Annotated in this window: 88 protein-coding genes; 27 read left to right on the top strand and 61 right to left on the bottom strand. The window is 36.2% G+C overall.

The window, feature by feature from the left end:
- Positions 1–629: 629 nt before the first annotated feature.
- Complete coding sequence (locus ABIB40_RS17030) at positions 630–1,514, top strand: hypothetical protein (RefSeq protein WP_354360597.1); 885 nt, start codon at positions 630–632, stop codon at positions 1,512–1,514.
- 405 nt (positions 1,515–1,919) lie between these two features.
- On the opposite strand, the gene ABIB40_RS17025 is transcribed toward ABIB40_RS17030, so the two are convergent.
- A complete protein-coding gene (locus tag ABIB40_RS17025) occupies positions 1,920–3,104 on the bottom strand; it encodes an MvaI/BcnI family restriction endonuclease (protein ID WP_354360596.1) in 1,185 nt (394 codons plus the stop codon).
- A gap of 3 nt (positions 3,105–3,107) precedes the next feature.
- Entirely contained in the window at positions 3,108–5,333 is a 2,226-nt protein-coding gene (locus ABIB40_RS17020; protein WP_354360595.1) for a DNA cytosine methyltransferase, read from the bottom strand.
- A gap of 359 nt (positions 5,334–5,692) precedes the next feature.
- On the opposite strand from ABIB40_RS17020, the gene ABIB40_RS17015 reads away from it, so the two are divergent.
- From ABIB40_RS17015 to ABIB40_RS17005, 3 genes are all read left to right on the top strand, one after another.
- Complete coding sequence (locus ABIB40_RS17015) at positions 5,693–6,214, top strand: hypothetical protein (RefSeq protein WP_354360594.1); 522 nt, start codon at positions 5,693–5,695, stop codon at positions 6,212–6,214.
- A 58-nt stretch (positions 6,215–6,272) separates the two neighbouring features.
- On the top strand, positions 6,273–6,794 hold the full coding sequence (locus tag ABIB40_RS17010) for a hypothetical protein (RefSeq protein ID WP_354360593.1): 522 nt from the start codon (positions 6,273–6,275) through the stop codon (positions 6,792–6,794).
- 647 nt (positions 6,795–7,441) lie between these two features.
- Positions 7,442–7,726: an addiction module antidote protein gene (locus ABIB40_RS17005; protein ID WP_354360592.1), complete on the top strand. Its 285-nt coding sequence runs from the start codon at positions 7,442–7,444 to the stop codon at positions 7,724–7,726.
- Positions 7,727–7,958: 232 nt separating this feature from the next.
- Here ABIB40_RS17005 and ABIB40_RS17000 read toward each other — a convergent pair whose 3' ends face one another.
- The 4 genes from ABIB40_RS17000 to ABIB40_RS16985 all read right to left on the bottom strand — a co-directional run bounded on the left by ABIB40_RS17000 (position 7,959) and on the right by ABIB40_RS16985 (position 13,039).
- Positions 7,959–8,984: an alpha/beta hydrolase family protein gene (locus tag ABIB40_RS17000; RefSeq protein ID WP_354360591.1), complete on the bottom strand. Its 1,026-nt coding sequence runs from the start codon at positions 8,982–8,984 to the stop codon at positions 7,959–7,961.
- Between the two features lie 183 nt (positions 8,985–9,167).
- Positions 9,168–10,598: a chromosomal replication initiator protein DnaA gene (gene dnaA / locus ABIB40_RS16995; RefSeq protein WP_354360590.1), complete on the bottom strand. Its 1,431-nt coding sequence runs from the start codon at positions 10,596–10,598 to the stop codon at positions 9,168–9,170.
- A 194-nt stretch (positions 10,599–10,792) separates the two neighbouring features.
- A complete protein-coding gene (locus ABIB40_RS16990; protein WP_354360589.1) occupies positions 10,793–12,340 on the bottom strand; it encodes an acyl-CoA mutase large subunit family protein in 1,548 nt (515 codons plus the stop codon).
- Positions 12,341–12,508: 168 nt separating this feature from the next.
- On the bottom strand, positions 12,509–13,039 hold the full coding sequence (locus tag ABIB40_RS16985; RefSeq protein WP_354360588.1) for a DUF7935 family protein: 531 nt from the start codon (positions 13,037–13,039) through the stop codon (positions 12,509–12,511).
- A gap of 91 nt (positions 13,040–13,130) precedes the next feature.
- On the opposite strand from ABIB40_RS16985, the gene ABIB40_RS16980 reads away from it, so the two are divergent.
- Both ABIB40_RS16980 and ABIB40_RS16975 read left to right on the top strand, forming a co-directional pair.
- Positions 13,131–13,484 carry a HesB/IscA family protein gene (locus tag ABIB40_RS16980; RefSeq protein WP_354360587.1) on the top strand — a complete coding sequence of 118 codons (354 nt, stop codon included), beginning with the start codon at positions 13,131–13,133 and terminating at the stop codon, positions 13,482–13,484.
- A 198-nt stretch (positions 13,485–13,682) separates the two neighbouring features.
- Entirely contained in the window at positions 13,683–14,912 is a 1,230-nt protein-coding gene (locus ABIB40_RS16975; protein WP_354360586.1) for an ABC transporter permease, read from the top strand.
- 353 nt (positions 14,913–15,265) lie between these two features.
- Here ABIB40_RS16975 and ABIB40_RS16970 read toward each other — a convergent pair whose 3' ends face one another.
- The 5 genes from ABIB40_RS16970 to ABIB40_RS16950 form a co-directional block, all read right to left on the bottom strand.
- Positions 15,266–15,826: a hypothetical protein gene (locus tag ABIB40_RS16970; protein ID WP_354360585.1), complete on the bottom strand. Its 561-nt coding sequence runs from the start codon at positions 15,824–15,826 to the stop codon at positions 15,266–15,268.
- A 109-nt stretch (positions 15,827–15,935) separates the two neighbouring features.
- On the bottom strand, positions 15,936–16,919 hold the full coding sequence (locus ABIB40_RS16965; RefSeq protein WP_354360584.1) for a PDDEXK nuclease domain-containing protein: 984 nt from the start codon (positions 16,917–16,919) through the stop codon (positions 15,936–15,938).
- 255 nt (positions 16,920–17,174) lie between these two features.
- The gene (gene galE / locus ABIB40_RS16960) at positions 17,175–18,197 is read right to left on the bottom strand and encodes a UDP-glucose 4-epimerase GalE (RefSeq protein ID WP_354360583.1); all 1,023 of its coding nucleotides are present in this window, start codon (positions 18,195–18,197) and stop codon (positions 17,175–17,177) included.
- Between the two features lies 1 nt (position 18,198).
- On the bottom strand, positions 18,199–19,230 hold the full coding sequence (locus tag ABIB40_RS16955; RefSeq protein WP_354360582.1) for a UDP-glucuronic acid decarboxylase family protein: 1,032 nt from the start codon (positions 19,228–19,230) through the stop codon (positions 18,199–18,201).
- A gap of 624 nt (positions 19,231–19,854) precedes the next feature.
- Positions 19,855–21,168: a UDP-glucose dehydrogenase family protein gene (locus tag ABIB40_RS16950; RefSeq protein ID WP_354360581.1), complete on the bottom strand. Its 1,314-nt coding sequence runs from the start codon at positions 21,166–21,168 to the stop codon at positions 19,855–19,857.
- A gap of 59 nt (positions 21,169–21,227) precedes the next feature.
- Between ABIB40_RS16950 and ABIB40_RS16945 the strand changes: the two genes are divergently transcribed.
- Positions 21,228–22,463 (top strand): 3-deoxy-D-manno-octulosonic acid transferase, encoded by a 1,236-nt coding sequence (locus ABIB40_RS16945; RefSeq protein WP_354360580.1) that lies wholly within the window; start codon positions 21,228–21,230, stop codon positions 22,461–22,463.
- Positions 22,464–22,562: 99 nt separating this feature from the next.
- Here ABIB40_RS16945 and ABIB40_RS16940 read toward each other — a convergent pair whose 3' ends face one another.
- The 9 genes from ABIB40_RS16940 to ABIB40_RS16900 all read right to left on the bottom strand — a co-directional run bounded on the left by ABIB40_RS16940 (position 22,563) and on the right by ABIB40_RS16900 (position 31,090).
- Positions 22,563–23,075 carry a gluconokinase gene (locus tag ABIB40_RS16940; protein ID WP_354360579.1) on the bottom strand — a complete coding sequence of 171 codons (513 nt, stop codon included), beginning with the start codon at positions 23,073–23,075 and terminating at the stop codon, positions 22,563–22,565.
- Positions 23,075–24,085, bottom strand: coding sequence for a ferrochelatase (gene hemH / locus ABIB40_RS16935; RefSeq protein ID WP_354360578.1), 1,011 nt, complete (start codon positions 24,083–24,085; stop codon positions 23,075–23,077). Before hemH ends, ABIB40_RS16940 begins: the two co-directional genes overlap by 1 nt.
- A gap of 2 nt (positions 24,086–24,087) precedes the next feature.
- Complete coding sequence (locus ABIB40_RS16930; protein ID WP_354360577.1) at positions 24,088–26,460, bottom strand: TonB-dependent receptor; 2,373 nt, start codon at positions 26,458–26,460, stop codon at positions 24,088–24,090.
- Positions 26,461–26,571: 111 nt separating this feature from the next.
- On the bottom strand, positions 26,572–27,255 hold the full coding sequence (locus ABIB40_RS16925) for a fatty acid desaturase (protein ID WP_354360576.1): 684 nt from the start codon (positions 27,253–27,255) through the stop codon (positions 26,572–26,574).
- Between the two features lie 19 nt (positions 27,256–27,274).
- Positions 27,275–28,123 carry a 4-hydroxy-3-methylbut-2-enyl diphosphate reductase gene (locus ABIB40_RS16920; protein WP_354360575.1) on the bottom strand — a complete coding sequence of 283 codons (849 nt, stop codon included), beginning with the start codon at positions 28,121–28,123 and terminating at the stop codon, positions 27,275–27,277.
- Between the two features lie 29 nt (positions 28,124–28,152).
- Positions 28,153–28,809: a carotenoid biosynthesis protein gene (locus ABIB40_RS16915; RefSeq protein ID WP_354360574.1), complete on the bottom strand. Its 657-nt coding sequence runs from the start codon at positions 28,807–28,809 to the stop codon at positions 28,153–28,155.
- Positions 28,776–29,876 carry a glycosyltransferase family 2 protein gene (locus ABIB40_RS16910; RefSeq protein ID WP_354360573.1) on the bottom strand — a complete coding sequence of 367 codons (1,101 nt, stop codon included), beginning with the start codon at positions 29,874–29,876 and terminating at the stop codon, positions 28,776–28,778. The genes ABIB40_RS16915 and ABIB40_RS16910 overlap by 34 nt, the downstream gene beginning before the upstream one ends.
- A complete protein-coding gene (locus ABIB40_RS16905; protein WP_354360572.1) occupies positions 29,873–30,496 on the bottom strand; it encodes a 1-acyl-sn-glycerol-3-phosphate acyltransferase in 624 nt (207 codons plus the stop codon). The genes ABIB40_RS16910 and ABIB40_RS16905 overlap by 4 nt, the downstream gene beginning before the upstream one ends.
- An 84-nt stretch (positions 30,497–30,580) precedes the next feature.
- On the bottom strand, positions 30,581–31,090 hold the full coding sequence (locus ABIB40_RS16900) for a phosphoribosyltransferase family protein (RefSeq protein WP_354360571.1): 510 nt from the start codon (positions 31,088–31,090) through the stop codon (positions 30,581–30,583).
- A gap of 125 nt (positions 31,091–31,215) precedes the next feature.
- Between ABIB40_RS16900 and ABIB40_RS16895 the strand changes: the two genes are divergently transcribed.
- The 3 genes from ABIB40_RS16895 (at position 31,216) to ABIB40_RS16885 (ending at position 32,612) form a co-directional block, all read left to right on the top strand.
- Positions 31,216–31,923, top strand: a complete 708-nt coding sequence (locus ABIB40_RS16895; protein ID WP_354360570.1) for a head GIN domain-containing protein — start codon at positions 31,216–31,218, stop codon at positions 31,921–31,923.
- Between the two features lie 276 nt (positions 31,924–32,199).
- The gene (locus tag ABIB40_RS16890; protein WP_354360569.1) at positions 32,200–32,322 is read left to right on the top strand and encodes a hypothetical protein; all 123 of its coding nucleotides are present in this window, start codon (positions 32,200–32,202) and stop codon (positions 32,320–32,322) included.
- Between the two features lie 89 nt (positions 32,323–32,411).
- The gene (locus ABIB40_RS16885) at positions 32,412–32,612 is read left to right on the top strand and encodes a type II toxin-antitoxin system RelE family toxin (RefSeq protein ID WP_354360598.1); all 201 of its coding nucleotides are present in this window, start codon (positions 32,412–32,414) and stop codon (positions 32,610–32,612) included.
- A gap of 230 nt (positions 32,613–32,842) precedes the next feature.
- Here the strand turns inward: ABIB40_RS16885 and ABIB40_RS16880 are convergent, their stop codons facing one another.
- The gene (locus tag ABIB40_RS16880; RefSeq protein ID WP_354360568.1) at positions 32,843–33,247 is read right to left on the bottom strand and encodes a hypothetical protein; all 405 of its coding nucleotides are present in this window, start codon (positions 33,245–33,247) and stop codon (positions 32,843–32,845) included.
- 80 nt (positions 33,248–33,327) lie between these two features.
- Positions 33,328–34,764: a 23S rRNA (uracil(1939)-C(5))-methyltransferase RlmD gene (rlmD, locus tag ABIB40_RS16875; RefSeq protein ID WP_354360567.1), complete on the bottom strand. Its 1,437-nt coding sequence runs from the start codon at positions 34,762–34,764 to the stop codon at positions 33,328–33,330.
- Positions 34,765–34,995: 231 nt separating this feature from the next.
- Here rlmD and ABIB40_RS16870 point away from each other — a divergent pair, with 231 nt between their 5' ends.
- The 3 genes from ABIB40_RS16870 to ABIB40_RS16860 are packed head-to-tail and all read left to right on the top strand — an operon-like array spanning position 34,996 to position 46,351.
- On the top strand, positions 34,996–41,589 hold the full coding sequence (locus ABIB40_RS16870) for an amino acid adenylation domain-containing protein (protein WP_354360566.1): 6,594 nt from the start codon (positions 34,996–34,998) through the stop codon (positions 41,587–41,589).
- Positions 41,590–41,592: 3 nt separating this feature from the next.
- Positions 41,593–45,654 (top strand): non-ribosomal peptide synthetase, encoded by a 4,062-nt coding sequence (locus ABIB40_RS16865; RefSeq protein ID WP_354360565.1) that lies wholly within the window; start codon positions 41,593–41,595, stop codon positions 45,652–45,654.
- Positions 45,644–46,351, top strand: coding sequence for a 4'-phosphopantetheinyl transferase family protein (locus tag ABIB40_RS16860; RefSeq protein ID WP_354360564.1), 708 nt, complete (start codon positions 45,644–45,646; stop codon positions 46,349–46,351). Before ABIB40_RS16865 ends, ABIB40_RS16860 begins: the two co-directional genes overlap by 11 nt.
- 21 nt (positions 46,352–46,372) lie before the next feature.
- Here ABIB40_RS16860 and rhuM read toward each other — a convergent pair whose 3' ends face one another.
- Genes rhuM through ABIB40_RS16845 form a run of 3 tightly spaced genes read right to left on the bottom strand, consistent with a single transcriptional unit; the run spans position 46,373 to position 47,817 of the window.
- Positions 46,373–46,693: a RhuM family protein gene (rhuM, locus tag ABIB40_RS16855; protein ID WP_354360563.1), complete on the bottom strand. Its 321-nt coding sequence runs from the start codon at positions 46,691–46,693 to the stop codon at positions 46,373–46,375.
- A complete protein-coding gene (locus ABIB40_RS16850; protein WP_354360562.1) occupies positions 46,630–46,863 on the bottom strand; it encodes a virulence RhuM family protein in 234 nt (77 codons plus the stop codon). The genes rhuM and ABIB40_RS16850 overlap by 64 nt, the downstream gene beginning before the upstream one ends.
- A 51-nt stretch (positions 46,864–46,914) precedes the next feature.
- Positions 46,915–47,817 (bottom strand): helix-turn-helix transcriptional regulator, encoded by a 903-nt coding sequence (locus ABIB40_RS16845; RefSeq protein ID WP_354360561.1) that lies wholly within the window; start codon positions 47,815–47,817, stop codon positions 46,915–46,917.
- Between the two features lie 89 nt (positions 47,818–47,906).
- Between ABIB40_RS16845 and ABIB40_RS16840 the strand changes: the two genes are divergently transcribed.
- Positions 47,907–48,266 (top strand): hypothetical protein, encoded by a 360-nt coding sequence (locus ABIB40_RS16840; RefSeq protein WP_354360560.1) that lies wholly within the window; start codon positions 47,907–47,909, stop codon positions 48,264–48,266.
- Between the two features lie 132 nt (positions 48,267–48,398).
- Here the strand turns inward: ABIB40_RS16840 and ABIB40_RS16835 are convergent, their stop codons facing one another.
- The 7 genes from ABIB40_RS16835 to ABIB40_RS16805 form a co-directional block, all read right to left on the bottom strand.
- The gene (locus ABIB40_RS16835) at positions 48,399–50,645 is read right to left on the bottom strand and encodes a DUF262 domain-containing protein (protein ID WP_354360559.1); all 2,247 of its coding nucleotides are present in this window, start codon (positions 50,643–50,645) and stop codon (positions 48,399–48,401) included.
- On the bottom strand, positions 50,635–52,332 hold the full coding sequence (locus tag ABIB40_RS16830; RefSeq protein ID WP_354360558.1) for a DUF262 domain-containing protein: 1,698 nt from the start codon (positions 52,330–52,332) through the stop codon (positions 50,635–50,637). The genes ABIB40_RS16835 and ABIB40_RS16830 overlap by 11 nt, the downstream gene beginning before the upstream one ends.
- Entirely contained in the window at positions 52,322–52,798 is a 477-nt protein-coding gene (locus ABIB40_RS16825) for a 3'-5' exonuclease (RefSeq protein WP_354360557.1), read from the bottom strand. The genes ABIB40_RS16830 and ABIB40_RS16825 overlap by 11 nt, the downstream gene beginning before the upstream one ends.
- Before the next feature lie 5 nt (positions 52,799–52,803).
- On the bottom strand, positions 52,804–53,112 hold the full coding sequence (locus ABIB40_RS16820) for a hypothetical protein (protein WP_354360556.1): 309 nt from the start codon (positions 53,110–53,112) through the stop codon (positions 52,804–52,806).
- A gap of 124 nt (positions 53,113–53,236) precedes the next feature.
- Positions 53,237–53,632, bottom strand: coding sequence for a hypothetical protein (locus ABIB40_RS16815; protein WP_354360555.1), 396 nt, complete (start codon positions 53,630–53,632; stop codon positions 53,237–53,239).
- A gap of 129 nt (positions 53,633–53,761) precedes the next feature.
- The gene (locus ABIB40_RS16810) at positions 53,762–54,322 is read right to left on the bottom strand and encodes a hypothetical protein (RefSeq protein WP_354360554.1); all 561 of its coding nucleotides are present in this window, start codon (positions 54,320–54,322) and stop codon (positions 53,762–53,764) included.
- 19 nt (positions 54,323–54,341) lie between these two features.
- Entirely contained in the window at positions 54,342–54,548 is a 207-nt protein-coding gene (locus ABIB40_RS16805; protein ID WP_354360553.1) for a hypothetical protein, read from the bottom strand.
- A gap of 97 nt (positions 54,549–54,645) precedes the next feature.
- Between ABIB40_RS16805 and crtD the strand changes: the two genes are divergently transcribed.
- The 4 genes from crtD to ABIB40_RS16785 all read left to right on the top strand — a co-directional run bounded on the left by crtD (position 54,646) and on the right by ABIB40_RS16785 (position 57,497).
- Complete coding sequence (gene crtD, locus ABIB40_RS16800) at positions 54,646–56,115, top strand: 1-hydroxycarotenoid 3,4-desaturase CrtD (protein ID WP_354360552.1); 1,470 nt, start codon at positions 54,646–54,648, stop codon at positions 56,113–56,115.
- Positions 56,116–56,220: 105 nt separating this feature from the next.
- Entirely contained in the window at positions 56,221–56,598 is a 378-nt protein-coding gene (locus tag ABIB40_RS16795) for an acyl-CoA thioesterase (RefSeq protein WP_354360551.1), read from the top strand.
- A gap of 297 nt (positions 56,599–56,895) precedes the next feature.
- Positions 56,896–57,111 (top strand): hypothetical protein, encoded by a 216-nt coding sequence (locus tag ABIB40_RS16790; RefSeq protein ID WP_354360550.1) that lies wholly within the window; start codon positions 56,896–56,898, stop codon positions 57,109–57,111.
- Positions 57,108–57,497: a type II toxin-antitoxin system VapC family toxin gene (locus tag ABIB40_RS16785; protein WP_354360549.1), complete on the top strand. Its 390-nt coding sequence runs from the start codon at positions 57,108–57,110 to the stop codon at positions 57,495–57,497. The genes ABIB40_RS16790 and ABIB40_RS16785 overlap by 4 nt, the downstream gene beginning before the upstream one ends.
- 180 nt (positions 57,498–57,677) lie before the next feature.
- Here the strand turns inward: ABIB40_RS16785 and ABIB40_RS16780 are convergent, their stop codons facing one another.
- Genes ABIB40_RS16780 through ABIB40_RS16765 form a run of 4 tightly spaced genes read right to left on the bottom strand, consistent with a single transcriptional unit; the run spans position 57,678 to position 61,048 of the window.
- Positions 57,678–58,226, bottom strand: a complete 549-nt coding sequence (locus ABIB40_RS16780; RefSeq protein WP_354360548.1) for a shikimate kinase — start codon at positions 58,224–58,226, stop codon at positions 57,678–57,680.
- Positions 58,227–58,276: 50 nt separating this feature from the next.
- Positions 58,277–59,332 (bottom strand): ABC transporter permease, encoded by a 1,056-nt coding sequence (locus ABIB40_RS16775; protein WP_354360547.1) that lies wholly within the window; start codon positions 59,330–59,332, stop codon positions 58,277–58,279.
- Position 59,333: 1 nt separating this feature from the next.
- Positions 59,334–60,485, bottom strand: coding sequence for a BT_3928 family protein (locus tag ABIB40_RS16770; RefSeq protein ID WP_354360546.1), 1,152 nt, complete (start codon positions 60,483–60,485; stop codon positions 59,334–59,336).
- Between the two features lie 17 nt (positions 60,486–60,502).
- Entirely contained in the window at positions 60,503–61,048 is a 546-nt protein-coding gene (locus ABIB40_RS16765; protein WP_354360545.1) for a DUF1599 domain-containing protein, read from the bottom strand.
- Between the two features lie 93 nt (positions 61,049–61,141).
- Here ABIB40_RS16765 and folP point away from each other — a divergent pair, with 93 nt between their 5' ends.
- Together folP and cdaA are read left to right on the top strand one after the other, a co-directional pair.
- Entirely contained in the window at positions 61,142–62,002 is an 861-nt protein-coding gene (folP, locus tag ABIB40_RS16760) for a dihydropteroate synthase (protein WP_354360544.1), read from the top strand.
- A gap of 71 nt (positions 62,003–62,073) precedes the next feature.
- Positions 62,074–62,865, top strand: coding sequence for a diadenylate cyclase CdaA (gene cdaA, locus ABIB40_RS16755; RefSeq protein WP_354360543.1), 792 nt, complete (start codon positions 62,074–62,076; stop codon positions 62,863–62,865).
- A 96-nt stretch (positions 62,866–62,961) separates the two neighbouring features.
- On the opposite strand, the gene ABIB40_RS16750 is transcribed toward cdaA, so the two are convergent.
- From ABIB40_RS16750 to recJ, 8 genes are all read right to left on the bottom strand, one after another.
- Positions 62,962–63,372, bottom strand: a complete 411-nt coding sequence (locus tag ABIB40_RS16750; RefSeq protein ID WP_354360542.1) for a BrxA/BrxB family bacilliredoxin — start codon at positions 63,370–63,372, stop codon at positions 62,962–62,964.
- Between the two features lie 106 nt (positions 63,373–63,478).
- Positions 63,479–63,961 (bottom strand): CCC motif membrane protein, encoded by a 483-nt coding sequence (locus ABIB40_RS16745; protein ID WP_354360541.1) that lies wholly within the window; start codon positions 63,959–63,961, stop codon positions 63,479–63,481.
- A 162-nt stretch (positions 63,962–64,123) separates the two neighbouring features.
- Positions 64,124–64,558, bottom strand: a complete 435-nt coding sequence (locus ABIB40_RS16740) for an endonuclease domain-containing protein (RefSeq protein WP_354360540.1) — start codon at positions 64,556–64,558, stop codon at positions 64,124–64,126.
- A 189-nt stretch (positions 64,559–64,747) separates the two neighbouring features.
- Positions 64,748–65,071 carry a DUF2752 domain-containing protein gene (locus tag ABIB40_RS16735; RefSeq protein ID WP_354360539.1) on the bottom strand — a complete coding sequence of 108 codons (324 nt, stop codon included), beginning with the start codon at positions 65,069–65,071 and terminating at the stop codon, positions 64,748–64,750.
- The gene (locus tag ABIB40_RS20730) at positions 65,052–65,483 is read right to left on the bottom strand and encodes a YkvA family protein (RefSeq protein WP_502931067.1); all 432 of its coding nucleotides are present in this window, start codon (positions 65,481–65,483) and stop codon (positions 65,052–65,054) included. The genes ABIB40_RS16735 and ABIB40_RS20730 overlap by 20 nt, the downstream gene beginning before the upstream one ends.
- A gap of 55 nt (positions 65,484–65,538) precedes the next feature.
- Positions 65,539–67,056 (bottom strand): GH3 auxin-responsive promoter family protein, encoded by a 1,518-nt coding sequence (locus tag ABIB40_RS16725; protein WP_354360538.1) that lies wholly within the window; start codon positions 67,054–67,056, stop codon positions 65,539–65,541.
- A gap of 5 nt (positions 67,057–67,061) precedes the next feature.
- The gene (gene lptB, locus ABIB40_RS16720; protein WP_354360537.1) at positions 67,062–67,802 is read right to left on the bottom strand and encodes an LPS export ABC transporter ATP-binding protein; all 741 of its coding nucleotides are present in this window, start codon (positions 67,800–67,802) and stop codon (positions 67,062–67,064) included.
- Positions 67,803–67,893: 91 nt separating this feature from the next.
- The gene (gene recJ, locus ABIB40_RS16715) at positions 67,894–69,594 is read right to left on the bottom strand and encodes a single-stranded-DNA-specific exonuclease RecJ (protein WP_354360536.1); all 1,701 of its coding nucleotides are present in this window, start codon (positions 69,592–69,594) and stop codon (positions 67,894–67,896) included.
- 79 nt (positions 69,595–69,673) lie between these two features.
- On the opposite strand from recJ, the gene ABIB40_RS16710 reads away from it, so the two are divergent.
- Together ABIB40_RS16710 and ABIB40_RS16705 are read left to right on the top strand one after the other, a co-directional pair.
- On the top strand, positions 69,674–71,002 hold the full coding sequence (locus ABIB40_RS16710; RefSeq protein ID WP_354360535.1) for a Fic family protein: 1,329 nt from the start codon (positions 69,674–69,676) through the stop codon (positions 71,000–71,002).
- Positions 71,003–71,026: 24 nt separating this feature from the next.
- Positions 71,027–71,794, top strand: coding sequence for an MBL fold metallo-hydrolase (locus tag ABIB40_RS16705; protein WP_354360534.1), 768 nt, complete (start codon positions 71,027–71,029; stop codon positions 71,792–71,794).
- A 17-nt stretch (positions 71,795–71,811) separates the two neighbouring features.
- On the opposite strand, the gene ABIB40_RS16700 is transcribed toward ABIB40_RS16705, so the two are convergent.
- The 11 genes from ABIB40_RS16700 to ABIB40_RS16650 all read right to left on the bottom strand — a co-directional run bounded on the left by ABIB40_RS16700 (position 71,812) and on the right by ABIB40_RS16650 (position 83,478).
- Positions 71,812–72,267, bottom strand: coding sequence for a hypothetical protein (locus ABIB40_RS16700; RefSeq protein WP_354360533.1), 456 nt, complete (start codon positions 72,265–72,267; stop codon positions 71,812–71,814).
- 278 nt (positions 72,268–72,545) lie between these two features.
- The gene (locus ABIB40_RS16695; RefSeq protein WP_354360532.1) at positions 72,546–73,133 is read right to left on the bottom strand and encodes a YceI family protein; all 588 of its coding nucleotides are present in this window, start codon (positions 73,131–73,133) and stop codon (positions 72,546–72,548) included.
- 74 nt (positions 73,134–73,207) lie between these two features.
- Positions 73,208–76,084 (bottom strand): aminomethyl-transferring glycine dehydrogenase, encoded by a 2,877-nt coding sequence (gene gcvP, locus ABIB40_RS16690; RefSeq protein WP_354360531.1) that lies wholly within the window; start codon positions 76,082–76,084, stop codon positions 73,208–73,210.
- A 347-nt stretch (positions 76,085–76,431) separates the two neighbouring features.
- Positions 76,432–76,995 carry a hypothetical protein gene (locus ABIB40_RS16685; RefSeq protein WP_354360530.1) on the bottom strand — a complete coding sequence of 188 codons (564 nt, stop codon included), beginning with the start codon at positions 76,993–76,995 and terminating at the stop codon, positions 76,432–76,434.
- Between the two features lie 57 nt (positions 76,996–77,052).
- On the bottom strand, positions 77,053–77,961 hold the full coding sequence (locus ABIB40_RS16680) for an EamA family transporter (protein ID WP_354360529.1): 909 nt from the start codon (positions 77,959–77,961) through the stop codon (positions 77,053–77,055).
- A 220-nt stretch (positions 77,962–78,181) separates the two neighbouring features.
- Positions 78,182–78,895 carry a pyridoxine 5'-phosphate synthase gene (locus tag ABIB40_RS16675; protein WP_354360528.1) on the bottom strand — a complete coding sequence of 238 codons (714 nt, stop codon included), beginning with the start codon at positions 78,893–78,895 and terminating at the stop codon, positions 78,182–78,184.
- A gap of 72 nt (positions 78,896–78,967) precedes the next feature.
- Positions 78,968–79,996, bottom strand: coding sequence for a lipid A deacylase (locus tag ABIB40_RS16670; RefSeq protein WP_354360527.1), 1,029 nt, complete (start codon positions 79,994–79,996; stop codon positions 78,968–78,970).
- A 2-nt stretch (positions 79,997–79,998) separates the two neighbouring features.
- Positions 79,999–81,729: an ArnT family glycosyltransferase gene (locus ABIB40_RS16665; protein WP_354360526.1), complete on the bottom strand. Its 1,731-nt coding sequence runs from the start codon at positions 81,727–81,729 to the stop codon at positions 79,999–80,001.
- 31 nt (positions 81,730–81,760) lie between these two features.
- A complete protein-coding gene (locus tag ABIB40_RS16660; protein WP_354360525.1) occupies positions 81,761–81,925 on the bottom strand; it encodes a hypothetical protein in 165 nt (54 codons plus the stop codon).
- Between the two features lie 282 nt (positions 81,926–82,207).
- Entirely contained in the window at positions 82,208–82,750 is a 543-nt protein-coding gene (locus tag ABIB40_RS16655) for a hypothetical protein (RefSeq protein WP_354360524.1), read from the bottom strand.
- A gap of 5 nt (positions 82,751–82,755) precedes the next feature.
- On the bottom strand, positions 82,756–83,478 hold the full coding sequence (locus ABIB40_RS16650; protein ID WP_354360523.1) for a M15 family metallopeptidase: 723 nt from the start codon (positions 83,476–83,478) through the stop codon (positions 82,756–82,758).
- A gap of 360 nt (positions 83,479–83,838) precedes the next feature.
- On the opposite strand from ABIB40_RS16650, the gene ABIB40_RS16645 reads away from it, so the two are divergent.
- From ABIB40_RS16645 to ABIB40_RS16630, 4 genes are all read left to right on the top strand, one after another.
- The gene (locus ABIB40_RS16645; RefSeq protein ID WP_354360522.1) at positions 83,839–85,485 is read left to right on the top strand and encodes an ArnT family glycosyltransferase; all 1,647 of its coding nucleotides are present in this window, start codon (positions 83,839–83,841) and stop codon (positions 85,483–85,485) included.
- A 3-nt stretch (positions 85,486–85,488) separates the two neighbouring features.
- Entirely contained in the window at positions 85,489–85,869 is a 381-nt protein-coding gene (locus tag ABIB40_RS16640; protein ID WP_354360521.1) for a GtrA family protein, read from the top strand.
- Positions 85,870–86,071: 202 nt separating this feature from the next.
- Positions 86,072–86,788 (top strand): CPBP family intramembrane glutamic endopeptidase, encoded by a 717-nt coding sequence (locus ABIB40_RS16635; protein WP_354360520.1) that lies wholly within the window; start codon positions 86,072–86,074, stop codon positions 86,786–86,788.
- A gap of 154 nt (positions 86,789–86,942) precedes the next feature.
- Complete coding sequence (locus ABIB40_RS16630; protein ID WP_354360519.1) at positions 86,943–87,590, top strand: alpha/beta hydrolase; 648 nt, start codon at positions 86,943–86,945, stop codon at positions 87,588–87,590.
- A gap of 68 nt (positions 87,591–87,658) precedes the next feature.
- Here ABIB40_RS16630 and ABIB40_RS16625 read toward each other — a convergent pair whose 3' ends face one another.
- The 6 genes from ABIB40_RS16625 to ABIB40_RS16600 all read right to left on the bottom strand — a co-directional run bounded on the left by ABIB40_RS16625 (position 87,659) and on the right by ABIB40_RS16600 (position 92,037).
- Positions 87,659–87,850 (bottom strand): hypothetical protein, encoded by a 192-nt coding sequence (locus ABIB40_RS16625; RefSeq protein ID WP_354360518.1) that lies wholly within the window; start codon positions 87,848–87,850, stop codon positions 87,659–87,661.
- A 374-nt stretch (positions 87,851–88,224) separates the two neighbouring features.
- The gene (locus tag ABIB40_RS16620) at positions 88,225–88,611 is read right to left on the bottom strand and encodes an MmpS family transport accessory protein (protein WP_354360517.1); all 387 of its coding nucleotides are present in this window, start codon (positions 88,609–88,611) and stop codon (positions 88,225–88,227) included.
- A 79-nt stretch (positions 88,612–88,690) separates the two neighbouring features.
- Positions 88,691–89,215, bottom strand: coding sequence for a peptide-methionine (S)-S-oxide reductase (locus tag ABIB40_RS16615; protein WP_354360516.1), 525 nt, complete (start codon positions 89,213–89,215; stop codon positions 88,691–88,693).
- A 436-nt stretch (positions 89,216–89,651) separates the two neighbouring features.
- Positions 89,652–90,968, bottom strand: a complete 1,317-nt coding sequence (ahcY, locus tag ABIB40_RS16610; protein WP_354360515.1) for an adenosylhomocysteinase — start codon at positions 90,966–90,968, stop codon at positions 89,652–89,654.
- A gap of 198 nt (positions 90,969–91,166) precedes the next feature.
- Complete coding sequence (locus ABIB40_RS16605; protein ID WP_354360514.1) at positions 91,167–91,436, bottom strand: helix-turn-helix domain-containing protein; 270 nt, start codon at positions 91,434–91,436, stop codon at positions 91,167–91,169.
- A gap of 352 nt (positions 91,437–91,788) precedes the next feature.
- Positions 91,789–92,037 (bottom strand): hypothetical protein, encoded by a 249-nt coding sequence (locus tag ABIB40_RS16600; protein WP_354360513.1) that lies wholly within the window; start codon positions 92,035–92,037, stop codon positions 91,789–91,791.
- 509 nt (positions 92,038–92,546) lie between these two features.
- Between ABIB40_RS16600 and ABIB40_RS16595 the strand changes: the two genes are divergently transcribed.
- On the top strand, positions 92,547–92,933 hold the full coding sequence (locus ABIB40_RS16595) for a hypothetical protein (RefSeq protein WP_354360512.1): 387 nt from the start codon (positions 92,547–92,549) through the stop codon (positions 92,931–92,933).
- The last annotated feature ends 503 nt before the right edge of the window (positions 92,934–93,436 follow it).

The following is a 93,436-nucleotide window of genomic DNA, read 5'->3' as shown; positions in this document are numbered from 1 at the left end:
AATAAGGATGCCAAAGTTTCGAGGATTACTAATTTTATAAATTTAGGTTTCCAGATTATTGATGATAATAAAAACAGCTTATAACAGCAAATTTGCACAAAAACGGCTGACGGTGGTTTACGTTAATTCATCTTTATTTATTTAATTTAGTGCGGTGCGACAATGGTTCTGCAAGCAATGCCATTTCTGCGCAAATTTTCAAAACGTTAGGTGTAAGCGTTCCCCGAACAAAATTCATCAGTTAAGGAAATTTCTAGCTCTGCAAACTGACAAATTTGAACCGACGGAAAAAGCATTTAAGAAATTGAACAAAGACCAAATTAAAACGAACGTAAAACCGAACAGAACGGAAATCGAAATAGAATTTAAAGCTTTAAAAAACAAGTTTCAGACCTAACGAAATGCTCGACCAAATTGTTAAGTTGAACGACAATTTTATTTGAGTTTTAAACCGACCAGAACGCTTTACCGACCGATTTTTTTTGCTTTTAGAAACAAATTGGAAAGACCAAAACGAAATACATTTTTTAATACCGACCGAACTGAACCACAAAATGATTGAATTTCGCAACGAGAGAAAAGATAAAACAACACTTAGCAATAGCTACAATTAGTAACAAAAGAAAAATATGACAGAGCTAACCGAAAAAGAATTAGATGAAATTCTTAAAGAATCAGTTTCAGAGCAGTTAAAATTAGATAAACCGATAAGAACGGACAATATTGAGGATTTTCTAAATACACATATCAAAAAGAAAGCAGTTTTAGGATTTGACATTTATCGATATAGTCAGTTTGATTCTCTAAGACAAACACTAATCCCACACTTATTTAAGAAGTTATATCATATCTCAATAAAAAATTGTCTTAAAAATGAGCAATTCTTTTTAGAATATAAAAATTTAGCGGATTTTGAAAATAGATTTATAGATACAGGCGACGGTGGGTTTCAGATTTTTGATACACCAATTGAAGCAGTAATTTTTGCAATATACTTTCAGGCGAATATTGTTCGCTATAATAGTGGAAATCAAATTCATTCTGACTTACATAATCTTGTTGGCGAAATCAGTTTAAGGTACTCTTTAACGTATGACAATGTGTATTGCTATAAAAAAAATCATTATGGTCCAGCAATTATTAATTGTGCTAGAATAATGTCAAAAGATAAATTGAATAGGTTTCTAATTGATGACAATACCATTATTTGGTTTAACTCCGAGTTAAACAGCATTGAAACTTGCCAACTGTTTGAAGCTGAAAAAGACTTCCCTACTATACCCATTTTTAAGGATAAGTTCAATAAGGAGTCTTATAAATCTATTCTTTTTGGAAAAACAAGTAATAACATTAAGCGATTAGATATTCTTAAAATAGGCGAAATCAAATCTAAAACCGATATTTTATCTATTTACAGTGCTCATTTTCAAGTATCGTTTGGTTCAAGAGGAAAAGACTTTGTAAAATTCCTTGTAACGTTAGGTAACTTAAATTCCAGTGGTCTTTCAGAATAATCGAAAATTTAAACTGTTTTAAGCCCCTAAACTTTGTAAAGGAACGAACTTTCTTTCGATTTTTAGAGGTAAACTAAAAGACAGAAATTGGACATAGTTTTTAAAGATTTAACGAATTGAAATAGAAAACGATTAAATAAACCAACGAAAGAAAAAATACGCCAACACCTAACAACAAATTTGTGCAAAAATGGCTGACGGTGGTTTATGTTCATTCATCAGTTACTTATTTAATTTAGTGCGATACGACAATGGTTCTGCAAGTAATGCCATTTCTGCACAAATTTTCAAAACGTTATAGGCAACCCCTGAAACCAACCGCACATTTAAGCACATTTGGTTTTTCCACTGCACAAATCCGACACAAAAAAACCAAAAGAGCTTCAATCTTCCCAACGCTCGACCTTACTTGGGTAACAAATTGTAGGACTGACTTGGTGGAAATAATAAATTTAATGCATTTGGCTTAATCTTAAACAATGGCCCTTTCTCGACTACCTTTCCTACTACTGTTCTTTTTATTAAGTGGTCAAGTGTAATAATTCCTTGCTCCAAAAGAATATCGAACGGTGACACAATCGGTTTTTTCGTATGCTCAACTGACTTGTAAATAAAATGTTCTTTATTGTCAATCATCAAAGTATCTGTTGCTACCCAAAATGTTTCATTGTGCTTTTCAAGTAAACGTTTGTGTAAGGTTTCTAATCCCCAAGCTACAAAATCGCCAACGGAATATTTATCAGAATTTTCAATTAATTGTCTGACATTGGTGTCTAATTTCAATTTCAAACCTTGAGAATTACGAACTATTGCAGAAACCGTACAATACAGTTTAAAATCCTCGCCACGATTATATCCAAACTCATTCAAAATTTCCGAAGAACTTTTAAATTTACTTGCTGACCAATCTGGAACTTGTGCAAATAAATTCTTTCGGTTGCCTCTTTTATCCCGAAACGCTTTCAACTCAATACCTTTATAATCTGGCTGTTTTGACGAATTGATGTTAATTCCTAAAAGTGTTTCTAGAGTTCTACCAATTGCAGTGTCTGCTTGTAACATTGCGGGGATTGCCCCTCGTAAACTTATTTCTCTAAACAAAATCAATAATTCGTCAGCGACTTTTCTCGACAACGAATTGATTTCATTAACCAATTCTTTCAAAGGATTATTTTCCAAAACATTAATCAGACTTTCAAAATCGAGTTGCGTAACATTAACAACATACAAATCATTTTCATAAGAAATAATTCCTAAAATATCATTTGCTTTTGAGTAAGCACCCAAACCTTTAAACCAAATTCTTGGGTCGCCTTTTTTAGTATTCGGTCGGTACAACGAAGCCGAGGAATTTATCAAACCATCGGAAGTAATCAAATATGAGTTTATTAGAACCTTACTTTCTTGACCTTGATTTTGAAGTTCGTAGTCGTGAATATTTTTATCTTTCAAAAAAGAACGAACAGAACCAGTTGCATCCATAATAGATTTTCCAAGACCTGTAACAGTCGGTTCAATCAAGGTCACTTCAACCGATTTCTCCGTTAAAAGTTTTATTCGTTCTATTTCTACTTTAGTTAATTGCCTCATCTTTTAATCAATATTTTTTAAAATTTCTAAAGCCACTGCTCTCGCCATCAAAGGAGGTACAGCATTACCAACCAAAGTAAATTGTGGGACTTCAAATTTTCTTTTATTCCCGCCAGTAGAACGCTTTCCTTGAAAAACGAAACTATCATCAAATGACTGCAAACGAGCCATTTCACGAACGGTTAAAGCTCTTGGACTTGCGTAATGAACATAATCATCAGGAATAGTCATAATAGTAGATGACGGCCCCTCTGCTTTTAAAACATTATAATTTCTTTTTTCAGAAGTAAGCCCTATTCTCTTTAATTCTTCTTTTGCTTCATTATAGTTTCCTGCATTAAGAATTACATCCAATCGTTTTACCACATCATTGTTTTGCTTACTCGTTTTATGGTTTTGTAGTGGTGCAACAACGTGTGTTAAAACATTCTCCAACTCCTCCGAATTGCGCACATAAAACGGATTTTTTGCATTAGAAAAACGTCCGTTTAATCTTCCTTTCTTTGACCATTCAGCATATGTCAAACCACTTTTGGCGTTAGGTTTCCCATCAATTGAACGTTTTTTTAACAAGGCTTTCATTTGCTCTGTCGTTCCGTTGTATTTTGCTTTCAAATCAATGCTTTCATAATTATATTTTTCATCATCATTTCCAATGAAATCTAAATCATACAGCGCTTCAAAAACTGTAACTTTTTCATTTGGCGAAACGGTTGCCGGAACCGTTTTAATCAATTTTTGGTCTTTACGACAACCAATAAACAAAACTCTTTCTCGATTTTGGGGAACGCCATAATTCGAAGCTAATGCCACAAAAGGTTGGTCGATATTGTACAGGCGAATTTGGGCAAGAATTTCGTTTAATTCATCGACAGATTTTTGATTATTTGCAATTTCTGTTAAATCTTGAACGCATTCATCAAACGAATAATTGTAAATTTCTAAAGCCAAAATAATATCAGCAATTTCATTTCTAAATAAATCTGAAGGGTTAAGTTTCTGAAAGGAATTATGTATTTCTTCAATAATATTGTTTGGCTCAATTGAAACTAAAAAATCATCAAACTTTGGCGCAAAAAAATCGTTATCTAAATCATTGTGATTTTTCTCTTGAATTACTTTTTTTCTTATGTACGCCAATTCCTTAGCTCTTTTCAACATATTAAATCCGTGACGAATAGTGGCGAAATTAATATCAGTTTTACTGGTTTTGTAATCAGCTATTTTTGGAGCTAGAACTCGAAATTTATTTTCAATATTCTGAATGTAAGTCTCCCGAATAGTATCTAATTCTTTGTCAATTGCTTTTTCAAAATTCAATCGTTGTAAATAACAATCAAGAATAAATTGATTTTCAGAGCGTGATTTTTTAAGATTAGCTACAAAATAAATTAACTGATGAAACTCTTTTAAATCAATAATTGAACGTATTTCTTGTAAAATCATTTCTTTAATTTTACCAGCTTCTTTTGTCAAAATACCTTTAACGTTTTCCATCACGAAATATTTAGGACGGAGCATTTTAATAACGTTCAAGTAGTGGGCAAACAAATCATCTTTTTTATCAAACTTTTTACGTTTTCCAGCCAAACTAAAACTTTGACAAGGCGGACCACCACAAACAACATCAATGGTTTGACTTTTAACTTTTTTCAAAAGGTTATCTATAAAATCAGGTTCGGTAATATCCTGACGCAAAAATTCTGCATCCATTCCCAATTGGTAATTATAACGAGCCAAATGCGTCAATTCGCAATTCTCATTTATATCGCTTCCCAAACGAAAATCATAGAACTTGTTTCCATATTCTGCTTGCAAAAAACCCTCACTGAAACCACCTGCACCAGCGAATAAATCCAAAAATTTAATTTTCTGCATTTTTTGGTATTCTGGTGCATCCTCGCAAACCATAGAAACATCAGTATTATGTCTGCGACTATTAACCAACGACAAAATCTTTTCTTTAACTTTTACATCGGTAAACTGACTATGCGGTGCAGACGCAAAATGTTTTTCAACCTCTTGCTTTAAAAAAGTTAAAAATTTATTAATACTCTTATGAGTATATTCAGTTTCCTTGACATTCTGACTTTTAGCATCCCAATCTTTTTTCAAAACCTTCTCTCCAGTTGAAACCTTGACTTGGACATCTTTTTGCCTTAAAACTAAATGAATTGGAAAGTGCTTAGACTTATCAGCCTTATCTAAATAAAATTTGACGTTTACCATATTGCGGACATTTTTACGGACACGGACAAACTTACGGACAAATTTCAAATTGACAAGAAAAACTTGAACTTTTTAATGCCGACACTAAAGCAAGCACATTTGCAATTCGCACAAGTCAACAACACAATCCCAAAATTGCAAAAACGCTTACTTTTCCAACGCTCAAAAAATCGAACGACAAAAGAAGGGGTATGCCTATAACACGGGTTTTGTCTTATTTAGGCTGAAGTGCAATTAACTTCCGTAGTGCTTGTATGTTAATTCATTTCTTTCTAATTTGTTCTCTGGTTAACGCCCAAACAATACAAAGCCCGAAACCGTTACCAGCAAGCCTAACAGACGACAAAACAACAACCTAAGTGAAAAAGAAAAAATATATTGGACAATTAATATCTGTGAAATTCAAAGACAGAAAAACGCCCATTTATGGTTATGTCGTTGACTATAATGACGATTGGACTTTGATGAAATCTAATCCTGTTGACTATGTTATAGACGGTTACATTATTTTCCGAAATAAAAACATTGAAGGTTTTCGCAGAGACACCGACGAAAAATGGAGAGAAAAAGTGATTAGCCTCAAAGGACTCCAATGTACTGAAAAAGACATTATTCCGCTAATCGACCTTGAAACCATTTTGAAATATCTAACTGACAATTTTAGTGTTTTTCAGGTTTACTTAAAATCAGAAACCGCTTGTTATTTGGGAAGACATAAATCAATAAACAAGAAAGAACTTATAATGGACGACCTAAGCCCAAAAGGAATATGGAAAGGAAAAATGAAATTTAGAACTGACAGCATTAGCGAAATTGAATTTGACACAGACTACATCAACTCACTGAAACTTGTTTCTAAAGCGAAAAGCAAAAATAAATAATGACCATATTTCTCGATATATAAAAAAGGCCAGCCGGTAACAGTAAATTTGCTCAAAAATGGCCGACAGTGGTTTACGTCAATTCATCAGTTATTTACTTACTTTAGTGCGGTACGATAATGGTTCTGCAAGCAATGCCATTTCTGCACAAATTTCCAAAACGTTACCAGCAAGCTTAATGAAAATATCTACTATAATCACACTCATCCTGCTCCCGACAATGACTTTGGCACAGAAAGATATTGTAGGAAAATTTGTGGATAAATCATACGGAACTAAATACCTAGACTTCAGAGCCGATTTTACTTTTACTTTTGAAATAGGTATTCACCTGCAACACGACATTGCTTGCGGAACTTATAAAAGACTAAATGACACAATATATTTAGCATACAAATACAATATGACCGACACTTGTTGCAACGTCAATCAAATAAATGTAAAGGCACAGACTGGTGGTAAATATGAACTGCTAATCGAACCAGAAACGGGTTGGAGACCAGATACTTTATTTTACAATGACAATAAGCTTTACGAAATAAAGAATAATAAACTAATTACAAAAACTGCTAAATTTTAAGTAAAGGCAAGTGGTAATAAACCGGAAGGAACGAGACGTAAATATCTTATTTTTGGACCTTTTGTCTATAAAGAACGATCTACTTTTTATATGGAAAAGGTAAATCAATAATCAAAGCCGAACTGGTAACAGCAAATTTGCGCAAAAATGGCTGACAGTGGTTTATGTTAAATCATCTGTTAATTGTTTAGTCTAGTGCGTTACGACAATGGTTCTGCAAGCAATGCCATTTCTGCACGAAATTTCGAACCGCTACAAGGCATTTTGCCAACGAAATTCTCCAGACGAAATTTGTGATGTCAAAATATTTTCCATAATATTGTATCCGAACGAATACATATAAACGAATGTACTTTATTGAAAAGTCAACAGAATTTGATAAGTGGTTTAAGAAACTGAATGAATAAGAGCGAAAGCGAAAATTTTGTTTAGACTTCAAAAATTATAAAATGAAGAACATTCTGGCGATTGTAAACCAGTTGGGAATGGAATTAGTGAACTGAAATAAATTATGCAAAAGGTTGCAGAATTTATTTCAAAGAGACTGACGGAAAGATTATTATTCTGCTAATTGGTGGAAACAAATCTAGCCAACAACAAAACATCGAAAAAGCGAAAGAAATTTGGAATAAACTAAAAAAATAAAAATGGAAACTTCAAAATTTGATATAGCAGACTATTTAGACAGCAACGAGATGATTGCCGAATATCTAAATGCGGTTATGGAAGAAGGGAATGATACTGAAATTGTAACTGCGATTGGATATATTGCTAAGGCAATTGGTATGACCAAAATAGCGCAAGAAACCGGAATGAGTAGACCAAGTCTATATAAAGCATTATCTGATGGAGCCAAACCACAATTTTCAACCGTTAGGAAAGTATTAAAAGCTATTGGCGGACAACTAAAAGTAAATCCAATAACCGCATAAAACACCTTATAGAGGCAACTGTGAGACACGATACAACCGATAATTATAACCAAAAAAGCATCGATTTAAAACCGATGCTTTTTTCTATATTTTTAAAAATCTAGTTTCAGTTGTCAACACAACATCCCACCCTCAACCCCCACTTAACTCATCTTCAACTTCTTCTGGATATCGTTTGCGTAAGTTTTAAACTTTTTATCGGTATATATCTTTTTGAAACATCTCCAACTCATTATTTTTCCTCTATCCAAGTTGTTAAGTTATCTATTACTTCTTGCCAGTGCATTTTCTCAACGATGGGATTCCTGTTTTTATCTAACTCCATAAAATTGTGCTCTAATCCGACATAAGGCTTCATTGTTAAATTTTCTTTCCCAGCGCTAATAAAATAAATTGGCAATAAATCACACATTACCGAACGGAAATCTTCTGTGCCATAAGCAACGTATATGGGAATCTTTATTTTTAAAAAATCCGCCAACAAAGGTTTGTCAAAACTTGTCCAAGTGATGCTGGGATCTCCATATTTCACCTCCAGATCTTTTGGATGCGCTATGACGTCCTCCCACACTTTATAATAATTGTCTATCATTGCTTGGCTTTCCTGTGGTGTTTTTTTGCCAGTAATGGAAAAGTATCTTTCTAGTCTAATATATTGGTCAAGTCTTCCAAAGGGATTTCCACATAAAAAGCCTATTTTATAAATTTTCCTATTGTTCACAGCAATTTCCAAAGCTACTTTGGCACCTTGCGAATGTCCTACAACTATTATTTTTTTCTTGTTTATCCATTTCTGCCTATAGAGATATTTAATTACCTTTTTCGCTCTTGAAACATAATTATCTAAATAATTATTCTTTAGATAATCATTGCTTAATGAATCAGATTTTGCAGTATCGGGAACATAATTGTAAAACTTATTTAACTTATCTATCTTGACTTCGAAAGGCGTTTTTGGCATTGAGATTATAACTAGATGATATTTCTTAGCAATTTCCTGATAGTTAAAGGCACTAAGAGCTGGAATAAACTTACTACCTTGGGCATACTGAATAACTAAAGGCACTGGAGTCGAGCCTTGGCAAAATATAAGAAGGGGTTTAACGGTATCAATTCTATCGTTAATCAGTATAAAATTGATTGTATCTTGTTTCCCTTTAAGTTGAAAATGCCTCGAATTCAGCCCGTCAACTTTTCCTAAATCTTGACAAAAAACTATCGTAGGAAATAAAAGAAAGAAAAGAATAAGTGATTTCATAGGATTAATAAATGGTAGATTCAAGTAATAAAAGTTAACATTATTTTTGGCATTAATTCAAAATCCTTATTGATAGTTAACAGAAAAGGCTCGGTAAATATCGAGCCCTTTCTGTGGTATAAGTTTCTGGTATAAAAGATGATTCTAAGTTGAACGCTTTTCCCACTAACATTCAGCTTTCCCTTAACTCATCTTCAACTTCTTCTGTATATCGTTTACGTAAGTTTTAAACTTTTTATCGGTATCTATTAAATCTTCTACCGTTTGGCATGCGTAAATAACCGTACTATGATCCCTTCCACCAAAAAATGCACCAATTGTTTTTAAAGAAGATTTGGTATGGCTTTTAGAAAGGTACATAGAAATCTGTCTGGCTTGTACAATTTCGCGTTTGCGGGTTGGCGATTTAACCATATCTATAGAAACCTCAAAATACTCGCACACCAATTTTTGGATGTACTCCATAGAAATTTCTTTGGTGGTGTTCTTTATAAAGTTCTTTAGCATTTGCTTTGCCAACGCCAAATCTATTTCTTTTCTATTTAAAGTTGCCTGAGCCAATAAAGAAACCATCGCTCCTTCTAACTCGCGCACATTGTTATCAATATTGTGTGCCACATATTCTACTACTTCTTCTGGCAATTCTATTCCATCTGCATACATTTTCTTACGCAGTATGGCTACGCGAGTTTCTAAATCTGGCACTTGAAGATCTGCCGAAAGACCCCATTTAAACCTGCTTAACAAACGCTCTTCTAACCCAACCAAGTCTTTTGGTGGTTTATCAGAAGTTAGAATTACCTGCTTGCCAGATTGGTGCAAGTGGTTAAAGATATGGAAGAAAATATCTTGAGTTTTTTCCTTGCCGGCAAAATTATGCACATCGTCCATAATAATGATGTCCATGGCTTGGTAAAAATTCACAAAATCGTTTATGGTGTTATTTTTAAGGGAATCTACAAACTGCTGGCAAAACTTTTCGCAACTCACATAAATGATCAACTTATCGGGCATGTTGCGTTTTACCTCGTTGCCAATGGCCTGCACCAAATGTGTTTTACCTAAACCTACGCCGCCGTAAATCATTAAAGGATTAAAAGAAGTACCACCGGGTTTTGCGGCTACTGCATAGCCCGCAGACCTAGCTAAACGATTGCAATCTCCCTCAATATAATTATCAAAAGTATAATTGGCGTTTAATTGTGGGTCTACATTTAATTTCTTTAAACCGGGTATGATAAAGGGGTTTCTGATGTCTTTATTGATGGAAACCGGAATGGGCATGGATTGCATTTTCGATTCTGCGCCATTTCCATTCGATGGCATATTTGTAGTGTACGGGCTACCACTGTTCGATGATTTATCAACCACGATGTTGTACTCTAACCTACCGGCATCGCCAAGTTGCTTTTTTACGGTCTTTCTTAATAAGCCAACGTAATGTTCTTCCAACCATTCATAGAAAAATAAACTAGGAACTTGTATGGTTAAAATGTTGCCTTCTAATTTAAGGGCTTTTATCGGCTCAAACCAAGTTTTAAAACTTTGGGTCGGGATATTGTCCTTAATGATTTGAAGACAGTTTTTCCATACGTCATTACTTGTTTTTTCCATGCTGAGATTCATAGTTTATTGGTTTACAGTGCCCATAACACTTAAAATAGTGTTGCCTTTCCGCTCTTCGAAGATTGGCAAAATTATCAACATTTTAAACAAAAATTTGAAATAAATTGTAACGCACTAACAGGCAGCATCGTACCCTACTTGACCTTAATTTTTTGTGTGGATAACTTATTTCGCTACTTTCTTTAATACTCGCCAAACGAATTTCGAAGTACATCGGCTATCTCTCCTAGCGTAGCGTATTGTTCTACAGCATCTATAATACCTGGCATTAAATTCTTGTCGGATTCAGCTGCCAACGCTATATTTTTTAACGCAATAGAAACTTTTATGTTGTCTCTTTGTGCTTTTAGTTTCTCTATCTTTTCTATTTGCACTTTCCTTATCTCATCCCCAACGTTAAAAACTTCGGTAAGGTCGGTTTCCATTTCTGTAAATTTATTCACCCCTACAGAAATCTTATCTCCATTTTCGATCTCGGTTTGATAAGTGTAGGCCGAAGCAGCAATCTCCTCCTGCATGTATTCATTCTCTATGGCATTTACAGCGCCACCCATAGCATCGATCTTATCTATATAAAGCCAGGCAGCTTTTTCTACCTCGTCGGTTAGGTTCTCTACAAAAAAAGCGCCCGCCAAAGGATCTACTGTTTCTGTAACTCCACTTTCAAAAGCAATAATTTGTTGGGTACGTAAAGCAATTTTCGCCGCACCTTCTGTAGGTAGCGAAAGCGCCTCATCGTAGCCATTGGTATGCAGAGACTGCGTTCCGCCCAGCACAGCTGCCATGGCCTGATTTGTTACCCTAATAACATTATTTAATGGTTGTTGCGCCGTCAGGGTAGAACCACCTGTTTGCGTGTGGAAGCGCAACATCTGTGCTTTAGGATCGGTAGCACCTAGCTCTGTTGCTATTTTTGCCCACATTCGCCTTGCAGCTCTAAACTTTGCAATTTCTTCGAAAAAATTATTATGGCAATTAAAAAAAAACGACAACCGCTTTGCAAAAACATTTATATCTAACCCTTTACCAATTGCAGCCTTTAAATACGCCTTGCCGTTTGCTAAGGTAAAAGCCAACTCTTGTACTGCGGTAGAACCAGCTTCTCTAATGTGGTAACCAGAAATTGAAATGGTATTCCATTTAGGGATTTCCTTGCTGCAGAACTCAAAAATATCGGTAATAATGCGCATAGAGGGCTTAGGCGGATAAATATAAGTTCCTCTTGCGGCGTATTCTTTTAATATATCGTTTTGGATAGTACCAGATAATTGCTTTAAATCTGCGCCTTGTTTTTTCGCCAGTGCAATGTACATGGCCAGCAAAATAGACGCAGTTGCATTAATCGTCATAGAAGTGGTAATGTCCTGCAAGGCAATCCCACCAAAAAGCGTTTCGATGTCTTCTAACGAGTCTATTGCAACACCCACCTTGCCAACTTCGCCAGCCGACATCTCATGGTCGCTGTCGTAGCCAATTTGCGTTGGAAGATCAAACGCAACAGACAACCCAGTAGTTCCTTGCGCTAATAAATAGTGGTAACGTTTGTTAGATTCTTCTGCAGTCGAAAAGCCAGCATATTGCCTCATGGTCCATAACCTACCTCGATACATGTCTTTTTGAACGCCTCTGGTAAAGGGAAACTCGCCCGGCAACTCCTCCATCGGCTTTGCCGAAGTGTAAAGCGTTTTAATTTCTATACCCGAAGACGTTTTATGCGAAGAATTGCTCATTGATGTAGAATTGGATTAAGAAATGGTGATGCAAAGTATCTATTAAATCAATTCTGTAAGATACCGCTTCTTTTTTCGCTTTTCAAGAATTACTTCTAAAACAAGTCATCCAATCCACATCATCAACATTCGGGTAAATGCCAATAAGGATGATCAAACAATTTTTTTTTAAAAAAGCTGATGGATGTCTTGTTTTATCAAACTGATGGTCAAATCGTATGGATTTTCTTCTATCCCTGCCATGTGTTCCAATATCGCCTTGGCTAATTCTAGGCCTGTAGCTTCTTTACCAAAACCTTGTGCACCGTTGTTAACCATGCCAATAGTATCGTCTTTTAGCTTTTTTACCACTTGCCAAGTACTTGCGCCCACATACAATTGCTGGGCAATGTTATGCTGATACTCAGACCTAATCTCAGTTAAAACCGCCGCTTGCAATTCTGCGATGCTAATGCCGGGTTGATGAAGACGCAACAACATGTTGGCTGGATTTATTCGGTCTATAAACAGAATTAACCGTTCGTGTGCCTGCAAACGCAGAGGTAATATGTGCGCCCTGGTTTCTTGGTGCATCTCTACATTTTTTAAAGATAGAAAACGAACAATATCCTTTCTAACCAAGCCATAAATGGCCAAAAGCGCCAAAAAAACCCCTAAAAATAAGGTAATCATTTCTATTAAAAAAGACGGGACAATCATAATGTTGATGTTTTATTACGGTAATTTAACGAATGCAATCGGCAAAAATGTGCATTATTATTTATATTTGTATGAGATAAAGAGAAATACCATGAGCACAGCCGTAGACAGTACATTCGCACCCGTAACATTTTCTGAGGGTGCTACAAAAGAGTTGAACAAGTTGAAAGACCAGCAAGAAATTTCTGAAGATTATGGCTTGCGCGTGGGCGTAGAGGGCGGAGGCTGCTCTGGAATGAACTACATATTGGGTTTCGATCAAAGAAAAGAAGGTGATCAAGAATATTTTATAGAAGGGATAAAAGTGTTTATGAACAAAGCGCACCAAATGTATTTAATGGGTATGATGATTGATTGGCAAGACGGCCTAAACGCTAGAGGCTTTACTTTTATAAACCCAAATGCTACTAGTACCTGCGGTTGCGGAACCAGTTTTTCTGCTTAATTAAAGTTTTTTGTAACATAACGTACAATCTCCTTGTCTATAACATGGAGATTTTTTTTTGAAACGACCCAAGAAAAATAAATTTCCGCCAGATGTGTTCGTTTAGCTTTAAAAAACGAGTTAAAGAATGTATTTTGCCTAAATTATAAGTAATTAACTCCATACGCACACCAGACACAACATCTATTACCCGATTAAATGAATTATAGAGAGAACATTCGGCTGGCCATACAATCTATAAAATCTAACCGATTGAGAACCATGCTCACGGCGCTGATTATTGCCATTGGCCTGACTGCTTTGGTTGGTATTCTAACCACGCTAGATGCGGTAAAAAGAAGCATGACAGAAGCCTTTAGCAGTATGGGTGCAAATTCTTTTACCATTAGAAACAGAGGTACGGGAATTAGAATAGGCAGAGGAAAACGCCCAAAACCTTTTCGATCGATCACCTACGAAGACGCGCAAAAATTTAAAGAGGAACAAAAAACACCTGCTACAATTGCGGTAAGCGTTTTTGCCAGTGGAGGCGCAACCGTAAAAAGCGGAAGTTTAAAGACGAACCCAAACATCAATGTTCAGGGGATAGACGAAAATGGCCTTGCATCTCAGGGTTTAAATTTAAGTGCCGGCAGAAATTTTAGCTTATCAGAAATCGGGCTGGGCAGTAATGTCTGTATTGTTGGAAACGAAGTAGTAGAAAGATTATTCGAACACGAAGACCCGCTAGATAAGTTGATCAGTGTGGGCAACAACCGTTTAAAAATTATTGGGGTACTCGAGACCAAGGGATCAAGCATCGGTTTTAGTGGAGACAGGGCGGTTTACGTGCCTCTATTAAAGGCAAAACAGCTTAACGACAATGCCAATCCGTCTTACACCATTACCGTTATGGTACCCGGAAACGACATTATGGAAACCGTTATCGGCGAATCCACAGCACTTTTTAGAAACATTAGAAAAGTTTCTGTTACCGGCAGCAACAATTTCGAAATTACCAAGAGCGATGCGATCGCCCAAACACTATTCGAAAACTTAAAATTCGTGGCCATTGGAGGTGTTGCAATAGGTATTATTACTTTAATCGGCGCCTCTATAGGTTTAATGAACATCATGCTAGTTTCCGTAACAGAGCGCACCAGAGAAATTGGCATTAGAAAAGCAATTGGTGCAAATCCAAAAGTTATCCGCAGGCAATTTTTAATTGAGGCCGTTGTAATTTGCTTAATGGGTGGCGCATTTGGTATATTTCTCGGCATCGTACTAGGAAACATCATCTCATTAAGCATGGGTGGCAGCTTCATCATCCCATGGCTCTTTATAATGGGAGGCTTTGCGTTATGCGTATTTGTAGGCATTGGTTCTGGCTACTATCCGGCCAAAAAAGCTTCGAGACTAGACCCGGTTGAGGCGCTTAGGTACGAGTAAGGAACGCAATAGACTAAATACGACCGAATTAAAAGCTATAAATTTTATTAATGAATTAAACAGTATTTGGGCGCTTTAACACGCTCTTCACTGTATCTTTTGTTGGCAGAAAAAGCCGATAAAAGGATGCCGTGTCGATCGTTAGCGCTTACAAATTGTATAAATCCTATGGAGTTTTTATATGCTTTGCAACCCTTGTTTCCTTAAGCTGCATTGCGTTGTTAAACCTGATTGAAGCGGCAGCCCGCGAAGTATGAGCTGCTACAGCGTAAAGCGGGACTGCTGCTGCCGATTTGCTTGTTGCTTTAATTTTCTAATTTGAAAAGAAAGCTAGAGCAGCTTGAACGAGAAATTTAACTATCCAATTCTTTCGGCAGCTGAATGTACTCCGCACCCTTTGCCAAGTGCGAATCGTGGATTTTATTTAGCAATTTGTTTACGTCTTCTGCCAGATCAAACTGCAGGTCTTCGTGCAGTTTCTGTACCTTTTTTACCACTGCATCTGTTGATTTTACAAAATAAACGGCAAACTGAAAACCAAAGTCTTTTCCACGATAATGCGGACTATTAAAAGAAAGTGGCATCGAATTCAGCAACAGTAATTTAAGTTCTGCCTCACCAAAAGCATCTTTGGTGATTTTAAAAAAATGATTTATGCTTGCGGTCAAATGCCGTAGATAATAAAGGGCATCTCGGTAACTTACCTGCTGAATATTATCGATAATTTTTTCAATTTCATGTCGTATCGCCTCTTTTCGAGCGTCTAGATCTAATTCTGTTTCTAAAAGCTTAAAATGCAAATGCTCCGTTAAAATTTTATCTTTCGCAACCAAGCGCAACAAAAGCTTATCCTTTTCTTTTGCAGGCAAGGCAGTAATTGCTTCTTTTAAATCCTTATGTTCAGATAACTTCATCAAACTTATTTATTTGCGGTGGGCAGTTAACGAAGGGGCAGATTTTGAATTATGCCTCAACCAATTCAATAATACGATTTTTATCTCAATCGTTCAGATTCATAGTGTTTTAATTATTGTCTAAATCAAAATTTAAGCGGTCTTGTTCTACTAACTGCTTCAATTCTTCTTCTTTGGGCAAGTGCAGTAGATATTTACTGGCAAAAAGACTATTCTTATCATTAAGTACTGAATACTTTACGATAGTTTCATCCTTTTCGCTGCACAGCAACATGCCAATTGTTGGATTGTCGTCTATATTTCGCTTAAGATCATCGTACATTCTCACATACATATCTAATTGTCCAACATCTTGGTGGCTTAGATTCCCCGTTTTTAAATCGATAATTACGAAGCATTTAAGTAGATAATTATAAAATACAAGGTCTAGGTAAAAGTCCGAGGTGTCTGTTATTATATGTTGCTGCCGGGCTACAAAGGCAAAACCATTCCCAAACTCTAGCAAAAAGTGCTGAAGATGATCAATAATGGCCGTTTCAATTTTCCGTTCTGTGTTTTTAACATCTTGCTGCAATCCTAAAAACTCAAAAATGTACGGGTCTTTTATCAGATTTTGAATGGTGTTTTTTTCGGAAGACTCGGTTTTATGCTCAAGTACCCTTTCAAAAGCCAAGCTATTTATTTGGCGCTGAAGTGTTCTGCTGTTCCAATTGGCAGAAATGCTTTCTTGCAGGTAATAGTTGCGCTTCGCCTCAGTATCTAACCTACATAGCAAGCGATAATGTGTCCAGCTCAATTCGGTACGCAATGCGTTCCAAATTGGGAAAGCCCTAAAAAAAGCCCTCATATTGTTAAGGTTTCGTTCGTCGAAACCTTTGCCAAACTCCATCGTAAGTTCGGTGGCTAAGTTTTTCAGCGTAGCTTTTCCATAAATTGCTTTTTCATTGCCATCTTGCTCGTCTTCTATAATTAACTTGCCGATTTGCCAATAGGTTTGCAAAAGAGCCGAATTGGCCATTCTGAAAACCTGCTTACGCGATTCTAAAATAACTTCTTTGATTGATTGAAGTAAAAGTGATTTTTCTCCATCCATACGTCCTTCATTTCGGCTATTTAAACCCTCTGTCCATCAAAAACCAACAAATTACCTTATATCCGTTTAACCGAACCGGGCAAACATTGCCAGCGAATTAAGAAAAAATAAATGTGCCCCATTTTGGTAGCTTGCGCAAAGGATACCCTTCTTATTTTTTTCAAGCTGCGTTTATCTGTCCGTCTTTAGCGCCTTGTTTATATTTCCGAATGTCGCGTAAATGCACCACTCTTTATAAATCAAAAACAATAAATCCTAGAAAGGATTTTTACCAATGTATTCTTCCCAGGCCCAAGCAGAGCGCAACATTTCATTTAAATCTAACTCTGTTTTCCAGTTAAGTTCCTCTTTAGATTTAGATACATCGCCATAAATCTCTACAATATCTCCACCTCTTCTTTTACCTACTGTATAATTTAGCTTTACGCCGGTAGAGTTTTCGAAAGCGGCAATAATTTCTAATACAGAAGAGCCTTTTCCTGTTCCGATGTTAAACACTTCGTAGCTATCGGTATCTGTATTAGTGTCTAGGCGCTTTATAGCAGCCACATGTGCCTTTGCCAAATCTACCACGTGGATATAATCTCTAATGGCTGAGCCATCTGGTGTTGGATAATCATTGCCATACACCGTAATTGGGCCTCGTTTTCCAATCGCCGACTGCGTAATAAAGGGCACCAAGTTGGCGGGGACACCAATTGGCAATTCACCAATAAGTGCAGTTTCGTGCGCTCCAACAGGGTTAAAATACCGCAAAGCGATAACTTTTAAACCATCCGTAGTCGACGCTGTTTCTAACAGAATCTCTTCTGCCACCTGCTTAGTGTTTCCATAAGGAGACTCTGCTGGCTTAACCGGTGCAGATTCGGTTACAGGCAACGTATCTGGTTGGCCGTAAACCGTGCAAGATGAAGAAAAAACAAAATTTATCTTCTTGTTAAATGAGGTCAACAGGTTTATTAAACTAAAAAAATTATTCTTATAATATTTTAAGGGTTGTTCTACTGATTCCCCAACTGCTTTAAAAGCAGCAAAATGAATGATACCGCTAATGTCTTTATTTGCCTTTGCAAAATTTTCTACCGCTGTAGCATCTTGTAAATCAATTTTCTCAAAGTCGAACCTCTTGCCAGTAATCTTTTCCAATTGATCAAGAATCTCGATTTTAGAATTCGATAAATCATCTACAATAATCACCTCGTATCCGGCATTGTGCAATTCGACAACCGTATGAGAGCCTATATAACCAGTGCCGCCTGTAACTAAAATTTTAGACATATTATTTATTAAAAGTGGTAAAATCTTTATGATCAATCTTTTCTAGAGCTTCTGTAGGTAAGCTTTTAAAATAAGCGTATGTTATTTTTAAGCCTTCTGCCCTATTTACTTTTGGCTCCCATTTTAACAAAGCTCTTGCTTTCGTTATATCTGGTCTGCGTTGCTTAGGGTCATCTTGTGGCAATTCTCTATATACAATTTTTTGCGATGTGCCCGTAAGCTTTATAATTTCTTCGCAAAACTGCTTAATGGTAATCTCGTCTGGATTGCCAATGTTTACGGGCGAAGCATAATCGCTCATTAGCAGGCGATAAATACCTTCAACTAAATCGTCGACATAACAAAACGAACGTGTTTGGCTTCCATCTCCAAAAATGGTCAAATCTTCGCCACGCAAAGCTTGGCCTATAAACGCTGGCAAAACTCTGCCGTCATTTAAACGCATACGCGGCCCGTAAGTATTAAAAATACGAACAATGCGCGTTTCAACACCATGAAAGGTATGATAAGCCATGGTAATTGCTTCTTGAAAACGCTTTGCTTCGTCGTAAACTCCTCTAGGTCCAACTGGATTTACATTGCCCCAATATTCTTCGGGCTGAGGGTTTACATTCGGATCTCCATACACCTCGGAAGTGGAAGCGATCAGCATTCTTGAGCCTTTTGCTCTCGCAAGACCTAAAAGATTGTGCGTGCCCAAAGAACCTACCTTGAGTGTTTGGATTGGTATTTTAAGATAATCAATTGGACTAGCTGGAGATGCAAAATGCAAAATGTAATCTAGCTCGCCTGGAATGTGAACAAACTTAGATACATCGTGGTTATAAAACTCGAAGTTTTCTAACTTAAATAAATGTTCAATATTAGCTAAATCACCTGTTATCAGGTTATCCATACCAATAACATGGTAACCTTCTTTAATAAAACGATCGCAGAGGTGCGAGCCTAAAAAGCCGGCAGCACCTGTAATTAAAATTCTCTTAGCCCCTACCCCTAAATCCCTTGAAGGGGACTTTGAATTTTCATCGTTCATATATAATGTCCTTTCTTAAAATTATTACTTTATTAAAACTCTAACTCGCGGTTACCCCTTTATTTCAATGCCATAAAGTTAAGCTAAATTACTGTCAGTCTGAGCTTGTCGAAGACTTCTCAATAATCAAAAACCTACAAAATAGTTGTCCTTCGACACGCTACCACTGACGTTATTACATAAGTTATTTATTATCAGCTAATTAAATCATATCTCATTTTTATTACTCCCTCCTTCAGTCTTATAAAAAATGGCCGCCAACTCTTCCTTAGGATCTCCTAGCCGGAGGGGCGTCTTACTTTTTTTTTGATAAAAAAGTAACAAAAAATCAAGGCTGGCACCTCTTTGGGTAAAAACTCGCCAAGCTGTTTTACATCGATGCTTCGAGGCCTCCCCCCAGCCTTATTCCCGCGCAAGGCTGCGAATCCTCTTCGTAGCTGAAAAGTGTCCGGTTTCTGCAAGCAGCTTTAGGCGTTTTTTCCTCCAAACTGCTGCTAGGCCAATCCCACCGGGCTGGCTATAGCGAGCTTAAACAAAAACGTCATTTTTGATTTATATGAAATATATTAAACCTCTGGAAGACACCATTTTATTGGTTTTTTCTTAAGTTAATGACATTGGGAGTTAGGAGGTTATTAATTTCCTGCCAACGCTGTTGTAGTAAAACCCTAAATCGATCATTTTTTGCAAATCATAAAGGTTTCTACCATCAAAAATAACTTTATTCTTTAGCGTTTCCTCCATTTTATCATAGTCAGGATTTCTAAATACCGACCATTCTGTAGCAATCAATAGTGCATCGCAATTTTCTAATGCTTCGTATTGCGTTTTTGCATAAGCAATTTTATCGCCCAACAAGGCCTGCACATTTTCCATTCCCTCTGGATCAAATGCTGTAATGGTTGCTCCGTTTTCTATCAGCGCATCTATGATATAAAGCGCTGGCGCCTCGCGTATGTCGTCGGTTTCTGGTTTAAAAGACAAACCCCAAAGCGCAAAATGCTTGCCCTTTACATTGCCTTTAAAATATTTTAAAACTTTATCAACCAAAATGGTCTTTTGCCTTTCGTTTACGGCCATCACAGATTTTAGCACCTGAAAATCATACTCAGAATCATCAGAAGATTTTACCAAAGCCTGCACATCTTTTGGAAAGCAAGATCCACCATAACCAATTCCGGGAAAAAGGAAACGCTTGCCGATACGTGCATCAGAGCCAATGCCACGCCTAACTGAATCTACATCCGCCCCTACCAGTTCACAAAGATTTGCAACTTCGTTCATAAACGTAATTTTGGTTGCCAGAAATGAGTTCGCCGCATATTTTGTTAGCTCAGACGAACGTTCATCCATAAACAAGATTGGATTACCTTGCCTTACATAAGGGCCATAAAGCTCGGCCATAAGTTTAATGGCACGCTCGCTGGTTGTCCCTAAAACAACGCGGTCTGGCTTCATAAAATCATCTACGGCAACCCCTTCTCTTAAAAATTCTGGGTTAGAAACCACATCTACTTCTATATTTGTATGTTCTTTAAAAACCGCAGAAACCTTATCGGCAGTGCCAACTGGAACAGTAGACTTGTTTACAATAACCTTATATTCTTTAATAATTTTGGCTACATCTTTTGCCGCACCCAAAATGTAAGAAAGGTCTGCAGCGCCATCGCCGCCCGGGGGCGTTGGTAATGCCATAAAAATAATTTGCGCTTCTTTTACGGCATCTGCAAGTACAGAGGTAAAAGTTAACCTGCCTTGCTCTATGTTTCTATGAAAAAGCTGCTCTAGGCCGGGTTCGTAGATAGGGATTTTCCCATCCTGCATCTTTTTAACTTTTGCTTGATTAATATCTACACAGATAACATTGTTACCTGTTTCTGCCAAGCATGTGCCGGTAACCAAACCAACGTAACCTGTACCAATTACAGCTATTTTCATCGGGACTAAATTTATAAGAGAAAAATAATTTACTTTGCAGCGAAGATAACAAATACAGAATGACTTTTTTATACTCGATAACGATTAATTTATATTTTTTTATCGTTTGGGTAACTTCTCTCTTTAATGCAAAGGCAAAGCTTTTTATAAAAGGGCGCGAAAATCTATTTGCCAAATTAAATAGTTCACTTTCAACAGAAAAAAAAAGAATTTGGTTTCACTTCGCATCTTTGGGAGAGTTTGAGCAGGGAAGAACCGTACTAGAACAAGTAAAATCCAACTACAAAGAACAAGAAATTATCGTTACTTTTTTTTCTCCCTCGGGCTACGAAATTAGGAAGAACTACCCAGGCGTAAAAGTCTTCTATTTACCAATGGACTCCTTATCAAATGCTAAAAAATTTATAGAAATCGTAAATCCTTCCATCGCAATTTTTACTAAATATGAATTTTGGCATTTTTACTTTTCAGAGTTGAAGCATAAAGGCGTTCCACTATTTTTAATCTCCTCTATTTTTAGAGATAACCAACCATTTTTTAGATGGTATGGAAATTTTAACCGAGAAATATTAAAATGCGTAACTCATTTTTTCGTTCAGAATAAAGAAAGTGTTTCCTTATTATCATCCATTAACCTTAATAACGTTACACTTGCCGGAGATACAAGGTTTGACAGGGTTTTTGAAAATGCCATTGCCCCAAAGCGCTTTCCTATCATCGATTTTTTTTTAGCGGGTAGTCCAACTTGCATCGCCGGAAGCACATGGCCAGAAGATGAGGGCATTTTATCGGCGTTGCCAGAAAAATATCCAACTTGGAAATTTATCATCGTACCGCACGAGGTTGACGAAAAACATCTTGCAAACATAGAGCATTTATTCCCAGCAACGAGTATCCGATTTTCTGTGCTTAGCGCTGACCCAACAAGGTTAGAAAAATCAAAGTCAGTTATTAATGTTTTAATTATCGACAACATTGGCATGCTTTCTTCGCTATACCAATACGGTAAAATTGCCTACATTGGAGGAGGATTTGGTGCAGGGATACACAATACACTAGAAGCCGCAGCTTTTGGTCTTCCTGTTATCTTCGGGCCTAAATACAAAAAGTTTCAGGAAGCCAAAGATTTAATTGCTATAGGAGCAGCAAAAAGCATTGACAACAATGCTGAGCTAACGCATGCATTTACTCATTTTGCAAAAAATAAGGAGTGCTCTGCCGCAGCGAAAGATTACGTGGCGAAAAACAAAGGCGCAACAAAAACTATAGTGGATTTTATAATGGCTGAAAGCTGAAAGCCGAAAGCTAAAACCCTATATTACAGATATTATACTGATTATTTTCGATAATTAATTAATGGATTCTGTATAAATACTACAGGCAAAATGAAAAACTTAAATCTTCAATAATTTTGCCTCTACTTCTTTCACTATTTCGGCTACTTGGGCAGCTGTCCCCACGGTTATCACATCCGTTTCATCAGGAGTAGGAACTTCCAGCGTTTCGAATTGGCTTTTTAGCATATCTAAATGCATAAAATGATGCGCCCTCGCTTCGACGCGTTTAGCAATAAGTTTATAATCGCCCGATAAAAAAACAAAGCAAATGTTAGGATTATCTTCTCGCAGCATGTCTCGATATTTTCTTTTTAATGCCGAACACGCAATGATGCAAACGTTGCCATTTTCTGAGTCTTTATGTCCAATCTTAGCAATAGATTTTAGCCATCCATACCGATCTTCATCTGTAAGGGGAATGCCAGCTGCCATTTTATCGATGTTGCTCTGCGGATGCAGATCATCACCATCTATAAAATGAGCATTTAGCTGCTTAGCAAGTGCTTCACCTTTAACGCTCTTCCCACTTCCCGAAACGCCCATTACGATAATTAGCTTGCCCTTTTCCATCAGTTTATCATTTCTTGTAACGCATCTATAAATAGTGGATTATCGTTTAAACTTTCTACCAATTGCACACCTTCTCCTCCCAAGCCTCTAAATTCCTCGTGGTACTCTACAGTTATTTCGTACAATGTCTCCAAACAATCGGCCACAAAAGCCGGACTAAAAACCAACAATTTTTTCTTTCCTTCTGATGCCAGCTTTTTTAAAGTGTCTGTTGTATAAGGTTGTACCCAAGGCTCTTTGCCAAGCCGAGATTGATAGCAAACCGTATAATCTGCTTTGTCTAACTTAAGTTCTTCTGCAATTAATTTTGCTGTATGGTGGCATTGTGCCGAATAACAATATTTGTTTTTATCATTCAGCGTATCGCAACAATTTTCGGTTTTTAAACAGTAGTTACCCGTGTGATCACATTTTTTAAGTTGCCTTTGTGGCAAGCCATGAAAACTGAAAAGTACATGGTCAAAATTTTCCAGACCATGTTTCCGCCCATTTTCTGCAAAAATCTTAATCATCTTTTCATTGTCGTGAAAAGAGTTTACGAACGAAATAGGCGGCACTGTTGGCCATTTAGACACAAGCTCCATAACCAGTTGCATTACCGAACCTGTGCTTGCAGAAGCATATTGCGGAAACATTGGTATCACTTGGATGCTTTCTACCAAGTTATCTTTAAGCCGTTGCAAAGCCGAATCTACCGAAGGCGTTTGGTATCGCATGGCCAGTTCCACTTGATATTCATCACCAAGCTTGGCTTGCAACATATTGGCTTGTTTAACGCTGTTATACAAAAGCGGGGAACCGCTTTCATCCCAGATTTCTCGATATAATTTAGCCGTTTTGGGACTTCTGAATGGCACAATAATGCCTTTAACCAAGAGCGTACGATTAATTTTTGGAATATCTATTACGCGTTCGTCCATTAAGAACTGATCTAGATATTTTCTCACATCTCGCACATTAGCACTGTCTGGCGTGCCGAGGTTTACCAATAAAATTCCTTTTTTGCTCATAATTAAAATTCAAAAATTATACCAATGGAGGGTAAAATATTTCCACTTGGATCTTGTAACAGCTTTGTTCTATATCGAGATGGGTCTCCTATTGCGTCTTGCGCATTTCCGCTTGCATCTCTATCTAAAACAAGTGGCGATTGCAACTCGTATTTGTTATTGGTTAAATTCTGTATATCTAAATAAAGGTTTAAATTAAATTTCTTAAACGGAAATTTCTTATCTACCCTAAAATCTATTTGATAGAAACTTTTTAGCGTGTTTGCATTTAACCTATTGTAATCTGGAATCCCGGCAGGAAAAATAGCATAATTTACCTTTAACGAGGAATAAGAAATATTATATGGGGTATAAGGCGTGCCACCGGTAAATCTAAATTTGGCACCAATCTCCCAGTTTTTTGGCAGAATTTTTCCAGCCGTCATGCTTAGAATAAACCGATTGTTCCAGCTAGATTGAACATAATTTTGATTTTTGTCTTTAAACTCGCTTTTGTAAAGCGTTAACGCAAAAATACCATAAAAACCCTTGTTTAAGCGCTGTTGCGCAAAAAATTCTACGCCATAACTTCTTCCCTCCGTCTCGCCAACTACCGGACTATTGCCTACAACGCCAAAATCTGCACCAAGGTTTGCGAGTGGAACACTATCTTGAAACACTTCTACCAGCGGATAATTTGTATACTTTTTATAAAAGCCTTCTACCGTAAATTTGGTGTTCTTTTGTGTGTTGTATTCTAAACCTGCAACAACATGCGTGGCCCGAATATAATTTACCGATTTATTTAACAAAGGAGCATCTGTACCGGTTCTATAACCCAACAAGGTATAAGCTGGTAATTGATAGTAAATGCCCGTATTAAAATTGAAACTAATTTTATCTGTAAAGTTATAAGAAGCAGATAGTCTAGGTGAAAAGGTTTTTAACGGGTTTTGCATTTGGCTTGCGTAATCGCTGCCATCTATTCTAAAACCTGCAGAAAGAGCTAATTTATCATTGAGGTATGGAGCGCTGACCTGTAAAAAGGCACCATATTTTAACAGATTCAAGGTAGATGCATAATCGAAAGTTTGCCCCGGATAGTAAACCAAATTGGTTGAATGGTATTTGCCCGTTTCTATACCCGCACCAAAACTTATTTTGTATTTCCCTTCTAAAGAAGAGTTTTCTATGCGGAACTTATTTTCGGTCTCTTGCGAGGAATAATCCAAAGTACGTAAGTTACTTTCGTTGTTATTCTCATATTTAATCGCACTTGTGTTTAAATAATTTCTGCTAAGTACAACGGTAGAAAAACCTTTTTTACGATAGTTTTTATAAACAGCGCCAACGGTATAATTGTCTTGCGAATTTCTGGGCAAGTTGGCAAGGTTGTACAAATTTGCTTCTGTTGGATCGGTATTAAAGTTTAGCTCGAACTTATCTAATGCGCCTAGGCCAAGAATAGTTAGTTCGTTATGGCTATTAAATTTAGTTTTAACCTTAAACTGAAAATCTTGATACTGCGGCAGAAAAGGCAAACCCAACAATTTAAACAAACCTTGCAGATAAGAAAGTCGATAAGAGGCAATGTAAGTTGTTTTTTTTCCAATCGGACCATTTATTGCGGCGGCAAAATCGCTAGAGCCAAGTGTTAAAGATGCCGCTATTTTATCTGGATTTCCGTCGGTTTCCTTAAATTCGAACACCGAACTCAAGGCATTTCCTCTCGAAGCTGGAAAAGCGCCCGAATAAAAATCTACTTCTTTAATAAAATCTACATTAATTAAACCAATAGGGCCACCAGAAGAGCCTTGGGTACTAAAGTGATTGATGTTCGGAATTTCTACCCCATCTAAGTAAAATCTATTTTCGTTGGGTGCGCCTCCGCGGATGATGATGTCGTTTCTAAAACTAACAGGTACAGAAACGCCTGGCAAGGATTGGATTACCTTTGATATGTCTCTGTTGCCACCAGGATTTCTTTTAATTTCTGTCGCCCCAATGGTACGCAAGCTCAACGGACTTTCTATTGGCTTTAAAAACCTTTGCCTCTGTACCGTTACCTCTGCAAGCTGATTATTATCAGATTCTAGTGCAAGATTTAAATTAGATGCAATGGCATTTGTTACCGTAACATCAAAAACAGGTTTTGTTTTATAGCCTAAGAAAGTAAAAACTACGTTATAAACGCCCGGCTTTAAATCTTTTAATGTGTAATTCCCTAAACTATCTGTTTTACCGGCAACTGTAGTGCTCTCAATTTTTACGGTTGCACCAACAAGTGGCTGATTGGAATACACATCCGTCACTTTGCCTTTAATTTCTCCGCTTTGCGCAAAAGCAGCTTGGATAGCAGCAAAGAAAACGATAACGAGAAGTAGCTTTTTAGCCATAAAGAAAAAGAAAATAGACCCCAAGTTAGTTATACGCGGCAAATATCAAGTTTAAATGATTAGCAATTGCTTTAGATCGAGCCATTTTTTCGTAAAAAGTAGATAGCGGCTTCAGCCTTTCGTTTTATACAGCTGCCACCACGGCAAATATGGTTGTTGATGATGTTCTAAATGGTATCCAAAAAAATAACAGGTAATAAAGGCAACAAAATGGTTCTTCCTTAAAGTTGAAGCATAATACTCGTTATCGTGTTCGCCTTTATGTGGTAAGTAGGTGCCGAAGTAAAAAAGTTGCAGGGTACTCAATAATGATGGAAGCACCCAAAAAAGCAGTAAGTTACTTTGGTCAAACCAAATCTTTAAAACGTTAAAAGCCACAGCCATAATCACCAACTGAATCACCGTTACATAATTCATCATAAAATGGAAATACCATTTAAAAAATCCGTTTTGCGAATAATCTGGATCAAGCGCTGTGTGCACATCGCTGTGGTGAAGGTGGTGCTTTTTATAAAGGTTACGATAAAAAAAACCCGCATACAGAAAAACAGCCAAGCTGCCGAAAAAATTATTTAGCTTTTTATTGGAGGAAATGGTACCGTGCATGGCATCGTGGGCTGTAATGAACAAACCCGTAAACAAATGCATTTGTACAAAGATCATGATATAAACCAATGGATTTGCCCAAGAAAACTGCCAATTTACCAGAAAAATAAGCGAGCCTAGCCAACTAGCGATAACCAAAACGGCAATCAAAACTCCAAACTTAGAATTTTTCGATTTACTAATTCCCATGCTATTTAAACATTAGAATTTAAAAGGCTTCTAACGCGTTTTTAGCATTTTCCATCAGCCACATAGGTGTAGATGTTGCGCCGCAAATGCCAACTTTATCGTTTTGATTAAACCAACCGTGATCTATTTCTTCTATACTAGAAACAAAGTAAGATTGCTCGTTATATTTTTTACAAACATCATATAGCACTTTTCCGTTTGATGATTTTTTACCTGAGACAAAAATAATCTTATCATAATTTGCCACGAAGTGCTCTAATTCGATATAACGGTTAGACACCTGTCTGCAAATGGTATCGTTAGCCTTAACCTCAAAACCTCTATTAATTAACTCGTTTTTAATATGATAAAATTTTTCGGTGCTTTTAGTGGTTTGGCTATACAGGGTAAATTTTTTGGGCAGTTCCATCTGGTCTAACTCGGCCAAGTCTTGAAAAACAATCGCTTTCCCATCTGTTTGCCCGCGCAAGCCAATCACCTCTGCATGGCCATGTTTTCCAAAAATTAAAATTTGCTCGTCTTCTTCGTGCGAAGTTTTAATGCGGTTCTGCAGTTTTAACACTACTGGGCAAGAAGCATCTATTAAAGTAAGGTTATTTTTAAGAGCAAGTTGGTACGTAGACGGAGCTTCGCCGTGTGCGCGTATCAAAATTTTCTCGTCCTGTAAACTTTCTAACTGTTGATGGTCGATAATTTTTAAACCCTTCTTTGTCAATCGCTCTACTTCCTCATCATTGTGCACAATGTCTCCAAGGCAATATAGACTACCCTCTCTCTCCAAAATATCTTCGGCCATCTCAATTGCATAGACTACGCCAAAACAAAAGCCTGACGACTTATCTATTTTTGCTGATATATTAAGACCCATTTGACAACAAAAATACCTAAAAAAATAGATTAAATAGTCATATATAAGACAACAAAAAACACCAGTTGGCTACAAAATAGCGTTATGCCGATGTATTTTTGCTGCTTTAAATGCAGTGCATAATAAAATTTCAACAAGATAACAGAAACGATAAACCAAGCAACATAATTTTGGATAGGAATAATTTTATCGTGCCATTGCCAATAATCAAATTTCATGGCCACGGGCTCCATAAAAAAATCAAACAAAACCAATAATGCGGCGCCAACCAAAGCGGCCAAACTAGAACTTCTTATTTTAAAATCTTTTACCATCTGGCCGACACTAAAAATTAGCAGCACCCAGTTTATTCCCATTAACAAAGGTACATCTGCCACTTTTAAGCCCATGGTATTGCCGTAAGCGTAATTACCAAAAATTCCCAGTGTTTTTACGCCCAGAACCTCCACCATATATCCACAAAGAAAAACACCTGCTATAAACAAATAAAGCCGCTTATAATCGGCATTATAAGAAAGTATTAATATCAAAAACATCAGCAATAAATGGTAAGGAACCAAGCTTTTAAATGATGCATTTAAACCCGAGACCAAAAAGCCAACAAGCCCGACTAGGTGAAATATAATAATAATCGCAACGGCCCATTTTGGGCTTATAATCGCGTTTGTAATTGTCGGCCTTTCCATGCACCAGATTTAAATAAATATTTTTTTATAGAGACGATCGCAATTATAAGGAAAAACGCCATTTGAATGGGATGTAAAACTAAGTTTTCGATAATCTTTTGTCCGGATAGTAGCGAAATCATTACCCGCCCCAACAAAATTATAGTAAGGGGCAAAACCAATTGAGCCAGATTAAAATTCAAAAATAAAAGTACAGGCCCCACTATTACCAAGGTTAGATAGCCCAACAAGATCCATATATTTTTACCAAAACCTGCCAACAAATTTTTACTAAACCCATCAACGGCTTCTTTCAATCCGCTGTACATCCTACAGTAAATTAAATTGTTGCCGAGCAAGGCTTCGGTTTTAAAACCTCGCTGCTTAACCAGCTTCATAATTTCTATATCTTCTACCACTTCTCTCTTAACCTCTTGATGCCAGCAATTGTCTTTGTAGTTTTTGGCTTCAAAAAACATGCATTGCCCACTTGCAGCGGCAAACATTGGGTTTTTTGAGAGCTTTACCAAGCGCAAGGGTAGTAAACTTAACAAAATATAATGCATTAGCGGAACTGTTAATTTTTCGCCTAAGGTTAACATCTGCTGGTTTGTAAAAATACTTAATAAAGAAAGGCTTCCAAGTTCCATTCGGGTAAGCATGCTATTTATAAGTCCAGGCTTTATTTCCTCGTCGGCATCTAAAAAAAACAGAAAGGCTCCGGTTGCCAAGGCCGCAAGTTGGTGGCAGGCAAAATTTTTACCTAACCAGCCAATAGGTAATTCTTTACCTCTAATAATACGAAACTTTGGGTTTTCTGCACAAAACTTTGATACTACCGCGCATGTGTTGTCCTCGCTATGATCGTCTAAGATCAATACCTCGTAATGTTCATAATCTTGGTTTTTAATCGACAGAAGCAGTTTAATAATATTTTCCTGTTCGTTGCGTGCTGGAATAAGAATGGAAACTTTAGTAGAAAAGTGTTTAAATAATTTGGGAAGCCGTGGGTTGGATAAAAAATTGAAAAGCGTTACAGAAAACCTAATCACCAAAAAAATAAGCACTGCATATAAAAAAATACTCATATTATTTTCTCCGTCTGCTTGGTTAACGATGACTGATAATGTCGGTTATAGGCGCTTTTTAACACCTGCAGGCTTTCGTAAACTGCGGGTGCATGTGCAGACAAGTAGGTGTTTACCATTGGCTTCCTGTTTTCAAAATAATCTGTAAACGTAGCAGCAAAGACAATTTCGGTGTTTTCTCGTCCGGTTTTTATAATTCTCCCTATACCTTTTTCAAAGGAAATGGCTTTTACATGGTTGGATTGCAATTTGCCCTGCGGAAAAAACAACACCAAATTACTGGGGTCATCTAACAACGTTGCCGCAAAATCTAAGGTTTCCAAAATGTCCTTCCCTCCGCCTTTCGACGCGAAAGCGCCAAGGTATTTTAAAAATTTAACGCCCTGATAGTTTTCCTCGTTTACCAATACATGAAACTTTTTCTTAAACGAAACTTTATTGATGTAGAACATTAAAAAACCGTCCCACCAGCTAAAATGATTGGCTAGCAATAAAATTGAGGCATTTGGGCGAACACCGACTTTGTTAAAATTAAAACGCGAAAAATCTTTATGGATAATGTACCTGATGTACCAGGAAAAAAATCTAAAAATAAGCTTACTTTCTCGCGGTTTGTGCATACGTATAAACTAAAAAAACTGCAAGCGGTTAATATAGGGTTTAAATTCTACAGAAATTCCAAAAAAAGACCTTTGTTTGAAGCATCAGCTTAAATACACCCTATCTTCTTGGCCTTCAACATCCATAACAACCTCTACATGCTCCTTTAAAAGTGTGGCCAACTCTAAACCTACGTAATCTGTTGCTATAGGGAAAATTTTATGACTTCGATCTACCAGTACAACAGTACGTATTTTTTTATGTGGCGTGTTTAAAAAAACCCCTAAACCATAAGCAAGCGTTTTCCCGCTGTTCAATACATCGTCTACTAAAATAATTACTTTATTTTTCCAAACTTTTTCGTCAAGATCGGTAGTAGCCACCAACTTACTACTTTCTCGATCTAAATCTATGCGTAGTAAAACAACCTTCAATTGGCTAATTTCTTGCAACACTTTCTGCAAACGCAAACCAACTTTATAGCCGCGTTCCCAAATGCCTGCAAGCACAATCTCCTTTTCGTTTAAATTGTCTTCCAAAATTTGATAGGCAATCCGATCTATTTTTTGTTGTAACTGTTTGCTATTTAATAAGAGCAGGTGCGCGCCGTCCATTTTATTTTTGTTTAAGTACAAAAAAACCTATTTTAACCTTCAAATCAAAAGAATAAGCAATTAATTTAATTTGTTGCAACGTTTTTACCTTTTTTGCGTCTAACCAGCAAACAACTTTAAGAAACATGAAAATCCTAAGCCAACTATCTTTATTTCTGACCCTTACATTAACCAGCTTACTTGCCAATGCACAGAAATCTAAAACTTTTCAGGCGAGCAACTTCAACTCCATTAGTATTAGCAACGGCATCGATTTATACCTAAGCCAAGGCGACACCGAAGGAGTGACCGTAAAGGCAGACGATGCCGAAGTAATAAACGAAATAGTTGTAGAGAAGAATGGCGCCAATTTAACCATCAAATTTAAAGATGGATTTAAACTGAGCCGCTTATTTAGAAACCGAGGCGCAAAAGCATACCTATCTTTTAAAACTTTAGATGCTTTAAATTCCTCTGGCGGATCTGATGTTTACTCAGAAAATCAAATAAAAGCCGATAAACTTGCCATACACTCCTCGGGTGGCTCTGACCTTAAATTGAATCTTATTTGCAACAATTTATCAATAGAATCTAGCGGCGGCAGTGATTTAAATTTAAAAGGGAAAGCAACCAACCTCATCTTACGGTCTAGTGGTGGCAGCGACATAAATGCTTACAGTTTGATTACAGATTATGCAAAAATAGAATCTTCTGGCGGTTCTGATGTGGAGGTTTTCGTGATCAAAGGCTTACAGGCGAGCGCCAGCGGTGGCTCTGACATTACTTTTAAAGGAAGCGGAGCCTTAAGAAAAACTTCTAACTCTAAAAGCGGCAGTGTTAAGCATGTAAATTAGCCCATCACAAATTGGAGCAACAGTTCTGCTAAATAAATAATTTGGCGCTCTAACATCCCGCACGTGCGGGACTGTACCGGGGTTACCCGCCGATTGGCGGGTGATCCGCGGTGCCGCTTTTGTCATTAGCGCAAAAAGAAGTAAGGGATTTAAAACGCTGCCAATTTTTTTCTTTTTGATTATTTTTGTACTTTAGAGTTACAAAATCTCACTAAATAAAATGGAAATTTAGATTTTGGCAGGACAAAGCAATAGGTTTCCCTAATAATTACAATTATGCGTTCAATAAACCCACAATATATTAAAGATACTGCAGGTAAAAAATTGGTTATTCTGCAACAAAATGAGTTTGACAGCTTAATGGATGAATTAGAAGATTTAGATGACGTTCGTCTTTAAGACCATGCAAAAAAAAATGACACGAGCGAACGCATACCGATGGAAGAAGCTTTTAGAATGATTGAAGAGCAGCGCAAAAATAATTATTAATACCTTATTTACTGAACTTTAGCAAGCAAGCTATTTCCAATCTCGCCGAGAATCCTCGCCCCAGCGGATATATAAAGTTAAAGAACCGAAATGGTTACAGGATTAGGATTGGTAACTACAGAGTGCTCTATGATATTTTCGACAGCGTTCTAACAATCGAGATTATCACTCTTGGACATAGAAAAAATATTTATGGGTAAGAACATCTAATCTAAAAATATAACAACTATAAACGTATAGCAAATTAAAATTTTAAACTCAAAGCTCTACAGCATAAACTTTTCTCGCCTAAAGCAATGTTATCAGGAAGATAAACCAACCAAGCAAATTTAAAACAAGGATCTTTTTAATCTGAATGAAAGATTGTAATGCTAAAACCGTAAAACAAAATATTAGCCGCTGCCTTGCAGAAACCTTAAAACAATGACCTTTATTTTTTCTTATAAGGATAAAAAATAAAGTTAGCGCCCTCTGGCACTACCACAAAAACACACATAAATTCTTGGGGATTTTTATAGGCTTTTAGAAATGGCTCTTTTCGCTCCTTAGAAATCACCCCTTTTTCTACAAACTCTTCCAATGTAGATGCATGTATAGTCCAATTGGTATTCAGGTCGTCTTTGTTTAGAATTACCTCTCCAAAATTTATCTCGTGTTGGTGGGCAACAAAAATAGGTTGTTTAGAAATGCCTTCCATCAAAATATCTAACGAAACTTCTTTCAGCGAATCTGAGTATAATTCTAAATCCTGCTCTAAACTCAACAGCGGACTTTTTGGCTTTTCCTCTTTACCACCATCCTCTGGCGTTGCTCCTAATAATTCTTCTCTTTCCATTTTAAATCTATCCTTAAAATTCTAAATCGGCTAATTAAACACAAAGATTAAATTGCCAGATTATTCCGTTCTTCTTTATTTTATTTTCTCAACCTCAACAAAACTACGTTTTCTACATGTTGGGTATGCGGGAACATATCTACTGGTTTTATGCGTTCCACATCGTATTTTTCAGCTAGCCAGGCAATGTCTCTTGCTTGTGTGGCGGCGTTGCAACTTACGTACACTATTTTTTCAGCTTCAATTTCTAACAATCTGTTTACCACATCTTGGTGCATGCCGGCTCGTGGCGGATCTGTAATAACTACGTTTGGCTTGCCATGCTCGCTCACAAAATCACTGCTCAACACATCTTTCATGTCGCCAGCAAAAAACTTGGTGTTGGTAATTTGATTTAATTCGGCGTTATACTTGGCATCTTCTATAGAGGTTGGAACATATTCTACCCCAATTACTTCTTTAACATCTCTAGCAATAAAATTTGCAATGGTGCCTGCACCGGTGTATAAATCGTAAACCCTTTCATCTCCCTCAAAGCCAGCAAAATCTCTCGTAATTTTATATAACTCTAACGCTTGTGCAGAATTTGTTTGATAAAAGGATTTAGCACCAATTTTAAAACGAACGGTATTTCCATTTTCAAGTTCCATTTGCTCAAAAATAAAGTCTCTACCAGAAAACTGAATAACCTCTTGATCAAAGATGGTATCGTTTTTCTTCTCGTTTACCACATACAGCAATGAGGTTATCTCAGGGAACTCGTCATTTAAAAAAGTCATTAGATTTTCTATTTGCCCCTTTTCTGGATAAGCAAACACAACAACTACCATAACCTCTCCTATTGAGGAAGTTCTGATGATCAAATTACGAAGTGCTCCTTCGTGGTTGCGCAAATCATAAAATGAGATTTTTTGCGCTAGAGCGAACTTTCTAACGGCATTCCTGATTTGATTTGATGGATCTGCTTGCAGATAACAATGCTCAATGTCTAAAATTTTATCGAACCTAAGTTGCACATGAAAGCCAAGCGCATTCATATCAAAATTTTCCTCTCGTTCAGAAACATCTTTATCTATTGTTTGCAACCAACGTTTGTTGCTAAAAGTAAATTCTAGTTTATTTCTATAATATCTATCGTTTTTAGAAGCCAAAATTGGCTCCATGGCAGAAACATCTACATGGCCAATGCGTTCTAAAGCCGAGGCCACACTTTTTTGTTTGTACTTTAACTGTGCAGCATAGCTCATGTGTTGCCACTTGCACCCGCCGCAGGTGCCAAAATGGGCACAGAATGGATCAACTCTTTCTTCAGACTTTTGCAAAATATTTACTACAACGGCTTCTGCAAAATTCTTCTTCTTTTTTGTCAATTTTACATCTACCACATCTCCTGGCACGGCCTTATCTACAAATATGACCAATTCATCGGCTTTGGCCACACCCTTCCCTTCTTCTGCAATGTCTACTATAGCAAGGTTGGAAATATAGACAGGCGCACTTGTTTTTTTTCTGCTCATAGAGGTGCAAAGATAAAAATAAAGGTGAGTGAGAAAAAGGGCAAATGATTTATCGACCTAAGTAAGTCGGCCGAAAAACGAAATCCGAACAATAAAGAAAACTTGTATGCGTAAAAATACGCAAATAACATTTTATGTAAAACGGAATACTTAATAACGAGTAAACTTCGAAAATCCTTTTTTTCTAGGTCTAAAATAACGAAATTAGCAGGGATTTAAGTCCCGATAACAATGCTCAAAAAAACGGAAAACCAAGACAATGCTTTAAATCCCATTTTTTTACACAAATGGATTGAGGATACTGTCAAAAAATTTCCTAATCATATTGCTGCAGTCTACAACGAAGAGCAGCACAGCTACCATAGTTTAAACAAAAAAGCAGATAAGTTAGCAGGCCAAATCATCCATAAATGGCCCTTAGAATCTATTATCGGCGTATCTTGCACAAAGTCTTTAGATTTAATAGTGTTCCTCTTAGCTATTTTAAAAGCAGGAAAAAGCTACTTGCCATTAGATGCCAATTACCCAAAAAATAGACTGATACAAACCATAGACGATTCTAAAATCATTGCTTTTCTTTCAGAACCAGAAGAATTTGATTATTTTAAAAGTTTTGGACTAACACCTGTTAAAGAGAATGACCATGTAATTGATATAGGTGCTGTGCTAATTAAGCAAGAACCAAATGCTTGCGTATTATACACATCTGGATCTACTGGTAAGCCAAAAGGTGTTTGTTTAACGCATGCTAATTTGTGCATGTTTTTAGAATGGCAACAATATAACTCGTATAGTGCGAACAATTTAAGGACTTTACAATTTTGTCATTTAGGTTTTGATGGCTCGATAATGGAAATCTTTCTATCCTTAATATGTGGAGGAACCATTTACCTAATAAATGACGATATACGATTAGACGCCTTAAAGCTTATAGAGTTCGTAGCATTAAATAAAATTAACAAAATATCCGTGCCCTATGTTTCGCTACAATATTTAACAGATGCGGCAGTAGAAAATGGAATTTTTCCAACTGAGTTGAAAGATATTAACTGCGGTGGAGAAATTATGAAGATTACCCCAAACATTAGGACTTTCTTTGACGCAATACCTACAGCTCAGCTCTTTAATGTTTATGGCCCTACAGAAACAACACATTCTGTTGCGAGATTAGTATTGCAAGCACCAACATCTGCATGGCCAGATTTACCTACAATTGGTAAACCTATAGCAAATGCGACTATCTATTTCTTAGATGAAGATTTAAGGTTATTACCCGATGGTGAGGTTGGAGAGCTTTGCATTTCTGGCCCGGGTTTAGCAGACGGATATCTTCATCAACCAGAATTAACTGAAGAGAAATTTATTAATTGGGAGCATCCAACGATAGGCAAAATTAAAATTTATCGTACCGGCGATCTTGGAAAGTTCCTTCCAGACGGAACTATAGATTTTCTCGGCAGAAAAGATGGTCAGGTAAAAATAAGAGGCAATAGAGTAGAGCTCAGCGAAATTGAAATAGCATTTGTTAAACTGGGTGGGGTTAGTCAAGTAGTGGCCAAAGTTATAGAATCAACACCTGGCAACAAATCGCTTATTGCTTATTTTACCGGATCAAGCCCTATAAGTCCAGAAGAGTTACGTAAATATATCTCTAATTTATTGCCAGATTACATGGTTCCAGACCATTATATTTGGCTAGATGCGATGCCGAAAAATGCTAGTGGCAAGCTAGATAAAAGTGCGCTGCCCGCGCCAACATATAAACGTTTTGAAACTGACGTTCTTTATAAAAAGCCAAGAACAACTTTAGAAATTGAGATTGCTTTAATTTTTAAAAACATTCTTCGGTACGATGAGATTGGCCTTGACGATAATTTTTTCGAGTTTGGAGGTAATTCCCTACTCGCACAAAAGGCTGTTGCAGCACTCAGAACCCAATTGGCTAGGCAACTACCCATTACAAAACTGTATCAATTCTCAACAGTAGCAAAAATTGCAGATTATTTTAAAAAGAATACAATTGATACAAAGCAAAAACCTCTAAATAGAACAATTGCGAACCATACAAATGAGGTTGCCGTTATTGGTATGGCCGGAAGATTTCCTGGTGCGAATACCATTGATAAGTTTTGGGAAAACTTACTCGAAGGAAAAGAAACCACCAGTTTTTTTAGCGATGAAGAATTAGACGAAAGTATCTCGCTAGAGGTTAAAAATGACCCCACTTATGTAAAAGCGCGGGGAATTATAGAAAACGCAAATCAATTCGAACCTTCCTTTTTTAACCTTAATCCAAAACTAGCAGAATTGATGGATCCGCAACAGCGGATATTTTTGGAAATTGCTTACGAGGTATTAGAAAAGACCGGCCATTTACCTCAAAATCACCATTATAAAATTGGCGTTTTTGCGGGAGCAGGCACAAACACCTATTATGAAAAAAATGTATTAGCTCATCCAGAACTTATTGAAAACCAAGGTAAAAATCAGGTGATTAGTGTAAATGATAAGGATTACATTGCTTCTAGAACTGCCTACCATCTAAACCTTAAAGGCCCTGCGGTAAACGTAAATTCGGCATGTTCTACCTCCTTACTGGCTATTGCACAAGCTGCCAATAACATAAGAACTGGTATTTGCCAAGTGGCAATTGCAGGTGCCGCAAGCATTACAAGCCCGATAAAAAGCGGGCACATCTATCAAGAAGGCAGTATGTTAAGCAGTGATGGACACTGCAAACCTTTTGATGACACGGCTACAGGAACAGTTTTTAGTGATGGTGCTGGTGTTGTGCTGCTTAAAAACTTAGAAGCCGCAGAGCGAGATGGCGATACCATTTACGCGGTGATTAAAGGAATTGGCATAAACAACGATGGAGGAAACAAAGGAAGTTTTACCGCCCCTACAACGGAAGGGCAAGCAGATGCAATTTCGGATGCGGTGAAAGATGCAGGAATTAGCGCTTCAGAAATTTCTTATGTAGAAGGGCATGGAACTGGTACACCGATTGGAGACCCCATAGAAGTGGAAGGTTTAATAGAGGCATTTGGAAACCAAGAAAGGAAACAATTTTGTGCCTTGGGTTCTATTAAAAGCAATTTTGGCCATTTAACACATGCTGCAGGCGTTGCAGGCTTTATTAAAACCTGTCTAGCGCTTCATACGCATAAAATCCCTGCAACTCTAGGTTTCAAAACTCCAAACAGAAATACCGATTTCAAAAATAGTCCATTTTATGTAAACTCAGAGCTGATAGAATGGAAACAAGAAGAAAAGCGGTATGCCGGAGTGACCTCTTTAGGTGTTGGAGGGACAAATGTTCATGTTGTTTTAGAAGAGTATGAAAACATAGAAAAACCAACTTCTAACAGCAAGTTGCCAGAAATAGTAATGTGGTCTGCAAAAAGCGAAGAAAGCGCTAATAGGTATGGCGAAAACCTGGCAAGCTGCGCAACGAGCCAGCTGGATTTAAATCTAACGAATATTTCTTGGAGTTTAAATAAATCTAGGACCGATTTTTCTTTTAGAAAATTTGTTGTAGCGCGTAATGAGGCAGATTTTTTAGCGCAGGTTGCCGATAAAAAATCCAAGACCTATCAATTAAAAACAAGCCCAACAAATTTAGTCTTTGTTTTTCCGGGGCAGGGTGCTCAGTATTTAAATATGGCCAAAGAGCTGTATGATCGAGAAGCAGTGTTTAAGGAGCATATCGATTTATGTGCTGAATTATTGCTGCAATATATCGAAGAAGACATCAGGCAAATCATTTTTCCAACGGAAAAAAATGAACAAGCGGAACAGAAACTGAAGAACACAAAATATACCCAACCTGCGCTATTTGTTACCGAATACGCTTTGGCAAAACTATGGATGAGCTGGGGACTAGTACCTACAGAATTTTGTGGCCATAGTATTGGGGAATATGTTGCAGCCCACCTTGCAGGTGTCTTTTCGTTAGAAGATGGCATAAAACTCATCGCTTTGCGCGGAAAAATGGTTAGCGAACTACCAGGCGGCAGTATGCTTTCTGTAAGGGGATTGATTAAAGAAATTGCACCAATAATCCCGAAAGACATAGACATCGCTGCGATAAACAGTCCAAGGCTCTTTGTCCTATCCGGTAAAGATGAGGTCATCTCTGATTTTGCAAAAAAGCTCACCGAAAGGGAAATAGCAAATAGTTTACTTTTTACAAGTCATGCGTTCCATTCTTCTATGATGGATCCGATTATTGCTGATTTTGAATTGATTGCGAAAGAAGTAAAACTATCTGCTCCGCACACGCCTATTATTTCTACGGTTACTGGTACATATTTAACAAATGACGAAGCTACTAACCCGAAATATTGGGCCAATCACCTACGTAAAACTGTAAGATTTGCCGATGCAGCAAGCTTTATGCTAAAAGAATTTTCTGCGCCAATATTTTTAGAAGTTGGTCCAGGCACAGTTACCACCACATTTATAAACCAAACAGCTGCCGCCGAAAACAGCCAAACAAAATCAATTGCCAGCTTGGCAGACAAGGAAAATAATTATGTTTCGCTCTTAAATTCTTTAGGACAATTATGGGCGGCGGGCCAGCCGATAAACTGGGATAATTATTTCCAAAACAATCATAAAAAATTTTTAAATTTACCCACGTATCAGTTTAACAGACAACTTTGTTGGGTAAATCCGGAACCAAAAACAAGTTTAAATAAGACTATTCAGCCATTGACCACTTCAGCAAGTGTGAATCAACAAGTGCAGCTTAAGTCTAACGCAAATATGAGAAAGAACGCGCTAACCGCACAGGTAAAACAGATTTTAGAAGATGCCTCTGGTGTGGAGATGCAAGATGTAAATGTCGATTTAAGCTTTTTGGAGATTGGCTTGGATTCGCTCCTATTAACTCAAATTGCCATTTCGTTAAAAAGAAAGTTCGAATTACCCATTACGTTTAGAAAACTTAATGAAGAATACCCATCTGTTGGGTCGTTGGTTGATTATATTGACAAAAATTCAGCCCAACAATTTGTGGATTCGTCTGCTACAGTAAATAGGCCTGTTTCTCAAACTTCAGCAAATCTCCTACCCCTTAACGGCTCTGCTGTAGATGGTTCTTTAAGTTTAATTGCGCAACAAATTGATTTACTTGCGAGGCAGGTGCAGCTGTTACAAGGTGGGGCAGCACAAAAAATTGCTTCGGCACCAGTAACTAGTTTTGTAGCAGCTCAACCAAGCATTTCTTCAAACAGTACAGAATTATCTGAAAAAGAAAAAACAGAAATAGCAAAACCCTTTGGCGCTACTCCAAAAATAGATAGAAAAGTGACTCAACTGAGTGAAAAACAAGTCGCTTTTTTAGAGAATCTTACTGAACGCTACAACAAAAAAACTGCAAAAAGTAAGGCCTATGCCAGCAACAGCAGGCCTTTCATGGCAGACCCAAGGGTTGTTTCTGGTTTTAAACCCCTTACCAAAGAGTTGGTTTATCCTATAGTGATGAATAAATCTGCTGGCAGCAAAATGTGGGATTTAGACGGAAACGAATACATAGATGCGTTAAACGGATTTGGCTCAAATATGCTTGGTTATCAACCAGACGTAATAAAGGAAGCATTGCATGCCCAAGTAGAAAACGGATTTGAAGTAGGCCCTCAACACGAACTTGCCGCAGATGTGTGCAGGCTCGTTTGCGAGTTTACAAATTTTGATCGTTCTGCATTGTGCAGTACTGGCTCTGAGGCCGTGTTAGGTTGTATTAGAATAGCAAGGACAGTAACAGCCAGGTCGTTAATTGTTGCATTTACAGGCTCTTACCATGGCATTATCGATGAAGTATTGGTTCGCGGAACAAAGAAACTTAAGTCTTTCCCAGCGGCAGCCGGAATAATGCCAGAAGCGGTTTCTAATATCTTGGTCTTAGATTATGGAACAGAGGAATCTCTTCAAATAATAAAAGATCGGGCTAACGAAATTGCTGCGGTTTTAGTGGAACCCATTCAAAGTAGAAGACCAGAGTTTGTGCCAACCGAGTTTTTACATAAATTGAGAGAAGTAACGACCAAATGCGGTGCGGCACTCGTATTCGACGAAGTGATTACTGGTTTTAGAATGCATCCTGGTGGCGCGCAAGCATTAATGGGCATAAAGGCCGATATTGCGTCTTACGGAAAAGTGGTAGGTGCTGGATTACCAATAGGCGTTATTGCGGGTAAAAAAGAGTATATGGACGCGTTAGATGGGGGCGATTGGAATTATGGCGACCATTCCATCCCAGAAATTGGCGTAACCTATTTTGCTGGCACATTTGTTCGGCATCCACTTGCTCTGGCAGCCGCAAAAGCATCTTTGTTGTACATGAAGAAAATGGGGCCAAGCTTACAAAAAAGTTTGAATGAAAAGGGCAAATTGATTGCAGATACTTTAAATGGAGAAATTAGCAAACGAGGGCTGCCTTTAACCATTACTAACTATGGTTCAATTTGGAGATCGAGGTTTGATGAAGACATTCCTTACAGCGAATTGATGTTTACATTGATGAGGGAAAAAGGAATCCATATTTTAGATGGCTTTCCATGTTTCGTAACAGAAGCTATGAACGCTGATGATATTCAAAAATTAATCAAAACGTATGTAGAAAGTTTGGACGAAATGATTAAAATAGGCTTTTTTCCGAAGGCAAATAAAGATGCTTACATTGCAGATGGTATTGTAGTTGATGGAAACAACCCACCAATAGACGGTGCAAAACTTGGAAAAGATAAAAATGGAAATCCTGCATGGTTCTTAGAAAGTAAAGAAACCTCAGGAAAATTTGTTCAACTAGATGTGATTTAATAAATGGACGCTCAACCCCTACATATTGACTTTAAAGAAATAGATTTCAACCCCTTTGAAGACGGTAGAGAGATAGACAAAATAGTTTCTGTTGATGAGAATCTGCGAGAAATTTGGTTATCCTGCATTCTAGGAGAGAAAGACGGAAACTTAGCTTATAACGAGTCGCTTTCTATGTTGTTTGCAGGAGATTTCGATTTTGAAGCTTTCAAAACATCTTTCGAGCAGGTAGTTCAAAACCACGAGGCTTTAAGGGCATCAGTTAGCGAAAATGGTGAGAAAATTATCATTTACAAAAAGGCAAAATTCGCCTTCCCGCTAGAAGACATCAGCCAAAAAACAAAAATAGAGCAAGAAAAATATCTAAAGAAATTTGTGAGTGTCGAAATGGATAAACCGTTCGATTTACAGAACAGCCCATTATTTAGGGTATTTATGCATAAATTGGATGAAAAAAGCTTCTATTTTACGTTCGTTATACACCACATCATTTGCGACGGGTGGTCTTTTGGAATTATTTTAGAAGACCTCAGCAAATTGTACAACAGTGCGGTTAAAGGTATATTTATACATTTAGAAAAGAGTCACCAGTTCAGCGATTATGCAAAACAACAGGCTGACTTTCTAAAATCTGATGACTTTAAAAAAACGGAAAATTTTTGGCTAGACCAATTTAAGGGAGATTTACCTGTACTAAACCTCCCGATAGATTTCCCAAGACCAACAACGCGCACTTATCGTGCTAAACGATTTGATCTCTCACTTCCCGTTAAGCTTATCGATCAGTTAAAAGAAACTGGCGCAAAAACCGGAAACAGCTTGTCGAACATCATGCTCGCTGCCTTTGATCTGTTTCTTTTTATACAAACCAACCAAACAGACCTGATAGTTGGTCTTCCTGCTGCCGGGCAATCTGCCACAGACAACCTAAATTTGGTAGGCCACTGTGTTAATTTATTGCCAATTAGAAGTAAAATAAATCCAGAAACACCTCTTAAAGAATTTTTAAAAGAGAGAAAAACAGCATTTTTTGATGCTTATGAACATCAGCAGTTCAGCTTTGGGCAATTGGTTAAAAAACTTAATATTAAAAGAGATCCGGCGCGGGTGCCTTTAGTATCGGTTATTTTTAACATTGATATGGGAATGGATAGCTTGGTTTCTTTTGATGATTTGACCCATAAACTTATTTCTAATGCCAGAACCTGCGAAACTTTTGAGATTTTCTTAAATGCAACAGGCTCGGCAGAAGACTTCATCTTAGAATGGACTTATAATACTCAACTCTTCAAGTCAGAAACCATTGAAAAAATGGCAAATGAATTTAGAGAGTTATTAGACAATATTGTTCTTCATCCCGAATGGCAGCTTAAAGAATTTGTCGCAAATCGATTCTCTACAAAACATGCTGAAAATGCTATAGCTAAAGGTAAATCAACCGAGGTAAACGAAAACGTTTTAGATTTGTTTAATCACAGCGTTCAACGTTATCCAGATAAGATAGCCGTAGAATTTGAGGACGTGCAAATGACTTATCAAGCGTTAAACGACCAAGTAAATCAGTTCAGCAATTTCCTTATAAAAACGGGGGTAAAAAAAGGAAGCATGGTAGGTTTGGCAATTAATAGATCTTTAGAGATGCTGGTTGCAATACTCGCTGTTTTAAAAAGTGGCGCTGCCTATTTGCCGTTAGACCCAACTTTTCCGTCCGGACGCCTTAATTATATGGTAGAAGATTCTGGTACGAGTGTGGTATTGGTATCGAAGACTCAAAAAAATATCATAACATCATCAGTAGAGGAAATCGTGATTGAAGAGGTTTGGCCATTGGTTTTAAAGCAAGAGAAAAAGGCTGAAACGACCGCCGTGGCTCTTACAGATTTTGCCAACCTATTTTATACTTCTGGATCTACTGGCAAGCCAAAAGGTGTAAAAATTACCCATAAAAACTTAGCAAATTTTTTGTTAAGTATGCAAGAGGCTCCTGGTATAAAAACCACAGATCGTTTGTTGACCATTACTTCCATAAGCTTCGACCCCGCTGGCTTAGGTCTATTTTTACCGTTAATTAGCGGTGCACAAGTAATTATAGCAAATGCCGAAACCATTAAAGATGGTCGATTATTGGTACAGCAAATTGCAGAAAAAGAAATCAGCTTTTTGCAAGCTACACCATCATCTTGGCAAATGATATTGGACTCTGGATTAAAAAAACCACCTTACTTAAAGGCTCTTTGTGGAGGAGAAGCTTTAACCATACAGCTTGCAACCCATCTTTTAGACTACTCTACAGAGCTCTGGAACATTTATGGGCCTACTGAAACTACAGTTTGGTCTTGCATTAAGCAGATATTACCAACTGATCAAGAAATTTCAATCGGCAACCCAATAAATAATATGCAGTTCTATATTTTGGGAACGAATGGAGAACTTCTGCCTCGCGGCGAAATCGGGGAAATTGGCATTGCCGGATTTGGAGTAGCTGAAGGTTATCTTAATAGACCAGAACTATCCACAGAAAAATTTGTAGAAAACATTTACGACCCAATCGATGATGGTAAAATATTTAAATCTGGTGATTTAGGCAAAATGCTCCCAAGTGGGGAAATACAATGTTTCGGCAGAATTGACCACCAGGTCAAAATTAGAGGACACAGGATAGAGCTGGGAGAAATTGAAGCTGCGGTTTCAGAGCAGTCAGAAGTGAAACAGGCTGTAGTTGTTGCCAATAGAAATGAAAAAAATGGCAGTGTGCAACTTGTTGCGTACGTAACGATAGCCCAAGATGTAATTAATGAATCTGCACTTCATGCTTGGGTAGAAAGATGGAAAGAACTGTCGGGCTCTTTAATAAAACAGTGGAAAGAAAATTTGACGAATGAATTGCCAACCTATATGATTCCCGATCATTTTATAGGCCTGCAAAATTTTCCATTAACGCCCACAAACAAGGTTGACAGGAAAGCTTTGCCAGAACTTACAATAGACCCGTCTAGCGAAACTTCGGAATTACGACTTCCCCAAACTGAAAATGAAGCACTGATCCTGAAAATATGGTCGGATGTGTTGGGATTAGAAAAAATCTCTATCACAGACGACTTTTTCGAAATTGGAGGGCACTCTTTACTTGCAGTAAAAGTAATGGTAGAAATAGAGCGGGCAACAGGAAAACGTTTACCACTCGCAACCTTGTTTACCTATGCAACAATAGAGAAATTGGCGCAGAGAATTTCTGATAACTCCGAAGCCGAGCAATGGGAAGCACTTGTTCCCATTAAAACCAACGGAACAAAAACACCTGTTTTTTTAATTCATGGGGCAGGTTTGAATATTTTGTTGTTTAAATCGATTTGCAAATATTTCGATGAACAGCAACCCATTTATGGAATACAAGCGCTCGGTCTAAATTACGAAATGAACATTCCGTCAGATCTAAAGGCAATCTCTACTAGATACCTAACCGAATTGTTAAAAGTAAACCCCAATGGGCCATATTGCTTGGCTGGTTATTCTTTAGGGGGATTTATTGCATTTGAAATGGCCAACCAATTGAGGGAAATGGGAAAAGAAATTACTTTTCTGGGGATAATGGATACCTATGTCGGAACGGAAGACCGTGAAAAAGCTCCTCTCACTTATGCTTATACCAAGATAAAAAGACAGTTTAACAAACTACCATTTGTTGCAAAAACAATTATCGAACATCCTTCAGACGCAATCGACTATCAGTTAAAATCGGCATGGCAAAAGTTTAATAAAATTTTCGAGGGAGTTACCGAGGAAGAGGTTAAGTCGTTTTCTGCGTATGAGAGGACAGTCTATGATCAATTTCAGCGCGCGCTAATGGGTTATTCATTGGTTCCTTCGAAGTTGAAAATCCATCTTTTTAGGGTAGAAAAACGTTTGTATTATTTAGATGACCCGATAAAATTAGGGTGGGATAAATATGCCTTAGATGGTGTAGAAATCCACGAAGTTCCTGGCGATCATAAGACATTCCTGTCAACTCCAAACGATAAAAGGTTTGCAGAAATCTTTCAACAAGTGTTAGATAATGTTGACTAAATATGACTGGCTAGATTTTGAAGCCCAAATAATAACTTTAAATCATACCTCTATTTTTAAAATTCATATACCCGAAGTAATTGCCGAAGTAAATAGGATTAATGTTGAACTGCTTTCAGACAAGGAAAAAGCAAAAGCAAATCGTTTTAAATTTTTAGCTGATAAAGAACGATTTTTAACGGCAAGGGTGGTGCTTAAGTTGTTACTCAAACATATTTCTGGTGTTTCGCTCAATCCCATAGACTTAGAAACATCTAAAACTGGCAAACCATTTTTTAAAAACATCGAATTTAACCTAGCTCACAGCGGAAACTACGTGCTTATTGCCATCGCTAATAATCCGGTAGGTATAGACGTCGAAATCCCAAATGATGATTTTGACTTTGACCTAATTCTTGACAACACTTTTAGTTCTGAGGAAATAAGCTACATCAACCAAAACCACAACAGAAAAGAAAGGTTTTTAACTTTGTGGACGAGAAAAGAAGCCTTGCTCAAAGCAACCGGAGAAGGGTTAACTGATGATCTAGCATATATTTCGGTTTTAGATGAAAGGATAACTAGAATGGAATCTAATTTTATTTTAAATTCCTTCAAAATAAACGATATAGATATTGCGAGTGTTGCTCAATTAAATACCTCCGGAAAAATGAGTATGTACGATATTCGATCAAATTTTTTCAATCCCTATAATTAATGGGCAAGCCTACTGCCATAATTATAGGTTCGGGTATTGCTGGGCTCGCAACCTCGATAATAACTGATTGTCTTTTTGAACATAACCAACCAATTTAATTGCTTGTTTCAATTCATCTAATTGCTTTGTTTTTTTAGATAACAATTTATCATTTAAAGCATATCCTTTTAACAAGTAATCTTTTAAAATTTGATTTGCCCAAATACGAAATTTAGTACCTTCTTTGGATTTTACGCGATAACCAACCGAGATAATTATATCTAGAGCATAATATTCTACTAAATAAATTTTACCGTCACTGGCAGTTGTCGCATTTTTTGAGACAACTGAATCTCTAAGCAATTCACCCTCTCTAAAATATTGTTTACGTGTTTAGAAATCGTTTTATAGTCTCTTTTAAACAGCAAAGCCATCTGTTGTTGGGTTAACCAAATCTTATCCTCTTCTAATTTCACATCAATCGAAGGAAGCCCATCTTCCGTTTTATATATGATAATTTCGCCTTTGTTCATTACTTTATTTTCTACACTATTTGCATTAATTTATACTAATCTGAAAAATGATTAGCCGTAATAGTTTAAAGTTGTTTGTAGTTTATTTTTCAAAGAATCTCTTAAAACCATTGTCTCGATAACCTCTACATGTTCCCCATAAGAAAGCAGTTCCATTTCAAAATCGAATGTGATGTACATTTCTAGTTGTATTAAAAGTTCAGCGCCGGTATCTTTCAAAATCACCTGACTTACATGCAAAGGCATAGATTTAACATATTTAGCTTGCTGTTCATCAAAAGATAAAATTATCGTTTGTATCGGCTGTTCTCCATCTCGACTGATTATACCAAAACTACTTTCAAAATAATTTTCTGGCTGATGATTTTCTGGGACGTTGAACTTTTTCTTACTCACATCTAAATTTATGATACGTTCTAAACCATAAGTTCTTATTTCGTTTTTCGAAATATCTTTAGCGATTAAATACCAACGGTTTTTAAATTCTTTAAGTAAATAAGGCTCAACTTTGCGTAGTGATGGCGCTTTATCCCAATAGGTTTGATAAGAAAGATTGGCTTCGTTTTGATTCTTAATTGCATTTAGCAAGGGAAGAAAATAATCCAATCCGACCGATTTCCTTCTTTCAAATTGGAGGTATCTAGATAAATCTATACTTAAATTTAAAGCATTAAAAGTATCAAAGGCTTCGAGCATTCTGTTGTTGTGTTCGTTATTTTGCTCCTCTTGGATATAATACTTCTTTTTAGAAAAATCGTATTCAATTGATATACCCTGAACAACACGAATACTTGCAATATCTCTTTCGAAAGTTTTTGCGGAAGTTCTTAAATCGTAACCAAAAATTTCAGACTCCAGTTCCAAGTAGCTTTCAATTTCTTTACGCGTTGCCGAAAATTTTTTTAGCTTTTTTATAATTGCGCTTTGGCGAAGCTGTATTTTATTGTGAGCCATAACTTAAGTTTTTATAAAAATAAAGATAGACTACGACATAATATGTCGGATAAGAAAATTATTTTTGACAAAGGAACTAAAATCAAATTATGAGGCAGTTAAAACTAAAAATCCAAATTCATCCCGAAAATTTAGAATTAGATGAACTTCTAAAAATCGCTTCTGCAAAAGAGTTAAGTTTAACAGAAGAAAATGAATTGCTAAATCAAATTAGAGCAGGAGATAGCAGTAAAGTTGAAAAGCTTATCGCTAGCGAAGAGTTTATGATTTTAAAATTGATAAAAATGCTTGGCGTTACGAAAGAACAACAGATACCCTGTATTGAAATCGCCAAAATCTCCCTTTCCAAATTATTGAAAAGGGAAATTAATAGTGAGTTAAGTCCTAAATACTTTAAGTTTAGGAATTGGGTTGTTAGGCAAGGGATTTTGGATGTTTTGAAAAAATAACACGAAAATATAATATGACATTTTATCCAAATTATTTAATAGTTTCTTTCTCCAGAAAGAGTTGAGTTTACAGTCCTCAATTTTCTAAAAAATGCCGCCATTTATTCGACTTTCCACCTTTTCTTTTGAATTTTAGCAATCTGTCATGTAATTCAAAATACCTTTCAATTTCTGTTTAATTTTTTTACTGCGAACTTCAATTTCATCAATAGTAAGTTCTCGATTTTCATTTAATTCCTTCATCAGTGGATATTTGTTAAATTCTATCCATCCTGATTTATTATTGTAATAACTTGTACCTAATAATAAGTTTCCAATTGAATAATTTTTTTCACTTGACGCATTCTTTTCTTCGATATTTATTAAATTAGGATACTCCCAAAATTGACATATATTTCCATTGAATAATAATTCTTTATCTGTATGCAAATATTCTAAAATCGACCAAAGTAAAACTTTTTCATAGTGTCCTATATTCCTAGTATCAATAATTAATCTGTCAAATTCTACTTTTTCATTATCTTTCATCAAAACAGAATTTAAACAAAAACATTTCAATTTTGCATATAAATTATCAAGAATAGTCTGTTCATTTGAGGTTTTAAAAATAGTCCAAAAAGAATTAAAATCTTTATGCATAAATTGTTTCTTTTCTGACTTGACTAGCATGCAATAACCCCAACCTGCAACTCCTCGGTGTTCAAAATTACCATTTTCTAAATAAGAGAGTAGCCTATATAAATTTCCAAGTTCAATATTCTCTGAAAATGAAAATTTAATATAATTTATTTTTTGATAAATAGCATAAAAATCTGAAAGCTCATCAATATCTTGTTTGTTTTCTACAATCTCAAATAAAGGACTTAAATCCCCCATAAAATCTTCATGATCTTCCCATTCTTCTAACAATTGTTTATGTTCAAACAACTGATTTTTGAGTTTTTCTTCCTCATTAAACCATTCGTTTAAAACTATATTTTGAATGGAACTAATGTTATAAGTGTTTGAATTGAATTTCAATATTTTTTCAATAGAATCAGACTTTTCTATAATTTGAAGTACATAACGCCAATCGACATAATTAAGCTTTCTATCTTCCCATTTTAAATCAAAATGATTTTTGCGTAAACGTCTTAAAAATAAATAACAACCTTCTTTATCATTTTCAAATTTTGACATAAAAGCCATCAATGGAAGTAATATATTTTGCTGCCTATCCTTAAACAAACTTCTTAAATCTACAATGGTTTTAATATCTTTATTTTCATTAATAAATCTAAATTGTTTTTGAAATTTATCATCTTCGAGATATACAACAAGTAGCTCTAAGGAATTGAAATGCTTTTGTATTTGATACAAATAATATTCATTTTTACTTTTATCTTTCAATACTTCTTTTGCTTTTTTGATGATGTCAACATCATCTTGCCTGTCTTCAATCTGAAAACACCAAGTAAGGAAATCGTCCACACCATTGTCAGCAATTTTTTCTTTTCCTTTTCCTTTATTTCTATTTCTCCAAAAGACATTTTCTCTTTCTTCCCATTGCGTTGCAAAATCACTACTTGAAACATTTGCCAACAAAATTGGCTTAATATTTTCAGAAACCGTCAAACTTTTGCCTGTAGTATTAATTATAACAAAACGCTCTTCGCCGTATTTTTTATTATCTACATTATAATATTGAATTTTTATATTATCGATAACAAAATTTGAAAAATCTTTTACATCTATCTTTGGTAATTTATCCTCAATGATTTTTAGACAAGAAATCATGCTTATGATGGACGGGTCTAAATTATATTCGCTGAAATACCAAGGTTGATTTTTTATTGTGAATGATATTAATGTTTCATTTTCATTTACCTGCTTTTTAGATTTAGCTTTTTCATACTCATTTTCTAATAGTTTTGTTTTTTTTAGAAAAAATTCATTAACTAAATCTCGCAAAAAAAACACAGTACTTTCTCTTACTGCATATTGCAAATAGGGTTCTTTATCATCTTGGTTTTCTTCAAAATCAGAGATTAAACATCTTTTTAAATCTTCATTTTGCTCCTTTCTGTAAAGCATTCCAACAAGAAGATACAATGTCGTCAAACGTTGTTGTCCGTCTGTTAAATAGATATGATTTTTTGGGTGTTCATATACATCAATTTTCCCAAGTAAAACTTCATTCTCTTTACTGTTGTTAAATTCTTCAAATAAAGTATCTATAAAACTGCTTACGATATTTATTTTTATATTTCCTTCTCCATGTGTATCATCTCCCCAGCAATAATCGCGTTGAAAATCGGGGATAATTATCTTTCTGTCTGCGGTTGAGAATAGCTGTGAAAGCGAATAGTATTCGTTGCTGTTTCGTATATTATTCTCCATAGTATTTATCAAATTCATTAAAAAAATAGGCTTTATTGTCATCTACATTTTGAGATAACCAGTATTTTTCATTATCAAAAAGTTTTTCAGTTTCACTTTCTTTTGTATTAGTTGTAAATGATTTTGAAAACACTTTCAAGGTATGTGGCAGTAAAAAACCATCCTTTATTTTTTCAAATAATTTTTGTTTTTTAATATCAAGTGGTCGATTACTTAAAGATGAATTCGCTGAACCATTCAATAAAACTAAATTCCCAATCGAATTGATACTATCTGATTTTTCATCAATATCATTCTTTGAATTAATAAAATCTGTATCTAATTCATTCGGTTTTTGTGGGCAAATATGTTCTAAACTTTTAGTTTTAAACACATCAAAATCAAATTTTCGTGTGTTCATATCCGAGACATTCATTCTTAAAAGTTGAAGATATGCCTGATTTTTTGCATCACTATTATATAATTCTTTATCATATAATGTAGATTTTAAAGCGTCTCTTTTCTCTATATATTTATGTTCAGTATCATCTGAAATCTCTTTAATTGTACAACCAGCCAATGACCATTTTGTAAATCTTTTCAGTTTTTCCTTTTTCTCACGATTCTGAATAAAAAATTCTAACACATCATTTTTAAAGATTGCTGTATTTAATGCTAAACCTAAAAGATTGTAAATTTCCCAGCTATAATACATATCCTCAAAAGTTTTTTGCAATTTCCTTAAACCTTCAAAATGTAATTTGGCGTTTTTAGCATTATCAATAAATTGAGACTTAAAATTATCAAATGAAAATTCTTTGATTTTTTCATCTGCTACATTATTAATATTCCAATACGTTACTAAGAGATAATATAATGGATGATTATTTCCTGTGCCAAAATAATTTTTTACCTCATCTTGGTTCCACCAATACAACCATTTATCCCAATTACGAGATAACCTCCCTCTATCTTCATTTACTTTCCATTCGATTGCAAATTGTTCTTTTTGAATTTCTATCCATTTTTTTACGTCATCTTCCGATTTAATTTCGGACGGTTGGTTTTTATCATACTGTCCTTCTTCAATTTCAATCCTTGAAGATTTTATTAATAAATCAGATTTTATCAATTCCTCATCTTTCATTATGGCTTTCAATCCATTAAGTGCAATGAAAGTATTTACTGCTTTTTCTTTTGGAATTGAATTATAGAGTAAAAAAACATTTTCTTTGACAAAACTTAAAAAAGATTTTTTATTTCTTTCTTCTCCACTTTTAATTTGTTCCTTTTTAGATTCAATTTGTTTGATTGCTTCTTTGAAGTAATAAATATCCTGAACATCTTCGTCTTCAATTTCAGAAATTTGATTACTTAACCATTTATGAGAATCTTCTCTTATATTATATACTAATTTATCTTTCAATAAATCAATTTCTCCCAATTCTTTAAAGATTAAAAAAAGAGACGTTGTTCTTTGTTGCCCATCAACAAGTATAATTTGCTTATTATCTTCTACGACGGTTACAGCTTCTATAAAATATTCAGACAAATTATTTTCAAAAGCAATAATCAAACTTGTTAGAAAAAATTCTAATGAACTTTCTTTATCGCCATCTTTTACAGACCATTTATAACCCCTTTGATATTCTGGAACAACAAAAGTTCCTTTGTTAAAATACTTTTCTATATTGATTTTATTTTCCATTGTTTAAATACCTTTTATACAATTCCGCACAAGCCATTGCATCGCTTAGCGCGTCATGATGATTTAATTTAATTTGATGTTCTTTGTATAAACTCGCTAAATCTCTACCGTAAATTTTATACGTGCACCGCTTCTCGTAAACAGGATGCTCAACACCATAATAATCTAAAGTTTGTGCCAAGCAATTAAAATCGAAAGCACCATTATGCGCAACTACCGTTTGGCCATGGATAAATGGTTTCAACTCATTCCATATTGCTGTGAACGTTGGCGCATTTCGAGTGTGATTTGAGCTTATTCCATGAATCTCTACATTACGGTAGAAATAATAATTATCAGGTGGGCGAATAAGTTTATTAATAGAATTGACTATAATTCCATTTTCAACTCTAACTAAACCCACCTGACAAATACTCCACCGCTTACCTTGCGCGGTCTCAAAATCTATTGCGGTAAATGTTGACATTGATTCTAAATATGTCTTTCACTAATTTTCTTGAAATTCACATCATAAGTTCCTAAATAACTACCTTTAACGAACGTGTTTGTTGATCCTACGGCATTTTTAAAACCGCCAATTGACGAACTGAGGGTTTCTTTAATCTTTTTGAAATTTTCATCATAGGTAGCAAAATAATTGCCTTTTAGAAAAACTACGAAGTTAGAACCTATTCCACAGAGTTCCCCCGCAGATCCACTTAAAATTTCTTTACCTTTTTTTCCATTACCATCAAATATTTGATAATAATTACCTTTTTGCTGAACATCAGAAATTGCCATATTGAGATAAATTTAAATGATTGCCTACTCTAATCGGTTTTCGACAAAATCCGTTGTGCTAAGGTATATTATTAAAACTTAATTTTACAGTTCATCATATTAAATCTCGCCAGAACAACTTTCCTTAATCAATTCTTAAATTTCTTAAAAGATTTAGCTTCTGAACATATTCTACCTTGGAAGTTGACATTATTGTAAAAAACCAAGCCAACTTATCTACATATTTTATATGCATACCTTTAAACTCCAGCATTTCTGGAATAACATTACTGAAGCAAACAAGATGAACATTTTTTCGGCCGCTTAATTCTGCATGTTCATTTAATTCAAATCCAGAATAAATTATAATTGATAGTACTATTTCAGTATTCGACAGTTCTATAGAATGCGCTTTGGGAATAATTTTTAAGTCTGTATAATTTTTAAAATCTACCAAATATGCCAGCGCCTCAGAAAACCCTGGTTCTTGGAGAAGAGATAAAAGAAAGTTATTAGGTAGATGTTGGAAATGAAGATTCATATTATGGTAGTGTTTATGGTTTTACTAAAACTTATTAAGTGAAAAATATTTTATACATTCTGCGCTCCAAAAATGCGCAACAGAATTTAAATTACTGCTTGCGCATTTGTACTTTTTAAGCTGCTTTTATTACATTTTATAACATAGTTGCTGTGTTATCAAAGTGTCCGAATTTTTAATTTTGAGGCTTTCATTACAATATTTTATCTCTGTTAAAATCTCGATAGAACCAATTTTTATTTCCATCTCAGTTATGAAGAATTCTAATTGAGTTAAGCTAAAACGATCAATCACTTTCTCGTAACTCCCCACCAATCCAACTTCCCTTTGTTCTATGTATATTCCAGGCTCAAATTCCTTGTAAAGCAATTTAGTTTCGCAAGTATTAAATAGTGGGAAAAGCAAAAAATCAGCATTAAGATCAATCATTTTTATCTTTTGCACTTTTTTGCCGCCAAACCAAATTTCAATCTGATTTTTATAAGAATTCAACAGACCTTCAATCGTTTTCTGCCTAAAGCTTCCTGAAAAAAGATGGCTGTCGTAAAACGAAATATCTAGCAATGCTTCAGTTAACGGAAGATTCATTTCACTAGCCCTCAACTTTATACAATCATATTCTGCCTTGGTAAGTTCCAAATGCGATAACTTCCATAGTTCTCCAAAAAGATTAATTTTTAGCTTAGGCAATTTTTCTTGTTAAACAAACTTATAAATCAATTTCGGCAATGGTTATATTTAACTTTTTTTCAATCTCTCTAAGCTTTGCGACCATTTCATAATACTCACATTTTAAGCATAATTCTTTTAAATACAACATCTTCCTTTTTTCTGCCAACAAGCTGTTCCTCGTAATTTCTAACTTTTTGCTTATGTTTTCTTTTAGATCGATTAAAATTGGCTTCGGTATTTCCATAAATTAAGACAGGTTAAATATTATTTTGCAAATATAAAAGTCAACGACGTCAAAATATGTCGTAGTCAAAAAATATTTTATTTGTTTATTTTCGCACATGCCAAAAGCAATAATTATTGGAGCCGGCATCGCAGGCATTGCTTCATCCATCCGCTTTGCGATAAAAGGATATGATGTAACCGTATTTGATGCGAATGCAAAACCCGGCGGTAAATTGGGTACATTAAAAATAGGTGGGTTTCGCTTTGATACCGGGCCAAGTTTATTTACCATGCCGCAATATGTCGACGAACTTTTCGAGTTAGCTGATAAAAATCCAAGAGATTACTTTAACTACACAAAACTAGACGAAATTTGTCGGTATTTTTATGAGGATGGATTACGCTTAAATGCTTATGCAGACATCAATTTTTTCGCTAGAGAAATTGAAGAAAAGACAAATAGTGAAGCAAAAGGAGTTTACGATTTTTTGAAAAAAAGTGAAAAAATTTATCAAATTACCAACAAGGTATTTTTACAGCGATCTCTGCACAAAGTAAAAAGCTATCTGCATTGGGATACTATAAAATCACTCTTAAATTTTGGAAAAATAGATGCTTTTAGAACGCAAAGCGATGCAAACAAAAGAATGTTTAACGATGCGCGAATAACGCAGTTGTTTAACAGATACGCCACCTATAATGGCTCTAATCCATTCCAAGCGCCCGCCACTTTAAACGTAATTCCACATTTTGAATATGGATTCGGTGCATTTCTACCTAATTATGGTATGTACCACCTAGTAGATGCACTTGTAAAACTTGCAAAAGAATTGGGTGTGCAGTTTAATTTTAACAGCAAGGTTGAGGAGATTGTTTATAAGACGAAAGGTAGAAGGCAGAAGGTAGAAGGCGTAAAGTGTAATACCATATCCTACAAAGCCGACGTGGTTGTTTCCAATCTAGACATCTATTTTACCTATAATCGTTTGCTGAAAAACTTTCCTGCACCAAAGAAAATTTTAGCTCAGCAACGCAGCAGTTCGGCTTTGATTTTCTACTGGGGTATAAAAGGGAATTCTTCGGAACTAGATGTACACAACATCTTTTTCGCAGAAAATTATGAAGAGGAGTTTGATCACATTTGGAAGAGGAAATCTATTTCGCCAGATCCTACCGTATACATTAACATCACGTCGAAACTAATTAAAACCGATGCACCTGTAGATTGTGAGAATTGGTTTGTGATGATTAACGTACCTGCCAATGAGGGACAAAATTGGGACGAGTTAATCTCAACAGCAAAAACAAATATTTTAAAAAAACTTAACCGTATTTTAAGAATAAATGTCGAGCCTCTCATCGTTTGCGAGCAGATTTTAGACCCTATAAAAATTGAACACAATACAGGGTCATTTCAAGGGTCGCTTTATGGCAACAGCTCCAATAACAAATTTGCCGCATTTTTAAGGCATCCAAATTTTTCGTCTAAAATACAGAATTTATATTTTTGTGGGGGCAGCGTTCACCCTGGTGGCGGTATTCCACTCGCACTTCTATCTGCAAAAATAATAGACGACCTTAATTAGTTTTAAGCTTTTGTAAAAAATAAAATAGCTGACATTTGGCTGAATTTTTCACTGTACGAAAAAAGTATATTTGCGCCTTAAAATAATCTCCTTAAAAATATTATTATGAATTTCCATACCAGAAAATGGATAAAACCAGAAGACCTTAACCCAAATGGCAGCTTATTTGGCGGTAGTTTGCTAAAATGGATTGATGAAGAAGCCGCCATTTATGCCATCTGCCAATTGGAAAACTCTAAGGTAGTTACCAAGTATATGTCTGAAATAAACTTTGTGAGTTCTGCAAAATTAGGCGAAATTATAGAAATGGGCATTACGGCTACTGATTTTGGCACAACTTCTTTAACCATGTGTTGCGAGGTGCGCAATAAAATTACCAAAAACAGCATCTTAACTATAGATAAAATAGTTTTCGTGAATATGAACGAAAATGGAGAGCCGACACCTCATGGAAAAACAGAGATTAAGTATATGAAGGCTTAAAATTAGCTCACTACCTTCAATTTGCTGTTGTTATGAAAGGTTAACGCTGCTATAAAACTTATTGGCAACAGAGACATAACTCGTTCTTCATAAGCTTTAGCTTAATTTTATCCTAGTAAAAAAATAGATTTATTTTATCAGGCATAAATGTACTCCTTCGCTAGGGTGAGCTTAAACTAAATTACTTCTCAAACTAAAAAACGACACCACTTTTCTTTTTTCAAAAACGTTTGTCTATTTTTACACTAGTCCATCAGTTAGACTTTAGCTAATTGTCTCGAACAAAAACTCTAGATTATGCAAGAACTTATTTTAAAAAACAACATTTCCCCATCCAAAATGGAAGCGTTGATTTACTTTCTAAAAAGTTGGGATATTGAAGTAGAAATTAAACACAATACCGAAGTTTCGAGCAAAAAGAAAAGTGATTTTTCACTTGCCGCAGGCTTATGGAAAGATCATACAATAGATGCTAACGAACTTCGTAAAAAAGCTTGGAGTCGAAGTTTATGATTCTTTGTGACACCAATATTCTAATTGAAATTTATAGAGGAAACACCTTTATTATTGAAATTGTAAAACAAATTGGACAAGAAAACATTGCTGTTTCTGATGTAACCCGTGCTGAGTTACTGTATGGTGCAAGAAACCTAAAAGAACTGCAAACCATACGTAAGGATTTGAATAAGCTAACTGTTTTACCTATTCAATCATCTATTTCAAGTTTAGCGATTGAGCTAGTAGTAAAATATGCTCTGTCTCATAAACTTTCTTTGCCCGATGCATTAATTGCCTCAACGGCAATAGCCCACAAACTAGCACTTTACACACTTAATCTAAAAGATTTTAAGTTTTTAGATGGCGTAAGGCTGTTTGATGACCTAGAACTAACTCGATGATTAAAATACTCCTCCATCTGCCACAAGCACCTGATTTTCTCACAGACTATTGTTTAAAGAAGTTCTGCGGATTTTCACTTTAATAACCATTCTCATTCAAATCATTTAAATACAATCGAACGCTGTACCAGACTGAGCTTAAATCAGACTGAATATCATGAATTACAATGGATGGTTCTTTTAGAACTGAGCTATTAATTCATCTAAACCTAAATTAAAGGCATCAACAATAATCTCTGCTTGGAGATAGAATTTGTTGCGTTCTCCAAGTTTTATTTCAATAAACGCCAACAGTTCTTGTTCAGTCATATCTTTTATCAGCGGACGCTTTTCTCTATTTTGAAGCCTTGACACCAATTGAGCTGGCTGCATTTGCAGATAAACGGTTTTACCATTGGCCTTCATCCAATCCATATTATCGAAAAAACAAGGCAGCCCGCCGCCCGTTGCAATGACGCAATTTTCTGGATAAGGGTAGTTTTTTAGGGTTTCAGCTTCCAACTGCCGAAACTTTGCTTCGCCAAATTCAGCAAAATAATCACCGATAGATTGGCCTACTTTTTTTTCCATCTCGTCATCCAAATCTATCAACGAACAACTTAACTTATTCGCTAACTGCTTTGCCTTGGTGCTTTTGCCGCAGCCCATAAAACCTATAAAAAAGATTAACCCCAACCCCTGAAGGGGCTTTTTCTTTCCATCGTTCATATATGTTGTCAATTTTTTCATTTTGCTATTTCCATCTCGCCTGTTGCTCCCCCCTTCAAGGGGTTAGGGGGCTAAGCCAATTTAACTCTTGGATCCAAATAGGCATAAAGAATATCTACCAAAATATTTATCACCACAAAAACCAATGCAATAAACAAAATAGAACCCATTACTACCGGAAAATCTGACATTTCTAAGGCTGCAACAGTTGTCCTACCGAGCCCGTTGTAGCCAAAAATGTATTCTATAAAAAAAGATCCAGCCAAAAGCGATGCAAACCAACCAGAAATTGCCGTTATTACGGGATTTAATGCGTTTTTTAAAGCATGTTTATAGAGTATTGAATTTCGCCCCAAACCCTTTGCTTTTGCGGCACGAATGTAATCTTGCGACAACACATCTAACATAGCTGTTCTGGTTAGTTGAACAATAATTGCCAAAGGTCTAAAGCCTAAAGTAATCATAGGCAACCACAAATTTCTAAGGGTTAGCACTTCTCCTCTAAATGGACCGTAACTGTACAAACTTCCACTCATGCGTAACCAGGTGTAATCGCTTAACAAAAACTCGAAAACCCAGGCAATGATAATTCCTGCAAAAAAAGATGGTGCCGAAATACCTAAAATCGCAAATGAATTTGCCGTCTTATCTATCCATGTGTTTTTATAGACTGCAGAAAGTACTCCTAGAAAAACCCCTATAATCGTCGCAAAAACCATGGCGGTCAATGCTAAAATAAAAGTATTCGGAACGGTTTCGGCAAGAATATCTACTAGATCTCCCTTGGTTTGATAGCTGCTACGCAAATAAGGCACTTTTACTACCAGTTCTTTATTTCCGAAGGAGAAAATTTTAGCGTAACGATATTTTTTTTGAGCGGCAATGGTGCTTTCTTCAAGGCTGATTGGCGATAAATTGCTTATATATAGCAAAAACTGTTTGGGTTTAGACTTGTCTAGCCCAAACTCCTTACGCACCGCGTCTAAAGACTGCACATCCGCACGTTGGCCAAAGGTCATTCTGGCAGGATCGCCTGGCAATATGTTAAACAGTACAAAAACCACGGCTACAACGCCCGCCATCACCAATATTCCGTATCCTATTTTCCTTAAAGCGTAGCCAAACATCTCAATTGTTAAAATATTTTTTGCTCAAATCATCAAAGCTTGGTATTTGATGTGCGCTCCATTTGTCTATAACTACGCCATTTTTAAAAAGCAAAATACCGGGATTTGACCTGACCATACTTTTTAAAGGAACCGCATCTGCGTAAAAAACCTCTGCAAACAAATTGTTTTTCTTTACAAAATCGGCTGCTGTTTGTGCAGATGTTGAGGTAAGAAAAACACTTCTAATGTTATATTGCTGGGTGGCATTTAATGCAAGGGCGTTCAGCTTTCCTATCGCATTTTGATTGGTTTCATTTAAATTATAGGCCACAAAAACTAAGTTGTAATAAGGATTTTCTATAATTTCTTTGGTATAATCTGTCCCAGAAGCATCGGTAATAATCAAATCCCTAATTTTTGGTTGGTAGCCCTTCTTTACCAATTTTTGCTCGGGATCGCCTATAATTTCCCAATTCTCGTCCTTCCAAATTTCTGTTTTCAGATATTCTTTATCCGTTAAGGTTTTCTTAGCTCCGGTCTGCTTGTTTTTCAACTGATACACAATCTCGTATTCATCGGGTTTCTCGCCCAGAGGGATAACCATTAAAGAGGGAATGTGTGCACCAACTTTATAGGGTAAAAAATCTATAATTGGCAAAAAATTGAGTGTGTATATTCCAAAACCAAGTGAAGAAAAAATTACAACAGCCAAAATTACTTTCTGCACTATTGGTTTCTTTATTATTGGCGTAATGAGTTGCCTGTTTAGAAAAAGCACAACAATCATCAACAATAAAATTAAATCTTTACTAAAAGATTGCCAAGGCGTTAATGGGATCGCATCGCCAAAACAGCCGCAGCTTGTAACCACTTTAAACACCGCCGAAACAAAAGTTAGTAATGTAAAAAATACAATTAGAACCAATAATCCCCAGGCTACCTTTTTTGTCCAAAAGCCAAACAAAAGCAACGCTCCCAATACTACCTCTAACGTACAAAGTAAAATGGCGATGCCGGTGGCAAAATGGACTAAGAAACCAAGATGAAAGACCTCGAAATATTCTTGCAATTTATAACCAAAACCCAGCGGATCATTCGCTTTTATAAGTCCAGAGAAAATAAACAGTAATCCAACAAACAAACGAAAAACCGTAAGAATATTTTTTTTCATAGCTATTGGAAAATGATTTATTTAACGCCTAATTTAATCAACGCAAAAACAGCGTAGTTTAGCATGTCTTGATAATTGGCCTCCACGCCTTCTGATACGATGGTCTGGCCATCATTATCTTCAATTTGTTTAACACGAAAAAGCTTCATCAAAATAAGATCGGTTAAAGAACTAACGCGCATATCTCGCCAAGCTTCACCATAATCGTGGTTTTTAGCTAACATCAAAGCCTTAGTTTCCGCCACCTTTTCGTCAAAAAGACGTTCGACTTTTTCGTACGCCAAATCTGCAGGATCACTAGGTTTTAACGATAATTGCAACATGGCAATAACACAATAGTTTACAATTCCCACATATTCAGAACTTACATTCTCATCGACTTTACTTACCTTCTTTTCTTCTAACGTTCTGATGCGCTGTGCCTTTATAAAAATTTGATCTGTAATAGATTTTGGTCTTAGAATGCGCCAAGCAGTTCCATAATCTCGCGTCTTCTTTAAAAACAACGCTCTACATAGCGCTATCACGTCATCAAATTCAGTAGAAGTATTTGTAAGTTCCAATTGAAAAATTTTATTATTTTAACAGTATTTTTGTGCTCTTTGGCACAAGGTCTAAAGATACATTTTTAAGCCGAAACCAAAATTATCGAAACTATGATGCGAGAAAAAAAAACTTTGGATTCCAAAAAAAGCTTAAATCTTAATGGTAAAATCATCTCGCTAGAAACGCCAAAGGTAATGGGCATCTTAAACCTAACCCCAGATTCTTTCTTTGCGGCAAGTAGGACAACTTCGGCTAATCAAATTTTAAAAAAAGTTGATCAATTTCTAAATGAAGGCGCCACTTTTATTGACATTGGCGGATATTCTTCCAGACCAAAGGCTGAAAATATTTCGACGGCAGAGGAAATTGAACGAGTAATTGATGCCATTACGCTAATTGTTAAACACTTTCCAGAGGCTATTCTTTCTATCGATACTTTTAGGGCCGAAGTAGCCGCACAAGCCGTAAACGCGGGCGCACATTTAATAAACGATATTTCTGCCGGCACTTTAGATGAGAAGATGTTTGCTACCGTGGCCAAGTTTAACGTTCCCTATATTATGATGCATATACAAGGAACTCCACAGACTATGCAAGAAGACCCCTATTACAAAAATGTTGTATTGGATGTGCTCGATTTTTTTGTAGAAAAAACTTCGGAACTCCATAGCCTCGGGGTTAAAGATATTATTATAGATCCGGGTTTCGGCTTCGGAAAAACATTAGCTCATAATTACACACTGCTGCGCAATTTGGATGATTTTAAAATACTCGGCTTGCCCGTTATGGCAGGCCTGTCTCGTAAAGGAATGGTTTATAACCCACTAAAAACTACAGCTCAACAAGCTTTAAACGGCACGAGTATTTTAAACACAATAGCCTTGCAAAATGGCGCGAGTATTTTGCGTGTACACGATGTGAAAGAAGCCGTTGAATGTGTACAATTGATGAAATTGTTGACTCAATCTTAAAAAATTATTTCCAAATACGGTTCTAAATCTCCTACACGTAAACTGAAAACAGTTTCTTACCTTGCAACAACATGAAACCCTTCGATTTTGACTTCCTTAAAGTTTCTGCAACAGATATAGTAGACATCGTTCTTGTAGCTTTGCTTCTGTATTACGTGTACACGCTCATTCGCAATACGCTTGCTGTAAACCTGTTGGTAGGTATGTTTATCATCACCGTCTTCTATTTTGTAGTAAAAGCGCTACACATGGAGTTGCTTACCACCATTATAGAAAAATTTATGAGCGTTGGTATCATTGCGCTTATTATTATTTTTCAGCAAGAGATTAGGCGATTTCTACTTTTAATTGGAAAAAATGCTTTTTTGCAAAAAAACAAGGCCTGGTGGGGTTATCTATTCGGACGGAAAGACATTGAGGCCAATAATTTGGCACGTATTAAGCCAATTATAGATGCCTGTAAAACGATGAAAAAAAGCAGAACTGGAGCGTTAATTGTGTTCGTAAAGTTTTATGACGAACAATATTTTGCAAACAGCTGCGAGTATGTCGACGCAAAAATATCTAAACGATTGTTGGAAAGTATTTTTCAAAAAAATAGTCCGCTGCATGATGGGGCGGTAGTTATTTCAGAAAATAAAATTAAAAGTGCCAGTTGCATTTTACCGCTAACCGATAATGATCAACTGCCGCCACAATTTGGACTGAGACACCGGGCAGGAATTGGCGTATCGGAAACCACAGATGCCGTAGCCGTAATTATTTCAGAAGAAACAGGAGAAATTTCTTACGCGAAACAAGGTAGGGTTAGGATGAATGTATCTTTTGGAGAACTTGAGAAATTATTGAATAAAGATTTTTAAACGGGATAAAAGAGCAAGGAACAAAGATTAATCGCCGACCAATCTTTGTTCCTTGCTCTTTGTTTACTGTTGTTTGCTCTTTGTTCCTTGCTCTTTCTAGCAATACTCCTCAAAAGCGCCAATTAAATTATCGGCAATCATTTGTGCAGGGCGACCTTCAATTTGATGGCGTTCTATCATGTGCACCAATTTACCATCTTTAAATAAAGCCATAGCTGGCGATGAAGGAGGAAAAGGCATCATATAACTTCTTGCTTGGTCTACCGCATCTTTTTCCATTCCTGCAAAAACGGTAACCAATTTATCAGGATGTTTTTCGTTTGCCGCAGCAACTTTTGCCGCAGGTCTTGCATTTGCAGCAGCACAGCCACAAACAGAATTTACAACTACAAAAACAGTTCCTTCACTTTTAATTGCTGCATCTACTTCCGCAGCCGATTTAAGCTGCTCAAAGCCAACGCTTGTTAATTCTGCACGCATTGGTTCTACTAAATATTCTGGATACATAATCGCTTTTTTTAAATTAAAACTACTTTACAAAAATAAGAAAATCGGGCGGCATGTGCCAACGTATTTATGTTTTAAAGGTAAAATTCAGGTAGTGAACTCTTGCCTAAAATCTACCAAAATTATGAAAAAGAGCAGGGTAGCTAAATAACCCTACCAATATCAGCACCCAAAAAACAAAGAATAATGCACTAAGAGACAATCCAATAATGCCGCAAATTTTGCCAGCTTTGGTGTTCTTGTAAGATACTTCTGTAAAGAAATTAGGATTCATTTGATACTTTTTAATATCGCCGTTGGCTAAAATAACTGCAATTATCCCGAAAATGATCCCGAAAAAACCGTAAAAACAACACGCAGGAATAGACAATATGCCAAGTATCAAAGAAGCTGTAGCGTTCGGCAAATTCTGTTGTCCGCCGTAATTACCCCAAAATTGTCCAAAAGCTGGTGGCGCTTGAAAAGGTGGCGGTGTTGGCGGCGCAGTATAGTTTGGTGGTGTCTCTGCATTTTGCGGGTTTATATTCTCTGGTTGTCCTGCTGGATTTCCGGGCTGGTTTTCTAAAGGATTTTCTTGATTGACAGACATAATTTAAATTAAGAGTTAGATAGTTGATGGTGGTATATTTGATAAATATAATTGATTACGATTATGAATGCAATAAAGCCAACTAAAATTTTGATGACAAATGTGTTTTATGGCTTTTGCGCCTGCTTTTGATTAGTCAAGCTTTAGCCAAGAGCGGGTCAATTATTTTTCCACTCCATACTCCTTAAACAGATATTCCTCCAATTCCATAACTACAAGATCCATATTTCGCATCACATCATCCACACTAATTCTGTAAACTTTTAGTCCTAAGGAAATTAAATATTCTTCCCTAATCTTATCGTAAACCTCTTTATCATCATGACTAGCACCATCAATTTCTATAATTAACCCAAGTGCTCTAATATAAAAATCGACAATATAATTACCAATAATTCTCTGTCGATCGAAATCTATTTTATGGAAACGTTTTTTTATTACCTCCGTCCAGAACAACACTTCTGGTAGATTTTCTGCCCGGCGCAAAGCTTTTGCTCTTTCTTTTAACCTAGGCTGATAGGGTAAATTTGTTATTGAGTTGAGTTTTAAGACTATTCCATTAATACTTAGTTCAGTTTGGATTTTACTTTTTAACACCCGGCCTTTCAGGCACCCCTCTACAAGAGGGGAACGCAGGGCGCTTAGACTAGCAGGTATGTTAATTAGTTTTTACATTTTTTTAAGGCAATTTACAATTCCCCTTTTTTTTAGAGGGGTGGCTGCGCAGCAGACGGGGTGTTTGAATCGTCTGCTCTTTCTTTTAACCTGCTATATATGGTAATCCTATTATTCAGACAGTTGATGGTGGTATATTTTATAAATATAATTGATTACGATTATGAATGCAATAAAGCCAACTAAAATTTTGATGACAAATGCACCAAATTTAAAATCGAGCTTTAAATGCAAAAAAGTAAGAATGGATAAAGCCAATAATGGAATAGTGGCAGGATAGAATTTAAAAGAGCCAATTAAATCTCCATTTACAAGCGCAAGAAATGAGCGTTGGAGTCCGCAGCCAGGACAATCTATGCCAAAATTGCGCTTAAATGGACAATCGAAAAGATGTTGTCCCAACCAGTGTATTCCACTATGATAGAATTTCAACATCTACGTCTTCTGTGTTTGCCCTGTCTGCTTTCCACAATTTGTATTTTTCAATGTCTTTAACCACTTGTCTATACACCAAATTTAACACAAAAATATCATCGGCAAAACCCAAAAACGGAATGAAATCTGGAATAACATCTATGGGCGATAAGAAATAGATTAAGCCTCCAAGAATAGCCACTAAAGAGCCAAGCGGCACATTTGGATAGCTTCCGTTTAAATAATCTTTAGAAATTCCAAAAAGTAGCTGCATTTTCTCCCAAACGTCGTCTAAACTTCCTTTGTTATTCAATGCCTTCCCAAAAGCTTTTTTAACCGTTTCTTGTGCTTTCTTTTTATCCTTTAAAATAACTCGAGCTCTATTTTTAGAACCCAAAAACAATGCTAAAATTTTTCTAGTATTTAATTTCATATTATTTGTGTTGCAAATTAACTGCCAAAAAAAAGCGTTTAAATAGAAGAAAATACTAACCCATTTTAACCAATGCTAAAATTTCGTCTACATAAGTTCTATCATTAGCTAGCCTTGGCACCTTATGTTGTCCACCTAATTTATCCTTAGCCTTTAACCAGTTGTAAAAAGTTTCTTTTGGCAAGTTATGAACTAAGGGTGGCATTAAAGCCATGTTTTTAAATCGCTTTGCGTCATAATCAGAATTTACGGCCCTTAATGTGTCATCTAGTTCTTCTACAAAACACGCCAAGTTACTGGGTTGTTTTTCAAACTCGATCAACCACTCATGCCCGCCAACTTCCTCGCCCTTAAAATAAATGGGGCAGGCGGTATAGTCTTTAACTTTTGCACCTGTTTTTAGGCAAGCCGCTGTTAACGCCTTCTCTGCATTATCTATAATTACTTCCTCGCCAAAAGCATTTATAAAGTGCTTCGTTCTGCCAGTAATTTTAATACGATAGGGCGAAATAGAGGTAAATTTCACCGTATCCCCTATCATATATCGCCACAATCCGCCATTTGTAGAAATAACAATGGCATAATTTTTTCCCAGCTCTACTTCTCCAAGCAAATAAGTTTTAGGGTTTTCTTCGCAGAAATGCTCCATGGAAATAAATTCGTAGAAAATGCCATAGTCTAACATCAACAACAAATCTTCTGAATTTTCTTGGTCTTGTATGCCGAAAAACCCCTCAGAAGCATTGTAGGTTTCTAGATAATACATCTCGTTATTTGGAATAAGCTGCCTAAACTGTTCCCGATAAGGCCCGAAATTTACAGCACCGTGAACGTAAAGCTCTAAATTAGGCCAAACTTCCATCAAATTCTTTTTACCCGTAAGCTCTAAAATCTTCTTCGCCAGCACAATCGTCCATGTTGGCACTCCAGAAATACTTGTTACGTTTTCCTTAATGGTTGCCTCGGCCATTTTATCCAACTTCAACTCGTAATTGTCCATTAATGCGATAGACATATCTGGTGTACGGTAGTATTCTGCCCAGATAGGCAAGTTCTTTATAAGTACAGCCGATAAATCTCCGTAAAAACAATCGTGGTTAAGCTGGTTTACCTGATGGCTACCGCCCAACACCAAACCTTTTCCAGTAAACATTTGGTTATTAGGCCGATTGTTACAGTAAATGGAAAGCATATCCTTACCGCCCTTAAAATGGCATTCCTCTAAAGATTCTTCAGAAACAGGAATAAACTTACTTCTATCGCTTGTGGTGCCCGATGATTTTGCAAACCATTTGATTTCCGAAGGCCATAAAATATTTTGTTCTCCATTTAACATCCGTTCTATAAACGGCTTTAATGTATCGTAATTTTGAATGGGAATTCTTTCTTGGAACTGTTGTATGGTAAAGATGGATTTATAATCGTAAAATTTTCCCCACTCGGTATTTTGTGCGCTCTCTATCAGCGCATGAAACCACTCTTCCTGCACATCATGCGGGTATTTCATAAAAAGCTCTATCTGGTGGATGCGCTTTTTCATGAACCAACTAAAAATTGAATTTACAAACACCATTTTTACTAAGGCAAAAAGGTTTTACGTTTTAACACAAAATTAGCTCCGAGGTACACTTTTCGTACAAGCTCATTTTCTGCCAACACTTCGGGTATGCCCTGCTCTAAAATTCTTCCCTCAAATAATAAATATGCCCTATCGGTAATTGATAAGGTTTCTTGAACGTTATGGTCGGTTATTAAAATACCAATATTTTTATGCTTAAGTTTTGCAACGATACTTTGTATTTCTTCCACTGCGATGGGATCTACGCCGGCAAAAGGCTCATCTAACAAAATAAAGTTAGGATTTGCAGCCAAAGCGCGTGCAATCTCTGTTCGTCTCCGCTCGCCGCCAGAAAGTAGATCGCCATTGTTTTTACGCACTTTTTGTAAAGAAAACTCATTGATCAGCTCCTCTAGCCTATCTTTCTGTTCCTCTTTACTCAACGGCCCCATTTGTAAAATGGCCAAAATATTATCTTCTACGGTAAGCTTTCTAAAAACAGACGCCTCTTGCGCTAAGTAGCCAATTCCCATTTGTGCCCGGCGGTACATGGCATCGCCAGTAATGTCTTTATCATCTAAAAATATCCGGCCCTCATTAGGCCTAACCAAACCTACAATCATATAAAACGAGGTGGTTTTTCCTGCCCCGTTTGGCCCCAGCAATCCAACAATTTCGCCTTGACTCACTTCAAAAGAAACATCACTTACTACGGTTCTTTGTTTATATTTTTTTATAAGATGCTCGGCTCTTAATATCATATTTTATCCATTCGTTGTTCTGAATTAATTCCAGAATATATTTTCTAAACGATTGCTTATGAAAGCAAATTTTCCCGGAATAGTTTTATTTCTAACTAATTTTGATGCCTTTTAAATTTAACTGCAATCTTTTCCTGTCTCTCCAAACATTCTCTGTTAAAGTATAGCAAATAGAAAATGGCACATTAGGCACCAAACTTTGCTCAAATTCTCCAAGACCAAAACCAATCGCATCAAAAATACCAGAATCTTGGTGCTTTACACTAATTTTTAAATGATTTGTACCCACCACTTGCGGTGTATTAGCCAAAACCACGCCATCAGTTTGAAAAATTGGCGTCATATTTTCTGGACCAAAAGGCCCTATTTGAGCCATTACTCTATAAAATTTACCGTCTATTTGAGAAAGGTTTACAGAAGCATCTATGTTTATCATGGGCGTTAACAACTCTTCTGTAATACTTGCGCCTACAATTTCTTCAAATTTATCTGCAAAAGCTTGTATGTTTTGTTCTTGCATGGTTAAGCCTGCGGCGAACTTGTGTCCACCATACTGATCCAGCAAATCGGCACAACCGCTTAAAGCCTCGTATAAATCGAACCCTGCAACAGAACGACAAGAGCCAGCAACGTGATTATTGGATTTTGTAAGCACAATAGTTGGGCGGTAGTAGGTTTCTGTGAGTCTAGAAGCCACGATACCAATCACTCCCTTATGCCAATTTTCGTTAAAAACTACGGTAGTTTTCCTGTTTATCAACACCTCATCATCGCCAATTAATGCCAATGCTTCTCGAGTAATCTCTTGGTCGTAGCCCTTTCGTTCAGTGTTTTTGGAATTAATCTCAACACTTTTCTCTAAGGCATCACCATTAGCTTCGCACAATAACATGGCCACGGCGTGCTTGGCATGATCTATTCTACCAGCAGCATTAATTCTTGGCCCTAAGGTAAAAACCACATCTGTAATGGTATATTCATCTGTTTTACCCGAAACTTCCATTAGCGCTTTTAGGCCTTCGCACGGAGATGAATTTAATTTTTTTAGCCCGTGATATGCCAAAATTCTGTTTTCGCCAAGCACCGGAACAATGTCTGCGCCAATACTTACCATCACCAAATCTAAATACTGCAAATAACTATCCTCTGATAAATCATGTTTTTGGGCATAGGCTTGCGCTAATTTAAATCCTATCCCACAACCAGCCAATTCTTTAAATGGATATTCGCAATCGTTGCGTTTCGGATCTAACACCGCTATCGCTTTTGGCAATTCCTCTCCTGGCAAATGGTGATCGCAAATAATAAAATCTACCCCTAAACTATTTGCATAATCTACCTTATCCAAAGATTTTATCCCACAATCTAAGGCAATAATTAACGAAAAATCTTGCTCATTCGCGTAATCAATGCCTTGGGTAGAAATACCATATCCCTCTAAGTACCTATCGGGAATATAATACTCAATTTGATCAGTTAATTTTAAAAAGAAAGAATAAACCAATGCTACAGAGGTCGTTCCATCAACATCATAATCTCCATAAATAAGAATTTTCTCTCCATTTTCTAGTGCATGTTCAATTCTGGCTATGGCCAAATCCATATCCTTCATCAAAAAAGGATTGTGCAGATGCGCCAAGTCTGGTCTGAAAAAATCTTTTGCTTCAGTAAAGCTACATACGTTTCTTTGCACCAAAATACGAGCTAAAACGACATCGATATTTAATTCTTCTGCCAATCGGACAACCGTTTCTTCTTTAAAATTTGTTGCTAGCACCCATCTTTTTTCCATTATCTTTGTTTCCGAACCGTAAATATACATTTTTACGAACTGGGATTTAAAATTTTAGAAAATGCTTTCGAAAAACCTTTTGGCTGAAATAAAAAGAAAATCTGAGGAACTAAATGCGCTAAAACCGTTGAAGCCCGCGCATAAAGCTATACTCGATAAAAAATTTCGACTGGAGTTTAATTTCAACTCCAATCACTTAGAAGGTAATACACTCACTTATGGCGAGACAGAATTATTATTGATTTTTGATCAGACCGAAGGAACGCACGATTATCGCGAATACCAAGAAATGCAAGCGCATGACGTAGCCTTGAAAATGATTCAAGAAGAGGCCTTGGATAAAGAAAGACCTTTAACTGAACAATTTATTAGAAATTTAAATGAAAAACTTTTAGTTAAGCCTTTTTGGAAAGATGCAATTACTCCAGACGGACAAGCAACGCGAAAAGAAATTATTCCAGGGGCATATAAAAAAACACCCAACTCCGTAAGACTTGCTAATGGAGAGATATTTAATTATACAGTTCCGGAAGATGTTCAGAAAGAGATTTCCGAATTGGTAATGTGGTATAATGAGAAAGCTGAAACCGAAGACCCAATACTTTTAGCATCTATTTTGCATTATCGTTTTGTGCGGATTCATCCGTTTGATGATGGAAATGGAAGGACTGCAAGGTTATTAATGAATTATGTTTTATCAAAAAACAGTTTACCATTAGTGATTATAAAAAGCGCTGAGAAAAAAGATTATTTATTTGCGCTAAATAAAGCTGATACAGGAGATTTAAATGCTTTTGTAGAATATATTGGCAAGCAATTATTGTGGAGTTTGGATATAAGTATTAGAGCGGCAAAAGGAGAAAATATTGACGAGGAGGAGGATTTAGATAAGGAATTGGAATTGCTGAAGCAGGATTTGAAGCAAATTCCAAATGAGGGTAAACAAGAGAAAACCTATGCAAATATTTCAGAAATATTGAAAAACAGTATCTATCCTCTTTTCAGAGAGTTAAATTCAAAATTTGAAAAAATTAAAGATTTTTTTTTCCAATTCGAGAGTAATCTGAAAATAAAGTATTTAACAACAAATGCTTTAGATAAGGAGGCTTCCTTTAACAACATAGAATTATTATTTACAGATTTTGATGATTATCAAATTAAATTCGCAACATTAAACTTTAAATGTACTGGTCTTAAAAAAATAGTCAACGAAAAAAATATTGAATATAAGCTGACAGTAGAATTTGACAAATTTAGTTACAGGCTTACAGATAATACAATAAACGAAGATTTAATTGGATTACCTTATGGAAGAGCTTTATCAAAGGCAAATATTAAGGAAATCGTAAAAGCTGTGATGAAAAATATCATAGAAGAAATAAAATCAGCTACAAACCTTAACAATTAACAATTACTTCTTAACAATTACATTTTGCAAGTTCATACTTTATACGAAGGCACCTACTCGGTAGACGCAAGCAAAAAATTCGTTCCATTCGACCCAACCATCCATCAATTTAAAGATAGGCCAGCTTCGTTATTTATTAATATTCAGCCTTTTTTGGTAGAGCTGAAAAATGATTTGATCTTGTTCGATACAGGCCTTGGTCTCAGCGACGACCATGGCGAACTGATTTTACATAAAAACATTAGAAATGTCGGTTTCGATCCAAGTGACGTTACGAAGGTGTTGATGTCGCATCTACATTACGACCATGCGGGTGGTATGGTACACCACCTAAACAACAACATGGAATTGAGCTTTCCAGATGCTATATACTACATAAATCGTGGTGAATGGGAAACTGCATTTTCTACTTCTTCCACCTCTTATCATACCGATATTTTCGATTTTTTGCAACGAAATGCACAGCTTAATTTTGTGGAAGGCAATGGAAATATTACAGATTCGATTGCCTACGAATTTACAGGAGCACATACTCCCAACCATCAAGTTTTTTTATTGAAAGAAGGTAGCCAAAAAATATTTTTTGGCGGCGATGTTTTGCCAGAACCAGAGGAACTTGTCAAAAATTTTATTGCTAAATACGATTTCGACGGTCGCAAAGCGATGGAACTGAGAAAAGAATTTGGCAAACGTGCAGCCGAAGAGCAATGGGAATGCCTATTTTACCATGGCAAAAGTGCTGCTACAGGTTTTGTAAATTTGGTTGAAGGTGGATTTAAGGTAAGTTCTTAATAGGAATTAGAAAATCTCTACTTACAATCTTTAAATCCATCGCTAAGTCTGCGGAGTTTGTTTACCAAGGGCCTTATTTCCCATGGAGAATTTTCATAATCAAAAATAATAGTTTTTTCTACTTGAGCCGTGGAAACAGAAATCCACTCCTCTCCATATACAAAACCTTCTTTTGTCTCATTTCTTTCTGGCAGCTTTTTAATTTTTTCTAAATCAATTAGCGAAAAAAGCTGTTTTCTGTCTTCATCTTTTAGTTTAATTATACAATTTGCACCGAACTTGGCTTTACCCCTACCAGATCTGGCGTATTTTAAGTAAGCACCTTGTAAGGTAAGCGTCATCCAACTAAGCCATTCGCCAAGATCTTGTCTCGTTCCATAGGTTATCGAAAAATTCTTATCATCTTTCGGCGCTTGCTTACAAGCTGTAAATAATGTAATTACGACTAAAAAGAGAATGGAACGGTTGTTCATAAGAACTTGGATTAGGTATCCCAAATATATCTTTTTAAATGTTTATAGCGTTTTACGCCCATTCCTGCCTCCACCGCGACCGAGCAATAATTGTTGCCGTGGAAAATTCCTTTCTAAAAAACTGCGTAGTCGCTACCGAAATCATTAACGCTGGATTTTAACCCACAGCGCATAATGGAAACATAACATTTACGCGATCCAAGTATTAGATTTTAATCCGCCAAAAACCAAAGCGGCCTGCTTTTCGGCAGACCTCTTTCATTAAAATATTGTTGAACTTATTTACTCGCTACCAATTTCACTCCAATTTCGAACATATTGTCTATGGCTTTATCGCCAATGCTATCGAAAAAAGATTTAGAACCGTACCTAATGTCATATTTCGTTCTATCTACCAAAATTTTTCCTGCCAACGCAGATACACTCCCGTCGCTATTTACATCTACAGTTGCAGGAAAAACAACCGCATTGGTAATTCCTTTAATAGTTAGATTTCCAAGCACTTTTAAATTGTTGCCCGAGCCGGAAACCTTGGTAATTACAAATGTTGAAGTTGGAAATTTTCGTGTGCTAAAGAAATCTTCTGAATTTAAGTGCCCCTCTAATTTCACACTACCCTCCGATTCTTTAATGCTTGTCATATCCATAACAAAATTTCCACCAACAAGAGTTTTACCTTTTACAAGTAGATTTCCAGATTTTAAGAGAATTGTTCCGTTGTGAGAGCCGGCAATTTTTCTACCAATCCAAGTAATGGAAGATTTAGAAACCTCCACTTTATAATCGGTTGGGTCTGCTTTGTAAGTAAATGCAGATAGCCCGAAAATCGATACCACTAAAAATACCAAGCTAATTTTTAATTTCATGTTACAAATTTTTCTCCAAAGATACCGCTATACCGATTTTGCCCCGTTGACCTATGTTAAGAATTTCATTTGTTTTACGGTACAATCTCTTCCAAGTAACTCTCCAACGGCGGACAAGCGCAAATTAAGGACCTATCGCCATGGCTATCGTTTACGCGACCAACCGAAGGCCAAAATTTTCGCTCGGCAACATATTTGAGTGGAAAAGCGGCTACTTGACGGGTATACTCATGATTCCAATCATTGGCTGTAATTACCGCAGCTGTATGAGGCGCATTTTTAAGCGGATTGTCTAATTTATTAAAAGAACCATTTTCGACAGCTAAAACCTCATGTTTGATGGAGATCATCGCATCGCAGAAACGATCCATTTCATGCTTCGGTTCAGACTCTGTTGGCTCTACCATCAGCGTACCAGATACAGGAAAAGAAACCGTAGGTGCATGGAAACCATAATCCATCAATCGCTTTGCGATGTCTGTAACTTCTATACCGAACGCTTTAAACGAGCGGCAATCTAAAATCATCTCATGTGCGCAGCGGCCATTCGCACCCGAATACAACACCGGATAATATTTCTCTAATCGTGCTTTTATGTAATTGGCATTTAAAATAGCATATTTTGTGGCATCTGTTAAACCTTTACTGCCCATCATAGCAATATATGCATGAGAAATAATTAAAATAGAAGCCGACCCCCAAGGTGCAGAAGAAACTGCAGAAATAGATTTTTCATGCGCAATATCTACCACGGTATGTCCGGGCAAGAACGGAACCAAATGAGCCGCTACGCCAATTGGCCCCATGCCTGGGCCACCTCCGCCATGCGGAATACAAAAAGTTTTATGCAGGTTTAAGTGGCAAACATCTGCCCCAATATTCGCCGGACTAGTTAACCCAACCTGAGCATTCATATTGGCACCATCCATATAGACTTGGCCTCCATTTTTGTGAATTGTATCACAAATCTCTACAATGCTTTCCTCAAAAACACCATGTGTAGATGGATAAGTAACCATTAAACAGGCAAGATTATCTTTGTATTGAACAGCTTTTGCTTTCAAATCGTCTACATCTATGTTCCCATTTCCCAACGATTTTACCACTACAATTTTCATCTCTGCCATAGCTGCAGAAGCAGGATTTGTACCGTGGGCGGAAGCTGGAATCAAAGCCACATTTCTATGAGCTTCTCCACGATCTTGATGATAAGCACGGATAACCATTAGGCCAGTATATTCGCCTTGAGCGCCAGAATTTGGTTGGAAACTCATTGCGGCGAAGCCGGTAATCTCACTTAACCATTTATTTAGCTCGTTAAAAACCGAATAGTAACCAAGCACTTGATCGGCAGGAGCAAAAGGGTGTATTTTACCAAAATGCGACCAAGTTATAGGAATCATTTCTGCTGTTGCATTTAACTTCATGGTACAACTTCCCAAAGGAATCATTGATTGGCAAAGGGAAAGATCTTTTGCTTCTAAAGATTTAATGTACCGCAACATTTCATGTTCAGAATGATAAGAGTTGAAAATTGGATGTTGTAGATATTTCGTTATGCGTTTTAAATTTTCGGGAACTACAGTTTCGACATCATCTACAACCGACACATCATCTGCTGCAACGGCCTTAACCCTTGCAAATATTTTGGCTAATGTTTTAACATCGGCGAAAGTACTGGTTTCATCAAAAGAGATGGCTACAAGGCTTCCTTGATAGCTGAGGTTGATCTCGTTATCCAAACATGCGGCATGGATAGGTTGCACCAAATCGCCCAAATCAAAACGAATGGTATCGAAATAAGCAGTATTTAATTGTTTAAAACCTAACTTGTTTAACGTTTCAGCGAGGCTGATGGCTAGTCCGTGGGTTCTAAGTGCAATTTTCTTTAGCCCTTTTGGACCATGATATGCCGCATAAAAACTTGCCATGATGGCAAGTAAAGCCTGTGCGGTACAAATATTAGAAGTTGCTTTATCTCTCCGAATGTGTTGTTCGCGCGTTTGTAAAGCCATCCGCAAAGCATAATTATTTGCGCTATCTACGGTAACACCGATTATGCGCCCCGGAATGTTTCGTTTATATTCTGCCTTTGTAGCGAAATATGCTGCGTGCGGGCCACCAAAACCCATTGGAACGCCAAAACGCTGGGTATTTCCAACCACAATATCTGCACCCCATTCTCCTGGAGGGGTTAATAAGGTTAATGCTAAAATATCTGCCGCAACGGTAAGTTTAATGTTTAGCCCGTGGAGTTTGGCCGCAAAGTCCGCATAATCAAATAGCTCTCCATTTCCTGCGGGGTATTGAACAATGGCGCCAAAAAACTCTTCAGTCAGTTGAAAATTCTGATGATCACCAATTACAAGTTCTATTCCGTAAGGATTAGCTCGAGTTTTTAGCACATCTATAGTTTGAGGAAAAACGGATATAGAAACAAAATACTTTTTGGCGGCCATATTTTTACGCAAGCTGTACTGCATAAACATACCTTCGGCTGCTGCCGTAGCCTCGTCTAAAAGGGATGCATTTGCAATTTCCATTCCGGTTAAATCTATCACCATGGTTTGGAAATTTAACAATGCCTGTAATCGCCCTTGGGCAATCTCTGCTTGGTAAGGCGTATATTGCGTGTACCAACCTGGGTTTTCGAACACGTTGCGTAAAATAACACCTGGTGTAACCGTATCATAATATCCCTGCCCGATAAAACTCTTAAAAACTTTATTAAGTAGGGAGGTCTGTTTTAATGCAGTTAAATATTCAGTTTCTGATTTAGCTGCAGGAAGATTTAACGGCTTTTTGAGTTTGATGTTTTCTGGCAGCGTCTCGTCAATCAGCTGTTCGATGGAATCGACGCCAATAACGGATAACATGGCTTCTGTGTCTGCCTCATTTGGTGCAATATGCCTGTTTTGAAATTCTTCTTGATAGTGGATATCTAAGCCCATAAAATCTGAATAATAAGTGGCGGCAAAGTTAGCAAAAAGCCCGCTTAATTTTTAACATGAAACTGTAGTTTTTGGAAGTTGGCTTTGAGCAAGAAACAAAGAGCAAAGACGCGGTGTGCCAAACAGGGCGTCGCCTAAACAACTAAGCGACTAAACGATTAACCAGAAAAGAATAAAGAGCAAGCGACAAGAAGAAAAGTGATACGTTTTACGTGATAAGTTTTAAGTAAAAAGTGCAGGTGTTGAGGAGCAAAGGATAAAAGACAGGGTACTTAAACGGATTTATAGCTGACCGACTTGACGATTAAACGACTAACCGCCTAAACGCCTAACCCCTAACCTTCTACTCAATTCTGCACTTTCCAACCTTCGTCCTTATCAAATTTAAGTTTATAGGTTTTAGTGATGAAATTGCTATTTTCATACTTTTCAGAATCGAAAGGGGCAAAATCTGTATTTTCTTTTTTTAGCGAGACCGTTACTTTCGCAGTATTCGAGTTTACCATCGAGAAGTCTACCGGTTTACTATCTGCCAAAACGTAATTTACCGTTTTTACAGTTGCCTTGTCATCGCTCTGTTTTAATACTAATGCACTCGCTTGTTCGGTTAGTTTAATTTGATACACAAAACTGCTATCTTTCGATAAAAACTTCTTTTTTGCCGATAACAAACTCATGGCAACCATTCCCTTATTTGCCAATGCTTTGTATTTGAGCAAGTCGAGCATTTCACTTTTGCTGTTAAATTTCACTTCGCCAAAGTTAAACCTGGTCGTTTTATATTCTGGATTGGCGATCAAGTAATCGGTAATTACCTTACCAGCTTGTTCTTTGTTTATGGAGTTTTTTGATGCACATCCGGCGAAGCCGATAACAAAAAGAAACAGCAACGCGGCGTTAATATTTTTCATTTTTTAACTATTGATGGAATCAAATTTAAACAATATTTACAGAACCGCTTTTAAACTCTAAATTTTTTCTACCGTTTGCTTAGAACGTAGCAATTGCTTTAAATTAGAAATGGCTATTGCAGACAGGATAACGGCAACCCCAAACCAACGGCCTGCAGACACATGTTCGTGTAAAAATAACGCAGAGAGCAGCACGGCAATTGGTAACTCTGCTGCACTTAAAATAGAACTGAGCGCCAAGCCCGTTTTGGGCACACCAATGGCATAGCACAACGGCGGAATAACTGTGCCGAATAATGCGATAAGCAAGCCCCACTTAAATAAACTCCCTGAAAGTGCTCCGTTGATTAAGAAAACGGGTGGAAAGATGATAAATATAAAAATACAGGAACCTGTTACCATTAAAGCGGCCTTTTTAATTGGCCGATAATCGTTTCCCAACCTGCCGTTTAGCATAATAAAGCCAGCATAACAAACCGCAGCGAGTAAGCCGTAAACAATTCCAGTGGTATTTATAGTTTTTAAGGCCGAAGCAAAAACACCACTTGCCAACGCTGTTCCACCCAAAACCGACAAGATTGAAAAAACTTGTACCGTTGTTATCTTCTTTTTAAAAATAAAGTACTCCAACAAAATACCTATCCATATAAATTGCATCAACAAAATGATGGCTATCGAATTTGGAACGAGCTTAACGCTTTGATAATAAAAAATACTCACACAACCAGAACAAATTCCGGCCAATAGTAGTTGATAAATAGGCGTTTTCTCTACAAAACCATGTGGTTTTTTTAACATCGCATTGCGCGAAAAAAACAATAGCCACAAACCAATGGCACCAAAAAATGCTTGCGTTCCTGTAATATCGCCTAAAGTATAACCGTCTTGGTAAGCGAATTTTACAAAAGTAGAAAGCACGCCATAGCTGCAAGCACCGAGAAAAACGAGGAGAATTCCTTTTAACATGGACTGGGTTAGTGTTTAGGGGGTAGATGGTTAGAGGTTAAAGGGTTAGGGGTTAGTAGGTTAGGCGTTGAGTTGTGAAGTCGTCTAGTTGCTTGCTGTTTATCCAATTTTTATTCCTTGGTCCTAAACACTTGCACCTTTCACTTAAAACTTATCACGTAAAACGTATCAATTTTCTTTTTACGCCTTGCTCTCTGTTCGAAAAACCTAAAAACTAACTTTATAATTGCTCTAAGTATCTACCTATCGTTTGCTCCAAACCGAGATAGAGTGCATCACTAATTAAGGCATGGCCAATAGAAACCTCCAACAGCCCCGGTATACTTTGTGCGAAATATTTAAGGTTATGCAAATCTAAATCATGGCCGGCGTTTATGCCCAAACCCAATGCATTTGCCTTGTGGGCCGCCGCCACATAAGCTACAATGCTTTTTCCCCTATCGGCAAAATAATTGTGCGCAAAAGCTTCTGTGTAAAGTTCAATTCTATCTGTACCGGTATCTGCCGCAGCGGCAACCATATCAACCACAGGATCTACAAAAATAGAAACCCTGATTCCCTCTTGCTGAAATACAGCCACAATTTCCTTTAAATAGTCTGCATGTTTGATGGTGTCCCAACCATGGTTAGAAGTTATCTGCCCCTCGGCATCAGGTACGAGCGTAACCTGAGCGGGCTTATTTGCCAAGACCAAATCTACAAATTTATGCTCTTTGCAATTTCCTTCGATGTTAAATTCCGTGGCAATAACAGACTTCAAATCATAAACATCTTGATAACGAATGTGGCGTTCATCTGGCCTTGGATGAACCGTAATTCCTTGTGCACCAAATTTTTCGCAATCTAACGCCACTTTAACCAAATTGGGATTATCTCCACCCCTGCTGTTTCTAAGCGTCGCAATTTTGTTTATGTTAACCGATAATTTTGTCATGAACCAAAGATAAGTGTATTTTGAGAGAACTGGAGGAGCGAAACTCCTTGTAAAAGCATCAGCCTCTCGAACCTATTGCTTTTTCTTTAAATCTTTTTTTCCCGAAATATTATACCTAAGAAAAAAAGCTTGTTGGTTATCCAAAGCACCATCAACAATATGGTAACTAAAAACAAATTTACCCTCTAAATTTTTGTATTTAATTGGCGTATATCCAAAATCTATTCTATCATAATTTCTAGAGGTATAAAACGAATCGCCATAAATAACGTGGTGACCTTGGCCAACATAAAATGTATTTTGTATGCTAAATTTTTTATAGGATGCGTAAAAATTAGATATGAAACCCACCGGCGTATTAAATTTAGAAGAAATTGCCCTAGTTCTTTCTATAGAAAACATAGCCCCGCCGCTAATGGTTAGGGAATCTAGTTTTGTTTTATTCGACAAATCTAACCCTATTTCTGCCTGCAAACCTCCGTTATCTTGTAAAAAATCTCCCGGAATTGGTACTCCCGCACCCGCATTGTGAAACATAAAAGCGTAATGTGATAGGAAGAAAATGCCAGGTTGATATTTACCCGAGAAACCAAATAAAAATGTTTCTTTGTCTTTTGCTGTTTGCCTGCTTGTCCAATCTAACCAAACGGTTTCTTTAAATTTTTTGGTTTGATACTTAACCAACATCCCCTCTATATTTGGGCGATAATATTGTAAAGTATCTCTTAATAACCCTCTAGGGTAATCATCAACTAGATTTAGGCGCGGGAAAGACCCGATAAAAAAATTCCAATTGTTTTTTTTATGCTCATAATAAATAACAGGTTCAATTTTGTCGAAAAACGTATTTTTCTGTGAACCAAATTCGTATAAAGCATTAAAGCCAACCCTAAATCTGTTAAAGCTATCTAATTTTAATCCAATTTCTGGCGAAATACGATTGCCAAAAATAGTTTGCGAAAACCTTTTAGAGCGGGCGTATTCCCTATTATCCATAAAGCCAAAATAATTCAGGTTGCCTTCAATAGTTTGCGCTTTTGCTCCGAAATTATTTATCGTTAAAAACAATAAAACTACAAAGACAATTTTTTTAATATTCATATTTACTTAACTTTTATAGAAATCATTTTGCTATTTCTTGTACCGGCAAAAGGTTCGGTTTTTATAGATAAAAATAACTTATAGTCGCCGTTTGTGCCGGGCGATGTAATTTTAAGACTAATTTTTTTTATTTCATTCGCTTTTAAAGTAATATTTCTCAGCGAATCTGATAGAGGCGTTAAACCAACAACCGCTCCTTGTTTCATAAAGCCGTATTGGAAACTACATTTCCATTTTTGGTGATCATTTGAAAAAGAGATTGTCTTTTGATAAGGGTTTTTTAATGCAAAAGTAACAGATCTTGTTTCGCTCTTACCCCAATTTTCTGAAAAATCAATAGGCTCGAAATTAATTTTGGGATAAAATCTAACATCTTCTAATAATGTCAAATGATAGATTCCCTTGCCAGTATCTACCGTTTTTTGATTTACAGCATTGGCTTTACCATCTTCAACTAAATAAACATCCGAACCTTGCATCTCATTTTCTAGTGGCCAAAGGTCGTATTGGGTTTGCCTGTAAGAAATAGAGTTGTAAGCTACCGCATTTAAAGATTTAGTGTAAAAATTATAGTAAGAAGCCGCTTGAAAACCATCCTTAAAAATTACCTTTTTCCCGTTAGCGGCCTTACTTAACTTATTTGCCCATGCACCATACCCTTGAAAACCCGAAACAAAGTTAATTTTATCGGCAGTGGGCACAAAACCTGTTATAGCTAAACGAGCCAAAATAATTAAGAAAATATTAATTCCAAATAACCACTTAAACTTATAGAAGTGGTTGATGTTTTTACTTGCATACACATACGCTAAAATGAAAAGTGCTACAAACTCTATTAGTGCCCATTGAGCCTGTACCCTTCCTTTAAATGTGCTAAAAAAGAAGAAAACGAATACGCCATAAAAAATAAATTTTAAAGATTTTAGAAAGGCATCTTGATTCGTTTTCAATTTAAACCCGTAATAAAAAAGCAACCACCCAACTAATGGCCCCATCATTAAAAGCTGATCTAAAAAATATTGTAAAGTATACTCAAGTCGGTATGGTGTTGCAGAACGATCTATAATATGATAGTAAAACGATGGAAAGCCATTTTGGTATTGCCAATATAAATGCGGTAAGCATAAAGCTATAGCCAATGAAATAACCAAATAAAAAGACCTTCTTTTGAAAAGATGAACGTTGGAGATCAGCACAAAAAATATTAACAAAATGCCATGATATTTGCTCAAAATTAATGCTCCACATGCTAGCCCTAAAAAAACTGCCCAGTATACTTTATCTTCTTTTAAATAAATTTGATAGAGATAAAGAAATAAAACGCTAAAGAAAAACAGTGGCACATCTGGAGTTGTGATAAAAGCATAAACCTGAAACAACAAAACCGAGCTTATCATGATGATAAACATTGAGATGTTTGCGTTAAATTTTTTAACAATTTGATACAACAAAATAATTGTACCCAAGTTGCTGATCACGGTAAATAACCTTAAACCTAACGTGTTTTGAAATAATGAATAGCCTGCTTTAATAAATAAAGCTACCATTGGCGGATGATCAAAATAACCCCAGGCTAAGAATTTAGAATACACCCAATAATATGCTTCGTCTGCATGAAGGCCGGTAAAATAAGATTGCAGAAGATTGGCTATGAAAGTTAAAATAAGAAATATGATAAAAAGATTTCTGCTCTTAATAGTAGAGGGTTTACCGTGCAGAAACTTATTTATCATTTCGCAAAAGTATACATATTGTTTCTTAAATTCAACAAGGAAAAAGCCTAAGAAAAACCCTTATCTTTTGGGCAAGCGCGGGAATTACCTTCCTTGCTTCTTCTGTTTCTAAATTTAAACTAGGGCACAACATTCTTCTGCTGTTTCCTGCTACTTCAAATAGATTTTCAGGATTTGGAAGGTAGTCATCTAACATTTTGCCTCTTGTTTATAGCTGAGCTCTTTCTGTGACGCAGATATCCAATACAGGAAAAATCAGAAGCACATCAAATTTTATATTAAATGTTTCCAGCGTCTTTCTATTTTTTCAGTGTTGTCCTGTTTTATCTGCTGAAGCAGAAGCAGCGCTTTAGAGGCACAACTTTGGAGAAATAATAGGTGCTATGCCAAATAAATCATTAGACAGACCAGGCTAATTAATTTTATCCTGGCCTTTTTAGGTAAGCTTTCAATGGTGGGTTAAATTTTCCCCATGAGCCTAATTTTTAGATAAAACTTCTTTTATATCTTTCAACTCTTCTTTAATAGCGTTATTTGTTTCTTTGAACACTTTTGTTTTAGATTTAAGAGTTTTGTTTACTATCCACTGAATGAGCTTGTTTTCATAAACATAAAACCGATTTTCCTCTATCTTCTTTATTTTAAATCCTTTTACATAAATAGGCTTGTCGTAAAATGTTTCCTTTTTATATTGAAAAAACAATCCTGTCTTGTTAAAATAATAATCCGTTTCTACCTTTCCAGTTTCCCCATAAAAGACTGAGTGGGCTTTTGTTAAAAATGTATTGTCATAGTACCCAATAATTTCGCCTCCTTCAGAAGACATATCAAATACTTCTCTCTTCTTCTTTTTAAAAGATTTCAATTTCGAATTTATGGCTAAAAAATCTCCTCTTATTTTTTTTATAATTGCACAGGTGTCTAATGCAACGGAAGGCACAAGATTATTTCTATTTACATTACTGTCAATATTATAATTGAATAAAAGAGATACGAAATGTATTAGTAATATATTAACCATATTGTTTATTTTGCTGATTTTAAATCTCTTATACTTTTTCCAAAAGTCATTTGGAAATGTGGATAATCTTTAAACCTTTTCCAATTACCTCCCCATTCAAAGCCCAAACGTTCGCCAATTTTAACTACATCGTTTGGAACAACTGTCCAAATAGCCCGCCCTTCCTTTATAATAACAACATCAATAGCCAAAGCATAGTTGTCATAACTTAAACCGCCCCTAGCTTTAGTTACAATATTTCCGGGAGCTGTTCTTCCTATATTATACAATGAATCTTGTTCCGCTGTAGTTCTTAGTGCCTGAACTATTCTTAATTGTATCCCTAATTCTTCCTCTACTGTATTAATAAATTCTCTTGCAGGATTTTGTAATCTTATATCTAATGTGGAAATTTTAAAATTGGTTGATTTATCCCATGTTGGCCTAGAAGAGTTGGAAAGCCGGTTTTCCACAAATAAAGTCAATGTATTTGCTTTTTTATTATGCTTTAATTTCCTTTCTTTTCCCCAACTAGTTAAAGGATCAAGTGAATAGTAATCAACATCAATTCCGCCGTATGCAGATATTTTTTTTACCTCATAGTTTCTATGCAGGTTACTAACAATAGAAGAGATTAATAAAGTAGAATATGAACGTGAATAATTATCAATTAATGATGCAAAGGGATCATTGAAAGTAAAGATGATTCCAATCTTTTGTCTATTTTTCTTTCTCAATAAATACTCCATAATATGTAAATTGTCTTCATTGATTTTGAGAAACCTCGCTATAAGTTCTAGTTTATTGCGTATGACCTACTATCAATCAAACTTGAATCTATATCTGCGGCTTTTATTTTTTAGCTTTACCAAAGATATTAAAAATTTCTGGTCAGAAGTTGGCAGTTTCAAAACCGCTTGGCCAGGTGCTACAGGTATTACCGGAATCGCTAAAATAGGTAATTTTTTATGCTCGATTTGCACAGAACGAATAATATTAAGAAAAACATCTTTTACATTATTTCTGTTTTAAAACGAGGTTCTTCCCAATAACTTTTGGCAATTCCGCACAGACCGTTTAACTTAGCGTGCTAAATTTTAGAGTAATCCATGCAGCGAGAAGAAAAAAAAACCTACCTCATCCTCATCTTTCTTTTGGCGGTTTTTGGAATTCCAGCGCTCTTTACCACCATTATAGAGCCAGATGGCGCGCTTTACGCAAGCATTTCCAAGAATATGGTGCTACACAACGATTGGCTAAACCTATATAACCGTGGTGCAGATTGGTTAGATAAGCCACATTTACCTTTTTGGTTGGCCGCAATATCCTTCAAAATTTTCGGCATCAATAGTTTCGCCTACAAACTTCCATCTTACCTAGCGGGATTAATGGCCGCCTGGTTTGTATTTAAATTCGCTAAAAACATCTATGCAGAAAAAATAGCATACCTTTCTACGATAATATTTTTGAGTGCGCTCCATGTAATTGTTTCTACATTTGATGTAAGGGCAGAAATCTACATCGCCGCCTTTGCATTCGGAGCTATCTATTTTTTTGAGCGCGCAAGTAATCGAGAGAAATTTAGCTGGGCGTTGATTTTGGGAGTACTGTTTGCTGCATGCGCTGTAATGGTAAAGGGCATTTTTGTGCTAATTACCATTTTGGGCGGCTTTGTAATCTACTGGCTAATTAACAAAAAATATAAAGAGTTTCTAAAATTGAAGTGGTATTTGGCAGTTTTGCTAATTTTCGTGTTCATTACGCCAGAACTTTATGCGCTTTACACCCAGTTCGACATGCACCCCGAAGTTCTTACACTAGGTAAACGAGGCGTGTCTGGCATCAAATTCTTTTTTTGGGATAGTCAGTTTGGACGGTTTTTTAATACCGGCCCAATTAGAGGCAAAGGAGACCCAACTTTCTTTCTACACACTACATTATGGGCATTTTTACCTTGGTCGGTACTGTTATATGTGGCTGTTTTTAACCTATTTAAAAAAAGAGAACGCTACAAAATGCCTAAAGAAACCATCATTCTTTGGGCAAGTGCTGGAATTACCTTCCTTGTTTTTTCTCTTTCTAAATTTCAACTACCGCACTATATCCTGCTGCTGTTCCCTCAATTTGCAATCATTACCGCGCTTTACATTGCCGATAAAAAAGAGAAATCTTTAAAAAGTCTAGTTGTCGTGCAATCGGTCATCGTACTCTTGGTTACCGTCGCACTTTTGCTGCTAACCTTCTATTTCGGCTTTAATCGGCCTATTTTAATTGCGGCAATCTTAATTGGGTTTTTAGCCATTGCCTTTTTAGTCTTTAAAGAAATAAGCCTTCGGACGCTTATCGGAAGAAGTGTAGCGGTCTCGCTAAGTTTAATGATATTCCTCTACTTTTTCTTTTATCCATCGCTTCTAAAATACCAAGCTGGTAGCGAGGCTGGCCAATGGCTATCCGTCCATAAAACAAATGCAAAACCAGGGGTATTTATGTACAACGATGCCTATTCTTTTGATTTTTATGCCAAGGGCGAGGTAAAATACTTTTATAACCTTAACGATTTACAAGGCTACAAAGACAAAAGAAATTTGGTTTTGTACGTTCGCGAAACAGAGTTAGAGACACTTAAAAAAGCGTACAATGTGCAACTTCTTAAAGGATTTGTTTATTTTCACGCCACCAGGTTAACACCAAAGTTTTTAAATGCAGCCAGTAGAGCAGCTACCTTAGAGCGGTTTTATTTGGTTACGCTGAATTAATATATGGAAATTTTCTACAGAATCATCAAATTTGGGCTGACAGGTTTTCTGGGCATGGCGATAGATTTTGGTGCCACTTGGCTTTTTAAAGAAAAGATTAAGATTAACAAATACGTTGCAAATGCCATTGGTTTTAGTTTGGCGGTAACCAACAACTACTTTATAAATAGAATATGGACTTTCCAGAGCACTAATCCGCATTTGGGCACCGAGTTTAGCAAATTTATATTTGTAAGCTTGGTCGGTCTTGGCTTAAATACCTTTATTATTTACCTCTTCCATCAACGTAAAGACGGAATAAACTTTTACTTGGCGAAGTTTTTTGCCATTGTGATTGTTTTTGTCTGGAATTTCTTGGCAAACTGGCTGTTTACTTTTAGGTAATGTTTTCTCTACATTAAAAAAAACGACATCTTAAGTAATATTTTTAAGTACAAAAGAAACCGAATTAAATCGATGCGTTTAAACCAACAAATCAAATTTTCTTTTTTGACGGGGCTGCTTATTTAAAGACAATGGATTTTGGCTGGAACTTAAAAAACTGATAATATGAAGATTGAGATGTTGTATAGACAAAAGTAGATTTATGATTAGAGAATTAATTGAGGTAAATAACTACCGTTCAATTGTAAACGACCAAAGCGAATCTATTTATATCAAATTTAAAAGGACGCTGAAAGTATACCTAGTGCTTCTAATAGGCCTTCTCATTGTAGGCTTGGCTATTGAAGCTGTAGATCAAGTAGTAAAAAATACTTTCCATTTAAAAAGTCTTGTCGACATAAACAAAACAAATTTCAAAACTTTTTTCTTAAAAAACGGGAAAGTAAAAGCTTTTCTTATCGCATGCATTTTTATTCCCATAATGGAGGAGTTTTTGTTCCGCATTTGGTTGGATTTAAAAAAGAACAATATTGCAATATTTTTTGCCACTATTATTTTTGTCGTTTCAGGGTTAAAAGTGATGACATTGCCTCCATACGTGGTTTTTTTAATCAGGATAATTCTGAGCATTGGCATATTTTTTCTTACTCGATATTTAATAAAAGATGTAATTTTTCGAGTTACAATCTATCAAAAACAGTTAATAATTGCCTCAATCATCTTGTTTGGATTGGCTCACATCTCAAATTACTCTCCTATTTATTGGAAAATTATCTATTTGTATCCCATCTACGTGTTGCCGCAGCTACTAATGGGAGTTGGGTTAACATACACCAGATTAAAAAGCGGAATATTTTGGAGTATCTTTCTACATTGTTTAATCAATTCAATTTCTCTCCTGATGATTTTTCACAGATGAAAATCATCAGTCAATTTTGAGGAATAGAAACACCGTAGGCCGAGCCGATTAAACCAACTGTGTGTGTTCTCGGTTAATTAAAATACTAGTTTTACAAACAATGGATTTCGCCCCAATTTTTAAAAAAATGGAATTCTGAAAATACCCATAAACGATGCTTAAAAAGAAGATTTATCTATTTAGTGGTCTTGGTGCCGACGAAAGGGCTTTTAGAAAGCTTGACCTCTCGCCTTTTTCGGCAATCTATATCCAATGGATTCTTCCTAAAAACAATGAATCTATTGAAATGTATGCAACAAGACTTTTAGCACAGATTACTACAACAAACCCCATATTAATCGGGCTTTCTTTTGGAGGAATAATGGCCATTGAAGTTGCAAAACAAATATCAACTGAAAAAATCCTATTAATTGCATCTGTAAAAACATCTTCTGAGGTTCCATTCTACTATCGCATTGCAGGAAAACTAAGGCTGCATAAACTATTGCCTCAAAAATTATTGTTGCATGCTAATTTTATAACAAACTGGTTTTTTGGTGTTAAATCGAAACGAGAAAAAAATGTATTAAAGCAAATTTTAAAAGACACAGATTCTATCTTCTTAACCTGGGCGATTGATAAGATTGTTTCTTGGAAAAACAAAGAAATCCCTTCAAATATCATTCACATTCATGGCGAAGACGATAAGATATTACCACGCAAGTTTGTAGATGCCAACGTTATCATTAAAAATGGCGGGCATTTAATGACTTTAGATAAGTCTGGGGAAATAAGCAAGCTGCTAAAACTTTATATCATCTAACAAGCTGATACCTTAAAAGAAACAATCTAGTAAAAAAGCCTCTCCACATTTAGAAAGGCTTTCGATTGTTACATTTTTGCGACAGCTTTTTTTGCTTTGTGATGGTGGTGATGATGACCTTGATGGTGATGGACTTTGTGCTTTTTCTTCATCGGAGTTTTTTCTGTAGCGGGTTTTGTTGGCATGGTTGTCTGTGCGCTAACAGTGCTCAGAGAAAAAGCGGCAATCAGGGCGATTGCCAAAATTTTAATTGCTTTCATTTTTATCAGAATTAGGTGTACAACTTTGTTAATTGCTCAATAAAGCTAGCGTACAAACATGAAGAATTGATGAACTATGGCAAAATAAAATTTAGCATTTTACCGTTCTTAGCACTTTAATAATCAGTGGGTTAAACTCTATGATTACTCGGAATCATCAAAATAAATCGAAAAATATCTTTAAATTGCCATAGATATTTACCCACTCGTTACTAGCAAATTACTAGGAGAAACAAGACTTTAAAAATTATCTGTATTGTGGCCGTGGTGGCTATAGTTGTTTACTTGGGCTTTAACTGGGCTGATGTTAGAGCTGGCTTTATAGATGGATGGAATGGTGTGCATCGTTAAGAAATTAATTGCTTGATTTAAGACTAAGGCAAATCAAACGAATAATCATAGCGTATTCTAGAACTTGTTAAAACCTTTTCGTTAACAGAATTTCCATCGACTGTTATTTTGTAGTTTGCGGTAGATTTATCGCCTTCTGCCAAGGTCTTTATCTGTACGTGCGTACCCGATTTTAGTGTAATAGTTTTCTTCCAATTGCCAATAATATTTTTCAGTTTGGTCAATTTTCCGTCTGAGTTGGTGTAAGCTACACTAGCCGACAAATCTGATCCAAAATTTGCTTCGTAAACAACCTCGTAACTGTCTTTTTGCGCGATGTGTAATTTACCTACCGACATGGAATAAATTTTAAGGCTATGACAACCGGCCAATAAAATAGCTGAACAAACTAATAAGGCTAATTTTTTCATGATTCTAATTGCTTTTATCTGATGACGACCAAAGTTTTAATTTGGTTGCAAGCCACTCTTAATTTTATTGCTCAAAATCTTACAATGTTAAAAGCGCATCCCTATTCAAATTTTTCGAAAACTTTTCTTTCAACATCTTCAGCTTTGGTGTGATGTAATTTTTGCAAAAAGGTTTTTCGGGGTTGTTTTGATAATAGTTTAAATACTGATCGCTGTTCTGCCTAAAAGAACTAAAAGGTAAAACTTGGGTAAGGATGGGTTTATCAAAATCAGATTGATGCGCCTTCAAAATATTTTCGAAATCTTGCTCTTGGTCTGCATTGAAAAAATAGAGCGCCGAGCGATATTTAGCACGAAGTTGATGTTCGCTTGTACAACTGTGGCTGTGTAAATGAATGGCAATAATGTCTTGAAGTGAAATCTCATCTGGACTAAAATCCAATATAATTGCTTCTGAAAATTCTTGATAAGGCTTTTCTGAGGCAATCCAACCTTGTTTTACGTTACTAACGCCAATAAGCGATTGGAAAATGCCTTCGGTACACCAGTGGCAACTGCCGCCCAAGCCCAAAGTTTGGATGTTGTTTTCTTTGTTTTCGTTCATTTAAATCCACATATCGCATAATTTCAACCACAAAGTACACAAAGGTTTTCACAAAGTTCACGGAGAAGGAGGCCACTTTTCTTTGTGTGCTTTGCGTAGTTTTCTCTGTGACCTTGGTGGTTCTTTCTACTAAGACAATGCTGCCTCGACGAAGTTGAATGCCCTGAGAACTCCACTTTCCAAACTTAAAACGTACAACTCAACCTCGGCCTCAACTAAGAACTACTTCCGCTGTAAAATAAACCCGATGGCAGCGAGCACGAGCCCATTTTTTTTGGCGAGTAAAGCGGACAGCGGGGCTGCAATTGCCGAAGAATTACTGGACCCTCCGTTTTCAAATAAAAAATAAATCCACAAAAAAAGAGATGCGCTTTACACACATCCCTTTTTTAACTATTAAATCTCAGACTTCCAGACTTCGGACGTCTGACTTATTCTAGTAACGGTATTCGTCTGATTTGTATGGACCATTTACGGTAACGCCAATATAATCTGCTTGATGTTGGTCTAACACCTCTAACTCTACTCCGATTTTTTCTAGGTGCAAACGGGCTACTTTTTCATCGAGCACTTTTGGCAATACGTAAACTTTGTTTTCGTACTTGCCAGTATTTTGCCACAACTCTAATTGTGCCAATACTTGGTTAGAAAAAGAGTTGCTCATTACAAAACTTGGGTGGCCAGTTGCGCAACCAAGGTTAACCAATCTACCTTCTGCAAGCACAATTACGTCTTTACCATCGATGGTGTATTTGTCTACCTGAGGTTTGATCTCTACTTTGGTATCGCCGTAGTTGTTGTTTAACCAAGCCATGTCTATTTCGTTATCGAAGTGACCGATGTTGCAAATAATGGCTTTGTCTTTTATCGCACGGAAGTGCTTTTCTCTAACAATATCGCGGTTTCCGGTAGTGGTAACCACAATGTCGGCCTCTTTAATGGCGGTATCTAATTTCTTCACTTCGTAACCTTCCATGGCAGCTTGTAATGCACATATTGGATCTATTTCTGTAACGATTACGCGCACGCCTTGCGAGCTTAAAGATTCTGCAGAACCTTTACCAACATCGCCAAAACCACAAACAACGGCAATTTTACCTGCCAACATTACATCTGTAGCACGGCGAATGGCATCTACCAATGACTCGCGACAACCGTATTTGTTATCGAATTTAGATTTGGTAACCGAATCGTTTACGTTGATGGCCGGCAAATGCAACGTGCCATTTTTCATGCGCTCGTATAAACGGTGCACGCCAGTAGTGGTCTCTTCTGATAAACCTTTGATAGCTGCGATAAGCTCTGGAAATTTATCGAAAACCATGTTGGTTAAATCGCCACCATCATCTAAAATAAGGTTTAATGGTTTTTGCTCTTCGCCAAAATGTAGCGTTTGCTCTATACACCAATCAAAATCTTCTTCTGATAAGCCTTTCCAAGCGTACACTTGTATGCCTGCGGCAGCCATTGCGGCGGCGGCATGATCTTGCGTGGAAAAAATATTACAAGAAGACCAAGTAACTTCTGCACCAAGGGCAACCAAGGTTTCTATCAAAACGGCGGTTTGGATGGTCATGTGCAGACAACCTGCAATGCGCGCGCCTTTTAAGGGTTGCGATGGGCCAAACTCTTCGCGTAAGCTCATTAAGCCTGGCATTTCTGCTTCGGCCAATCCAATTTCTTTTCTGCCCCAATCGGCCAAAGAAATGTCTTTAACTTTGTAAGGAAGGTATTTTGTCTCTACTGATGACATAGTTTTTTGTTTTAATTATTTGATAATTAGTTTATTACATGAATTTTAAAAAGGCATTTGCTTGCTATTTGCACACCTACCAATAAATATTCTGCTTTAATACGTCAAAATTACATAATTGTTTAACCAAATTCAAAAGCCGGAAAATTAAAGGATTAAAGGTTGTCGAATATAACTTTGGTATGGCAATTAAAATTATCAGTGCGATTGAGTGTCGCCGCCCTCTAACCAATTCACCAGATCACTTTGACGGAAAAAAAGTTTTCCCATCTTTTTAATAAATGGCACTTGGTTTTTACACACCATCACTCTTAATGCATTTGGTGTGGTGCTCAAAAATTCTGCTGCTTTATCAATTTTCAGATAAGCTTCAGAGGCTTTACCGTTCAGTTTCTCACCATGTATTTGCGGGAGAAGATCTTCAATCGCTCTTAGTCTGCTATCTAGAATTGAAAAAGGGTTGTCCATTTATATGCTTTGTGATGCAATATAAAATTGAAACGGGAATTATCAAAGCTTTTAATGAAGTGGATAATCACTTTTTTAGGGCGTTTTTTACATTGCAAGATGTATTTTTGTGTTACAAAAAATATAGAATTGTTACAATGCCAATCTTATAGAATTGGGTTAAAAACTCATCGCAACTCTGATTTTGAAAAAATTAACTTACCCCAAATCTGAACCTGAAGCTATAAGCACATACTTTTAAATAGATATATAGATACAAAAGTTTGTTGTTACTTTGTTACTTCATAGCCAAAAAAAAGCAACCAATATTTCTATGTGGTTGCCTCCAATTGTTAACTTTTACTAAAGCTTGCTATTTATAAGGATATTCAGGAAAGTCTGCGCCCAGCAATTTAAATTTATCAGACCATTCTAATTTTAAAGATTCGTATTTTTTCAAAGACGGTTTCAAGTTTATTTGCGACCAAACGTATTCTTGAGCTGCAAAAAGTATTTCAGCATCTGGCCGATTCATAAAAGTGCGTTTGTTGTATTCATCAAACCAATTAGGCTTGTCAATGCTTTTAAGTTGATTTTTAATTTTGTCAATGTTATTGGCCATGACAAAAAAGGTTATGAGCGCCACTAAGCTCAAGAATCCGGAAATAAAAATTAATGTGTCGTTCATGCGAGTTTAAATTTAGTTTCTCAAACATAAAAAAAACAATCATCAAAGCATGAAACAATACAGAAAAGAGAATATAACGGGAGGTTAATAGCACGTTATATTGTCATTAAATTGTCAATAATTAAAATTATTTTTAATTTAAATTGTAAATAATTTTTCATTTAAATTTTAGAAATCTTAGACAGGGGCGTTTATTTTGATTTTTCTACCTTGCGTACCGCAACTGACAAGAAAGTTGACTATAGAGCTTCATTTCATTGCTAAACGAATCATTTAACAGCCTATTGCGGAAGATGTTTAACACTATACACTCTATTATTAAGCACAACTTTATCATTGACTACTGAAACAGTATAAGCTTTAACTTCATCTATGTTTATGCAAAAATTAGTTAAATTGGTATAACTTTGGTTAATTCAATATCAATCAATTTCCAAATTAGCATGTCAGAGAAACAAGAATATTTAAACATTCAACACTCTAAGCAACATAGAAGCGTAAAGGGAGAAGTAACGGGTATAGATTTCCAAAATGATGGATTTTATATTGTATATATTCCATCGCTTAAGTTAAGCGCGTACGGGAATTCACCGGAAGACGCAAAAGACATGATGGTTAAAATTATTATTCCAGAATTTTGTGAAAGTTTAATGAAACTTTCCATAAGCGAGGCTTTATCAGAACTGAAGAATATGGGTTGGAATTCTAACACTTTTTTTAGAAAAGAGTTAAGTAAATCTGCTCATGTGGATATAGAGGGGATTTTGAGAGAGTTTGATTTACCTAAAGACACTAAAGTAAATGAAAGTGTGTTAAAAGTAGCCGCTTAATATGGGGGGTTATAGACCTGTAAAAACAAAGTGTTGGATTGCGTTTCTCAAGTTTAAAAATTGTAAACATATTAGAACAACTGCTTCTCACGACCAATGGCAATGCCCAGGGTGTTTTCGCAATGTAGTGGTAAGAGAAAAAGATAAGGAAATACCTAGCTTTCACATTAACACAAATCTTGATACCATGAAAATTGATAAAAAAGAGTTTTGGAGTTGGGTTGAAACCAATTGCTAAAAAGTATAAAATCCTTAGAAGCCACCCTGACTCGGTGGTTTTTTTTATTCAGATTAAATAAGGCGAACCTTAAATATTCATTGTAATTTGTTTAGCAGCTCGGTTGGGCGGTTTTGTCAAAAGTTGGACTTATTAAAGCTTGACTATCAGATTTGCTAGTAAGTTCAACTTGACTCGTCCTGAAAAAAGTTTACACTTTTTGATTTAAAATCCTAATACAAGTTTACACATTTTTTTTAATCCTAAATACCGTTTACATTTGGCA

Source organism: Pedobacter sp. UYP30 (genome assembly GCF_040547165.1).
Taxonomy (GTDB): Bacteria; Bacteroidota; Bacteroidia; order Sphingobacteriales; family Sphingobacteriaceae; genus Pedobacter.
This window is presented reverse-complemented; position numbering and strand designations above follow the sequence as displayed.

Excerpts from the sequence above, each read along its gene's own strand:
- ABIB40_RS17030 (WP_354360597.1), top strand. The coding sequence starts at position 630 with ATGACAGAGCTAACCGAAAAAGAATTAGATGAAATTCTTAAAGAATCA.
- ABIB40_RS17025 (WP_354360596.1), bottom strand. The coding sequence starts at position 3,104 with ATGAGGCAATTAACTAAAGTAGAAATAGAACGAATAAAACTTTTAACG.
- ABIB40_RS17020 (WP_354360595.1), bottom strand. The coding sequence starts at position 5,333 with ATGGTAAACGTCAAATTTTATTTAGATAAGGCTGATAAGTCTAAGCAC.
- ABIB40_RS17010 (WP_354360593.1), top strand. The coding sequence starts at position 6,273 with ATGGCCGACAGTGGTTTACGTCAATTCATCAGTTATTTACTTACTTTA.
- ABIB40_RS17005 (WP_354360592.1), top strand. The coding sequence starts at position 7,442 with ATGGAAACTTCAAAATTTGATATAGCAGACTATTTAGACAGCAACGAG.
- ABIB40_RS17000 (WP_354360591.1), bottom strand. The coding sequence starts at position 8,984 with ATGAAATCACTTATTCTTTTCTTTCTTTTATTTCCTACGATAGTTTTT.
- dnaA (WP_354360590.1), bottom strand. The coding sequence starts at position 10,598 with ATGGAAAAAACAAGTAATGACGTATGGAAAAACTGTCTTCAAATCATT.
- ABIB40_RS16990 (WP_354360589.1), bottom strand. The coding sequence starts at position 12,340 with ATGAGCAATTCTTCGCATAAAACGTCTTCGGGTATAGAAATTAAAACG.
- ABIB40_RS16985 (WP_354360588.1), bottom strand. The coding sequence starts at position 13,039 with ATGATTGTCCCGTCTTTTTTAATAGAAATGATTACCTTATTTTTAGGG.
- ABIB40_RS16980 (WP_354360587.1), top strand. The coding sequence starts at position 13,131 with ATGAGCACAGCCGTAGACAGTACATTCGCACCCGTAACATTTTCTGAG.
- ABIB40_RS16975 (WP_354360586.1), top strand. The coding sequence starts at position 13,683 with ATGAATTATAGAGAGAACATTCGGCTGGCCATACAATCTATAAAATCT.
- ABIB40_RS16970 (WP_354360585.1), bottom strand. The coding sequence starts at position 15,826 with ATGAAGTTATCTGAACATAAGGATTTAAAAGAAGCAATTACTGCCTTG.
- ABIB40_RS16965 (WP_354360584.1), bottom strand. The coding sequence starts at position 16,919 with ATGGATGGAGAAAAATCACTTTTACTTCAATCAATCAAAGAAGTTATT.
- galE (WP_354360583.1), bottom strand. The coding sequence starts at position 18,197 with ATGTCTAAAATTTTAGTTACAGGCGGCACTGGTTATATAGGCTCTCAT.
- ABIB40_RS16955 (WP_354360582.1), bottom strand. The coding sequence starts at position 19,230 with ATGAACGATGAAAATTCAAAGTCCCCTTCAAGGGATTTAGGGGTAGGG.
- ABIB40_RS16950 (WP_354360581.1), bottom strand. The coding sequence starts at position 21,168 with ATGAAAATAGCTGTAATTGGTACAGGTTACGTTGGTTTGGTTACCGGC.
- ABIB40_RS16945 (WP_354360580.1), top strand. The coding sequence starts at position 21,228 with ATGACTTTTTTATACTCGATAACGATTAATTTATATTTTTTTATCGTT.
- ABIB40_RS16940 (WP_354360579.1), bottom strand. The coding sequence starts at position 23,075 with ATGGAAAAGGGCAAGCTAATTATCGTAATGGGCGTTTCGGGAAGTGGG.
- hemH (WP_354360578.1), bottom strand. The coding sequence starts at position 24,085 with ATGAGCAAAAAAGGAATTTTATTGGTAAACCTCGGCACGCCAGACAGT.
- ABIB40_RS16930 (WP_354360577.1), bottom strand. The coding sequence starts at position 26,460 with ATGGCTAAAAAGCTACTTCTCGTTATCGTTTTCTTTGCTGCTATCCAA.
- ABIB40_RS16925 (WP_354360576.1), bottom strand. The coding sequence starts at position 27,255 with ATGGGAATTAGTAAATCGAAAAATTCTAAGTTTGGAGTTTTGATTGCC.
- ABIB40_RS16920 (WP_354360575.1), bottom strand. The coding sequence starts at position 28,123 with ATGGGTCTTAATATATCAGCAAAAATAGATAAGTCGTCAGGCTTTTGT.
- ABIB40_RS16915 (WP_354360574.1), bottom strand. The coding sequence starts at position 28,809 with ATGGAAAGGCCGACAATTACAAACGCGATTATAAGCCCAAAATGGGCC.
- ABIB40_RS16910 (WP_354360573.1), bottom strand. The coding sequence starts at position 29,876 with ATGAGTATTTTTTTATATGCAGTGCTTATTTTTTTGGTGATTAGGTTT.
- ABIB40_RS16905 (WP_354360572.1), bottom strand. The coding sequence starts at position 30,496 with ATGCACAAACCGCGAGAAAGTAAGCTTATTTTTAGATTTTTTTCCTGG.
- ABIB40_RS16900 (WP_354360571.1), bottom strand. The coding sequence starts at position 31,090 with ATGGACGGCGCGCACCTGCTCTTATTAAATAGCAAACAGTTACAACAA.
- ABIB40_RS16895 (WP_354360570.1), top strand. The coding sequence starts at position 31,216 with ATGAAAATCCTAAGCCAACTATCTTTATTTCTGACCCTTACATTAACC.
- ABIB40_RS16890 (WP_354360569.1), top strand. The coding sequence starts at position 32,200 with ATGCGTTCAATAAACCCACAATATATTAAAGATACTGCAGGTAAAAAA.
- ABIB40_RS16880 (WP_354360568.1), bottom strand. The coding sequence starts at position 33,247 with ATGGAAAGAGAAGAATTATTAGGAGCAACGCCAGAGGATGGTGGTAAA.
- rlmD (WP_354360567.1), bottom strand. The coding sequence starts at position 34,764 with ATGAGCAGAAAAAAAACAAGTGCGCCTGTCTATATTTCCAACCTTGCT.
- ABIB40_RS16870 (WP_354360566.1), top strand. The coding sequence starts at position 34,996 with ATGCTCAAAAAAACGGAAAACCAAGACAATGCTTTAAATCCCATTTTT.
- ABIB40_RS16865 (WP_354360565.1), top strand. The coding sequence starts at position 41,593 with ATGGACGCTCAACCCCTACATATTGACTTTAAAGAAATAGATTTCAAC.
- ABIB40_RS16860 (WP_354360564.1), top strand. The coding sequence starts at position 45,644 with ATGTTGACTAAATATGACTGGCTAGATTTTGAAGCCCAAATAATAACT.
- ABIB40_RS16850 (WP_354360562.1), bottom strand. The coding sequence starts at position 46,863 with ATGAACAAAGGCGAAATTATCATATATAAAACGGAAGATGGGCTTCCT.
- ABIB40_RS16845 (WP_354360561.1), bottom strand. The coding sequence starts at position 47,817 with ATGGCTCACAATAAAATACAGCTTCGCCAAAGCGCAATTATAAAAAAG.
- ABIB40_RS16840 (WP_354360560.1), top strand. The coding sequence starts at position 47,907 with ATGAGGCAGTTAAAACTAAAAATCCAAATTCATCCCGAAAATTTAGAA.
- ABIB40_RS16835 (WP_354360559.1), bottom strand. The coding sequence starts at position 50,645 with ATGGAGAATAATATACGAAACAGCAACGAATACTATTCGCTTTCACAG.
- ABIB40_RS16830 (WP_354360558.1), bottom strand. The coding sequence starts at position 52,332 with ATGGAAAATAAAATCAATATAGAAAAGTATTTTAACAAAGGAACTTTT.
- ABIB40_RS16825 (WP_354360557.1), bottom strand. The coding sequence starts at position 52,798 with ATGTCAACATTTACCGCAATAGATTTTGAGACCGCGCAAGGTAAGCGG.
- ABIB40_RS16820 (WP_354360556.1), bottom strand. The coding sequence starts at position 53,112 with ATGGCAATTTCTGATGTTCAGCAAAAAGGTAATTATTATCAAATATTT.
- ABIB40_RS16815 (WP_354360555.1), bottom strand. The coding sequence starts at position 53,632 with ATGAATCTTCATTTCCAACATCTACCTAATAACTTTCTTTTATCTCTT.
- ABIB40_RS16805 (WP_354360553.1), bottom strand. The coding sequence starts at position 54,548 with ATGGAAATACCGAAGCCAATTTTAATCGATCTAAAAGAAAACATAAGC.
- crtD (WP_354360552.1), top strand. The coding sequence starts at position 54,646 with ATGCCAAAAGCAATAATTATTGGAGCCGGCATCGCAGGCATTGCTTCA.
- ABIB40_RS16795 (WP_354360551.1), top strand. The coding sequence starts at position 56,221 with ATGAATTTCCATACCAGAAAATGGATAAAACCAGAAGACCTTAACCCA.
- ABIB40_RS16790 (WP_354360550.1), top strand. The coding sequence starts at position 56,896 with ATGCAAGAACTTATTTTAAAAAACAACATTTCCCCATCCAAAATGGAA.
- ABIB40_RS16785 (WP_354360549.1), top strand. The coding sequence starts at position 57,108 with ATGATTCTTTGTGACACCAATATTCTAATTGAAATTTATAGAGGAAAC.
- ABIB40_RS16780 (WP_354360548.1), bottom strand. The coding sequence starts at position 58,226 with ATGAAAAAATTGACAACATATATGAACGATGGAAAGAAAAAGCCCCTT.
- ABIB40_RS16775 (WP_354360547.1), bottom strand. The coding sequence starts at position 59,332 with ATGTTTGGCTACGCTTTAAGGAAAATAGGATACGGAATATTGGTGATG.
- ABIB40_RS16770 (WP_354360546.1), bottom strand. The coding sequence starts at position 60,485 with ATGAAAAAAAATATTCTTACGGTTTTTCGTTTGTTTGTTGGATTACTG.
- folP (WP_354360544.1), top strand. The coding sequence starts at position 61,142 with ATGATGCGAGAAAAAAAAACTTTGGATTCCAAAAAAAGCTTAAATCTT.
- cdaA (WP_354360543.1), top strand. The coding sequence starts at position 62,074 with ATGAAACCCTTCGATTTTGACTTCCTTAAAGTTTCTGCAACAGATATA.
- ABIB40_RS16750 (WP_354360542.1), bottom strand. The coding sequence starts at position 63,372 with ATGTATCCAGAATATTTAGTAGAACCAATGCGTGCAGAATTAACAAGC.
- ABIB40_RS16745 (WP_354360541.1), bottom strand. The coding sequence starts at position 63,961 with ATGTCTGTCAATCAAGAAAATCCTTTAGAAAACCAGCCCGGAAATCCA.
- ABIB40_RS16735 (WP_354360539.1), bottom strand. The coding sequence starts at position 65,071 with ATGTTGAAATTCTATCATAGTGGAATACACTGGTTGGGACAACATCTT.
- ABIB40_RS20730 (WP_502931067.1), bottom strand. The coding sequence starts at position 65,483 with ATGAAATTAAATACTAGAAAAATTTTAGCATTGTTTTTGGGTTCTAAA.
- ABIB40_RS16725 (WP_354360538.1), bottom strand. The coding sequence starts at position 67,056 with ATGGTGTTTGTAAATTCAATTTTTAGTTGGTTCATGAAAAAGCGCATC.
- lptB (WP_354360537.1), bottom strand. The coding sequence starts at position 67,802 with ATGATATTAAGAGCCGAGCATCTTATAAAAAAATATAAACAAAGAACC.
- recJ (WP_354360536.1), bottom strand. The coding sequence starts at position 69,594 with ATGGAAAAAAGATGGGTGCTAGCAACAAATTTTAAAGAAGAAACGGTT.
- ABIB40_RS16700 (WP_354360533.1), bottom strand. The coding sequence starts at position 72,267 with ATGAACAACCGTTCCATTCTCTTTTTAGTCGTAATTACATTATTTACA.
- ABIB40_RS16695 (WP_354360532.1), bottom strand. The coding sequence starts at position 73,133 with ATGAAATTAAAAATTAGCTTGGTATTTTTAGTGGTATCGATTTTCGGG.
- gcvP (WP_354360531.1), bottom strand. The coding sequence starts at position 76,084 with ATGGGCTTAGATATCCACTATCAAGAAGAATTTCAAAACAGGCATATT.
- ABIB40_RS16685 (WP_354360530.1), bottom strand. The coding sequence starts at position 76,995 with ATGAAAAATATTAACGCCGCGTTGCTGTTTCTTTTTGTTATCGGCTTC.
- ABIB40_RS16680 (WP_354360529.1), bottom strand. The coding sequence starts at position 77,961 with ATGTTAAAAGGAATTCTCCTCGTTTTTCTCGGTGCTTGCAGCTATGGC.
- ABIB40_RS16675 (WP_354360528.1), bottom strand. The coding sequence starts at position 78,895 with ATGACAAAATTATCGGTTAACATAAACAAAATTGCGACGCTTAGAAAC.
- ABIB40_RS16670 (WP_354360527.1), bottom strand. The coding sequence starts at position 79,996 with ATGAATATTAAAAAAATTGTCTTTGTAGTTTTATTGTTTTTAACGATA.
- ABIB40_RS16665 (WP_354360526.1), bottom strand. The coding sequence starts at position 81,729 with ATGATAAATAAGTTTCTGCACGGTAAACCCTCTACTATTAAGAGCAGA.
- ABIB40_RS16660 (WP_354360525.1), bottom strand. The coding sequence starts at position 81,925 with ATGTTAGATGACTACCTTCCAAATCCTGAAAATCTATTTGAAGTAGCA.
- ABIB40_RS16655 (WP_354360524.1), bottom strand. The coding sequence starts at position 82,750 with ATGGTTAATATATTACTAATACATTTCGTATCTCTTTTATTCAATTAT.
- ABIB40_RS16650 (WP_354360523.1), bottom strand. The coding sequence starts at position 83,478 with ATGGAGTATTTATTGAGAAAGAAAAATAGACAAAAGATTGGAATCATC.
- ABIB40_RS16645 (WP_354360522.1), top strand. The coding sequence starts at position 83,839 with ATGCAGCGAGAAGAAAAAAAAACCTACCTCATCCTCATCTTTCTTTTG.
- ABIB40_RS16640 (WP_354360521.1), top strand. The coding sequence starts at position 85,489 with ATGGAAATTTTCTACAGAATCATCAAATTTGGGCTGACAGGTTTTCTG.
- ABIB40_RS16635 (WP_354360520.1), top strand. The coding sequence starts at position 86,072 with ATGATTAGAGAATTAATTGAGGTAAATAACTACCGTTCAATTGTAAAC.
- ABIB40_RS16630 (WP_354360519.1), top strand. The coding sequence starts at position 86,943 with ATGCTTAAAAAGAAGATTTATCTATTTAGTGGTCTTGGTGCCGACGAA.
- ABIB40_RS16625 (WP_354360518.1), bottom strand. The coding sequence starts at position 87,850 with ATGAAAGCAATTAAAATTTTGGCAATCGCCCTGATTGCCGCTTTTTCT.
- ABIB40_RS16620 (WP_354360517.1), bottom strand. The coding sequence starts at position 88,611 with ATGAAAAAATTAGCCTTATTAGTTTGTTCAGCTATTTTATTGGCCGGT.
- ABIB40_RS16615 (WP_354360516.1), bottom strand. The coding sequence starts at position 89,215 with ATGAACGAAAACAAAGAAAACAACATCCAAACTTTGGGCTTGGGCGGC.
- ahcY (WP_354360515.1), bottom strand. The coding sequence starts at position 90,968 with ATGTCATCAGTAGAGACAAAATACCTTCCTTACAAAGTTAAAGACATT.
- ABIB40_RS16605 (WP_354360514.1), bottom strand. The coding sequence starts at position 91,436 with ATGGACAACCCTTTTTCAATTCTAGATAGCAGACTAAGAGCGATTGAA.
- ABIB40_RS16600 (WP_354360513.1), bottom strand. The coding sequence starts at position 92,037 with ATGGCCAATAACATTGACAAAATTAAAAATCAACTTAAAAGCATTGAC.
- ABIB40_RS16595 (WP_354360512.1), top strand. The coding sequence starts at position 92,547 with ATGTCAGAGAAACAAGAATATTTAAACATTCAACACTCTAAGCAACAT.